Below are 115,343 nucleotides of genomic sequence, written 5' to 3'. Positions count from 1 at the left end.
CGTCGATGGCGCCCTGATGGGCAACGTCGCGGCAACCGCCGCCATGCCGACGACCGGTGACCCGATCTACCTCGGCACCAAGACTCCCGGCTCGATCGATGGCGACCACCTCAATGGCTGGCTCGACGACACCCGCCTCTACAACCGGGCGCTCGATGAAGTCGAGATCGCGGAACTCGCGGGCATCGGCATCGACGATGGCCTGCTGGCGTGGTGGCCGCTCGACGACGGCAGTGGAACGACCGCCGCGGACGCCACCGGCAACGGCCACACCGGAACCCTGACCGCGCCCCTTCCGACATGGACGCCGGGCGGCAAGTTCGGCGGAGCGCTGACCTTCGATGCCCAGGTCGGGCAGAGCGTCAGTGTGCCGGACGCTCCGGCACTCAACCCGAGGAACGGTATCACGGTTTCCGCATGGGTGAACGCCGACGCATGGGACGGAAACAACCGGATTCTCCAGAAGGGAGCCGGCGACAACCAGTACCGGATGATGGCCGAGTTCGGCAACTTCGCCTGGGACATCGCGGGCGTAGGCAGGATCGAGACCGCCCAACCGCCCGCCGGGCAGTGGGTCCACGTTCTCGGAACCTACGACGGTGAGCGAATGAAGCTCTACTACGACGGAACGCTCGTGGCAGACATCCCGGCCGCCGGGCTGATCCCGGTGACCGGCGACAGCCTCGTGTTCGCGACCAAGTCGCAGAACTCGATCGTGGTCAACCGCCTGAGCGGCGGTTTGGACGAGGTCCGGATCTACGGCAGGGCCCTGAACATTGAGGAAGTGGCCCTCCTCTCCGGCCAACTCGGAACCCTCTCGCTCGATGCGACCGATGCCTTGGCCCGGAAAGGCACCGCGGACACCGGCCTCTTCACCGTCTCGAGGACCGGCCCGACCACGCAGCCACTTCCCGTTCCCCTGTCGCTCGTTTTCGGACCGGGACAGGCGGAGGTCGGCACGGACTTCACCCTGACGCCCGGCATTTCCGGATTCACCATCCCGGCCGGGCAATCCTCCGCCGACCTCATGGTGCAGGGCCTCGACCGACAGCAGGTCACCGGAAACCTGAACGTCACGCTCTCGATGTCCGGCGTCGAAGGCTACGAGCTCGGCAGTGATTCCGCACAAGTCCAGCTGCAAGACTCGCCGCTGAACCAGTGGAAGATCGGCGCGTTCGGCGGGATCGCGGCAGCCCAGTCCGGGGACGCGGGCGACGGGTCGGACGCCGACGGTGACGGATTGGACACGCTTCTCGAAGCCGCCCTCGGCGCGAACCCGCTGATTGCGGATCCATCGGTCCTGCCCACAGGCGAACTCCAGTTCGTCGGCGGCCAGATCTACCTCGTCTCGAGCTACACCCGGCCGAAACCCGCGCTTGAGGGCATCGGCTACCACCACGAAACCAACCTCGACCTCGGCCCGCTCTGGCAGGCTGCCGAGTGGGTGGAAGGCTACCCGGTCGACAATCTCGACGGCACCGAAACGGTGCGGATCCGTAGCCTCGCGCCGATCACGGCGGAGCCCCAACAATTCCTGCGACTCCGGGTGACCCGGCCCTGAAAATCCGGAAATCCCAAGAGATTCCAAGGTTTGGCTAAACCGGAGTTCCCATCCGGGCGTAGTTTTGCGGAGTATCCCGATCCGCCTATGGAAGACAGCCTCGACGAATTCGTTCAGGAGCTGACCAACAGCCAGAGCGACCTTTTCTTTTTCATCCGCGCCCTTTGCGGGGATCCGCACGCGGCGGCGGACATCCGTCAGGCGGTCAACGTGATCCTGTGGCGCAAGCGGGCCAAGTACCGGCCGGGATCGAGTTTCAAGAGCTGGGCCTTCCGGATCGCGCAACTGGAGGTGAAGGCCTACATGCGGAAATCGAGGCGCCAGAAGTCGACGGCCTTCGACGAGGAGTTCATCGAATGCCTCGCCTCGGAAATGCCCGAGGTCATCGATGAGTTGCCGGAGCGCCGCGTCGCCCTGACCCGCTGCCTCGGAAACCTGACCGAGAAGGACGACGAACTGATCAAGCACCACTACTGGTCGTCGAGCTCGCTTGATGTACTCGCGCGCGCCACGAACCGCAGCGTCGGCACCCTGAAGGCACGGCTTTTCCAGCTGCGCGCATCGCTCAGGCGTTGTATCCAAAAGCAACTTCGGCACTCGGAAGCATGAGCGAGGAAGAAGAATACCGGACCAGTCGCCTGCTCAACCAGCTGGTGGACGGAAGCATCGCGGCCGAGGACTTCGCCGCGCTTCGCGAGGACCTGCTCGAGTCGCCCGAACTCCGGCAGCACTACTACGACCTGCTGGCAGTCGACCGCATGTTGGGTGAACGCTACGAGCTGCCGGACTACATCTCCGTCCAGGCCAACACGATGAACGACACGTGGAGCGACCGGCGGTCCCGCAAGGCGAAGATCTTCGGCTCCATCGGTGCGGCCGCCGCCGCCCTGGTCATCGCCGGCTTCGTCTTCCACTTCATCCGCCAGGCACCGCGACCGATCCCGATCGAAGCATCCGCCGACAGCTCGTACCAGATCGATGGAGCACCCGCCCGGGCAGGCGGTCCGGTTCCGGGAGAACTCCTTTCCATCGAACGCGGAGTCGTCTCCGCGAAGCTCAATCCCTACATCGAAGCCTGCTTCGAAGGCCCCGCCCAGGTCCGCATTCTCGATTCGCACGGGAACGTCGAACTGGTCGAAGGCAACGGCTACTTCGAGATCTCTCCGGGCGGAAAAGACTTCAAGGTCCATTGCCGCGGCCACGTGATCCGCGATATCGGCACCAAGTTCGGAGTGAAACACGGAGCCGACGGATTCGTCGAAGTCCACGTCAATGCGGGCAGCGTCGAAATCACCGGACCCGACGGCAGCGTCGAACCCGTCGAAAGCGGCGGCGCGGTCCGGTTCGGAACCGCGACCGACCTGAGGAAAATCCCGCTCGATTCCGCCGGCTTCGTCCGGTCGCTGCCGTGGGAGCGGATCATTTTCCACGACGACTTCGAGTCCGAGGGAGAAACGCCGGTGTCCGGCCGACAACCGAAGATCGGCGGCCGCTGGCTGGTCTTCGACGAGAGCTCCAAGACCCTCATCCGTGACGGCGTGTTGGACACCTCTTTCGGCCGGAGACACATGGGCGCCGGCTGCAACCCGGCCGACGCGAGCGATCTGTCGCCTGCCTACCTGATGACCTTCGAGACCGCCGTGCCCGCGAACCTCGAGGACAAGCCCGGCGGAGACGGCGCCGCCGAGTTTATCACCCTGACTTCGAATACCGGCGTTCCGTTCTGCAGCGTGGCGGCAAGGGTCTCGAGCGGTCACGAGTGGTGCATCGTTGATGAGCAGACCGACAGCTGGACAGCCGGTTCGGGTGCATACGCGTTCAAACGCCGCTGGCTCACGCTTCTCTACGAGTCCTGGAGCGGCAAGGTGGTGCTCTACGAAGGCCAATCTCCCGATGGCCGCGAAATCGCCGCCACGAGAATCGGCAAGGGACACAAGGTCGGCTCGATTGCGATCCAGAACGGCGGACAAGGCGACCTCGCACTCGAGGAACTCACCGTCAAGGTCGTCGCCTACACGGGCAAGAAGTAAGCCCCAAGGAGTCGGCATCCGACCGCTGCGGAATGGCGAGCGCCGCCATCCTGCCGCGGTCTGTTCGCGCGAGCCCGCGAGAGCGTGAGGTCGTGTGCTGCCTGCGGCGCACGATGCCACATCGAAACGAAATCAGAATAAACCCATCGCCGTCGGCGAACGTGTTTACATCATGAATTCACGTTGTGGCGCTCCGTCCGAACGGCCATCCCGAAACCAACCCAGCGGATTCGCTCTGGTGGTCACGATCTCACTCATGGTGCTTCTCGCCCTGTTGGCGGTTGGCTTGCTGGGACTCTCGACCATTTCCCTGAGGGCAACCAGCCATGCCGAAGCGCGAGCGGTGGCGTTGGCCAATGCCAGACTCGGACTCTCTCTCGCAATCGGACAACTCCAGGCCGACCTCGGCGACGACCGACGGACGACCGCCGATGCCGCGATCCTCGGTGAGTCCGAGAATCCGAATGCGGTCGGCGTGTGGAACGGATGGTCGCCAAAACTTGGAGACGCGGGCGGTGATGCCAGCCGCGCGCGCATCGACTATCAGGAGGAGAAGGGACAGGAAGGATTCCACCACTGGCTCGTTTCGGACCCGGACGTCACGAGCACCGGCAATCTCGACTGGCACCTCGGTTCCGACCCGGACGCGGTTCCCCTTTTCGATGTCGACAACGCGGGCTTCGAATTGAGCGCACGCCGCATTCCCATCGACGGCGAGACCCTCGACGGAGCGATGGCTTGGGCCGTGAGCCAGGAGAACACCAAGGCCAAGATCAACATGGGGACGGAGGACGGGCAACGCACCGATCTCGACGACCGGCTGCACACACCGGCCCGCCCCAACCTGACTCTCTCAACCGTGCTTGAGCACCCGGAGGGAGACTGGGAGCGCCGGTCCGCACTCGTCACCGACCTCCGTCAGGCGGCGCTCGACTCCGGATACGGCGTGACGCCCCAGACCGTCGCGCGGGCTGGCGCCGACTACACCACGCAGTCGCTGAGCGTGCTCAGCAATCCCGTCGACGGAGGCCTGAAAGTCGATCTCAGCACCGGATTCGAGCTGCCGGATGAGGAGTTCGAAATGGCGGCATGGAGCGACGCCTCGGGACAGGTCGGGAACCCGTTCAGACTGACCGACCGGGCTTCGAGGTCTTCCTACGACGGCCAGCGCCCGCTTTGGAAACCCCTCGCTTCAAGCGCGGAAGCCACGGTCTTCATGAATTTCCCGCCGGCCTCGGTCCACCACAAGTTCCAGGTCAATGGAGTCCCGACCTTTGACATGCTTCGCGCCCACTACCGGACCTATCGCCACCTCTACCATTCGGATGGCGGCGGACTGACGACCTTCGAGCGGCCCTACTCCCATGTCGCCACGCCCGGAGGGGTTCGCGGTCGGCCGTTCGGATCGGAGACCCAACCGTCACTGGCTCCGGTCCTCGACCGGATGAATGTCTTCTTCAGCATCTTCGCCAAGGCCGATGGAACACTCGGTATCCTCCTCTCGCCGGTCATCACCTTGTGGAACCCCCACAACGTGGCCATCGAGTCCGAAGGCCTGGTGGTGTATCCATGGATCGACTTCGCCGTCTGGTGGAACTGGAGCGTGACCCCGAGCCGTTCGAACAACCCGATGAAGTGGCACGCCTCCCTCTCGCGGTTCGTCGGCGAGGGATACCAAGGTCACGGCCGGTCATCGCGGCCCTACTTCTACCTTCATCTGACCGAAGACGGCGTTCCTCCCCGCCGGGGCACACCGGACAAACCGCTGCGGCTCGAACCGGGTGAAGTCAGGGTCTTCACCCTCGCCGACGGAACCCGGCGCGACCTCGAAGTCCGTGGATCTCCCGACCGGCGGACCTGGTACATGCGACCCGCCGCAAGCGCTTCGGACATCACCCGTTCCCTGAAGGGCGGGATCGTCCTCGACATGACGAAGTCGATCAACGGCCAGGATAACTTCAACTACAAGCTGAGGAACGGCGACCGCGTGAACGCCAATACCGTGACCTTTGACCGGGGATCCTACTTCTACCTCGTCAACATGGCGGACTCCTACCAGATCAAGAATCCGCGATCCGAACTGATGGCCGACTCACGCCCCGCCGGCAGCGGCCTTCCCAACTTGCGCGCCGAACCGAACCTCTATCTGCACGCGCAGATCCACTCGGGAACCTCCTATGGCAAGGCGGACGACCGCCTAACCTATCCGGCCTTCCGTTTCGAAGAGATCAAGGAAGAGCCGCACCTCATCGGCAGCCTGCTCACCTACCATCGTGTCGCGCGCAGCAGCTCGCTTCCGTTATCCGACCTGATGTTCACCACCAATCCCCGCCAGGGAACGGTGAATCCCTATCTGAGTGGAGCCAAGTTCCAGACCGGTCCCCACTATGAAACCATCTTCCGCGGTGGCACCTCATTGGCGCAGCTGGCGATGGAGACGACTTTCGACGGACAGCAGGCCTTCTACGGACCGTCGCACAGCGCTGCCAGCGGACTGCCCTTCCTGCCGTTCTTCGACGTGCCCCAGTCCCCCATCCTCTCGCTCGGCGCGCTGCAGCACTGCGACGTCAGCACCACCGCCTTCACGACGGCCAACCAGATCGGCAACTCGTGGGCCTCCGCCTACCTGCCGGCGACCACCGCATCCCGCGTGATGAGAAACGCATCGACGGGCGAGCGGATCGAGTCCGAAGGCCTCTCCGTCTACGACAGCTCCTATCTCGCCAACGAAGCGCTCTTCGACGGCTTCTATTTCTCCGGGGCCACCCCGACCGTCGGCAGCCGCAACAGCAACCAAGGCACGGCCCAGGTCTGGGAAGAAGACCAGATCGGCGAGACCGAGAAGGTCACGACGGTGCTCGAGCGTTTCTTCGACGAGCCACGCGAGCACCCGCTGCGGAATCCCCGCCTCGTTCCCTATCATCCCGGAGTCTCGGATCGCGAACTCGGCGACCGGCTCGAAGGACCGGCCAGATGCGTGCGGCTCGCATCGCACCTGATGCTGGACGGCGGCTTCAATGTGAACTCGACGAAAGTCGAAGCGTGGAAGGCGATGCTCCTCAGCCTGCGGGGTGCGCTGCCCGACTCGGCCGACACGACTCCGCAATCGCGCTTCCGCCACATCATCGACCAAGGGCCGGCCGAAATGGTCGAGAATGACGTCTGGTGCGGATTCCGTTCGTTGACCGACCCGGAGATCGAGGAACTCGCCGAGCGCCTCGTCGAAGAGGTCCGCGAGCGTGGGCCGTTCCTCTCCTTGGGTGAGTTCGTGAACCGTCAGGTGACACGCAGCCGGGGCCACGCGACCAGCGGCGCGATCCAGGCGGCGATCGATTCCACCAACCTCAACCGGGTGGCGACGCAATCGCGATTCGATACGCGCAACTTCCCGAATCCGGAGAACCTCCGGAATCCGGACACCGGCACCAACCTGCCGGGCTGGCTCAGCCAGGCGGACGTCCTGACCCCGCTGGCACCCTATCTCACGACGAGGTCCGACACCTTCATCATCCGCTCGCTCGGCGAGGCCCGCGATCCCGACGGCAAGCTTCTCGCCCAGGTCCGCCTCGAGGCGGTGGTGCAGCGCGTCCCGGAATTCGTCAATCCGACCGACACGCCCGAAACCGCGATCGCCGATCTCGATGACCAGAACAAGAACTTCGGCCGCCGCTTCCGCATCGTCTCCTACCAGGAACTCCCCTGAACCATGTCCGTCCGATTCCTCATCCTATTCCTCTGTCTCCACTCGGCACTGACGGCCGCCGCTCCGCGCGTTCTGGTGTGGGATGACAGCGTCGCCTCGCGGGAGCTCGCTTTGGCGCGCGGCCGCGAACAGGTGGAGCTTTCGAACCTCCACCCTTCCAAGAGAAGCGAGCCGATCCGGCTCAAGGGCACTGGCCCAATCTTCCTGAGAGCTCTCGACCGGAATTCGGAAGACGAAGGCCCGGTCCAGCGCGAATGCGCGATCAGCGAGTCCCTTGCCCATCCGCTATTGTTGCTAATGCCGGACGAGAAGGATGCCACCGGCATCCGCGTGGTCGTCTTCGAGGATGATCCGTCGGGATTTCAATGGGGCAGCTACCGGTTTCTCAACGCCACGCCGAAGACGCTCGCGCTCCGATTGGAAGACCGCGCCGAGAAGATACCCGGAGGGTGGAAGCCGGTCGACATCCGGCTCACCGGAGAAACTCGCGGGATCGGCGTGATGATCGCGCCGCTCGAGAACCTCAAGCGTCCCCATTACTCGGCCGTCTGGGAACACGAACCGGAAACCCGCACGCTGTGCTTTATCGTTCCCGGTACCGATCCGAGACTCGGCCCGATCGCGATCAAGGCCGTGCCGCAGAGCCGGAAGTCGTTCGAGCTGGAGTTGAAGCCGGAGGGAGCGGAGGCGAGCGCCGGAGAGTGAGTCGGTGCTGGCCCGGATGGGATCAGTTCGACCGGGCATTCGCCGCCGAAATCGAAGCCATCGCTCAACACTACCTCAACGAGATCCGGCGGGCCCGGTCATGGCCGCCCGCCGGCGCCTCGCCCTAGGGGATCAATCTTCACCTCAGTGAGGTCTGGAAATCCGTCGAGACGGCCACCGGCGAATCGGACCTCATCCGCCGCGATGGTTGGTCGAGCGCTTTGAGGCGGGGCGATTGAAGTGCCTGTGAAATTGAGAGCACCGCCCACCCTCGGAAAACCCAAAAACCGGAGGTGGACGACTTGTCTTACCGAACGGGTGTCGTCCCACCCACCGTCACAATTTCGAATCGGGCCATCTCAGGGAGCCCAACCCAAACGATCTCAACCTTCACGGGGTCGCAATGAGGCGACCGAAGAGTTTGCCTCCGGAAGCAACTGACGCATCGACGGTCGCGGTGACTCGGTGGAGAGGATCCACCGTCACCGTGTCGACCACGTAGCTCACGACTCCACCCGTATCGGTCCCGTTCTCATCCGGCACTACGTCGGTCGTCGCGGTCCATCCGGACAGCGTGTTGCTGTAAGCGACCTTGAGTTCCGCCCCGCCACGGTCGGCGACCGCCAGGCAGTCGAAGGTCATCTGCAGTCCTCCACCACCGTTCTCGCTGACGGTTGGCAGGGCGCTGTTTGCGTCGTCATCGGGATTGCCCACGCCGAGCAGGAAGGCGATGCCGTCCTGAACGCCATCTTCGTTGAGGTCGCCCTCGAAGGTGACCGCGCCCGGCAAGGTGCCGGATTCCGCCCAGAGGGTGAACGGGTCGGAGGTGCCGGCCGGGGCCCGCACCTCGAAGTTGTCGAATTCAGCCCCGTCGTTGGTCCAGTTCGAGAAGAGACCGATGTAATTCTCGTCCGTGCCGCTCCAAACGAAGTCACCCGACGCCACCGAGATCCCGTTGTTGAACACCTCGTAGTCGATTGTGGTGCCGGCGTCAAAGTCCGTCACGTTCGTGAACACAACCTCCAGCCTGTCGGGGTTCGCAAAGGCGAGGGGGGTGGTCGTTGTCACAACACCGTTCTCGAAGATCCGGAACTCTTCGGTTCCTGATCCATCGTATCCGATGCCGAAATCGGCGCCGCCAGGAGTGCCAGCAGTCCAACCCGAGAAGTCGGTTTCAGACCCGCCCACGACAATGCCCGCGTTCCGAGTGAATCCGCCGGTCTCGTCGTTCACGATGTCAACAGAGACCGTGAAAGTCTGAGCGGCAGTAATAACGGAATCGACAAAGTTGTGATCCACGTATGCCAATGCCCAATTGCCGCCGCCGCTACCGGCTTCGCCGATCTGGATTTCGTTGTTCAGGATTCGAGGATCATTCGCGCTGCTGGCGGTTTCGAGCCAGTCCAACGCCCCGAGGCTGCCGGACTTGCCGGAAGCCGAGGCGTTCAAGTCGGAGCCGTCGGGTCGGTTGAAAGTATCGGCGAAGAGAACATCCGGATCGAGTGCAGCGGTCGTGAACCGCCAGGTGACGGTGTCGCTGATCCCTGCAAAGGAGATTCCGGAGAGGTCGGTGAAGGCCCCGGCGGGGATGTTGACGTAGTAGGTCGTGCTGTTGGCGAGGTCGGCGGGCGGGTTGATCACCACGCCCCCCTCGGTGACCGACACGAGGCCGGAGTTCACGTCGATGCTGGTGATCACGCTGTCGTCACTGGCGAGGTGAATGGTGACATCGCCGGTGCCGACCTCGACATCCTCGTCGAAGTCCAAGGTCAGGTCGGAGCCGATGGTGACCTCGGTGGCGTCCGCCATGGGGCTCATGCCAGTCACCATCGGTGCGGTGTCGTCGGTGGTGAAGGTCCAGTTCGGAACGCTGGAAGTGAGGAGCCCGTCGTAGGCGTTGCCGGAGAGGTCCTCGATGGCGGAGGGGCTGATCTCGATCGAGTATTCCTCTCCCGTCGCGAGAGCCGTCGCCGGGGTGATGGTCAGCTCCGCGCCATCGACCGAGAGCGTTCCGTCGGGATCCGGGCCGGGGAGGGAAATGACCGTGTCGACAAAAGTGGTGAGATTCCTGATAGTGATCGTGCCGGCCGCGCCAAGGGCAATGGGTTCGTCGAAGGTCGCCACCAGATTCTGGGACGTCGGAACGTTGACCGCATCGTCGGCGGGGTTGGTTGACAACAGGGTCGGTTTCGTTGTGTCCAGCCCCCCGTTGCTGCGATCGAGGGAAAAGCTTTCGATATTACCGGAAATCGGGCCGTTCGAGGCGGCAAAGCCTACCGAGTCGATGGTTTCATCAAGCAGGACGGCGGTGCCGCGAATCTGGAAGAAACCCGAGCCGGTGTCGGCGAACCAGGTTGCCGTCCAGTTGCCGGCGCCGCCGGTGGTGTCCAACACGACGCGTAGGGCAAGGTTTCCACCGAATGTGGTGGCCGCGGAGGTCCAAGCGGCGCCATCGACGATTCCCGGATTCGAGCCCGCGCTGCCGTCACCGAGGAAGGAGGTGTTGTTCGCGGTGGCGCCAGCGCCCCGCTGGAACGTCCACGCCTTGCCGACGACATCACCGACGATGAACCGCGAATTCGTGCTGGTGGCAGGGCTCTGCCCCTCGGCAAAGCCGAAGGCCAGCCAATCCTGGGACGCCGGCGAGTTGGTCAGGCTTCCGAACGACGCTTCGAGGGTGTAAACGAACCCGTCGGTGGGGGTGAAGGCCAGCGTGGCACTTCCCGCTCCGGCATTCGTGACGTTGACGTCGCCGTTCGCATCGAACCCGGAAGCGGCCACCCAACTGCCCGTGCCGGTCTCGACGGCAGTACCATTCAAGTCACCCGTATCCCCGGTGAAATCATGCAAGAATAGGGTGTCGGCTCCGGCAAAGCTCGAGGCAAGAGTCAAGCAGGCGATTATTGCGAGCGTCTGTGATTTCATGCGGAAGAACCCTTCGTAAAGTCCGTTTACAGCACTAGCGGGTTTGGCTCGGGTCAAAGTATTTTGGCTCTGGATACCCCGACTGTTTTCAGGAGGTTTTCTGGCGACGCACCGGGATCAGTTGCAACCGGCAGGCCACCGGGTCGACTTGGCGGACAAGATCCTCGAGGAGTTCCGGATGGATCTGGAAAGGGTCACCCGATCAATCCCGCTGGTTACAGATCGTCGGTCGGAGCCTCGACCCGCTCCAGTTGCCAGAACCGCCTGGCTTCATTGGTCGGCCAAGAGCCGAGCTCGAGCCAGCTGCCATCGCCTGGAACACTCACCGCCGGCGGATTGCTGAAATCGAGATCGGTGCTGGTTCTCAGATCATAACGGAACCCGGTCCGAGTCCGCGCCGAAATCGTCGCCTGGCCCGGCACGCTGTCCCTGTCGATGCTCCACCGGATCGGGCTGTTGAAGTAGGCGCGGGCGTTCCACTCCAGGACCGACACGGGTGTCGAATTGTTCTGGGTGCCGTAGCTCACGCCCATGCCGGGCATCTTCTGGTAAAGCATCTGCAGCACGCCATCACGCTTCCATCGCTCCTCATCGTAGGTGGGCTCCCAGTCCCCGAGGATCTCACTCGTGAGGTTCATGCGGGTCCAGTGCAGGCGGTCGGGGTCCTGTGCCAACGGCAGCGAAAAAACCACCGTGATCCCATCGAAGCGGTTGTCGTGGTAAAGGACGATGATGCGGTCATCCGCATCGGTGAGGACGATCGGGCGGGCCATCTTGCTGGAACCCAGCTGGCCCTCCGAATACTTGGTGGCCGGATTGTCAATGTCCCGCGCGGACACGGTGCGCTGATGCCAGTCGGCACCGTCGTGGAAGAAGATGTGATATTGCCGGGTGTGGTCGCCCGTTGCGGCATCGTCAGCCCACCAGTTGGCGATGATCGGACGGCCGGCACTGTCGGTGGTCATGCCGGACTCGTTCATGATGCTGTGTCCCTCGGGGAGATCCTTGACGATTTCCGGCACATGGGCCGCACCCAGGCTCTGGAACCAGTCCGCCTCCACCACTGGCAGCTCGATGACACTGCCGTCGGAGCGCTGCCAACTCGTCCCGCCATCGGGCGAGCGGAGATAGACGTAGCGGTGGTTGGTCTGGTAACCGCCTTCCCCGGCGAGCGAGTCGCCATTGTAACGGAAGACACCCGCCATGTGGAGCATTCCGTCGGGGCCTAGCGTCAGGCGGTCGGGATAGAAGCAATTGTCCGGTGAGTCGCCCCGGCCGAGCATCAGCGGCTGCTGGGTCCCGCTGCCGTTGGCGTGAGTCGGCGCCCAGGTGCCGGTGTCGATGTCGTAGCGATTCAGGTACCAGTCACCATTGCCCGAACCACCCTCGCGGTAGAGGAACACGACATCACCATCCGGCAGCGTCTGGAACTTCGGATAGGTGATGCCGCCCTCTTGCCCGGTCATCCCGGCAGTGCCGAGGCTGGTCATGTTGATGGGAGCGGTGCCCGTCACCGGGGCGTCGCTCCTGGCGTAGAGCAGCGGGTGGACATGCACACCCCAAGCCATGTGGAGAAAACCGTCGCCATCGATCGCGCAGCTGATGACGTTGTGGGTGTCGTTGATGTTGAACGAGACGAAATCGGTGGAGAAGATCTCCCACTGGGATTGACCAAGCGTCCGGCGTCCCACCACCACCGTGTTGTTGTCGGGATGGCCCGGATCGGTCGCGTGTCGGCGGTAGTAGCTGATGAACTGCTGGTCGCCGACCGTTATGAGGTTGTTCTGGGCGAAGGCGATGGAGTTGATCGCCGAGCCGGCATAGCCGTTCTCGTCTGTGTTTTCATTGCCGTCGGTGACGGGAATGAAGGACACTAGGGGAAAGTCCATCGCATCGGTGGGGTCGGTGCCGGCATTCAGCTCGGCGAGGTTGCCGATCCCGTCGCCATCGAAGTCATCCAGCGGCCCCTGGCCGAGGTCTCCGAAAAGCGATTCCTCGAGCGCGTCGTCGAGTCCGTCAGCGTCCGTGTCCTCCGGATTGGAGAGACCGTTGGCCGGATCGGTCCCGGCAGTGAGTTCCTCGGCGGTGGTGAAACCGTCACCGTCGGGGTCGTCGGTGGGGCCGTAGGCGGTCGTGCCGAAGGTGGCGAGTTCCCAGGCGTCCTGATAGCCGTCCCGGTCCGCATCCAGCGGCGTGTGGGTGATGTCGTTCGGGTCGGTGCCGGCCGATTCCTCGGCCTCGTTGTCGAAGGTGTCTCCATCCGGGTCGTCGGTGCCGTCGAACTTGGCGAGGATCACCACCTCCGTTTCACCCGGGCTCTCCCGAAAATGGAGAACCTCCCACGGATCCGCCAAGCCATCGCCATCGGTGTCCGGCGCCAGGAACAGGAACTCTTCGGCAGCGCGGGCGATGCTGCTGATGCGCACCTCGTCGATGCGACCCTCGAGGTTGTCGGATGGGCTGCGGTACTCCTGACCGACGCCGAAGGAGGTCGCCACCCCACCGAGATCCGAGGCCATGCTGCTCGAAGCGATCTCGTTGGCCTCGGTGTGCACGGGATCGACGCGCGTCCAGAACAGCTTGATGTTGTCCGCCGTGCCGGCATTGCCGTCATACGCCACGGCAACATGGAACCACTCGCCCGAGACGAAGGCGTGGTCGCCCGTGGTCGGGATGGCCGCAGCGACCGATTGAGCTCCGGCGGCGACGTTGATGAACTGCAGCTCTCCGCTGTTGATCCGGAACTGGAAAGGTCGGTCCCCTGCGTCACTGCTGGCATTCTCCATAGTGATGATCTGCTGGAGATCCGTGACGTTCGAGATGTTGATCAGGGCCTCGAAGGTGAAGGCACCATCCGGCCCGGTGACATCCGTCACCGGAATCACCGATCCTTGGAAACCTGCGTCCGAAGCCGCACTCGCATCGCCGGCGGTGCCGAAATCCGCATGGGCCGTCGAACCGAGAACCGCACCGGAAGAAGGCATCAGACTGAAGCTGCCGACCACGCCCGCTGCGGGGGTGGCTGGACCCGGATCGACCTCGTCCAAATGCCAGAGGTGAAGGGTGCCGGCATCATGGGCGTATGGGGTAAGTGTGCCACTGGAAGCGGACCCGGTGGCGAAAGTCCAGTTCGGAACGCTGGAAGTGAGGAGTCCATCATAGGTGTTGCCAGAAAGGTCCTCGATGGCGGAGGGGCTGATTTCGATTGAGTATTCCTCTCCCGCGGCAAGAGCCGCCGCGGGGGTAATGGTCAGCTCTGCTCCGACGACCGAAAGGGTTCCGTCGGGATCGGGGCCGGGCAGGGAAATGACCGTGTCGGAGGGGGTGGTGAGATTCTTGATGGTGACCGTGCCGGTGGCGCCAAGGGCAATCGGTTCGTCGAAGGCCGCCACCAGGTTCTGGGACGTTGGAAAGTTGAGCGAATCGTCCGCCGGGTTCGTCGACAACAGGGTCGGTTTCGTTGTATCCAGTGCGCCACCCGTGCGAGTCAGCGAGAAACTGTTGATATTGCCGGAAACCAACCCACTTGAAGCGGCGATGCCCACCGAGTCGATGTTCTCATCAAGAAGCGTCTCAGTTGCGCGGATCACACTGAAGCCCGAGCCTGTATCGGCCAGCCAGGTCGCGGTCCAGGCTCCCGCACCCGCTGTCGTGTCCAAAACGATGCGAAGGTCCAGATTGCCGCCGTAGGTCCCCAGGCCCCAGCCTGCCCCATCGACAAGACCCGGATTCGATCCAGCCGTCGCGTCGCCAAGAAAAGCTTGATTATCGAAGGTTCCGGATGCGCCGCTCCCCCGATTGAAAGTCCAGGCTAGGCCGATGACATCTCCGTTGATGAATCGATTATTACTACTCGTTGCAGTTGACTGTCCCGCTGCAAAGCCCAGCCCCAACCAGGATTCATCACCGGTGCTGCCGGGATCCGGAGCCGTGGTGACATTGCCGAACGATACTTCCAGAGTGTAGACGAAGCCGTCCATAGGCGTGAAGGCCAGTGTGGCGGTTCCGCCACTGCTACTGCCACCCACCGCATCGGTGATGTTGGCATCGCCGTTGGCATCAAACAGGCTGGATGCTACCCATGTCGCACCACCGGTCGTTGTATCCGGCGTCGTACCGTTCAGATCACCCGTGCCGCCGCTGAAGGCGTGGGAGAACACCGTCGTTACCTGCGCGGACGAAATGCCCGCGCCGAAGAACGCAAAAAGAAGCGAGCACCCAAGAAGCAGCCGGCGGACGGACATGATGATTTCAAGTAGAGAGGTCAAATGACGGCGGGAAATCTGCGCGAATCGGGTGCCCCCCGCAACTGAACGCTGAACCGCACAAGGAACCCCTGTGCCCGATCGAAAATGCGATCACCCGGAACATCAATTGGGCTCGGAAGTGACCTAGCGCCGACGGCGGGCCACCACCGCCAACCCCGCCAACCCGACCAGAACCAGTGCCGAGGGCTCGGGCACGGAGGTCAGCGAGAAACTGTTGATATTGCCGGAAACCAACCCACTTGAAGCGGCGATGCCCACCGAGTCGATGTTCTCATCAAGAAGCGTCTCAGTTGCGCGGATCACACTGAAGCCCGAGCCTGTATCGGCCAGCCAGGTCGCGGTCCAGGCTCCCGCACCCGCTGTCGTGTCCAAAACGATGCGAAGGTCCAGATTGCCGCCGTAGGTCCCCAGGCCCCAGCCTGCCCCATCGACAAGACCCGGATTCGATCCAGCCGTCGCGTCGCCAAGAAAAGCTTGATTATCGAAGGTTCCGGATGCGCCGCTCCCCCGATTGAAAGTCCAGGCTAGGCCGATGACATCTCCGTTGATGAATCGATTATTACTACTCGTTGCAGTTGACTGTCCCGCTGCAAAGCCCAGCCCCAACCAGGATTCATCACCGGTGCTGCCGGGATCCGGAGCCGTGGTGACATTGCCGAACGATACTTCCAGAGTGTAGACGAAGCCGTCCATAGGCGTGAAGGCCAGTGTGGCGGTTCCGCCACTGCTACTGCCACCCACCGCATCGGTGATGTTGGCATCGCCGTTGGCATCAAACAGGCTGGATGCTACCCATGTCGCACCACCGGTCGTTGTATCCGGCGTCGTACCGTTCAGATCACCCGTGCCGCCGCTGAAGTCATCCGAGAATATGGTGGCAGCCCCAGCAAAACTCGTGGCAAGTGCCAAGCTCGCGAACATCGGGAGAATTTGTGATTTCATGCAAGATGGATCTTTTTCTTGAACTGCGGGCAATTTGGGAACGGCTCCTGACCTGCGTCAAGGGTTTCCAAGTCTGGGGACCCCGACTGTTTTCAGGAGGTTTTCTGGCTTTCTGCTGGACGTAGCAAGCGGATCAACAAAACGTCGAATTGCCATGCTCCAGGTGCTCACAGCCTCCGACCAGGTCGCGCAGCACCTGCGCGATGAAATCGCCCGAGGAACCTGGAAAGATGTCATGCCCGGAAGTGACCGCTTGGCGAGGGAGCTGGGAGTGGGTCGCAACACGATCGATGCCGCCTTGCTCATCTTGGAGCAGGAAGGCTCGCTGGAGAAACAGGGGACCGGGCGTCGACGACGGATCCTGCAGGTTCACAAGTTGGATGCACCCGGGCTGGCGATGCATGTGTTGCCCTACGATCGGGGGGACATCGGCGGCAGCTTTCTGGCTACACTCTGGAACCAGCTCCAACTGGCAGGCCACCGGGTCGACCTGGCGGACAAGACCCTCGAGGAGTTGCGGATGGATCCCAAGAGGGTGGCCAGGATGGTGGAGCGGACTGGCGCCGACAACTGGATCGTTGGTGGTGGTTCGCTCGAGGTGTTGCGCTGGTTTTCTGAGCAGGACCTGAACACCTTCGCGGTTTGCGGCCGCTATTCCACGTTGAGGATAGCGGGTGCGTCCCCTGACAAGACCAAGGCGATCGCCCGTTGCGTCGAGCGGCTGACAGAACTCGGTCATAACCGCATCATGCTTCTGTCCCGGGAGGATCGGCGCAAACCGCACCCCGGGCCGATGGAGCGGGCTTTTCTCGATGCCCTCGAAAGCAACGGCATCCAACCCAGTGATTACCACTTCCCGGATTGGGGCAATGAACAGGCGGACTTTTTCCGCTGCCTGAACTCCATCTTCCGCTACACGCCGCCAACCGCTTTGATTCTCGACGGAAGCTATCTGTATACCGCCACGGAGCGCCATCTGGCCCAGAAGGGCATCCTCGCACCGCGTGATATTTCCCTGGTCAGCACGGATTACAATGCGGATGCCTTCTACTGGTCGGAGCCGCAGATTTCCCACATCAGCCATCAGTGGACCCCGGTGGCCCGTCGCGTCGTCAATTGGGCATCAAGGTTGGCACGCGGTCAGAAGGACCTGAGAAAGACCATGACGAAGGCCAGATTCATCGAGGGGGGAACCATTGGGCCGAAGCCAGGCCGCGTCCGACCGATCTGAAAACGAGGACTCAGCCCCCCGGCCTGACCGCCCGTGGCGGGGTTCGAACCACCGCGATCTCACCGTCGGCCCCGCAGCTTCCGCCACAGCCCGATCAGCGAGAGCACGCAGACCGCGAGGTTAACGATCAGGGAAAGGATCCGCAGGTGCCACTCGATCTGCTCACAGCGATCTTGATCGGTGCCGTCGATCTGGCAGACGAGGGACTGATGGGCAGTCCGCATGGTCACCCCGACGGGGTGGGTTCAATCCCCGGAAATGCGCGGCAGAATCCCGCCCAATTTCCAACGCATTTCCAACAAAGCGACCGTACACGATGGGCGACTATGCGGGACGTCCAGGAACCCGAAGAGCACCAAGTCCCATGAGCAAGCAAACAGTGGCAAAACCTGTCACAACCAAAAGGATGGCGGAGAGAGTGGGATTCGAACCCACGGTAGGTTTAACCCTACGCACGATTTCGAGTCGTGTGCCTTAAACCGGACTCAGCCATCTCTCCTTTGAGCCGCTGGGCGGGGCGCGGTTTTTAGCAGCATCGCACCCCTTGTAAAGCCCCCGATTGCGCTCAATCGGGAAACACGATCGCGCGATGACCGTCGATGATCGTCCGGTCGTTCACATGGTAGCGGATTCCACGCGCCAAAGCCCCGCGCTCACAGTCGCGCCCGAGCCGCACGAGGTCCTGCGGCGAGTGGAAATGCTGCACCCTCTCGACCTGCTGCTCGACGATCGGACCGGCATCGAGCTCGCCGGTCACATAGTGGCAGGTCGCCCCGATCAGCTTCACCCCACGCTCATACGCCTGGCGGTAGGGATTCGCGCCGATGAAGGCCGGGAGGAAACTGTGATGGATGTTCAGGATCCGCCCGTCGAAGGCCCGGCAGAAGTCGTCAGGCAGGATCTGCATGAAGCGAGCCAGTACCACCAGCTCGACCCCCTGCGCCTCCAGAAGCTCGCGGATCTCCGTGAAGCCCTGCTTCTTCCGCTCGCCCTCCATCTCGATCCGGTGAAACGGCAGACCGGCCTGCTCGGCGATCGAACGACAGGTGTCGCGGTTGCCGATGACCGAGGTGATCTCGACCGGCATCTCGCCGAGCTCCGCCCGCCACAGGATCTCGCGCAGGCAGTGATCGGTCTTCGTCACGAGCACCGCGGTGCGCATCCGGTAGGGCAGCCGGCGGAAGTGCCAGACGGCGTGCAGCGCCCGACCCAGCGTTCCGAAACCCTCGATGAAGTCATCGACGTCCACTTCCAACCCGCCGGTCTCGATTTCCAACCGGGCGAAGAAGCGCCCGCTGAGCTTGTCGGTGAACTGCGCGAATTCGACCAGATTGCCGGAGTAACCGGAAACGTAGCCGGAAATCTTCGCGACGATGCCCGACTGGTCGGGGCAGCTCAGCTTGAGAATCAGTCCGGGACGGGCCATGCGGCACGGATTCAGCCCGACACCCGGGCCCAAATCAACCTCAAGGCATGCCAGCCTCGGGATCGGTCGCCGCCAAGGCCGCCTTGCCGTGGAGCGCCGATGCCGGACGCTCCGACTTTTCGGCATGCTCGACCGGCGAGCCCGCCGGCTCACGCGTGGCGAGCTTGAACAACACGCCGCCAATGATCATCGCAAGGAGCACGACTCCCATCGCCATCACCCACATGCGCTCGGCAGCTGGATACCGGCCGAACTCCCCTTCCCGGGTCGAACGTGGAACCGGTGCGGCCGCGCGACGGGGTTCGGCCATCGCCGGATGCGGACCACGGGGCTCGAAGGACTTGGCAGGCGCCTCGTCGTAGAACTCATCCGAGGAAAGCGAAACGAAGGGCGAGGCGTCGCCGACGTCGGCGCGACCCGCGAAACCGTGGCGCGAACCCCCGAATTTCGGATCGCAGCGGTTGACCGACAGGGGGCCGACCAGCAACTGCTTTACCGCAGCCTCGCTGACGAAATCACCGAGATCCCGGGATTTGGACGCAGCGCCCTCTTCTTTGCCGGGGGCGACCGGCAGGGGCTTGAGGTTGTCCGGGAGGATCATGAATTCACCTTTGCGTTGGAGATAACGTTTACTTTACGTGAACGTCAATGATCAATTTATCTTAAATATCCTTTCGGCCACCCGAGAAAATGCCTGACGGCCCCGGTCGCGCCGTGGTTGATAAAGGGCATGAACACTTGCGTGGTAATGACCGTGCTGGCGCCGGACCGCACCGGCATCGTCCAAACCCTTTCCCAGACGGTGGCCGACCACAGCGGCAACTGGCTCGAAAGCCGGATGGCCCGGATGGCCGGACACTTCGCCGGCATCCTGCGGGTCGAGTGCCCGGAAGCGAACGCCGCCGCCCTGATCGCCGCGCTTGAGGCCCTTGAGGGCATGTCGATCCAGACCCGTCAGGAAGACTCGGATCCGGACGAAACCCGCCACCTGCTGAAACTCGACGTCGTCGGCAACGACCGGCCCGGCATCGTCCGCGCGCTATCGGGAGCCATCGCCGCGACCGGCGCGAATCTCGAGGAGTTGCAGACCACCCTCGAAAGCGCCCCGATGGCCGGCCATCCGATCTTCCACGCCAAAGGAATCGCATCCCTGCCCGAAGGCCTCGCCCCGGGCGCGCTCACCGAGGCGATCGAGGATCTCGGCCCCGACCTCGCCGTGACGGTCGAGGAGTGACCCTGTCCGGCCTCATCCGGGTGCCCTCAGCCCAGGTTCAGCCAGTTTCACAACCCGGACACACTCGATACTCGCGACGCCCAGATGCAAACTCGAGCACGATGGATCGCCGCCGCTGCCCTGATCATCGGCTTGGGTCTCTTGCTCCGTCTCCGCCGGGAAGAGAGCGATCACCGGACGCACGAAACGAGTTCGATCGGAGCGGAAAAGAATGAAGCCGCACACGTCGTCGCCGCTACCGCTCTGGCTCCGAAGATCGCAAGCAAGGAGCCGGCGCGCATCATCGAGAGTCTTATGACGCGCTACCTCGAAGACGAGTTCGCGCGCTCGAAGCGAGTCTCGGAACTGCACCTTGAAGACAAACGCCGCCTGTCGTTCATTATCTCCGACCAAGACCAGCAGCACTCCCGATGGCTGGAAGAAGCCGCTTCAGCCGTTGCGGAACTTCGAGAGGCTGACCGACTGGAAGTCATCGATCGGTTTTCGTCACACCTCGATCGACTCGTCGGAGAAACAGGAAAGTCGAAATTCGTCTACGTCTCAATCACCCTGCCACTGGAAGGTCGAAACGAACCCGCCGAAGTGAGGTTCTCCGAAGCTCGATTCGATTCCCTCGATCAACTGAGATGGGTCAATCCTGATCACTGCTACGTCTCCGAGACCAGTGGCATCACAACTTCGATCGCAGGAGGTGACGATCATCCACAGGCTGACGGAGAGTGGAGATACCGATACATGGTCGCCAACTTTGACCGCATGCCCCCGCTCCGCGATTGAGTCGCCCAGCCATTGGTAACGCGCCGACCTACTTCCGCTTGCCGCCGACCTCGGTCATCCACGCCTTCCAGCGGGACTGCAGGGCGGCCAGCTCCTTCGGCTTCTCTTCCGCCAAGTCGTCACTCTCGTTCGTGTCGGTCGAAAGGTCGTAGAGCTCCCAGTTGCTTTTGCCCCAGAACACGGCCTTGAGGTCGCCATCGCGGACGGCACCGCCGGACGACCATTGCCAGAAAATCGGCGACTCGCGCTTCAGCGATCCACCGGTGAAGGCAGGCAAGAGACTGGTTCCCTGCATCGGCGGTATCTCCGCAGCCCAGTTCTCCGGCGGATAGGTCGCCCCGGCCAGCGAGGCGAGTGTCGGCATGACATCGATCATGTGTCCGGGCTCCGCGCAATAGCCGCCCGTCGTCTTGATCGTTGCCGGCCAGCTCACGATCAAGGGCGTGCGGATGCCTCCTTCGTGACTGAAATTCTTCCACTTCCGCAGCGGCGTGTTCTGAACCGTCGCCCAGTCTTTGCCGACCGTCTCGTAGCTCGCCACGGTTCCAAAATCCTCGAGCTTGTTCGACTTGGTCTTCGCGCCGGCCCCTTCCGCGCATGCGCCGTTGTCCGAGGCGAAGAAGATCAGCGTGTTGTCGCGCTTTCCCTGCTTCTCCAGTTTAGCGAGCACCTTGCCGAGGTTCTGATCCACCCGGTCGAGCATCGCGGCATAAATCTCCATCCGGCGGATCTCCTTCTGGCGCTCGGCGTCATCGAGCTTCTCCCAGTCACGACCATCCCACTCCAGCAGCGGACTCTTGGCGGGATCGATCAGCCCCATATCGACCATCCGTTTGAAGCGCGCCTCCCGGATCGCTTCATAGCCCGCGTCGTACTTGCCACGATACTTCGCGATGTCCTCCGGCCACGCGTGCAGCGGGTAGTGGGGCGCCGTGTAGGAGAGGTAGAGAAAGAACGGCTGGCTCTCGAGTTCCTTCTCGTCCAGCCAAGCGAGGGCGCGACCGGTGAAGGCATCGGTGGTGTAGAAATTCGGATCCTCCGGCGTGTACGGCTGGTAAGTCCGGTCGTCATCGCACCATGCCCGCTTGCGCCCCTTGTTACCGGGGGCCGGTTCACCGTCACGCTGTACGCCCGGGTTCCAGAAGTTGCAGGCACCGTCGCGCAGACCGTAGTAGTGGTCGAAGCCCCGCTCGCGCAGGTTTTCGGTGCCGTGATGCTTCCCCGAGGCGAGCGTCCGGTAGCCCGCCGGGCGAAGCACTTCGCCGATCGTCGCCGCGTTCTTGATCTTTCCCGGTCCCATCATCCCACACTGCTGGGCGTAGAGCCCGGTCAGCAGGCAGGCCCGCGTGGTGTTGCATTTCGCGGTGTTGTAGAAACGGGTGAATCGCAGGCCGTTCTCGGCCAGCGAGTCGATGTTCGGCGTCGAGATCTCACTGCCGTAGCATCCGAGGTCCGACCACCCCATGTCGTCGACGAGCACGAAGATGATGTTCGGCTTCTCCGCGGCATGAGCGGAAGCCGTGAAGGCGAGCAAGATGGAGCAAAGGGAGGCTTTGAGTTTCATGATCTTGAAGGATGTCCGGGGTCTTACCGGGCAGGTTGGGTTTTGACCGGGATGCTGACCCGAAAATTCCGGTAGCGGGCCGAGCGGGTGAACATGTGACGGAGTCCGATCCGCCCCTCGGTGATTCCCGGCAGGTTCCGATTCCCCAGCCGGCAGAAGAACACCTGGTCGGGATTCTCGATCCGCATGAAGAGGTCGCGCTCGTGTTTGATCACGGCGATGCGGTGCGGAACGTTCGGTTCGAAGAGCTCGGTGGACACATACTCCGGAGACAACTCGGTGCCCTTGAGCCCGCCCTTCGAAGGCATGTAGCGACGGCCGCGAATGTAGGACTCGGTCGCGTTTCCGGAATTGTCGAAGGCGGCGTAACTGATGTGGTAGGTATTCAGGTTGTTGAAGTAGGTCTTCATCGCCGGAACCTTCCGGATCTCGTTCCACTTGAAGAGGTCCTTGTCGAAAGGCCCCTCCCCGCTTCCGGTCGCCTGCACGTAGAGGATGTTGACGCATCGGTTCTCATCATCGAGCCGCGTGTAGTCGTACTCGATCCTGATGTCGCCCTCGAAGCTCTCCCGCGTCCACAGCACCATGTGATGGGCATCATTGCGGAACTCCGGACCTGCCGTCAGCGTCATTCCCTCCGGCCCGGTCGAGACCTTTCCGACTTCCCCGTCCAGCAGCCACCGCTCCTTCCAGTCGCCGGTGCACGGGTCCGCGAAAACCTGCTTCCACTCGCCCTTCGCCGCTTTCTCGAAGGCCGTCGCTTCCTCGGGATTCACGACCTTCTTCGACACCGCACTTCCACGCGCGGCGACTCTGTTGAAATCCAGCACCTTCTCGCGATCTCCCTTCCGGATCGTCACCACACCGCTGTCCCATTCGGACTCAAGGAAGGGGCTGTCGAAGAGTTTCGCCGGGGCGTAGTCGACCGGCTGGCCGTTGATCGTGGGAACGGACTTCTGCCCGGAGTCGAAGCCGATCTCATCGCCATACACCGAAGTGTAGCGAAGCACGGTCCCGTCCATTTCCAGAGGGCACGAAGCGACCTTCGCTTGGAAAGCCTCGAAGTCCTCCACCTCACCCTTGGCCATTACTTCGACAATCACCGGAGCAAACTCATCCTTGAGAAGCATCGTGGCGTTCTCAGGCACCGACCGGTTTCCCTCGAACATGTCTTCCGCCCACCGGAAACCTCCCTTCGCCACCCGAATTGCGGCGTAGGCCCCTTCCGCCTCCACGAACACGATGCCGTCCTTCTCGACCGGCTTGCCGAGCCCGGCTTTTGAGATCCAGACAATCATCTCCTCACCACCCTTGTGGCCCTTCAGCTTCTGGGTGATCAGCGTGCCTTTGCGCTGCACCGACCAGAAGGCGTTCATCGCGACGCGGTTGTCCTTCGGCCGGACGATCGGGACGATGCGTGGCGCGCCTTCGCCGGAAAAAACCACGCCCTGCCAGCGGTTCTGCGAACTGATTGCGGCCCAGTCCTGCAGCGGCCGGGCTTCGGTCATCGGCGTGCCCATGATGAACGCCGGATCGCAGTAGCTGTAGCGGAGGATGCCGCCACCATCCGTCCGCATCCGCGTCGGGACTTTCGTCACGGCGGTTTTCAATGGCTTGCCGGTCACGCCGAGACCTTGGGCACGCTGGCGCACTTCGAAGCGACCGCGGCCCTCGACGTCGCAGGCGATGTCGGCCACCACCGCGGGAGGACGGTAATCGCTTAGCGCGGCATTGATGTCATGGCCGTTCACCTCCGGTTGTTCGCCGATCCCGAAACACAGCCACGCAAGCGGAGCCATGCCGTGAGCCGGATCGTGCTTCAGCCCTTTCTCAAAATAGACGCGCGAACGTCCCCCACCCTGCACTCCATCGATCTGCTCCTCGGCCCAGTAGGCGAAGTAGAGGTCGAGCAGCATCGCTGCCGACTGCCTGACTACCGGATCACCGAAGTCATGGAAGTTATAGAATCCCTTGATCAGGGTGCTGTTGTAGCCGTCGCACATCATCTCGATGCAGAGCCCCTTGCGCGCCCGCTCGAGGCAGTAGGCGATGAAGTAATCGTTCCAAGCTTCGAAGTGATCCACCGCTTTGGCACCGTCGTTGTACTTGAGCTCCGCATACTCCGGCCGGCCCTTCGCGATTCTCGAGAACTGCCAGCAGACCGTGAACATCATCGCGTGGTGGTTCTCGGAAAGATAGATGTCCCAGGTTTGGCTCTTCCCGGTCTCGGCCTTCTCCAACCACGAGACCTTCCGCACGTATTCCCAGATCGGCTTCAGCGCGATGGCCTCGGTTTCGGCCGTGATCCGGCCCGGATGCGCTTTACCGTTCGGGCCATACATCTCAATCAACCGCATCACCACGTCGGCATGCCAATGGAAGCTGTCGCGATCATTGATATCGAGAGGATGATCGAGGTAATGCCGCGCGTTCTCGACCAGCGCCGCATTCGCCTCATCCAGCATCTCGTCGAGGTACAGGCACCGGGCCGCAAAGCCGACCATCGAGTAAGAGTAAGCGCGGACATAGTTGCCTCGTCCGGGGGACAGCGGCGGGTTCTTCTTTGCCCGCTTCAGCCGCTTGCCCGACTCGGCCCGGAAGTATGCCTCCACCCGCCCGTCGATTCCCGCAATCACCTGCTCCGGATCCGGCGACGCCGCCCGTGCGACGACCACCTGCACGACGGCAACGAAGAGCGCAATCACACGCTCCCGATTGCTTCGTCCTCCTTTGGTCAGCATCGATCCAGACATCCCGCCTATTACGGGCCTATGCTCCGCGGCTTACGACCTTTCCTTCACCATCGGCACACCGACACGGAATCGAACCTGCAGACACCTGAATCCTGGTATCGTTATCACCGCATCGATAGCCGGCGGATCAAAGAACGCGATACGGCAGCCCTCTGCGAAGGAAACCGTCAAGGTGTCTCGAGCCTAAAGAACGCGGCGTCTTCCGGTGAGGATAAGAGGAACTCGACCTTGCCCTCGCCATTCACACTCGTCTCCGGCGCGGTGAACGGGAACGGCGCGAAGCTTCCCGGAAGGAGCGTCGTGCTCTTGCCAATGCCGAGGGTGAGCGTGAATCGGCCAAGCCCGTCGCGCTGGACAAGCGTCGTGCCGGCATTCTGCGCCTCGATCTGCCCGGCCGTGTAGAGACCGCTCGAGTTCGGATCGTCGAGGATCTCCTGCCGCGCTTCCGCATGGGCGAGATTGTAGATGGCCACGAGTTCAGGCTGGCTGCTCTGCCAGTCAAAACCGATCGCGGCGAGGCGAAGCTCTTCGCCGTCGGTCATCCCATCCGAATCCGTGTCCTGAGCAGGCGAAACCGCCAGTCCGTCGACGTTGAATTCGTAGAGGCCGGTGACGGGATCGCTGCTGGTGATCCTGACGTCCGCCGAGCGAGGTCCCGAGACGCCGGTCTCCTGCGGGGCGAAGACGATCGTGAAGGTCGTCTGCCCGCCGGGCGGAATGCTCGTGGCCATCCCCGCCGTGTTGACGATGAAGTCCGCGGGATCGTCGCCGACCACGTCGATCCCGCTGACATCCAGCGTATGGTCGCCGGAGTTGTGGATCGTAATGGTCTTGGCGAGGCTGCTGGTGCCCGCCGTCTGGAGAGCAAAGCTGCGACCCCGCAGGACGGCCAACACGCCGTCACTCGCCGCAATGCCGATCACCTTGGACTTCGCCGCCTCCGGAATCGCCGTCGCACCCTGGTCAGGCCAACCCCACATGACGATGCTGCCATCGGACTTCAGGGCGAGACTCTGGAAACTACCTGCCTTGATCGCGACCACCCCGGACATCGCCTCCGGCGGCACCAATTTCGTCTCGGGCGCACTGTTGTTGCCCCACATGACGACGCTGCCATTCGACTTGAGCGCCAGGCTGCTATAACTGCCCGCCGCGATCGCGATCACATCGGACATCGCCTCGGCCGGCACGCTTGACTGGCCCTCGTCGTCGTTGCCCCACGCGATGACACTGCCATTCTCCTTGAGTGCGAGGCTGTGGGAGGCTCCCGCAGCAATGGCGATGACGTCCGACGCGGCCTCGGCCGGCGGCGTCGCCTGGAGTTGGGTATCGTCACCCCATCCCACCACACTTCCGTCGCTCTTCAGAGCCAGGGAGTGACTGTATCCCGCCGAGATCGCGGTGACTTCCGACTCCGCGGCCGCGGGCACCGGAAGCTGCCCGGGCGCGCCCCACGAGACCACCGCACCGTTGCTCTTCAGCGCCACACCGTGAATCCCGCCCGCCGAAACGGCGACGACTTCGGACTGGGCCGAAGCGGGAACCGCCGCCTGGCCAAAATCGTAGCCTTCCGCTGCCCAGGCGACGACTCCACCATTGCTCTTGAGCGCCACAGCGAGGAAGACACCGAACGAAACCTCCGTCACGCCGGACTGGGCGAATGCCGGCACATTCTCTAGCCCGTACGTGAAAAACTCTCCCCCCCAAGCGATGACGCCGCCCGGCCCGACGGCAGTGCCCTGATCCACCTCGATCACCGGGAATCTTCCCGCCCCGGACACATGGATCTCGAAGGGGTTCTCGTCATGGTCGCTGCTGATCAGGAGAATCGTCGCCGTCCGGTTGCCGGCCATGGTCGGGGCAAATGTCACTTCAAAAGTCGCCGTGGCCCCGGAAACCAGCGACGTCGCGGTCAGGTTGCCCGCGGAAAAGTCATCGGCGTCGGCACCGGACACGACCAGATCGAGATCCTCGAGCACCTCGGTGCCGGTATTCCGGATGGTGAAAGTCCGGACCGTGCTGGAGCCTCCGACGGTGTCCGCGAAAACCTGCACCCCCGTGTCGTCGGCCAGTTCGTCCCCGGGATCGGTGCCCGCCGCGGCGAACACCTCGATCTCGGACAGCGAAACGGCCCGTTCCACGGCACCGAGGTCCGCGGTGGCGGCTCCCGAGTTATCGCCATCGATAGGACGCGGCAGCCCCCGTTGGTCGTTCGTCTCGGTCGATCCGACCGCCGCGTCGATCGCCGGACTCCCGCCACCCGGGATCATCGTCAGGGTAGGTCCTCCATTGTCGGCGAGGGGACGGAGACGGGATGGAGCAACGATGGGATCAGGCCCGGCAATCCGGAAATCGGGGATGTCCGGATCCCTCTCCACGGTATTGTTTCCGAGAAGGTTGAGGGCGAGCGGATTGCCAAAGCCGCCCCAGGGAAAGGCAAGAACCAAGACATCCCTGTCTCCCCCGTTTCCACCCCCAATGATGCAGTTCTCGAGTGTCAGTGAGGCTTGGGTCGCTTGTGTATTGCCGTCTTCACTCCGGATTCCGCCCGTTCCCCCACCGGTGACCATGTTTGCCGCAACCGTGCAGTGCCGCAGCGTCAGGAAGCCACCATTGTTGACGATCGCCCCGTAGTCGCAGGTGTTGCCGGCGACCGTGCATTGCACGAGCGACATCGTCGAAGAAGTGCCGTTGAGAATCGCCCCTCCTTCCCCGGAGGTGACGTTTCCGGAGAAGGTGCAGCGGGTTGCGACCACCTGGCCGCCGTTGTTATAGAGCGCGCCACCGTAGGCTGCGGAATTGCCGGTCAAGGCGCAGTCCTCGAGCACGATAGACCCGGTCGACCGAATGGCACCTCCGCCCGACCCCGCCGCGTCCATGCCGGTGAGGGTGATGCCGCGCAAGGTCAGCCCGCCGGTGTTGTAGAAGCCGCGATGGCCTCCGGCACCCTGCAGGACCAGCCCGCCCGGCAACCCGGTCGCATCCACGACCACCCCGTCCGCATCATCCGTGTCCAAGGGGCCGGCGAGGGAAACCGTCTGGCCGCTGAGTCCGGCATCGAAGACGATCGTGTCCCCGCCCACGGAAGCCTGCGCCGCCTGCAGTGCGTCCCGCAGCGATCCCGCACCGGAGTCGTTGAGGTTCGTCACCACGATCGGCACCCTCCTCCGCAGGGAGAGTCCGTAGAGGTGCCAGGTGTTGGCAGTCTGCGGGGTGATCGTGATCACCCGCGTGGCCGCATCGGCGGTGAAGACGTAGTCGACTCGCAGTCCCGCGTCGTTGCCGTAGTAGTTCTGATTGATGGTGAACGTGTGCGTCCCGCTGGCGAAATCGTTCGTCCGGAAATCCACCGGATCCCATCCCACGCTCGGGATGCTGACGATGTACTCATCCCCCGGGACAAGGCCCTCCAGCGTGATCGTGCACGGCGTTCCGCCCCAGAGGAAATTCGCCGCGAGGACCGCGCTGCCGGTGCCCGCGAGCGCCGTCAGTTGATTCGTGTCTCCGGGAAACACATTGGGGATCGTGACCGAGAAGCGGCCGGCGACCGAGGAATTGGCTCCGGCGATTCCCGTGACGGGTACGCCTTGGATCATCGTACTGTCGGCGGATCCGAAGCTGTAGGCCCAATCGGTGGCACTCGTAACGCCGCTGGAAAGATCGTCCGTCCACGGCGAAACGGAAAACCCATCACCCCATGCACGAGACACGGGCACCTGCAGGAGCAGGCCGAAGAGAGCCGTGCGGACCGCCGGTTCGCGGAGGGCGAAGATCGGGGGAAAGGACCGGAAATTCATGAGTCGGAGAAAGCGGGCGGAGATCATCGGGGAAAGCGGTGAACGGTTTCGGTCATGGGGTCTCCACGCGGAGGAACGCGGCGTCATCCGGCAGGGTGAACTGGAACTCAAGCTCGCCCGACCCATTCACCGAGGTCTCGGGCGCGGTAAATGGGAACGGCAGATAACTTCGTGGCACCATGGTTGGGCTCCGATCCAAGCCGACACGGAGACTGAACTGCCCCGGACCCACGCGTTGCAGGAGAGGCGCGCGCACCCTCAGCACCTGCACCTGTCCGGTCGTATAGAGCCCGACCGCGTTCGGGTCATCGAGAATACTGTCTTCTCCCTCGTCGCGCGCGGCGTTGTAGATCCCGGCCAGCTGCGGCTGACCGATGAGGTAATCGAAACCCAAGGTAACGAGTCGGACCTCATCGCCATCGGAAACACCATCCCCATCGCTGTCTTCCGCGAACGACGCCGCCAGGCTGTCCATCGGGAAGTCGTAGATGCCCTTCGCCGGATCGTCGCTGTTGATCCGCACCGTCACCGTGCGATCCGAAGTCACGCCGGTCTCGAGCGGGGCGAAGACCAGCGCGAGGGTCGTCTCGCCGCCGACCGGGATGCTGGACGCCATGCCGGTGGTGTTCAGGATGAAATCGCCAGTGTCTCCCCCGGTCAACACGACGCTGCTGATCGTGAGCGGGGCCTCGCCCGGGTTCCGCAGCGTGATGGTCTTTTCCGCACTGGCGGTCCCTGCCGCCTGAGGTGCGAAGCGATAGGCACGAAGCGCTATCGAGTGGCTGAACCCGGCGGAGAGGGCGACAATCCGCGACTGCGCGTCCGTCGGAACCGTCGTTTGTCCGGAGTCATATACGCCAGCTCCCCACGCAAGCGTGCTGCCGCCGGTCGTGAGTGCCATGGTGTGGTAGCCGCCTGCGGCGATCGCCGCGACCCCGGACTGCGCCGCCACCGGCACCGTCGCCTGCCCGTTGCCGTTTTCACCCCAGACAACCACACTTCCGTCGGCTTTGAGCGCGACGCCGTGCCGATCGCCCGCCGCGATGGCGACAACACCCGTTTGGGTACTGCGTGGCAGCGTCGTCTCACCGTAGTTGTTCGAACCCCACGCGATCACGCTGCCGTCGTCCTTCAGCGCGAGACTGTAGGTGCCACCGGCATCGATCGCGATGACGCCCGACAGCGCCGCAGCCGGCACCGAGCTCTGACCCGCCCCATTGCCTCCCCATGCCACCACGCTGCCGTTCTCCTTGAGCGCCAAACTATGGAAAATGCCCGCCGCGATCGCGATGACACCGGACTGCGCGGAGGCCGGCACATTCGACTGGGAGTTGGTATTCCAGCCCCAGGCAATCACACTGCCATCGGCCTTCAGGGCCAGTGTGTGCGCGTCTCCTGCCGAAATGGCGATCACCGTGGATTCCGCTGCCGCCGGCACTTCCAATTGACCCACATCGGGGTTTCCCCACGCGATGACGCTGCCGTCGGATTTCAGAGCCACCGTATGGGAGCCTCCCGCGGATACAGCGATCACTTCGGATTGCGCTGCCGCCGGTGGAACCGACTGGTCATCGGTGTTGTCGCCCCAGCCAATGACTTCGCCCGGAGCGGCTGGTCCGAGCTGAACTGAGAGGGAGCCGGCCAGCGAGAATCCCCGCACGGGAATCCCGAAGGGGTTCTCATCGGGATCGTTGCTCGCCAACAGCACGGTCGCGGAACGATCGCCAGCCAGTGCCGGCGAGAAGGTGATATCGAAAGCCATGCTTGCTCCGACCGCCAGGGTCGTCGCGGGCAGGGACGAGGTTGTGAAGTCGCCGGGATGATCCCCGGCAACGCTCAGCGCGAGGTTCGCAAGCGGCACGGAGCCGACGTTGCGGAGGGTGAAGGTGCGCACCGTGCCGTTCCCCACCACCGTATCCCCGAACACCTGAGGAGTGCCATCGTCCGCCAGCTCCGTGTAGGGTCCATCGAAGATCTGGATGTCCGCCCACGAAACACCGTGCTCCACCGCGCCGAGATCCGCCACGGCGCCGCCGGCGCCGTCGCCGTCAAACGGACGCGGAGCACCGCGCTGGTCGACGGTTTCCCGCGAACCCACCGCCGCATCGATGGCCGGGCTACCCGCCAGCAGATCGATGGTCGGGGCCGGACCGCCGTTGTCGGTCAGGAACCCGAGAAGGGGAGGCGCGATGATGATCGCCGGCCCGGACGACGTGCCGACATTCACCGGGGCCCATTCCGCCAGGTTCGCCCCCACGCGGATCAACGTGCCGATGTTTTCCAGATCCAGGGAGCCGCTGTTGCCGCCGCCGATGATGCTGTTCTCGAGCTGCAAGGTCGCGCCACTGCGATTGAAGATCGCGCCGGATCCAGCCGTCCCCACATTCGCGGCCACGGTGCAGTGGCGCATCCGGATGATGCCAGCATTGTCGATCGACCGGGTGCCAGTGACATTGCCCGCGATCGTGCACTGCGCGAGCGTCAGACTTCCCGAGGGCGAGTTGAAAATCGCCCCCGCCGAGAGCGCCTCGTTTCCTGCGATCGTGCAGCGCCTCAAGGTCGCCACACCCGCATTGACGAGCCCGCCGCCGAAGTTCGCGCCGCCGCTGCTGCCGGTGGTCCCGCCGTTGTTGCCGGTCAGGTAGCAATCCTCCATGAGCAGTTTGCCCGTCGTCGACGAAAGCACCGCACCGGCATAGCTCCCGCTCGGCGCGACCATGCCGGTGATGGTCAGCCCGCGCAGGATCAGCGTCCCGGTGTTGAAAAACCCACGATGATCGCCGGCGCCCTGGAGCACGATCCCGCCTAGGAGGTCGCTGGCATCCACCGTGACCCCATCGGCATCCGCCGTGGCAAGCTCGCTCGCCAGCAGGATCGTCTGACCGTCGAGGCTGGCATCGAAGACGATGCGGTCCGGCCCCGCGGACACTTGGGCGGCCTGCAAAGCCTCGCGCAGCGAACCCGCGCCGGAGTTCACCACGGTGGTGACCACGATCGGGGCCTTCACCTGCCGCAAGGCCAGGCCGTAAAGATGCCAGGTGTCGGAAGTCTGCGGGTCGATCACGATCTGCCGGGTGGGACCATCGGCGGTAAAGGCATAGTCGACACGGATCCCCTTGTTCTCCCCGTAGACATTCTGGCTGATGCTCACGGGAAGATCCACGCCACTGGAAAACTCGCAGGTCCGGGTGATCGTCGATTCCCAACCCACGCTCAGCATGCTGACGACATAGTCACTGCCGGAAACCAGTCCCTCCAAGGTGATCGTGCCCGGATTTCCGCCATAGACGAAACTCGTCGCCACGACAGAGCTGCCGCTCCCGGCCTGCGCCGTCAGGTCATTCGTATCGCCGGACAAGGCGGTGGGAAGGGAAACCGAGAACCGGCCCGCGACTGCCGGAGATCCACCCGCAACTCCCGTCACCGGAAATCCGTCGATGGTCGTGCTGTCCGCCGAACCGAAGCTGTAGGCCCACGAGCTGTCGAGAGAGATGCCGGAAGATGCGTCACCTGTCCAAGAAGCATAGGAGAAGCCATCGCCACACACGCGGGACAAAGGCATCAGGAACAGTGCCGCCAAGACGAACAGCCGAAGGCGGTCAATGCCCGCGGGCACAGGACTCGGATTCATGGGGAGGAAGTGAGGAAGTTGGACCAACCGATAGCCCTCACCCCGGCGTCGACCCGACGTCCTGTCGCAGACGTTCGAGAAGTCCTGTCTTCCGGGGCAGCAGGATGCCGAAAATAGATTCGGCGCCCTGTGGATTGTCGAGACACAACTCGCCACCAAACCGCACTGATAGAATGCCCGTGCGATCCCCGGAGACGGATCCCGACAGGAGCAACCACGGGATTACCGGTATCTCCCGATTCTCGATTCCCCCCTCGCTTTGCGCATCTGAGGAGACGCGATAGGGCGTTCTCGGAAAAGCCACTCCCACTCTACAGCCTTCAGCTTGGAGTGAGCTGACTCCGCTTCAGCGTGAGTTCATACAGCGTCTCACCGCCGGCTTCTACGAGCCGGTAGGTCACGGTCGGGTCGTCTTGGGAGACATCGAAGGTGAACTCACCGAACGCGAACTTGTTGCTGAAGCCGTAGAGCTGGGTCTTCCACTTGGCGTTTGTCGGCGGCGGACCGGTTCTGCCGCCGAGACTGGCGGGCTCGAATTCGTAGAACTCGAACCCGGACGGCCGCGGAATGCGAAACCCACGCGCTCCGTGCCGGTCACCGGAAATCAGCAACACGCCCGGGATCCGGTTGTCCTCAATCAGCTTGAAAACCTCCTCCCGACCTTCGGGATCGAACACGCCCCACGAGTCCTTCCCGCCTGAGACGTAGTCGCTCCACATCGTGCCACAGGACATGATGATGAACGGCCCTTTGCAGGACAGCAGCGTCTTCTTGAGCCATGCCATCTGCTCCGGACCGAGAAAGCAGTGCTTGCCGTTGCGGGTGCGGAAGTAGCGGTTGTCGGTCATGATGACATCGCACGGACCGATTCGCGTGTGGTGGAAGATGCCGCCACCCTCGTCACCGAGCCCGTAGTAGGGGTTGTTCCATGCCTGGGTCCACACCTTGCGGACCCCGCGCCGGTCTTCATCGGTGAAGTTCCTCGGGACGCCCCAGCGGTCGTTGTCGAAGTAGTCGTGGTCGTCCCACGAGGTGTAGACCGGAGTCGAACAGACGAGATCGCGCCAGGTTGTCTGGAGATCGCGCAGCGCGTAGTCGGCCCGATGCATGCCGAGGTCGGCGTTGCGGTCCTGCACCGCCACGTCGCCATACATCAGCATCGCGACCGGCTTCTGCTTGAGGATCTCGTCAGTGTTCTCGCGATGGGCGATCCCCCACCGATGCTGGCAGGTCCCGAAAGTGATGCGTGTCTTCTGCGCCGCATCGTCGCTTGGCGTGGAAATGGCGGCATGCTTCGGAATCGCGATCTCCTCTCCATCCACGAAGACGCGATACGGCGTGACCGTGCCGGGCTTGAGTCCGGTGACGGGAACGATCGCGGTCAGGTCCGAATCCAGCGTGCTGTGTACCGGACCGTAAGTTCTCTCCTCATCATCGACGACCGCCTTCACCTCCACCTTCGCCGGACGGGCCGTCCTCAGCCAGACCTTCGCACCGTCCGCCTCGAGGCATCCGAGCATCGGACCTCCGAGATGCCTTACGCCCTGCTCCTCGCAAAGCTTCCGCACCGTATCGTCCGCCGCCACCGTGGAGAAGCTCGCCTTGGGATCGACCGCCAACGCGTTGTAGATCGCCGAGTAGAGCCTGACGACCGGCTCCGGCTTCTGGTCCCAGAGATTCAGGATCTCCAGACACGACTGCAGATCCCCGCCCTTCGGCCCTTCGAACCCGAGAGCCGATTGCGGCCGCAGTCCGCAGGCGAGAGCCGCACCGGTCAAACTGCAGCCCTTGAGATACTCACGTCGGTTCATGGCCATGTCCGGAACTACGGACGGCTCTCTGCCGTTCTATTGCCCCTTTCCTGAAGCGGCTAAGTTCCCGGTGCCTGGATTGCCACCCGGATGACGGCAAACACTTCCCAAGTTGTCGGCAACCACTCAGTCGCTCCGGGAAGTCGATTCCAGCAATGGCCAGTTGTTGCGTCCGTGATACGGCCAGCTGTCCCAGAGGGTCTCGCCTTCCGTCTCCCTGGGGTCACCGGACGACTTCAAATGCGCGGTAAGTCGCTTAGAGAGCTCTTGCAGCGTCTTCTGATAATCCGGTTCGAACGCGAGATTGTTCAGTTGATCCGGGTCCTTTCCACAGTCGTAGAGCTCTTCGCCGCGCCTCTTGCCAAAGGACAGCTCAAACAGCCGGGGGTAATCACTCTTGTGTTCCAACAGAAACCGCTTCGAAGGGGAGTTGTCGACATCGCCGAAATGTCCCTCGTTGGTGACGATGCGATAGTCGCCCGCCGGCCAACGATCCGGCTGGTAGTTACGGATGTAGAGAAAGTCGTGGGTACGGATCATCCGGGCCGGATAGCCGGTGCCGCCGACCCTGCACCACGCATGCCGCTCGCGACCGGTGATCACCGCGTCGCGTCCGGGCTCCACGTTGCCTGACTCGTCGGACGTGAGAATCCCCATGAGGCTTCGTCCGGTCATTACTCCAGGAACGCGGACTCCGGCTGCCTCGAGGAAAGTCGGCGCGAGGTCCGTGAGATTGACGAAGTCGTCGATAGTCCGTCCGCCCTTCACTCTCTTCGGCCAGCAGATCGCCATCGGCATGCGGGTGCCGGAGTCGTAGAGGTTCGCCTTGGCCCGGGGAAACGGCATGCCGTTGTCGCTGGTGATCACGACAAGCGTGTTGTCGAGCTGCCCGGCCGCTTCGATCTGCTCAAGCATTCGGCCAACCTGCTGGTCGAAGCGCTGGATTTCGAAGAAATAGTCGCAGAGGTCACCCCGGACTTCCGGGGTATCCGGTAGATATGCGGGCACACTGACGTCCGACGGATCCATTCCGGACTCCACGCCGCTACCCTTCTTGTATCCCCTGTGAGGATCCCGGCTACCGAACCAGAAACACCATGGCCTGCCCTTCGGAGAGCTGGCGATGAACTCGCCGAAGTTCTTGTAGTTCGGTCCGGCGCCATTGGACGTGCGCCCGCCCGCTTCCAGACTCCCGGGTGCCCATCCCTTGTCCGAGTAACCCACGTGATATCCGTTTTCAGCCAACAGGTCGGTGTAAACCGGGTGGGCGGCCGGAAGCGTCCCGAACAGCTGCCCCCCTTCGCCAACGCGCCAGATGTCCTGCCCGGTGAGAATCGCGCTGCGCGATGGGGTGCAAGAGGGGGCGGCACAGTAGGCATGATTGAAAAGGACACCTTCCCGCGCAACGCGGTCGAAAACCGGGGTCTTGATCACCGGTGCTCCATAGGCGCTTGCATGGGGCCATGACTGGTCGTCTGACAGGCAAAGCAGGATATTCGGGCGGGATTCGGCACCCGCCAACAGGCTGGCCGAGGTCAGCGCGATAAGAATGGTTCCGAGCGCATGCATTCGCGGAAGGTTACCGGCGGCCAAGTCGACGTCGTTCAGGGAACGACGTCGACTTTGAGACGGGCGAACTTTGTGGCATCCGGAGTCATGGGCACCGGGAGGGTCACCGTGTCGAACCCCGGCGAGCTGTCCTTGATCACCATAACCGGGGGCCCGGCGGTGGCGCCGTCAGGTACCGGATGGACCTCCGGCCATGTGACCAGGTCGGTGCCGATCTCGATCTGCAAAGCGACTCCGGGTCCAATGGACTGTTGCGCTCGTGCGAAAGCAAAGTCCGCCGAACTGCCGTCCGTTGAAAGCGTCGGCAGCTTGCCGATATCATTCCCGGAAGAGGTGCCCCCGAGAACGAACTCGAGAGGATTCGAGACCCCGTCCCGGTCCTCATCCCCATCGGGGTTATTGGCCGTGAGAGGAGCCTCGAAAATGGCCCATGTCTCATATGCGGAAAGCGGAGGTTCCGGGTCCGGGGCGGCCTCGAAGGCGGCCACCGACGAGCTGATGCTGGTATTCGAGAAGACAGGCGCGGTCAGTCCGTCGCCACCTGCGGTGATGTATCCAACGAACCCCTTGAGATTACCTGCGGAAATCTCGAGTGAGGTGTAGGGCGGTGCGTTCGAGACCGACTGGGACTGGTTGTTCCTCTTGCCGACACCGATCACGAAGTCTCCGGAGTAAACGTCGAGTTCGGGCGGATTGCCGTTGTTGTTCTCCCCTCTGGCGAAGTAACCCGGCCTGACCTTGTTGAGAGCGAAAAGAGCCACACCCACTTCATCGACTCCTCCCGAAGTGCCGAACCCGATCACCAGATCTCCGGCTGCCGGAGGGCTGTCCAAGTAAAAGATGTATTGTTCCGAGGCCACCTCCCCGGTGGACCCGAATCCGGTGATGACATTCGGAAGGACATCCACTCCGTTGAAGGTCAGTGAGGTCAGGGTTGCCACCGTCGCGGCGCTGTTGTGCATCGAGAGCACGCCCACGAGTTTCGCTGTTCCACCAACTTCGAAACCGCTTGTGGATATCGTGATGGGGCCCGTGACCCCTTGGGAGTCGCCCACCGAATCACCGGGTCTGAAATCCTCGCGGTGGGTAAACACGTCGGCCACCTGAACCTGCGGGTCATCGGTTGAAAGGGTCTTCGCGGCGACCGGTACGGAAACGGCGCTCTCGTTCAGGTTGAGCGAATTGTCACGCGATTGGACCGTGTAGGCGAAAATCTTGCCGGTGGGCAGGTCCTTGTCGACCCAAGTGGTATCGACCGTCCAGCCGCTGTCCCGCCCCAAGGTCACGTTCCGGAAGCGGTAGACAACACCAGCTCCCTCCGGATCGGTCACGGCGTTTACCGAGACTGTGATCTCGTCGTTCCTCTTCGGTCCCAGAGGAGTGATGAAGGACGGGACAGGCGGAGCGTTGTAATCCGGTGCCGACGCGGTGAAATTCCAGCTTGTGTCACCGCTGATGCCTGCGAATGCGTTTCCACTGTCATCGACGACCGCTCCGGGATCGACGAGGATCGAGTAATCATCACCGGTCTCGAGGTCGGCCGCAGGATTGATGGTCAGGGCGAATCCAGCCGCCGAGACCTGATCGGCATCGGTCACGGAGATGACGGTCTGGGTATTGTCGGTCAGGTTCTTGATGGTGATATCCCCGCTGCCGACACTGACCGTTTCCTTGAAAGTAATTTTGAGACTCATGTTTCCCGGCACGTCGGACGCATTGTCGGGAGGGTTCAGATAAGCGATTTGGGGTTCTGCGGTATCGGCCGCCGCGCCCAGTTCTTGAAGGTCGATCATGGCGCGGCCAAGCGCGTCGCCTGCCAGCAAGTAGGTCTCCGCGTTCAGGTGGTAGTGGTGACCTTGTCCGGTTCTGGGAGAGATGCTGCCGTTCCGATAAAAACCGCGTGTCTCCGCGGTCTTCACGTTGTTGGCGAACTCCGGATAATCGCCTGAAGCTCCATCAACCGCCAGTTGGGCCCGCGTTGTCTCCAACTGCACACCACTCTGGCTCCATCCGTTGAAGCCAAGCGTGCCGAGCACAAACGGCGCGTCGGTGCTGATATTGCCCGGATACCTCGCTTCATAGTAGTCTCTAAGCTCATTGATGAAGCGGACCATATTCTGCTCGTAGCGCGACGAGTAAGGCACGCTGCTCAGTGCGTCGCTGTATCCCTGCCACCACACGAATCCGGCGATCTCGAAACCTTGGCTCGCCCACTGGGGATACTGGGCGGCGAAATTGTCGAGGACATCGATCCCGTTCGTGTACGGAGTTCCCGGAGGCACGTGCCAGTCGGCATCATCAAGGAAACTCTGATCCCACTGATGGCCCGCGTAGGTGCTTCCCGGTGTCGGGGTTGTTCCGGTGGTCCATGACTTGGTAGAATCTCCGTAGCCCGCGTATGTCTCCGAACCGGACGCATACTCCGTGCTGCCCGGCGGCAGGAAATCATAGCCGAGTGTGCGGTTTCCCTGCGAGACCTTGATGATCAGGACCGGTTCGTCGTGATAGAAACCCATCTGCTGACCGAATCCGAGCTCCGGGCCGAATCTCCCGCCGGATGCCCCGGAGCTGCCCGGAACGAGCGGCCCGTTGGCGCTGGTCGCAACCAGTCCACGGCAATAAACGTCGCTACGGGAAGCCCAGGAGGAACCGTTCCAGAGGTTGGGGTATTTCTTCCCGTTGAACACGATGTCGGTCAGCGTGCCGAGCGAATTGGTTTCGCTGACCATGCCGTGCCCATCCATGTTGGATTGACCGGCGAGGATGTAGACTTTCACCGGTTCTGTCGCCAGCGTCGGTGAGGAGTCCGGCGCAGGCAGCGGATAGGGAGTGTTGGGATGCAGGTCCGGATCGTTGGGTGAGTTCGGCTGCGGTTCTCCGGTCGGCACTCCGGCGTTCGCGACTTCATACCAGTCGCCCACGCCGTCGCCATCGGTGTCCGGATCGTTCGGCGCGGTACCGGTGTCGAGTGGAGAAACGTAGATACCGGTGTTCGTTTCGACCGAGTCGTCCAGTCCGTCGCCGTCCGTATCAACCGCCAGGAGGATCGATGGAACGGTTGAAACCGTCGCAAGAAGCATTCTGAGGAGTTTCATACCGACCTCAGGTCATGGTGGGCTTGGAAACAGAAATTGATTTCCATGAAGTCACTATCCGGGGACGCTTGAGCTTCCGTATACTCATTGATTCCTTGCGGCTTGATTCAGAAGTCCCAGCCCCGATGAGGAAGGGGCCGGGACATGGGAAAGGCGCCCGTTCGATCGGATCGCCAGCAGAAGACTGGCACTCCTTCAGGGTGCGATCGTCACCCTCAAGCGGGCGAACTTCTTCGCCGAATCCTGCGCCACCGTGAGCGTCACAGTGTCGGTTCCGTCGAGGTTGTCGACCACAGCGACGGGAGGACCGGCGGTCGGAGTGTCAGGCACGGCATAGGGGGACGGCGGTGTGTCCCAAGTCGCCAGGTCAGCGCTCACCTCGATGGTGACCAGTGTGGAGGCATCGATCGATGCCTGGTCGCGCACGAAGCTGAAGGTCATGTTCGAACCGTCGGCTGAAACCGTCGGCAACTTGTCCAGGTCATTTGTGGAAATGCTTCCCCCGACGACGAATTCAATGCCGTTGTTCACGCCGTCATCGTCCTCGTCGGCCGTCGGGTCGCCTCCGGTGACGGGAGCATTGGTGGCTGCCCAGTCATCGTACGCGGTGCCCAGATGGTTGCCGACGGCGGCAAAGGCGGCGAGAGATCTGGATTGGACATCGCCATTGAAAATGGGTGACGTCAAACCGGCGGTCGTTACCACTTGATAGCCTGTCCGGGTCGTCATCTCACCGACGGTGTTGTTGATTTCATAGTACGGTGGAACGTTCGTCACCGTCATCGTGGAGGGCTGGTTGTTTCTTTGAGCCGCGCCCACCACGAAGTCGCCAACCTCGGCGTCGATATCGGTGAATGCTCCCGACTGGGCATCAAATGCGGTTCCGGACTGAAGTCCATTCAGGGCGAAAAGCTGCACCGCCACCTCATCGATGTTGTATGTCGAATTATCGAGGTTGATGACAAAATCACCATCGATACTGACATCGTCGAGGTAGTAGATGGTGGCCTTTGTGTAACCCACACCCTCGTTTCCAGCGACGAGAGTGAGACTTTCCCCGGCGTAGGTGACACCCGTCACCGGAGCTGTCTGCACCGCACTGTTGTGCACGCTGATCACGGCAACCAACTTGCCAGCGCCTGCCGCGGTGAACTCATACGGAGTAATGGTGATGGGTGAGGTTGCTCCCTGGTTATCCGTAACCGAGTTATCCCCCGGCCCGAAGTCATACTTGTAGGAGAAGATGCTGGCAATGGTGGCCGGCGCTGGATTCGCGCCCAAGGAAATCACCAGATCTACAGGGGAGTTGGTATCGACTGACATACCGGCAGCTGGAACTTGGGTGATCACATTGCCGGCAGCAATCGTCGGGCTGTACCCATTCGAGACATTGCCCACGGTCAAAGAAGCTCCGGCAATGGTCGATTTCGCAGTCGCTTCATCGACGTCCACCACATCCGGCACCAATGGTTGCGGGCCATAGGAGACCACAAGGTCCACGCTCGAGTTGATATCGACCGACGAGCCGGCCGTCGGGTTCTGGCTGATCACATCCCCCGCCGGCACCACCGCGTCGTTTTGGAAAGTCACCGCGCCGACGGCCAGGGAGACTCCGGTGATGTCCGATTCCGCTGATGCCTGGGAGAGACCCACCACGTCCGGGACGCTCACCTGCGGTGGCGGGCCGAGCGAAACCAGCAGATCCACCGGCTCACCCGATGCGATGGTCTCGCCACCTTCCGGGTTCTGGCTGATGACGTCGCCCGCGGGAACCGTGTCGCTGTAATCGGTCGTCACCGTGCCGACAATGAGGGAGGCGCCCGTGATGGCGGACTCTGCCGAAGCCTGCGACAGGCCCACCACATCGGGAACCGTCGTCGAGGAGCTGCTCGCCGTGGCGAATACCGCGAAGGACTTGGCTTGCGGCGTGACCGTGGCGAAGACGGGAGCCTCCGGATCCGGGGCTGTCGCGATCAGATGCGCGCCCTCGGCATTGAGATTGCCCACTTGCAAATTGACGCCGGTGTAGGGCGCGTTGACCGTCATGGAACTCTGGTTGTTTCGCTGACCCATTCCCACGATGAGATCACCGACGATCGCGTTGGTCGCATTGAAGGCGTTGTTGTTGGCCAGATACTGTGAGGTCACGGCGGTCCCGTCCAAGGTCCCGTTCACGGCCAACAGCAACACCCCCACTTCGTCGATGTCCCAGCTCGCGTTGAGCGTATCGTCGAATCCAATGACCAGGTCTCCGTCAGTGGCGACGTCGTCGAGATAGAGGATGTAGTTCTTGGAACCGAGGCCGGTCGTCGCGAGACCGGGGCCGGCCGCGAGATTGCTGTAGAAGCTGGCTCCCCCGTAGGTGAGACTCGTGATCGGGGCGGTGGTTCCGGCGCTGTTGTGAAATGAAAGGAGGATGACCAGCTTGTCGCTACCTGCGGCGGTGAAACCGGTGGTGTCGACGGTGATCGGAGGAGTCGCTCCATTGGTACTCGAGAAACTGTCGCCGGGCCCGAAGTCGTTGGTGTAGGTGAACGAGTCCGCGATGGTAACGTCCGCGGAAGCAGAGGCTACGAAATGGAACATGGCCAGCAACAGGCCGAGGAGGGGTCTCTTCATGGTTCGTCTTGCTTTCGGATTCAGGGAGGAAGTCCACGACCATCCCGGGGGATCAAAACGACGTGAACCGACATGCCGACGCATGCCTGATCGACGAGGACTAGCTGAACAGTCCTCGGTCTCAACGATTGTTTGGCAGACTAGCCAGTCCTAATTTCTGACGGTTTTCTTCAACCCGCCCTCTGCCACCTTGACAAGCCAACATCTGGCGTGGAGGGATTCCCCGGTGAGCGAACTCCGGGTCCTTTCGGCCTCCGAACAGGTCGCGGAGCATCTCCGCGAGCAGATCAACCGCGGGGTGTGGTCCGGATCGATGCCAGGCGGGCGGGCGCTGTCCCAGCAGTTCGGTGTCGGTCGCATGACCATGGAGACCGCCCTGTCCCAACTCGAAAAGGAAGGCATCCTCGTGCCCAAGGGAGCGGGAAGAAAGCGCCGCATCGTTCTTCCGGAGCGGCTGACGGTCCCCGGCCTCCGTGTCGGCATCCTGCTTTACGCACCGGACGACTCGAAGATCTACTACAACGTCGATCTCCAGCACCGCCTTCTGAATGCCGGACACTCCGCGGGCTTCGCACCGAAGACCCTGACGGAACTGGGCATGAACCCCAGGAGGATCGCGCGACTCGTGGAGAACTCCCCGGCAGATGCATGGGTAGTATCGTCCGGCTCCCGTGAGGTGCTCGAGTGGTTTGCCGAGCACCGGTTGCCCACCTTCGCCTTCGCGGGGCGCAGGCGGGGCGTCCCGATCGCCAGCACCGGCCCGGATAAGGAGTCTTCGATGCGCACGCTGGTAGGCAGGCTTGTCGAACTTGGCCACCGCCGGATCGTGATGATTGACCGGGAGGTACTACGCAAACCCGAGCCCGGCCGGATTGAAAAAGTCTTCCTTGAGGAACTGGACAGGCACGGCATCAAGCACGGCAGCTACAATCTGCCGGACTGGAGAGAAGATGCGGAAGGCCTTCAGGAGTTGCTCGACCGGCTCTTCCGACACACTCCTCCCACTGCCCTGATCGTCGGGGAGTCTTCGACATTCATCGCGGTTCAGCAACACCTGGCCCAGCGCGGCATCCTGGCGCCTCGCGACGTTTCGTTGGTCTGCGACGATCCGGATCCCGTGTTTGCTTGGTGCCGGCCTACGGTTGCCCACATTCACTGGGATGGAAGCCCCCTCGCGCGGCGAGCCGTGCGGTGGGCGGCCAATGTCGCCCGCGGCAAAGAGGATCGCCGCCGCAGCTTCACAAAAGCCAAGTTTGTCGAAGGCGGGACCATCGGTCCCCCGCCGAAGAACCAATGACGACGTCAGAGAGTCAGCTGAGACACAGCATCCCGGTCGGCGGGCTTCACGACTCGAAGCCAATCAAGCGGTGTGGGATACCCGCTAGGCTTCCCGGCTGATCACCTTCCCTCCGCGGTCCGCGACCAACTTCATCAGCGGCACATTGGGGTCCTCGAATGCCGGGTCGTATCCCTTGGCGTAGTTGAAGAGGTGCTTGTGGAGGTATTCGAAGTACTGCTCCCGCTCCTCCTTCTTGAGGCGGTACCAGACCGCGATGTTCAGCGTTCGCGTAACCTTCTGCATCATGGCGAGGGTGAGCATCCGCCCCTTCCGCGCGCGCTGGACCTGCTTGTGGGTGAGCTGTTCCGGGGAGGCATCGACCATGTCGTGGTTGCTCAGGCCCCACTGCTGCATCAGGGCGTCAACCGGCTGGGTTCCCAAATCTCGCGCTTCGTTCATGGGCGGAGTCTGACCGGCACCCGGCAGGCTGGCAACCGGCAAGCCGACCCCTGCGCGGGTCCGGCTCGGACGGCGGTTTTGCGGTGGCATCGGCTCGCGACGCGGCTAGCTTCGTCTCAAACCCATGAGAAAAACCCTGCTCCTCAGCGCGCTCGGGCCGCTGGCCTGCGTTGCCGCCGCCTCCCCCATCGAAGTCGTCAACCCGTCCGGCGAGATCAACGGCGGGATCGACCGGCAGTCGGTGAACAACGCGGCCGTCCCCGGCTGGAGCAGCACCGGCGGCAATGCCCAAGTCATCAACGACGGGACCGACTACGGAAACGGCGGCTGGCGGCTCAGCTTCGAGGACAGTGTCGAAATGTTCCAGCCGACCACCCATGTCATCGAGACCGGCGCGGCATATTCCCTGCGCTTCGATGCCGCGATCTTCGCCGGCGGCCCTGCCAACGGCAGTTTCACCCCGGTCGAGACCCTCGTCGGAGGAGCGTTGAGAAACGGCGACTTCAACGCAGACACCTCTACCGACGACTCCCGCACATTCGCCGAGACCCCCGAGTGGTTCAATGCCGCCGGCCCCGACCAGAGCGGTGAGGCCACCCGAAACGGCCCTGCCAACACCTTGCCACCCGACGGCACCCGAAACGCGGTGATCGCGGTCGGCAGCAACCGGTTCTTCGGTATCGACACCGGCCACACGCTCGCGACCGGCGAGGCCTTCCGCGCCACCTACCTGTGGCGCGACGCCTTCAACTGGGATGACCTGTCGGCCCGGGTCCAGGTTTCGATCTTCACGACCTCCGACGACACTTCCACCGGCACGCCCGACATCATCGAAACGGTCGAGTCGACACTGTCCGCCGTCGACTCGACCTACCAGACCGATCAATCGGTGTTCGCTCCGGTTCCCGCATCGGCGGCCGGCAAACGCCTGTTCGTATCCTTCAGCGGCCCTCTCTCCGGCACCGGCTTCGCCCGTCTCGATGACTTCGTCTTCGAGCGCGGCACCACCACCGCCAGCCGCACACTCACCGCCGACCTTTATGTCGACGACGGCGGCAGCCGACAGGTCGTCGCCACGCGCACCTACGATTTCAAGTCGCCCTCCACGGGAGCATGGGACCACTACCACCTCGCGGTCCCGGCCGGCGAGCTCGATGCCCATGCGGGGGAAACGCTCGGCATCCAGTTCCGCAGCAACCCCACCGCAGCTTCCAATTTCCAGTCGGTGGACAACGTCCGGCTCGACTACTGGGGCGCGTCACCGCCCGACGGCTCCTTCTCCGACAACTGGGACAGCACTCCCGACCAGACGTGGGCGGGTCCCGGCTACTGGGCGAACCGACTGCAGGACTGGGAGGTCAGCAGCGGGCGCGTGCAGTGCATCGAAGGCGGACGCGACCGGCTGACCCTGCACCGCCCGGGCACTTCCATCCGTGGGAATGGCGGTGACTTCTCGCTGTCGGTCCGCACCGGCCTGAATGCGGGATCCCACACGACAACCTCGCGCAGCGGATTCCTGATCGGCGGCGCGCCCAACGTCGACTGGCGCGGCGCGCTGCTGGTCCACGACGGACTCGGCCGCGACTTCGGCCTGTTCATCGGCCTCGACGGCGACGGCACGTTGCTCATCGAGGACTACTCGACCGGAGCGACGAGCGCGCTGGCCGCAACCGCCAACGGCGCGGGATTCGGCTCCAACACGCGGCTCGAACTCGATGCGAACTACGACGAACCCAGTGGAACGTATCTGCTCACGCTCGAGGCTTTCGATGCGGCCGACACCTCGCTCGGCACGGTTTCCACCAGCGTCCCCTGCGATCGCGTTCTCGGAGCGTTCGGCCTGCTCAACCACCGGGGCGGCAGCAACGCGAGATACTGGTTCGATGACTTTTCCGGCACCGGCGACGCCCTCCACCCGGAGACCGACCGGCATCTCGCGATCATCGGCGCGATGCACACGCTGTCGAAGGGCACGCTCAATCTGACCGCCCAGCTATCGCCGCTCGATCTCGCCAGCACCCCGCCGGTCGCCCTCGATCTATGGAACGGCGCGACCTGGGTCGAGACCGCGACGACCGCCATCGACAACACCGACAACTACTCCTCCTACACCGCGACCTTCAGCATCCCGGGATGGGACGACACCACGGATACCGACTACCGGATCCGGGTGAACGTCGGCGGCACCGACTACAGCTGGACCGGCACCGTGCGGCGGGACCCGGTCGACAAGAACGAGATCGTGATCGCATCGACCACCTGCCAGCGGATCACCGACAGCGCCCTTCAGAACAATGGCTTCGACTGGACGCCCATCGATCTCTGGCAGCCCCACCGGCAGACCTACCTGCACCTCGCCAAGCACGAACCCGACGTCCTCCTCGCGCACGGCGACCAGATCTACGAAGGCCAACCGACACCGGTCGACAGCTCGAACTACCAGATGGACTACCTCTACAAGTGGAACCTCTGGGTGCTGCAGGTCCGCGATCTCACACGCGAGATTCCGACCATCGCGATCCCAGACGACCACGACATTTATCAGGGAAACCTGTGGGGTGAAGGTGGGGCCTCGTCGACCAACCAGAATGACGGCGGCTACACCCGTCCGGCCGTGTGGGTGAAGATGGTCGAGCGCACGCAGACATCGAACCTCCCCGATGCCGACCCCTACAATCCGACCCAACCCGCGCCGCCGGTGACGCAGGGGATCGAAGTCTACTTCACCGGCGTGACCTACGGCCGGCTCGGCCTCGCGGTGCTTGAGGACCGGAAATTCAAGACCGGCCCGAACAACGCTCCGCCCGCCTTGGAAGACCAGTTCCTTCTCGGCGACCGGCAGAAGGACTTCCTCCGCGCGTGGAATGCCGACTGGGCCGGACAGGACCTCAAGCTGGTCGTTTCCCAGACTCCCTTCGGCAATCTCCGCACCCACGGCAGCAGCGGCTACAACTTCAACCTGAACGACCGCGACACCAACGGCTGGCCGGTCCACCGTCGGAACGAGACGTGGGAACTCCTGCGAGTGAGCCGCATGTTCCAGCTCGCGGGCGACCAGCACCTCGCCACCATCGCCCACCATGGCATCGACGGCCCGCGCGACGCCGGCATCTCCTTCACCGCGCCGGCCATCGCCAACTTCTTTCCCCGCTGCTGGGATCCGATCCACAACAGCGGTGGCACCATCACCACCATCAACCCCTACCTCGGCGACTACTTCTTCGATGGCAACGGCACGTTGCCCGACGGCACCACGCCGAACCGGACGTCCGACTTCCCGCAACACCTCGGCGTGCTCGGGGCGGCCAACCCGCTCCAGTATTACCAGCAGAGCAACGGCATCACCCCGATCAATCTGCACAACCGGGGCGCCGGCTACGGCATCACCCGGGTCAACAAGACGACCCGCGAGTTCACCTTCGAGTGCTGGCCGCTCCACGTCGATCCCGACGAGCCGTCGACCGGGTCCCAGTTCGCCGACTGGCCGCAGACCTTCGCCCAGACCGACAACGACGGACGCACACCCACCGGCTACCTGCCTGCCGTCGATACCCAGTGGCGCAAGAACGCGGTGGTCCGCGTCTACGATGAATCCAGTGGACTGCTGGTGAATGCGATGCGGGTCCGCGGCAACCTCTACCGCCCTCCCGTTTACGACAATGGCACGACCTACCGCGTGGAGATCGCCTACGACGATGAGCCGTTGTCCGAAACACGCCTTGCCCAGACCGCCACGCCTCCCGGAGCCCCGGTGATCCGGTCCTTCGTCGCCCTCCAGCCGTCGATCGCGGCCGGCGGCACCGCCACCCTGCGCTGGGACGTCGAGTCACCGAGCACGCTTACCATCGATCAGGGAATCGGCGATGTGATCCCACAAACGGTGGACGGCATCGGCTACATCGAAGTCTCTCCTGCGGGCGACACCACCTACACGCTGACGCTGGACGGCGGTCCGACGGCGACCACGGTCGTCCGGGTCTTCGACGACAAGGCGACGTGGCTGGCGATCCACTTCTCGCCGGCCGAACTGGCGGACCCGTTGGTGTCGGGAGACGATGCCGACGCGGACGGCGACGGCGTCAGCAACGGCGACGAGTATCGCTTCCAGACCGATCCGCGGGACGCGTCCTCCGTGCCCCGCCTCGAATCACGGATCGTTGAGGACGGCGGCATGAACTACGTCGAATTCAGTAGTCCGTTCCCGCTCGATGCGGAGAGCTGCACGTTGCTGGTCGAGGCCGGCGACGACCTGACGACATGGCTGCCGTTGCCGTCGAACCGCTACACCGAAACCTCGCGTGCCGATTTTCCGGCTGAAGGAACCACCCGGATCACCTTGCGACTGACGACCCCCGTCCCCGAGTCGGAGCTGCGAAAGTTCTACCGCGGGCGGTGGTTGACGCCTTGACCGGGTGGGGTTGGACGCCTCGGCCGACCGATGAACCACGGTTCACGCCCGCTACCCAACTCCGACCACGGACGAGCGAGGGCGCTCGTCCCTACCTTTTCCAGAGGTAGGGCCGGATTCCTGGACAGATGAAGGACCGCGCGAGCCCACGCCTAACGGTCACTTCGCATCCGCCGCCGGTATTCGGCGGGGCCTAGGCCTCCGGTCTGGCGTCGGACGAAATTGAAGAAGTTCGAGGGTGAGGGAAACCCGCACTCCCTCCCCACCCGTGCGATCGGCATGTCGGTATCGGCGAGCAGCGACAACGCGTGCTCCTTTCTCCGTTCGCGGACCTCGACGGCGATATCGATGCCGTAGGCCTTGGCGAATCGCGACTTCAGGGTCTTTTCCGTGCACCCGGCCACGCCAGCCAATTCATGCACGGTCACGCCATCGAGCGCGTGGCGTTCGAGGTGTCGCCGCGCCCGCTCGATCCCCGGATCGAGCGAAAGCCCGCCGGTGCTTTCGCGGGTGAGGATTCGCTTGCACGGCACAGTCCGGCGCCACGGATCCGGAGGCCGGCCGGCGAACCACGCATCGAGGAGTTCCGCAAGCTTCCAGCCGACCTCGCGACCGGGAAGTTGGACGGAGGAAATCCGGAGACCGCCCGAGTTTGAAACCAGCCGGTCCCCTTGGCCGAGGACGGCCAACTCCTCCGGCACCCGCACGCCCAATCGCTGCGCCCGCTCGACGAGCGAAAGTGCGAAGTAGTCGTCCTGCGCCAGCAGACCCAAGGGCTTGGGAACCTTGGCAAGGAATGCGTCGAGTTCCTCCATCCCGTCGCTCTTCCAAATCGTCTCCGGGCGAGCCACGGGGTCCACGGGACCGAAGTCGAACTCGACCCATTCCATCCCCGCCATCAACGCGTCCGCCCGCATCCCGGCCACCCGCGGGGCCAGTTGTCCGTCTCGCCGAAGCCGCGCACCCGCGTATCCGACGACCTCGAGCCCGAGCTCATGGAAATGCCGCAATGCCAGCCGGTGGATGTCGGCCCGCTCGAAGGTCACGCCAGCGGGCAGCTCCCCTCGCCCGTCGACAACATGGCCCAGTCCCGCATCGAGAAGGGGGATGCGGGTCCGCGGAAGGATGGAGGTCAGCGCACCCGACTCGAAACTCCAGCAGATCACCCCGTCCACCTGGCCGTCGAACTCCGCATCCGGCGACAGCTCCCGGAGCTCCAGTTCGATCAAGCGCCACCCGGGATGGAGGTCGCACCACTCGACCACCCCCTCCCGCAAGGCCCGGGCGTACTCGTAAAACCACGGCAACACCAAGGCCACCCTCTTGGATTCCCTCGATTCCATTAAATCTGTTCATAGATTTACGTATCTCCCGGAAAAGTGAACAAAATTCCCACTCTCGGAAATTGTTCTGAAGCCGCTCGTGGCCCGATGTTCCGCGCTGCATTTGGGTAATAACACTCAAACGCTTCAAACTGCCCTGAAAATGACTATTCGAACAAGACTCCTTGTTTCGGCACTGACCGCAGTCGTGCCGAATCTGGCCACCGCCGACCTCGTCACGTCCGTTGTGAGTGGCAACTACGCCGACGGCACGACTTGGGACAACACCTTGGCCCCCGTGACCGGAAACGACTACGTGATCGTGACCAACGTCGAACAGAACGGCGACGCAACCACAAGCCTGGAAGGCGATAGCATCACGGTCGACTCCGGTTGGCTCCGGCTGACTGCCGTCGATGCCTCTCCTGACACTTTCGTCGTCCCGAGCCTGACGCTCAACGGCGGTCGACTCGATATCCGCTCTCACAACCAATACGCTCGGGAGGTTGATCTGCCGAACGCCGTCGCCGTTGGCGCGGACAGCCAGTTCCGGATCGGTGACGGAGGTGAGCAGTTCAACATGGACGTCACGCTCACCGCCGGCCTCACCGGCAGCGGCAATCTGAGTTTCGTTTCCAACTCGGGGAACGGCACCGACGACATCGCGACCCTTCACCTTCCCGCCGCCACCAGCACCTTCACCGGCAACTGGAGCGTCAACTCGATCGATTCCGGCTACGGCCGTCTGTCAGCCGAAGCGGCAAACGCGCTCGGCACCGGCACCGTGAGCCTCGGCACCCGCTCGATCCTCGTCGCCGCGGCGGCCGACGCCCTGAACAGCACTCCGGCCATCACGCTCGATACCGACACCTCGGAGCTGATCCTGACCAATGCTTGGGTCAATGCCTCCGGCGTCCTGACGATGACCGACGGCACACTCGATCTCGCCGACTCCGTTTCGTCGATCGACCGAATGTATATCGGCGCCAACGCAGTACCGACCGGCACCTATACCGCAACCGATCTCACCAATCTCGGATTCGGCGGCACCTTCCTCGGCGCAACCGGAACCATCCAGGTCGCCGGCTTGCCGAACCCGAGCCTGATCGCCGAGACCAGCTACAGCTTCACCAGCTTCGGCTACACCAGCGGCTATTCCGTAAGCATCAGCAACGGCGCGGGTGACGGCACCACCCCGCTCAACATCAGCGGCATCACGGTCACGGGCAGCGATGCCGGTGATGTCTCCAACGTCATCAATCCGGGCTCGGTCGCGGCCGGTACCTCGGAGGACATCACCTTCGACTTCACACCGTCTTCCGGCGGAGGATTCTACGACTTCGCTCTCGAGGTCGCGTCCGACGATGGTCTCGGCACCTCGCCAATGGTGATCAACGTTCAGGTCGAAGTCTTCGACCCGCTCATCGCCATCGGTTCGGGCACCCAGGATTTCGGCTACCTTGCCAACTCTCCGGGACCCCAGACCGCGACCGTCACCATCTACAACGACGGCGGTTCGGTGGACCTTGAAGTGGACGACGTCTTTTCCGAAATCGTCGGCGATCCCGACTTCTTCATCAGTTCATTCCCGGGTCCAATCGCTCCCGGTGGCTCGGGCGAACTTGAGATCACCTTCGATCCGGGCGCCCTCTCGGGCTTCTTCAGCGGCACGCTCTACATCGAGTCGAACGACTACGAGGGGACGATCCCGACGGTGAACCTCTCCGCCGTGGTCCTTCCGGCCGGTGATGCCGCATCGATCGACTTCGGTACCGCGGCGTCCCCCGTCGAGTCCGGCTTCACGCAGTTCATTGCAGCCGAAGGCGCGACACGGACCATCGCCGGCGTGACCGTTCAGCTTGCCTCCAGCGCGAACGACATCATCGCTGCGAGCGGCGCCAGCGCGACCGACCTGATGACCGACGGCGCCGCGACCACCTTCAACGGAACCGGCGGCAACTACATCAGCGTGATCATGAGCGGCTTCAACACCGGCACGCTCGACCTGCTGGGGGCCTTCAACTACCCCTCCGGATATGGGCTTCCGATCAACATCGAATTCGGAGAAGTCGGAGGAACCCTCAGTTCCGTGCAGGGAGGAGTCAACCGACCCGCCTACGTCAACTACAGTACATCGGTCGAGGCCGGAAAGACCTACGAACTCCGCGTGATCGAATCGGGCAACGCCAACCTCGCCTACATCTCCGGACTGGTTCTGTCGGGCGATTCGGTACCCGGCGGCACACCCTACGGTGACTTCGTTTCCCCGCTAGATCCGCTGACCGATGGCGCCCCCGAGCTCGACCCGGATGGCGACGGCGTGCCGATCGGCATCGAATGGGTGGTCGGCGGCAGCGCCGATGACTCCGCCAGCCCCGACACCGACAAGCTACCGACCGGCGGACTCGTGAATGCCGATCCCGATGGCGACCTCACTTCCTCGGACTACCTGCTCTTCACCTACCGCCGCACCACGGCTGCCGGAACGGACGCGAACACGACCATCGAGGTCAATTATGGCACCGACCTCAGCGGCTGGACCACAGCTGCCGACGGAGTCGACGGCATCGTCATCTTCGACACCCAGAACGGCTTCGGCGCCGGCGTCGACCAGGTGGATGTCTACATTCCGGTGTCCCTGGCAGTCGACGGCAGGCTCTTCGCCTACCTCGACGTCCAGGTCGCTCCCTGATTCGGCATCTGCCCGTCGCCGGCCCAACGCTTTGCGGACCGGAGGATCGGGCAGGTCGTCCGGACCGCTTCAACGAAGCCAGCCGCCTCGTGCGGCTGGCTTCCTTTTTTTGGGGCCGTCAGGCGGACCGCGCGGCTCCGACCGCGCCCCGGAACCCGAGCGAACGAACCACCCTTCCCCGTCGTTCCAGCCTTGGTGACGAGTGATCCGTGGCCAGTGGTCAGTTCCTCAACCAGAGCACTCCGCAGGCGGACCGCGCGAGCCCACTCGCACCCCGGAGCCTTCGAAGGCAGGGACGAGCGCCCTCGCTCGTCCGGGGTTCGATCAGGCTGTCCCGTCGCCTCAGGCCACGGACGAGCGGGGGCGCTCGTCCCTACCTTCTACGCGATCAGATCGTGCACCACCCGGCCGTGCACGTCAGTCAGCCGGAAATCCCGGCCGGAGTAGCGATAGGTCAGCTGCTCGTGATCGAATCCGAGCAGGTGGAGAACCGTCGCGTGCAGGTCATGAACATGCACCGGCTTCTCGACCGCCTTGAATCCGAATTCATCGGTCGCGCCGTGGACATGTCCGCCTTTCACGCCACCTCCGGCCATCCACATGGTGAAGCCGTAGTGGTTGTGGTCGCGACCCTTCATGATGCCCTTGTTCGACCCAGCCTTCGGCAACTCGACGACCGGAGTGCGGCCGAACTCGCCACCCCAGATGACCAACGTCTCGTCGAGCAGGCCGCGCATCTTCAGGTCGCTGAGGAAAGCTCCGATCGCACGGTCGCACTCGCCGGCAAGGCGGCGGTGATCCTCGATGTCGTCGTGGCTGTCCCACGGCTGACCGTTGCCATGCCAGAGCTGGATGAAACGCACGCCGCGCTCAAGAAGCCGCCGCGCCATGAGGCACTGGCGCGCGAAGTGACCGCCACCATACATTTCCCGGACGGGCTCCGGCTCGCGGGAAACATCGAAGGCGTCGGTCGCTTCCGACTGCATCCGGTAGGCGAGCTCGAAACTCCGGATGCGCGCCTCAAGCAGCGGATCGTGGCCGCTTGAGACCAGATGCCGCCGGTTGATCTGCCGCAGCAGGTCGAGTTGCTTCTGGCGCCGTTCCGGTCGCGCCACCGGATGGTCGAGGTTCTCGATCATCTCGCGCACGTCCTCGATCGAGGTATCGAGATAGGTACCTTGGAAGTTCCCGGGCAGGAACGACGACCGCCAGTTCTCGGTTCGCTTGATCGGCATGCCGCCCGGGCACATCGACACGTAGGCCGGCAGATTCTCGTTCTCGCTGCCGAGTCCGTAGCTGACCCACGAACCCATCGAGGGTCGCGGCAGGCGGCCGTCGCCGCAATTCATCAGCATCAGCGACGGCTCGTGGTTCGGCACGTCGGCCTGCATCGAGCGGATCACACACAGGTCGTCGGCGTGCTTGGCGGTCTCGCTGAACAACTCGCTCACCTCGAGCCCGCTCTTGCCGTAACGGTCGAACTTGAAAGGCGAACGCAGCGCGGCACCGGTCGGGCGCTCGGTCGCGATCGAGTCGAGCGGCAGCGTCTTGCCGTGCCATTCGTCGAGCGCCGTCTTGCGGTCGAAGGTGTCGACCTGCGACGGCCCGCCATTCATGAACAGATGCACCACACGCTTCGCCTTCGGCGCGAAGTGGGTCTCCTCGGCGCCGACCCGTTGCGCCAGCATCGGCGCGAGCGCGAGTCCGCCCATGCCCATCCCGCAGCGGCGGAGGAAATCGCGACGGTCGAGCACCCAGTCATTCGATGTGAGTTCGTGCGGCATGTTCAGTCGAGATGGTTGAATTCGTTCGATGCCCAAAGCACCTGGATCACATCGCACCACGGATCGCCGGTCCGGACCGGTGCCGGCAGCTTCCTGCCGGGGCGCGGGAAGTCGCGACCGAATCCGGACAACTCGGTCACTCCTGACGCGTCGCGGCCTTCGACGCGGAAGTTCCATCCGAGGGAACCGAATGCGTCGGTCTCGGGCGCGGCAATGACGAGGTTTACCGTATCTCCCTCGGCGACCTCGACCCACGGACCTTTCACCCTCGAGGCACCGCCGACCGGAACCGGCTGGCTGGCGAGCACGGAGCCGGACGGCCCGCAGATATCCCAGCGCAGATCGGCACCGCCTTCGACGTGGCGTTTGATGTTTCCGATGATCCGAATCTCGCCCGAGCCGCTCGACCGCCACCGCAGCACCAGCAGATGGCCGAAGGCCGGATGTCCCCGATCCGGTCCGGCGTGAAGATAGCGGATCGGCGCCTTGTCGAGTTCGTGGCCCGTCTTCCACACCCCGTCGCCGAAAAGCGGGAACGGTTTCAGGGAACCGGACGGATTGCCATCGACCGGCACGTGTCCGACTTCCCAAGCGCCACCGAGCTTCGGCTCGTAGTCGCCCGACTCGGCACTGCTCACCCAGTCGGTCACCATCGACACCTCCTCGGGAGCGGCATCGCGGCCGAGAACCCGACGGTAAAGCCAGCGGGTTCGTTCTTGCGGATCGTTGATCGCACGGAATTCCGCATCGTTCGCCAAGCGTCGCGCCTCGGTCACCGGCAGGCGGCCGTTGAGGAAGAACAGGGCCTGCTGCGGCACCGTCGTCGGCACCCGGCGCGGCGCGTGGTGATCCGGATGCGGCAGGTCAAAATTCACCAGCAGTCCGGGCAGCTCGAAGCGGTCGATGAAGCCGTAAACGCTACGCCGCTCCCGTGCGGCGGGCTTGTCGAGCTCGACCGGTCGGCCACCGATCCGGTCAGTCTTCAGCGACCCCGAGCTCAGCAGGATGCGGTCGCGCATCGGCTCGAAGTCCAAGCGCCGCAGCTTCCATTTCCAGAAGGTCCGGTTCGCTTCGTCGATCTCGCGATTGGAAGCAGGGCCATCGGCCTTCAAACGGAACGCCTCCGAAGTCAGTAGCAGGCGGTGGAGCTTCTTCAGCGAGCCGCCATTTTCCCGGAACCACACCGCCAGCCAATCGAGCAGCTCGAGTTGCAACGGCTCCCCTTGCTGCGGACCGAAGTCGTCGAGATCCGCCAGCGGTTCGCCGAAATGCCATGCCCACGCGCGGTTCACGATCACCCGGTCGGTGAGCGGATTATCGGGGGACACCAGCTTCTCGGCCATCACCAGCCGGGCGTTTCGGCCTTCGGGATAGTTGCCGCCGCCGATCGGTGTGAGCCAGTGACGGTCGAAGGGCTCGCCCCGGTCGGCCGGATTGCCTCGGTTATAAACCCGCGCCGGAGCCCAGTTCGCACGGTCGCGGACGACCATCGCCCGCGGCGGGGCACCCGGGTGATCTCCGGCCAGCTTCGCCAACCGGCTGTCGCGGTCGCGTTGGCCTTGCGAGTCCTGCGTATCGAACAACTCGTGAGCCCGGCCTGTCGGCAAACTGATCAGGCAATCGCCGCGTTCCCGGGCCCGGCCCAGCGGGCTCTCGGCCGGCGCATTCAGCCACTCCCCAGCCAAACCGCGGCACAGCTGCTTGCGGTCGGCCTCCTGCTTCGCCATCGCCTCATTCCAAGCCACCAGTCGCGGCACGGCTCCCTTGCCCTCGGTCACCCGCTTGAGAAAATCGCGCCAGCGAAGGATCGCCTTGCCGCGGTATCGGCCCTGCTTGAAGCCCATCGAGTCCGCCTTGCCGAGCTTCCAGTTCTCCTGCTTCGCCAACCACGCGAGTTCGAGATAAACGCCGAGTTTTTCGGGATTGCGGAAGTCCGCCAACAGCTCGTTGCGCGCCTTCAGATTCTCCGCCTCGATCACCGCTCGCTTCTTTTCGTAATCGGCCGCCGCCTTCGGGTCATCGACCTTACCGATCACCGGACCACTGGTATCGGGCTCAAGGTTTTCGAGGATCGAGAAGAACGAGTAGTAGTCGGTCATCGAGATCGGGTCCGTCTTGTGGTCGTGGCAGCGGGCGCACGAAACGGTCGTGCCCATGAAGCCGCGTGTCACCACATCCACCCGGTCATCGACGACTTCCTCATGCCGCCCGCGCGGACCGATGGTCAGGAAACCCAGCGCGGCGAGGTCGGGGTGATCCGGCCGGTCGACCAACAGGTCGGCCGCGACCTGGAGCTTCACGAACTCCGACCATGCGAGGTCCCGATTGAATGCGCCAATCAGCCAGTCGCGATACGTCCACGAGTACGGCAGCCGGTTGTCCTTCTGGAAATTGTAGCCGAAGGTGTCGGCGTAGCGCGCCACATCCATCCAGTGACGCGCCCAATGCTCGCCGTAGGCCGGAGAAGCCATCAGCTCGTCGAGGATCGCTTCATAGCTCGACGGATCCGCCGCGATCCGCGCCTTCTGGGCATCGCTGGGCGGCAGGCCGGTCAGTGTGAAAGCCGCGCGCTCGACCCAGCGGCCGGGATCGGCAAGTCCGGCCCGCTCGACACCGGCCTCGGCGCGCTTCTTCGCCAGCAGCACGTCCACCGGGTGCCCGTCGGACACCTCGGCGGCCGCCGGTGGCTCGTAGGCCCAATGCGCCTCCTCCGCCGCCAAGTGCAGGGCGGAGGCGGCATAAAGTGCTGAAATCAGGACTCTCACCAGCCAACCACACGTCCCCCGGCCCCCCGATCTATCGGGCGCAGGCCGGGTGATTCCGCCGAAAATGCCGGCCTCCGCATGCACTCTAGCAGATTTCACGCCCCTAATTTCCTTCAGAAACCGTTTATTTCCAATGATTTGAATGATATCCGAAGTTCTGGATTTCCATCGCCAATACGGCCCGGGGGCTGCTAAATGGGCTCGCGATCGTGAGCGATTTCACACCGGCACCCCCCCTGACCCGGCTTTTTCCGCTCCTCCTTGCCACCACCCTCTCGGTGGCCGGAGCCGCTGAGCCGAACCATCGCGTTCTTCAAATCGAAGAGTCGCCGGTGCTGGACGGAACCCTCGACGAAGCGGTCTGGGCCAAGGCTCAGGTGGCCGACGGCCTGATCCAGATCCAGCCCCGCACCGACGCCGCCATGAGCGAGCGCACCGAGGTGCGGGTGCTTTACAACCGCGAGGCGATCTACATCGGCGTCCGCTGCTTCGACCGCCGACCGGCCGGGATCAAGGCCCGCGGCCGGGAGCGCGACGGCTCGGTGCTGTCGGGCGACCACGTCGCGTTCTTCTTCGACACCTTCCACGACCGCCGCAATGGCTACGTGTTCGCCGTGAGTCCCGACGAAGGACGCTGGGACGCGCTGGTCAGCAACCACTTCACCGCCAATACCGACTGGGACGGCCTGTGGGACGTCCGCTGCAAGGTCGATGCGGCAGGCTGGACCGCCGAGATCGAGATTCCCTTCAAAACGATCAGCTACGATCCGGATGGGGGCATCTGGGGCTTCAACTTCTCGCGCAGCATCGCGCGCAAGGGGGAGATCGGCTTGTGGGCGTCGCCGCGTCCCGAGATCAAGGTCCACTTCGCCGGCAATGCGGGCACCCTCAGCGGGCTCAAGGACCTGCCGGACCAGCTCGGCATCGAGCTCACTCCGTACGCCCTCGCCCGCTACCGCGAGCAACGCGGATTCGGCAGCAGCACTACCGGCGATCTCGGCTTCGACCTCCGCTGGCGGATCACGCCCGGCCTCACCGCGACACTCAGCGTGAACACCGACTTCGCCGACACCGAAGTCGACCAGCGACAGCTCAATTTCTCACGCTTCCCGCTGTTCTTCCCGGAGAAGCGCGACTTCTTCCTCGAGGACTCGAACATCTACCGCTTCGCCGACCTCAACGAGGAACTGATGATCCCGTACTTCACCCGCCGGGTCGGTCTCTCTGCGAACGGCGGGCGGGTGCCGATCCTCGCCGCCGGAAAGGTGGCCGGACGGGTCGGCGACTACGAAATCGGCGTCACCACCGCCCACCTCGACGGTGCCTACGGAATCGAAGAAAAAACCGTCTTCGCCACCCGCCTCAGCCGACAGCTCAACGATTGCTCGACCGCCGGCTTCATCGCCACCCACGGCGACCCGAATTCGAACGGTGACAACTCGGTGGTCGGCTTCGACTACCGTTACCAGACGTCCAGATTCCTCGGTGACCAGACGCTCGTCACCAACCTGTTCTACCTCGTTTCCCAGACCGATCCGGTGATCGGCCCCGACTTCAGCGGCCACGCCTACGGGATGGGACTGACGTGGCCGGGCGACGAGTTCAACATCTCGATGCAGGCCGCCGAGATCAGCGCCAACTTCGATCCGGCGCTGGGCTTCATCCGTCGCAGCGACATCCGCTACTACAGCAGCAACTGGCGCTATCTGATCCGGCCCGACGCCGAGCAATGGTACCAGTGGTTCGCGTTCATCTACGCCAACCAGTTCTACACCGATCTCGACAACAACCTGCAGACGCGCAGCCACAGCATCTACCCGCTGCTGGTCCGCTTCGCCAACAACGACGAACTGAGCTTCGGCATCACCGAGACACTCGACCGCACCGCCTTCCCCTTCTCGATTCCCGGCGGAGTCGTGATTCCGGCGGGCAGCTACGACATGCGGACGTACGAGCTGAAATACAAGCTGGCCGAGTCGCGCGCGCTCAGCGGCGAGGCCGGATTCCGCTGGGGAGACTTCTATGGCGGCGACTGGCATTCGTTTTTCGCCAACCTCTGGTGGATCCCCGGAAGCCTCACGGCCTTTGGTACCAGCTACGATTTCAACCATTTCGACCTCCCCGGCGGCCAGGTCGACAGCCATTTGGTAAGCGTTTGGCTCGTTCTCCGCTTCACCCCGCGCGTGCGCTGGTCGAATCTCATCCAGTACGATACAATCTCGAAAACCGTCGGATTCAACTCCCGGTTCACCTGGGAATACGACCCGGGCAAAACGCTCAGCGTCGTACTCAGCCAGCTCTATTGGGACAGCCCGACGGGCACGCAGCGCCTCGACACCGAAATGGTCGCCAAGGTCGCGGCCCAGTTCCGATTCTGATCACCCCCACCCCCACGAGCCATGAGCACCCCTGAAACTCTCCTCGCGCACGACGCGCCGGAGACCCGCATCGAGCCGGTTTCGAAACGGCCGCCTGCCGGCTCCTCACGACCCGAGGTCGACGGCAAGTTCCTGAGCGTCGACGGCAAGCGCTTCTGGATCAAAGGCGTGACCTACGGTTCCTTCGGCCTGAACAGCGCCGGCGAGCCCTATCCCGAATTCGGCAAGCTCAAGGACGACTTCGCGCGCATGGCGGATGCGGGCATCAATACCGTCCGGCTCTACAACGCACCGAGCCAGCGGATCGCCGACGCCGCCTTCGACGTCGGTCTGAAACTGATTCCCGAAGTCGGCTGGGGACCGCGCTTCTGCGAACTGGGGACGCATCGTGAGGACTACCTTTACCAATGGGTCGAGGAACGGACCAAGGAGCTGTGCGGCCATCCCGCGGTGCTGATGTACTCGATCGGCAACGAGGTGCCGCCACTCATCGTGCGTTGGTACGGCGTCGAACGTATCAGCGCGTTCCTGCGGAAGATGTGCGACATCGTGAAGCAGAACTCGGACGGCAGTCTGGTGACCTACGTCAACCACCCGCCGACCGAGTATCTCAACCTGCCGAATTTCGACGTCGTCTCCTACAACATCTATCTGGAGAACGAGGCGAGCTTCCGCAGCTACCTCGCCCGTCTCCACAGCCTCGCCGGCGAACGCCCTCTGTTCCTCGCCGAACTCGGTCTCGACAGCGCCAAGAACGGCCGCGATGCCCAGGCCGCTTTCCTTCGCCAGTACCTGCGCGCGACCTTTGAGAAGGGCCTGTGCGGCGCGGCGGTCTACGCCTGGACCGACGAGTGGAGCATCTTCGACGAATCGATCGAAGGCTGGGCCTTCGGCGTGACCGATTCGGAGCGTCGTCCGAAGCCGGCACTCGAGGCGGTGAAGGAGGTCTATGGACTGAATCACTACGAGATGCCCGACCGCAAGTGGCCGAAGGTTACCGTTGTGGTCGCCACCTACAATGGCGCGCGCACGCTCGACGCCTGCCTCGAGTCCCTCGGCAAACTCCACTACCCGGACTACGAGGTTCTTGTGGTCGACGACGGATCGTCCGATCCGATCGAGCAGATCGCCTCGAAGTATCCCGTCCGCTATCACCGCGTCGAACCGAACGGCGGCCTCAGCAATGCCCGCAACACAGGCATGAAACTCGCGGAGGGCTCGGTAGTGGCCTACATCGACGACGACGCCTTCGCCGATCCCGACTGGCTGTTCTTCATGGTCCAGTCGCTGATCGAGCAGGGCGCCTCGGCGGTCGGCGGTCCGAACCTCTCACCGAAGGACGAGAAGTTCACCGCCCAGTGCGTTCACCACTCGCCCGGCAATCCGACGCACGTGCTGCTGGGCGACGAAATCGCCGAGCACGTGCCGGGCTGCAACATGGCCTACGTGAAGAACGACCTCGAAGGCATCGGCGGATTCGACGTCACCCACCGCGCCGCCGGGGATGATGTCGACGTCTGCTGGAAGCTTCTCGTGCGCGACAAGAAGATCGCCTTCAGTCCTTCGGCCATCGTCTGGCACCGCCGTCGGCCATCGGTGATCGCGTATCTCAAACAGCAACGCGGCTACGGCTACGCCGAGGCCCACCTGCACGAGGCCTATCCATCGCGCTTCAACGTTCTCGGCCACAGCGTGTGGAAGGGCAGCATCTACGACAGCCTGACGAGTGCCGCATTCCGGCCGATGCCTGCCCTTTTCCGTCCGCGGATCTACCAGGGCTACTTCGGCAGCGCGATGTTCCAGACGATGTACCAGCCGCCGGTTTCCGGATGGCTCACGCTGTTCAAGTCGATCGAGTGGCAGATCTTCTTCCTCTCGGTGTTCTTCTCCGGTGTCGCCGGGGTGATCGCGGGCAGCTGGGTGGCCTGGTTCATGCCGGTCGGCATGATCGCTCTATCGGCGACCGTTCTGTCGGCGATGTACAGCGGTCACGAGGCCGCGCGGCTGCGCGAGCACCAGTGGAACGACATCCAGCAGATCCAGGGAACGTTCCTGATCGCCTGGCTGCACCTGACCCAGCCGTGGGCCCGCCTGATCGGACGCATCAAGGGAACGCTCCAGCTGTGGCGTGGCCGGCGCCGCTACCCGGAAGTCCAACGGCTTTGGGGCAACATGAACCAGCGCGATGCCTGGCTGCGCCTGATGCAGAAGCACATCAACGGCTGCGGTTGGATCTGTGAACCGAGCGACGAATGGGACAACGACGACCTCGTCGTCCGCGGCCCGGGCTTCTACGAGGTCCGCCTGACATCGGTCTACGAGGAGGTCTTGCACAAGGGATTCCACTGGGTCCGATACCGCCTCGATGCCCACAAGAAGCCGCTCTACCATCTCGGGATCCTTCTGCTCGTTCTCGGAGCGGTGCTGGTCGCCCTGGTCCCGCCGCTGGTGCCCATGCTGATTCCCCTCGCCGGCTTCGCGTTGCAGATCGGCCGCTCGCGCCGGCACGTGCTCAACGCGATCTCGCAGGCGGCCCTCGAGTGCGGCTCCGCGCTTGAAATGCCGGAGGTGGATCCGCAATACGAGGTCTGACGCCCATGGTGAAACGCTGCTTCGGCTACCTCAGCGGCGCCCGCCTGCATGTCGCGGGCGGGCTCGTTCTGTTGCTGTTCGCGGCGCTCCTCGAGATCGCCCTGCCGTGGCCGATCGCCTATCTGGTTGACTCGGTTTTCGGCGACGAAGCGCCTCCGGATTGGCTGGCCAAGGCACCGGGTTTCCGTCCGGGTGACCCCGAAACGCAGGCCGCGGTGACGCTGGCGGTCATGATCGTCCTACTCGGCGTGATGCACAAAACGCTGACGATGCTCAGCCAGCTTTGGATGATCCACGCCGGCAACAAGATGGTCCGCGGACTCCGCGTGCAGGCCCTCGAAACCCTTTACCGGCTGCCGCTTGCTTTCCACGACCGCTCCAAGGTCGGCGACCTGCTGCACCGCACGGCCTATGACAGCTACGCGCTGCAGTCGTTGCTCTCCGGCGTGCTCGTGCCGATGCTGTCGGGGCTTTGCATTTCGATCGGCGTCTTCGTCGTGATGTTCCGGCTCGATATCACGCTGGCGCTGATCACCACCGCCACCGCTCCGCTGCTCTGGTTCAACATCAAAACCTACGAAGGCCGGATCGCCAAACGCTCCAAAAAGTTCCACGACAACGAAGGCACTCTGGCGGCCAACCTCCAGGAATCGCTCTCGTCGATCCGGGTGATCCAGGCATTCACCCTTGAGCAGGGAAACAACCGTAGCTTCGCCGAGCGGGCCGACACCAGTGTTAGGGAGAATCTGCGAAAGTCCGGTGCCGAGCTGTCGTTCGGCTGGGTGATCGGCGTGATCATGGCGATCGGCACTGCTGCGGTGGTGTGGGTCGGCACGCTCGCGGTTCTGAGCGGCCGCCTTTCGGCCGGTGAGGTCCTCGTTTTCCTCGCCTATCTGGGAACTCTCTACCAACCGCTCAACGCCTTCAGCCAAGGCGCCGGCGTCTACCACTCCGCCACCGCCCAGCTCTCGCGGGTGTTCGAGATCATCGACGAACCGGTAACCGTCGACGAACCGGCCGATCCTATAATCCCGGAGAAAGTCATGGGCCGGCTGGAGTTCGACCATGTCACTTTCAGCTACAACGGCGACCGACCGGCATTGCACGACGTCTCGTTCGATCTCGAGCCCGGCAAGGTGCTGGCTCTGGTCGGCCGGACCGGCTCGGGCAAGTCGACGACCGCCAGCCTGCTGCTGCGGTTCTACGATCCGGAGAAGGGATCCGTACGCCTCGACGGACACGACCTCCGCTCGCTCGGCCTCGGCTGGCTCCGTTCGAATGTGAGCATCGTTTTCCAAGAGCCGTTCCTCTTTTCCGCCAGCATCCGCGAGAACATTGCGATGGGAAATCCCGACGCCAGCAACGAGGACATCGAACTGGCTGCCAAGCGAGCTCAGGCCGACGAGTTCATCAGCCAGTTCCCCGAAGGCTACGACACCCAGCTCGGCGAGCGCGGCGTGAACCTGTCGGGCGGCCAGCGGCAGCGGCTCTCGATCGCCCGCGCCTTCCTCAAGGACGCTCCGGTCATCATCCTCGACGAGCCCACCTCCGCGCTCGACCCCGCAACCGAACGCGATCTCCTCGGCGCCATGGAGGCCCTGATGAAGGGCCGCACCACCATCATCATCGCCCACCGCCTTTCGACCATCCGCCGCGCCGACTGCATCGGTGTCTTCGAGCGGGGCAAACTCGTCGAGTTCGGCACCCATCACGACTTGATGGCCAAACGCGGCGTGTTTCACGATCTCGCTAGCACTCAGGACGACCCAGAGCCGGTCTCCGTCTGAGCGGAGAAAGTTCCAAACTCCAAACTCCAAACTCCAAACTCCAAGCTCCAAGCTCCAAGCTCCAAGCTCCAAGCTCCAACCGACCGAACACCATGAAAACCACCCTGCTCCTCCTCGCCGCCCTCTGCCTCCCGGCAGCCGCCGTCGAATACTTCACGCTGACGCCGAACACAACCAGCCGCGCCGTCGATCCCACCGATGTCGTCGAGATCGTCGGAACCACGAAGAACGCCGACGGCTACATCCAGGACCTCACTCTCACCTACAACGACGGATCCACGATCGTAATGGCGATGAAGGGCAAGGAAGGCGGAGCCCAGTTCGACGACATGAAAGGCAACGTGTTCACCGGGCTGACCCAGGTCGCCCTGAGCCAGAACAACACCCCGATTTCCGTCACCTTCAAGATCACGCCGGCCAACGAGGTCGGCAGCACGCCGGGCACCACCCTGGTGATTCCGGAGAACGCGACAGGCGACTACGATGTGGTCATCGAATCCAGCGACGACCTCGTCAACTGGAGCACGGTGGTGACCCACGTCGTCGACGGCGCCACCTCGCCGAATTTCTTCCGCGCCCGGATCATCAAGACGGTCGCGCCCTGAGGCCTCGCGGCCCGTGTCATCCGGCACCGATTCAAACGGGATTCCGTGTGGGAAACGCGGAATCCCGTGCGTATGTTGGGCACATGCCCAGCAAGAAAGAGATCCTCGACCTCCATTTCATGGACGCGCGGTGCAAGCTGATCGACATCGCCGCGTTCCTCGACCGCGTGGAGCGGCATCCGGGTGAGGCCGATTTCCGCTTCGACGCCCTGAAAAAGGCCCTGCCGATCCTGCTTTCCGACGAACCCGGACGAGCCAAGGGAGTGCTCGACGCCCTCTCCGACGAATCCATCGAGCCCGCCGAAAAGGCCACCATCCAAGGTGCCTTCGGCGCTCCCCAACCCTGACCCTAGGCCGAACCCATGCGCTACATCGAGCCCCACGCCCACATGGTCAGCCGGACGACGGATGACTACGAGAAGCTCGCCCTGGCCGGCTGCGAGGCGATCTGCGAGCCGGCCTTCTGGGCCGGCTTCGACCGGTCTTCGCCACAAGGCTTCTACGACTACTACCGGCAGCTGACCGACTACGAGCCGAAGCGAGCCGCCAAATTCGGAATCCCGCACTTCTGCTGGCTGTGCATCAACCCGAAGGAAGCGGAAGATGCCGGATTCGCCCGCGAGGTGATGGCCCTGATTCCCGAGTTCATCGACAAGCCGACCGTCCTCGGCATCGGCGAGATCGGACTCAACAAGAACACCCGCAGCGAGCTTGCGATCTTCGAGGAGCACGTCCAGATCGCCCTCGACCGCGACCTCCCGATCCTCATCCACACGCCGCACCTCGAAGACAAGCGAAAGGGCACCAAGCTGATGCTCGACTCGTTGGCCAACTTCGGTTCGCTCGACCGCAACCGCGTGATCATCGACCACGTCGAGGAACATACGGTGGATCTCGTACTCGACCAGGGATACTGGGCCGGCATGACGCTCTATCCCGAAAGCAAATGCACGCCGAACCGGGCGATCGACATCCTCGAAACTCACGAAGGCGCCCGCCTGTGGCTGAACTCGGCCTGCGACTGGGGAATTTCCGATCCGCTCGCGGTGGTGAAGTGCGGCTTCGAAATGAAGAAGCGCAAGCACAGCGCGGAGCAGATCGACAAGATCCTGTTCGAGAACCCGAAGCGGTTCCTCAGCCAGTGCCCGAACTTCGAACTCCCGTCGGCCTGACCCGATCCGGAAAACCCTGACCCTTCATTGATGAAACCGATCCTGACTCTCGCCGCGGCCACCGCCGTGATCACTCAACCGCTCGCCGCCGAACCCGAAATCCTGAAGGAAATCCGGGAAGAGAACGGCAAGAAGGTGGAATACACCTTCATCGACGGCGTGAAGGTCCACGAGACCGACCCCGCCAAGCAGCCGCCGCCGAAGGTTGTGACTCCGAAACCTTACGACGCGGAAAAGGCTAAGGCTCCCGAAGGAGCGATCGTCCTCTTCGACGGCACCGAGGAGAGCCTTCACAAGAACTGGACGAGCATGAAGGGCGGCGAGACGAAGTGGAAACTCGTCGATGGCGCGATGGAATCGGTCCGCGGCGCGGGCTACATCCGCACCAAGGACGAATTCGGTTCGTGCCGGTTGCACGTCGAGTTCGCGACACCGAAGAACGTCAAGGGCGACGGCCAGGGACGCGGCAACAGCGGCGTCTTCCTGATGGGCATCTACGAGGTTCAGGTTCTCGATTCCTACGAGAACGCGACCTATCCCGACGGTCAGTGCGGCGCCCTCTACGGACGCGCCGTGCCGAAGGTGAATGCCTGCCGCCCTCCCGGTGAATGGCAGACCTACGACATCACCTTCCAACGCCCGATCTTCGACGAGAGCGGCAAGGTCCTCCGCAAGGCCCGCTTCACCGTCGTTCACAACGGCGAAGTCATTCACGACAACGTCGAACTGAGTGGCGGCACGGGCTGGCGCGGACCTCACTCGATCAGCGAGTACGAGAAGCACGGCGATACCGGCCCGATCTCGTTCCAGGACCACGGCAACCCGGTCCGCTTCCGGAACGTCTGGATTCAGAAGCTCGAGGAGCAAACGAGGTAGGCCCGACCGCCCCGGTCATCCGCAGGCTGAAAAGGTAGGGACGACCGCCCCGGTCGTCCGCAGGTCGTGGGGCTATCCGGGCAAACGGGAAAGGTAAGGACGACCGCCTCGGTCGTCCGCAGGTCGTGGGGCAATTCGGGCAAACGGACGACCGGGGCGGTCGTCCCTACCTTGCCTCACATCCAGCTCCGCAAGGTCTTGAGGTCATTGCCGTGGGCCTCCATCACCGGCCCGAGTGCTTCCGGCGCCAGCGGCTTGTGGCCGAAATACTCGACATGCAAGGCCATCGCCGGGACGTCGATCCCCTTGGTGGCCTCTTTAAAGACCTCCTTCGTCACCCGACCGGTGCCGAGCGCGACATTCACCGGCCGGTTCTTCTCCCACTTGAAATCCTTCGCATAGATCATCGCGATCCGCGGACGGACGAGCGCCATCCCCGTCTTCCACGCCTCACCGGACTCGACCAGCGTGTGTCGGAGATCGAGGCCGACCCCGATCTCCTCCTTCGGAATCTCCCCAAGCACGGCATCGAGATCCCACAAAACCGCTCCTACCATGTTGGCCCCGGCGTGGTTCTGATAGACCGCCTGAATCCCGATCTCGCGGTTCAGCGCCGCGAGGTCTCGCGCCTGAGCCTTGAATTCCTCGACCTGCGCCCGCGGTGACTTCTTCAGGTCATAGCGGTAGTAGTTCATCCGGTAGCGAGTGATCCCGAGCCGCTTTGCCAGCTTCAGCAAGTCGGCCGCTCCCGGCTGGTCGGCCCGGTTGATCCCGCTCGCCATGACCACGATCCGGCGACCGTGCTTCCTCAGTGCTTCGACCGCCGCCGGGAGTTCGTCGGCCGCACGTTCCGGCTCGATGTGACCGCCCGGACGAATCGTCGCCTCGATCCCGTCCAACCCGAGCTCCGCCATCCGCCGGCCGATCTCGTCGTAGCTCAGCCTTTGGAAAATCTTCTCGAAGGCGCCGATCTCGACTCCCCGCGCGGTCGGATCCGCTCCCCAGCCGATTCGGGTCGCGGCTCCGGTCATCAGCGCGGTTCCCAGAAATGCTCGTCGGTCCATGAAGTCAGCATCTCCCCGTCGGACCGACGCGACAATCCGGAAGCGTGTGCTCAAGCGTCCGCCGTTTCCTCGATCTTCCGATGGATCGCGGCCCCGGCGAGCACGCCTGCCACGACCCCGCAGACCAGCCCGAAGATGTGGGCGGTCACATCGGTCTGGACGGACGCGTCGGTTTCTCCGCCTCCCATGCCGAAGAAGCTGAACAGTCCGAACCCGACACCCAGCGGCACCAGCAGCGGCTTCAGCGCGCCGTAGTTCCGCGTTCGCCAGACGTCCGCCAGTCCACGACCCACCACCAGCCCCAGCGCGCCGAAGGTCGCGGTCGAGGCGCCGAGCGAGAGGAACGGACCGGGAAGATGGATCCACCCGTTGATGAGATTCCCCAAAGTCCCGCAGAGCAGGATCAGCAACCATCCGCGCCACGGCCCGAACGCGCTGCACGCGAGGATGCAGAAAAACCCGCCGATGAAGATGTTCCCGAGCAAGTGCCCGCCGTCGGCGTGGAGGAACAATGCCGTGAACGGCCGCCACCATTCTCCGTCCTGGAAGACTCCCACGCTCGAATTCAGGAATCGCCCCTCCAGCGACGGGTCGATGTCCTGACGGAGAAACACGGCTGTCAGCACGACCGCCCACACGAAGGCCAGCTCAAGGCCCAGCGAGAATGCCGGCAGCTCCGGGCGCGGGCCGGCCACCGCCTGCTGTTCCTCGGCATAGAGCGCCAGCTCCAGCCCCACCGGCTCGGCATCGGCGGGATCCACCTCGAGCACGAATTCCTCGCCTTCCCGGCGCACCTGGCAGTCGCGGTTCATCGCCAGCACCACGATCGAGTGCTCGTAAGCCTCCGCCACCGACGGCCAGCGGCCGACGGGCATCAGTTCCTCAAGCGCTTCCGCCATCGGGTGGACTATGCCTGCCATCCGCGGCATTGCAACGGGACATCCGTTGGCCTTGTCGCACACGCCCGATCGGCCATGCTCGGGCCATGAAATTCCCCTGCGGGCACCTCGCCTACTGCACCAACATCCACCCGGCGGAGAGCTGGGAGGAAACGCTCGGCGCCCTGACCCTGCACACGCTGCGGGTCCGCGACCTGGTGGCAGCCGACGGTAACCCGTTCGCCATCGGCCTCAGGCTCTCCGCCCGCGCTGCCGCGGAATTGCTGCAGGGCGACCGCCTCGCCCGCTTCAAGGACTGGCTGGCGGAGGAGAATGCCTACGTTTTCACCATCAACGGCTTTCCCTACGGCGACTTCCACGGCACCCGGGTGAAGGAGAAGGTCTACCAGCCCGACTGGACCTCACCCGCGCGGGTCGAATACACCAAGGAGCTCTTCACGATCATCTCCGAGCTCGCGCCGAAGTCGGCCGGCGGATCGGTTTCGACCCTGCCAGGGTCATTCAAGGCATTCGGCGCGGATGAGAGCGTGATCCGCGAGAACCTGATTGAGCTGGCGGACTTCATCGACGCCCTCAGCGAGGTCTCAGGGACCGATCTCCACCTCGGTCTCGAACCCGAACCGCTCGGTCACTTCGAGAACACCGAGGAGACGCTGCGGTTCTTTGATAGACTCCTCGACGACGCCCAGGACCACGAGAAGGTGAAGCGGCGCATCGGCATCAACTACGACTGCTGCCACTTCGCGCTCGAGTACGAGGACACCCGTAGCTCGCTCGAGGTTCTGCGTCGCGAAGGACTCCGGATTTCGAAAATCCACCTGTCCGCCGCCCTCGCCCTCGATCCGCGGGGCTACGCGGCGATCGACACCGCGGCCCGTTTCGACGAACCGACCTACCTCCACCAGGTGATCGAACGTCATCCGGACGGACGCATCCTCCGCTACACCGACCTGCCCGACGCGATTGCCGCGTACGGGCCGGACAATGACGCCGAGCAATGGCGGGTCCACTTCCACATCCCGCTCGACCACGATCCGGAAGAACCGCTGAAATCGACGCGCGTGCAGGCCTCGGACACCCTGAAGCTCTGCCTCGACGACCCGGAAATGTGCACCCACTTCGAGATCGAGACCTACACCTGGGGCGTCCTTCCGCCCGAGATGCAGCGCCCGGTCGAAGAGCAGATCGCCGGCGAATACCGCTGGGTTCGGGAACGCACCGGAGACTGACTTCCTGCCGTGAGCCGAACCGCCGCCCTCCTCGCCAGCCTGCGCGTCGCCAACGCGCCGAGCGTCGTGTGCAACGTGACGATCGGCTACCTGCTCGGGCGCTACTACTGGGGCGACATGCAGGCGGTGGGACCGGTCGTGGTGCCACTGGTGCTGGCGGGCCTCGCCCTCTACTTCGCGGGCAACCTCGCCAACGACTGGTTTGACCGGGACTGGGACAAGACGCATCGGCCTGAGCGGGCGCTGCCGTCAGGGCTGATCTCGGCGGACACCTACCTGACCAGCGCGGTCGTCCTCGGTATGGCAGGGATCGGCCTCGGCTTTTCGCAAGGACCGCGGTCGGGCTTCACCGCCATCGCGGTGCTCGTCTGCATCGCCATCTACACGCGCATCCACAAGGCCACCGTGTGGGGCGTGCTGCCGATGGGCCTCTGCCGCGCCGGACTGTATGTGATGGGATTCGTCGCCGCGTGGCCGTCCGAGGCCGTCGACACGATCGATCTCCATGCCTACGGAGTGACTCAGGCGGATGTCGTCGCCGACACGGTCCGCAGCATCGCCTTCGTCGCGACCCACGCGCTCGGGCTTTTGATCTACATCTCCGGACTCTCCCTGTCGGCGCGCTGTGAAAGCCTCGAGCACCCGCCGGTCGGCACGCTCATCCTTTCGCGTTCGATGCTGTTCCTGCCACTGGCCGCCATGTCAGCGTGGTGGATCCCATGGTATCCGCTACTTGGAGTCGCCGGCATGGTCTCATTCGCGATCTGGCTCGGTCTTTCGCTGACTGTCTTCCGCAAGCCGATCCCACGCTTCGTCTCGGCCCTGCTCGCCGGGATACCGCTGACCGACTTCATCGCTGCGGTTCCACTCGGAGCCACGTTCTCTGTCCCGGGGGAGTCACTCTCACTCGCGGGCGGACTGGCGTTCATCCTGCCACCGCTGGCTTTCCTGTCGGCGCTTCTGCTGCAGCGCTTCACACCGGCGACATAGCCCCACTTGTGGTGCGCGGACTTCAGTCCGCTTGGATTCGCGGGCACCGGATCAGTCAAAGCGGACTGAAGTCCGCGCACCATTCATGATTCCCGCCACATCTCGCATGAGTGGGCGGCGAATCCGGCACCGAAGGCGGTGAGCCACCAGCGCGAGTCGCCGTTCGCTCCGGCAAGCGCACGTTCGAGCGCGAACATGACCGACGGACTGCTCATGTTGCCGCATGTCTCGAGCACATCGCGGGTGTCATCAAGCCGGTGCGGCAGGACTTCCTCGATCGCCTCGATCACGTCACGCCCTCCGGCGTGCGCGAGCACGCGGTCCGGCTCACCACTACGTTTGCCGTAGAGTTCCGATACCGCCTCCGCTGCGAGTCCGGGCACCGCACGGTCAAGTTGGTTGCGCAACTTCCCGTCCGCATTCACAAACCGGATCTTCTCTCGGTTCTGCGGGTGGTGGACCGTCGAGAAATTCCCTGCCCGCCATCTTCCGTCGCCCGGCTTGTCCGACCAGATCGCCGCCGCCGCACCATCGCCGAACAGGCACAGCGAGATCAGCACACCCGGATCGTCGTCGGCATAGAAGGCCGCCGAGCAGACTTCCACCGCAATGGTCGCGACCTTTGACCCAGGCTTGGCCGCAAGCAGCCCCTCGGCACTCCGCATCATCGGGATCGCGGCGCCGCAACCGAGACCGACCAGGTCCTGCAGGTAGGCATCGGGCCGGATCCCGAGTTTCTCCGCGACATGGCTGCTCACCCCCGGGCAAAGGTAGCCGGTGCAGGTGCAGATCAGGACCGCATCGAGATCCGTGGCCGCGAGACCCGCTTCATCGAGCGCCTTCGACAGGGCCTCTCCCGCCAGCACCGGCGCCTCGCGCTCGAAGAACTCGTTCAGCTCCTGGGCGCCGCGTTCGACGACCGGCGCAATTTCCGGCAGGCAGAAATGGCGGGTGCCGATTCCCGAGGCGCCGTTCGACAGCACTTTGTTCAGGATCGATCCGGAGCGTGGCTTGAGGGAATCAAGAAGGCCCGATTGGCGAAGTGCGTCGAGGCACTCCGGCTGGGTGAAGGCATGCCGCGGCAAGGCGGTGGCGATGGATTCGAGGAACATGATCAACGGACGAGCGAAAGCAGCGGGCGGAATGGCAAAAGACCCGAGCGGGCGATTCCCTCAAGCAGTGATTGCCCGCGGGCATGAAGCAAAAGCCGGTGCATCGCGAGCGCGTGCCGGAGACGGCGACGAAAGCGTGAGCGCGCTGCGGAGTGGATCGAGGTCACCGCATCGGGCCACGCAAGCTGCCCGGCGCTCCACTCCTCCAGCGGCTGAAGCGCCATCTCGGCGCCTTCCAAAGCCATGCTCATGCCATTACCGGTGAAGGGAGGAATCATCCCGATCGCGTCGCCAACGGCGCACAGCTCCGGATTCCCCGACTGCCAGCCGAGCTCGAATCCGGCGACACCGAGGAAGGATCTCTCATCCCGCCCGGCCGCAGCGATGCGTTCCGACAACTCGCCGTTTCCGCCCCGGCGGAGATATTCCAACAGCAGGTCGCTGCCGTCGGCCCGGATGCCACGATCGAGACGGAACAAGCCGCAGGCATTGACGCGTCCATCTTCGACAGGCGTCAGACCGAGGTAGCCGTTGTCGCCGAGATGCATCTCCAGGCCGTCGCTCATTGAAAAATCAAGCAGGTGGCACTTCAGTCCGATCCACGAGCCGCGGGTGGGCAATCGTCCGGCCGCCCACACCAATCCATCACGCGGCTCACAGGCAACCCGCGACTTCTGGTGCACCACCCCACCGGCCGATTCCAGACGTTGCCGTAAGCGATCATCCAGCCGATGCCGGGAAATCGCGACCGCCGGCTCGGGCAGTTCGGTCGACATCAGCTCGCGACCTTTGCGGTGCCACGACACGGATCGGTGGCGGTGGGCATCGGCCAGGTCCTCAACCAAGCCAAGCGCCGAAAGAGTGTCCCCGCTGACTCCCGAAATGAACTCCCCGCACACCCGGTGGCGAGGATAGGCGGCCGCCTCATGAACCGTGACCGGCACTCCGCGCCGACGCAATCCGAGCGCCAGCGCCAATCCCGCCAGGCCACCGCCCGCTACCGTCAGTCCCTCATTCAACGCCGCAAGCTAGCATCCTCCCCCGTCGGCGCCACTCCGATCGTCAGCTCACTTTTTCTTCATGGCCCGCCAACGGAGACTGCCCCGAAAAGACGCCTTCTCACCAATGCGCCAGCCACCGGCATCGAGCCCGAGAAGCCCCGCAAGTTCACGCCTCGCGAAGCCTGCACGGATGCTCGCCAGCATGTCGTGCCTCGTGACCCGTGTGACCAAAGGCTGCATGCTGAACCCCAAGGCCAGCGAACCGGGCGAGCGCCACGGCTCCACCGCGATCACCACATCGAAGCCTGACATCCGACGACCCAATTCCCGGAGAGCATTGGCCTCGAAGTGGTGCAGGAACAGGTTGGCGACGAGGATTCCTCCACGCATTCCGGCAGCCTTCATCACGTCCCCCGATTGCCAATCGATCGCATCCGGCAGCCCGTCGGGACGCGGGACCAGATCAACGCCGGTCGCGGGTCCGAAGCGTGACATTCTCTCCAACAGGCATCCCTCGCCGGCGCCCCACTCGACGATTCCCTTTGCCGCCGCCTGCGGATGCTTGGCCACTTCGCGCAGGATCCAACGCTCGTTCCCCATCACGAAGTTGATGCGCCGCAGATCAACGCGACTGGCGATCGCCCTCGGATCATCCGAGGGCAAGGTGTCGAGGATCTCCGGCTCCACCAGACGTTTCATCGCGGGAACCATCGCCGTTTGTCCGGACTGCACAAGCACGGCCGGTCCTTGCCAAGCCGGGTCACCACGCTACTGATGCGGCGTCCGCATGAAACGTCTGCTGCTCCTCGCCCTCTCGCTGCTACTGAGTTCGTGCTTCGATATCCGCGAGGAAATCTGGATCCAGGCGGATGGCGGCGGCCGCGCGATGCTCGACTACACCGTGCCGTCAGCGGCGATGGCCCTCGTCGGAGGCGAAGCCGGCATGCGCGAGGAGATCGACAAGCTGCTCGCGGAAGCACCCGACCTCCGGCTCGATGCGTTCACGGTGACGCCATCGGACGACGGATTCCGCGTTCACATGGAAGCCTCGACCGACTCGATGCTGTCGCTGATGGACCTGCAGGAAACGGAGGCGTTCGAGGATCTCCCGGAAGCGGGCAAGGACCTGTCGGGCAGTTTCGATGTCGTCGTCGCGGGCCTCGACGTGAAGGTCAGCCGCAGGATTGAAATGGGCGATGCGCTTGGCCCGGCCGCTCTGTTCATCGGCTCGGACGACCGGGACTCGCGGATCATGGAATACGTGATCCACCTGCCGACGGCCGCCAAGGAGCACAACGCCGACGAGGTGACCGACCGCGGCAAGACCCTGATCTGGAAAAGAACATTGGGGCAGGCGCTGAGGGACCCGATCGTCACGCGTTTCCGTGCCAAGATTCCCCTGCCGTGGTGGGTGATCCCGGCAGCCATCCCGATCATCGCGCTGCCGGCAATCGCGCTGGTCCGCTGGATCCGCCGTCGGAAGCGGGCCTGATGGTTTAAGTCACGCAACGCGCCCTTTCCCGGATAGTGCCCGACCGTCAGTAGGCCATCGGTTCACCACGGGGCGAGGGCGTTCCGCTTCCCGCCTCCAACCACTGCCGGGCGGTCTCTCGGCCCGCTTCGATGCGCATTCGGGCATCGGCGGCACGATGGAAAATCTTCTGTGCGGGAAGGTTCGTATCAAGAAACACGACCTTCTTTCCCGATGCCTCGGCCAGCTCCCGCCGCTGCTCCCACAGCTCCGCATTCGGGATCGCATGGCAGACCCCCATCACCGCGGCGGGACTGAAACGCTCCGGGGGAGCGATGGGATAGCGAACGCGATGCACCAGGACGGTCTCGACCTCCGGATCCCCGAGCCACTGGATGAAGGGTTGCTCATTCGCCACGCCACCATCGACATACCAGTCGCCATCGATCTGTCGGGCGCGGTAAAGCAGCGGCAGCGACAGGCTGGCGAGGACAAACTCAACCAGCGGCCCTTCGGTGCGGAGCTCGCTGCGTCGCCGGGTCAGGTTGGCGACCGCGATCTGGAGGTCCGGGCCCTTGAGATCCTCGATCCTCCGATCGCCGAGCAGCCGGGCCAGCCGCTTCTTCATCCGGTTGCCGCCGAGGATCCCGTTGGCGTATGACCACGTGATCACCCCCGGCAGCCTCAGCGGCGCGAACAGGTCGAAAAAGCTCCGGCGAAAGTTGAGCGTGCAGATTTCATCGAGCAGGGCCTCACCCCGCAGACCGCCACACCAGAGTGCGCCGGCCAAGGCACCGGCCGACGACCCAGCGACCTTCACCGGCGTCACTCCGGCTTGGTCGAAGGCATCCAGAAACCCGCAGTGCGCGTAGTGGCCGAGCAGCGACGAGCCGAGGCAGATGGCAATTCGCTCACCCATCTTCCGCAACGGCCAATTCTTCGATCTCCTCGACCTTCGCACGGTCCCGCGGCCTCAGGAAAAGCAGGCCTCCGAGCAGCGCCCAAACCAACGAACAGAAAAAGCCGATCAACCCGGCCGCGACCGCCACGTCCGGCGCCATTCCGGTGAGATCTTCCATCAGGATCTTCAGCGAGATCTCCCGCACCCCGAGGCCCGAAATCGAAAGCGGCAGCGCGCTCAGCATGTCGACCACCGGCATCGCGACCAGCACCGGCCCGGCATCGACCATCGAACCCGCGGCGCGGGCACCGCACCAGAAGGTGGCGTAGTAAACCGGCAGCATGATGGCCGCCGCCACCAATGCGAGCAGGGCGTGCCGCCACTTCTGGCGGTAGACATCGAAGCCGTCGGGCAGCTTCCGGATCGCCGAGAATTTCCAGTTCTTGCTGCGGGCGTGGACACGGTTGTTGATCGGCGGGTAGGCCATCACGAACATCAGGGCCATCAGCGCGACACCGCCGCTGAAGAACGCCCAAGCGAAGCGCAGGATGCCCTTGGTTTCCGCGCTCTGGCTCGCCAGCGCGTCGAAGCGACCGGCCGTGAGTGCGAAGAAAACCAGCGCCATCGCAACCAGTCCGACCAAGTGGTCGAACATCACCGTCAGGGTGACCGCCAGCTTGCGCTCCGGGTGGTCGCGGATGAGCAGAAAGATCCGGGCGGCGTCACCGCCGATTCCGCCGACCGCCACGAGGTTGAAGAGATTACCGATCAGGGTCAGCTCGATCGCCCGCAGCAGGGAAATCCGGATGCTCTGCGCGGCGAGCAGCAGCCACAGCCTGATACCGGTCAGCACCACGGTCAGCCCCGCGAGGATCACGCCCGGCACCAGCCAGCCCCACAGGATTTCCGACGGGCGGGAAAGGATCGAGCCCTCCCAGTCGACGCCACGCAGCGCCCACCACAGGCAGCCGCCGGTCAGCACCAGCTTGATCGCGAAGAGGAGCCACTTTTTCATCGCCTGCTCCCCACGGGGCGCTTGGGGTCAGCCCTCGATGGCCTTGGCGATCGTCTCGACGCTTTGGAGGACCGACTTGGCCTTCTCGGCATCGCCGATCTTGAGGCCGAAATGCTTTTCGATGGCGACGACAAGCTGGAGCGCGTCTACCGAGTCGAGGCCGAGGCCGTCTGCACCGAAAATCGGGGTTTCGTTTTCGATCTCCGACACTTCGAAATCGAGCATCAGCTCTTCGATCATCATCTCCTTGATCTTCTGTCGGAGTTCCGCGCCTTCTGCCATCGTTGTCGTGAATTGATTCTCAGTAGATCCCGCCGTCGATCTTCAGGGCGGAACCTGTGACGTAGCCCGCATCCTGACAAGCGAGAAAGAAGACCGCGGCAGCCACCTCTTCGGGCTTGCCGAAACGGCGCATCGGAATGCCCGCCTTGGCCCGTTTCGCAGCCTCCGGATCCATGTCGGAAAGGGCCTCGGTCTCGATGTACCCGGGCATCAGCGCGTTCACCGTGATTCCGGAACGGCCGACCTCCTTGGCGAGGGTTCGGGTCAGGGCGACCACCCCGGCCTTGGCCGCCGCGTAGTTCGTCTGGCCGAGCGGCGGCAGCACCGCGCTGAGCGAGGCGATGTTGATGATCCGGCCGAATCGCTTCGACATCATCGGGCGGATCACCGCCCGGCAGCCGAGGAAAACGGAGTCGAGGTTCGAGGAGACCACCGAGCTCCATGCCTCATCGTCCATCGTCGCCAGCAGACCGTCGCGGTGCATCCCGGCGTTGTTGACAAGCACATCGATCCCACCGTCCTCCTCGACGATCCGTCCGACGGCCGCCTCCCAAGCTTCGGACGAGGTCACCTCGAGGTCGACCAGCTTGCAGCGGTCGCCGAACTCACCAGCCAGCGCCTCCGCCTTGTCGCGCCGGGAGCGAACGCCTAGCCAGACCCGCGCGTCCGGGTCCTTTTCCAGAAAGTAGCGCCCGATCCCGAGTCCGAGTCCGCCATTGCCGCCGGTGATGAGAATGCTTCGCACGCTCCCAGTCTTTCCGGGGGCCGAGGTTTGGCAAGCGGCGGCCGCGCATGTCGGCAACCCCGGCGTTGCGTCCCGCTGCGCCACCGTGCAGGGTTTTCGGCGCATGGAACGCCTCAGCGCCCAGATCGCCGGAAAACTCGAACAGGAGATCCTTGCCGGCCAGCTTCCTCCGGGCGAGCGATTGCCGTCGGAGGAAAAACTCTGCGCCCGCTTCGAAGCCAGCCGCACCGTCATTCGGGAAGCGATCCAGCAGCTCCGTGGCCGCGGGTTGCTCCGGACCCTGAAGGGCTCGGGCACCTTCATCGCCGACTCGAATCTCGAGACGCTGGGCTCGGCGATCCAAACCTACTCCGTGCTCGCCGAGGAGGCCGATTTCCTCGAACTCATCGATTTCCGGATCCTTGTCGAAGGCGAGTGCGCTCGACTCGCCGCCAAACACGCCGGTAGCCGGGCGATTTCGAAGATCCGCAAGGCCCTCGACCAGATGGAAGCGGTGCGGGGCGACCGCGATCGCTTCAGTGAGGCCGACATCGCCTTCCACCTCGCGATCACCGAGGCGTCGGGCAATCGGATCTATGCCGCGCTGCTCGGGGCCCTGGAGAAACGCTGCATCGATTACGCCCAGGCGAACCGGGGCGATCACGACTGGTATGGCGGAGTGATCGACCACCACCGGCGGATTTTCGAGGCCATCGAGGCCGGCCAGCAGGACGAGGCATCCACCGCGATGCGCCGCCATTTGCTGGAATCCCGACGCCAATTCGTCGATCTAGCAGGCTGAGCGGCGAATTTTCCGGGTTAACGCGGCCCGGATTTCGGTCATATTCCCCCGAGATGTCCGCCCAACCGCAAAACGTGACGGTTCTGCCCACCGGCCCTGCCCGGGAGCACGAATTCGTGCGTTTGCTGACCGAACATCAGGACTCGATCCGGGCCTTCATCCACTCGCTGATGCCCGGCAACCCGGCGGTCCGAGACGTCACGCAAGAAACCCTGATGCTGCTGTGGCAAAAGCGCGATTCGTTCACCCTCGGAACGAGCTTCATCAACTGGGCCTTTGCGGTCGCGCGCTTTCGGGTGCTGGAGTTCCACCGCCGCTCGAAGCGCGACCAGCGGCTGGTTTTCAGCGACGAGCTCTTGGACTCCCTCGCCGGTGAGCCGGAGGAAATGGCTCCGCAGCGGCTTGAGGGCACCCGCACCGCACTTCGCGAGTGCCTGGCGTCGCTTTCCGACAAGAATCGCGAACTGGTCCGGCTACGCTACGAAGGCGAGCAGTCGATTGAGGATTTCGCCGAGGACTCCGGTCGCTCGGCCGGGGCGCTCCGGGTCTCGCTTTTCCGAATCCGGAACTCGCTCAAAAAGTGCATCCGGAGCAAACTCGCCGTGGGGAGGATCCACCCATGAACCGGGACGAAGCCGAACAACTCACGCAAGCGCTCTTCGACGGCTCGATTTCCGAGGCCGACTTCGAGCGGCTCGAGACGGCGCTGACCCTCGATCCGTCCCTGCACGACATCTACCGCGACCAAGCGCGGCTCGACTTCCACCTTTCCCAGGAATTCGAATCGCGCCACTCGATGATCCCGGTGCAGGAACGGGCACCCGTCGATGAGATCCTCCGCGAGCGGCAAAAACGCCAGCTGTTCATCTCGCTCGGGACCGCCGCCGCGATCTTCGTTCTTCTCGGAGCCGCGCTCTACATGACGCTCGTCTCCACCGAGAAGCAGCCCATCGTCGTCACATCGACACCGGACTCCCACATATCGATCCACGGCGCGGACGGAAACAGGTCACTCGACGAACTTCGCCCTGGCTCCACCATCGAGGTCCGTCAGGGCGTCAGCGAACTGAAATTCCCGTCCGGAGTCCGGGCCGTCCTCTCCGGTCCCGCGAATCTCACCGTACGCAATGACGGGTTCGTCGAACTTCACGAAGGAACGGGCTTCTTCGAAGTGCCCCAAGCCGCGGTCGGATTCACGGTTCAGGCGTCCTCGCTTCTGGTGAAGGACCTCGGCACCGAGTTCGTCGTCGTCCACGTTCCCGATGTCACCCAGCAGATCCACGTCCTGAAGGGACGGGTGGAAGCGCGTTCCCTGCGGGGCATGAAACATGAGGCGGTGCTGGTCGCCGGCGAGTCGCGATCGATCGGAATCAAGGGCGACCTCGTCGAAGCCCCGCCGGTCGAAGGCTACTACTCGCGCCAGCTGCCCGGCCGGCTGCCCTACTTCCACTTCAGTTTCGATTCGGTTGAGAACGGCAAGCTCAAGGTCGATGGCGAGCACCCGCAGCTCTCGACACTCGTCGCCCGCGCCAAGCAATCCGACGGGCGCTATGCATCGACGCGGATCGTTCCGGGCCGCTTCGGCAAGGCGATCTCGTTCAACGGCAAGGGTGACATGGTCCGGACCAACTGGCCCGGAGTCTTCGGCTCCCAAGCGTTGACCTTCTGCGCATGGGTGCGGATGGACGGAAAACCCAACTACGGCAGTCTCGCCAGCTGGGGGTTCCCGCAGTACTCGGTAAACGACAGCCACCAGTGGAAGTTCCTGATCGCGCCGAATGGCAAGAACGGCACGTTTCTCCGGAGTTCTTGGGGGCATCGGAAGCAGTCCTCGGTTGACGTCGATTTCCAGGATGGCGTCTGGCACCACGTCGCGGTTGTTTTCACCGGCGAGGTTGGCGACGACGATGCCGGCGGGCTCCGTTTCTACATCAATGGTGTGCCACACGAGCCGACCCAGCAACTCGGCGACCCCAGCCCGCCGAGACGGCCGGCCGACCTGTCCTATTCCAAGCCGCTCACCTTCGGCCCTCCGCTGGTCTATTCGAACGAGCCGAAGAAGACCTACTTCCGCGGCACCCTCGACGAGGTGTTCATCATCGAAGGCGCCCTGAGCGACGCCCAGGTCCGCCGGATCTACCGCGAGAACCGCTACGAACCGGGACCCTGAGGGGGCTTTGGAGTTCCGACGCCGCTAGCTTCCCTCCTCCGCCGTCTTGAAGAAGAGGTATTTGAGATAGGCGGGTAGCTCCCGGAGGGTCGAGTAGACATCACGTGGTTCGAAGAACGACGCGTGGGCTGTATAGACCGGCTCGATCCCGAATTTCGAAAGCGCGAGCCGGGACCGCGGGACGTGGTAGAACTGGGAGATGACGAACACGCTTTCCAATTCGCGCTCCTTGATGAGTCGGGCGGTATGCGTGGCGCTGGCCCAGATGTCGACACCGTCGTCATCGACCACCACCGCGGCTTCGGGAATCCCCGAGGCGACGAGATAGCGCTTCATCGCCGTCCCTTCCGGATAGCCTTCCTTGCCGGTCCCTCCGCTCACGAGGATGAGGGGAAACCAGCCTTCGCGGTACAGCTCCACCGCCTTGTCGAGGCGTGCCTTCAGCCGGGGCGAGGGTTCGCCATCAGGGCTGACCTTGTTGCCGAGTACCAGTGCGACATCCGCATGCCCAATCTTGTCGTTGAGGCCACTGCTGACGAGCAGTGCCAAGGCGATGAAAACGAACAGAAAGAGAACAGCCCCCGCGCGGACCGAGCATCTCTTCCAATGGATCTTCGCCGCCATGAACTAAGGGCGCCTAGGGCGCCACCCTTGTAGCGTCACGGTCGGGGCGGCCATTCCCTAAATTTCAAAAGAGGACCCCGTCAGCGCCTCTCCCCAACTCGCGGGAATGTGCAAATCTGTCTGGAATCTTCGGCGGGATTCCGCACACTGGCGGTTAAAACCCCATGAAATCCCTCCCAACCTCCATTGGCAGCCCAGCCAGCGGTCGGTCCGGACGAGACTCCTCGCATCGCGGATTCGCCCTGATCGTCACCATCTCGCTGATGGTGCTCATTTCACTCATGGCCGTCGCGCTGCTCGGCCTGTCGTCACTCACGCTGCGCTCGAGCGATCGCGAGAGTGACCTGGCGGAAGCCAGGGCGAATGCCCGGATGGCTCTGATCCTGGCGATTGGCGAACTGCAGAGACAGGTCGGCCCCGACCAGCGTATCACCGCGCCGGCCAGCGTCCTCGACGACAGCCCGTCGACCCCTGAGATCGACGGCGTGACCCATCCCCACTGGACCGGCGTTTGGGACTCGTGGGCAGCGGGCCGGATAAAAAACGGCGGTGACGAGTCCAGCGACCATCGCACCATCCAAGGATCCTCCAACCCGCGGCAGAACACGAACCGGGGCATGAACCCGAGCTACGAAGAGGGACGCGAGGACCACTTCCGCGAATGGCTGGTCTCGCTCGATCCGACCGAAACGCAGTCGATGGAACTGATCCGCTCCCTCGAGCTTCCGAATTCCCCGTTTCCGGATCTCGATGCGGAAGGCGTGCAGCTCGTGGGCGAGGGTTCGCTCGGCAACTCCGAAGAATCCGAATTCGTCGCCGCGCCGCTGCTGACGATTTCGGATTCGGAGAATGGCAGCAACAAGCCGAGGGGTCGCTACGCATGGTGGGTGGCGGATGAGTCGACCAAGGCTCGGATCATGTCGGACGGTTGGGAAACCGAATCCGAACCCGCCATGTCGGAGCTGGTTTCACGGACCCAGAGCAGCGGAGCCACCGGCCATGAAATCATCGATGCGCTCGCAGAGATGACCGACGAGGAACTCCTCGAACGTGTCTCCAGCCGGAACTCGCTCGAACTCGCGGCAGCGAATGGTGCGGATCCACTTGAGATCCGCCGACACTTCCACGATGTCACTCCGTGGTCCGTCGGACTCATGACCGACGTTCGCGAAGGCGGATTGAAGCAGGACCTCAACGCCCTGCTCGAGCGCCCGATCAGCCTCAACGACCCGATGCACCGCACGCGTCAGGACGACCTGCTCTACTCGTTCGACCGCGAAGGCCAGGAGCGCGTCCCGATCCAGGACCTCGCCGCTTACTACCAATGCTACCGCGACGTCGTCAGGTTCAGCAACCGGTCATCCGGCAACCCGCTGGCTCCTTCGGCCCTGCAGGTGAACAACCTCGACTTCGGCAGCAAGAGCTCCAACCCCGACCTCGGGACCCGGTTCGATTTCACTCGGGAATACACGAATCTCTACCGGATGCCGATTCCGGTGAAGGTCCAGTTCATGCTGAGCTACATCGCCGAGCCGCGCACCGCTGCCGAGAAACGCCAGCAACCGCAGAACCGCGACACCCACAAGCTGCACATCGGCATCAGCCCGTCGCTCACCTTCTGGAATCCCTACAACGTTCCGCTGGTCATGAACGCCGGAACCGACCGGTCGACCCAGCTCCGGTTCTTCAACGTGCCGTTCGGCATGACTTGGAAAAAGGGACGCTGGAGTTCGCCGAAAGCCAACGACCTGGTCTGGATCACCAACCGAAACCAGGAGAATGGCGACCGCGACAACGGATTCACGCTCTACGTCGGCGGACAGCGGCCGATCATCTTCATGCCCGGCGAGGTCCGGATCTTCTCGCTGCGTGACGGCCAGCTCGCCTCTTTCGACGAATTGCGCAACAGCAACGTCTGGAAGAGCAACCTCGAAGCCCACCCGGGCTGGGATCCCCGCGCCTACCTCGAACTGCCTCGCTCCGAACGAAGCAACGACAAACGCTACGTCCAGATCGAAAACCCGGGCGCGACCGGACGCCGGGCCAATGGCGGCGCCCTCACATTCCGGGCCGGTGATTCGATTTCGCTGGAACTGGACAGTGCCGGCAGCAGGCAGATGGCGAACGGCGCCGCGCTGCACTTCTTCATCCGCCAGTCGAACACCATGACCGGCCGCCACCTCGACCAAGGCATCGACAAGGCCCACATGCGCCGCCAGTACCAGATGACCTCGCGCCTTCACAAGGAAGGCCAGACCGTCGATAGCGCCAACGAGTTCAACAAGGAACTCATGCGCGGGATGTTCCCCGGCGGCAGGGAGAAGCTGGTTCTCGACGTGCCGGTGAACTCGATCATCAGAGGTGAGCCGCAGGCCTTCATGGTCGTCAACCTCTCGGCCGCCTGCGAGATCTCGGAAGGCAACGCCGGACAATTCCGGGGACGCCGGAACATCGCCCGCCCGTTCCTCCATTCGACGCCGGTGCAAAGTACCTGCTTCATCGACCGCGCGGATGGCGACGCCGCCTACCAGCACGGCTGGAACCTCTGGCTCGAACCCGTCAATAGCGAGGACGAGGTCGGCGCGGTGTCGCAGAACGGACGCGGATCGTTCTACGGCGGTGGCTACACCGCCGACTTCGGAACGTCGTTCTGCATCCAGCAGGAGGTGCCGCTGACCGCGCCGCAGTCGATCGCCGCGCTCAGCCACGCGACTCTCAGCGGCTACAGCCTGGCCGACCGGGTGCTCGGCAAGTCGGCGAGCGTCCGGGCGGGCTCCAATCTCGGCCCCTATAACGACATCCCCTTCGCCAACACCACCGCCACCGGCGGCAACGGGCTCTTCCCCCGCACCGCGCAGGCCGTCGGCAACTCCTACGCCCATCCCCACATCCCGTCGGACAAGGCGTTCACCAGCTGGGTCCGGCACTTCACCGTCACCGACGGCGCCCGCCGCGTGACTTTCGCCGACCACTCGTATCTCGCCAACAAGGCGTTGTGGGACGAATACTTCTTCTCCTCCATCACCTCCCGCGATCCGCGGCACGTCTCCAACCTCATCAGCAAACGTCGCGATCGGGTGAACTCGAGGGTCTGGGATGACCTTCCCTCCGACTCGAAAACCACCGCGAGGGAGCTGGCCGAGAAGTTCCTCTTCGACAACGAGCGGTTGCCCAATCCCCGCTTCACTCCCTATCGCGGAGATCTGCAGGAGGATGATCTCGATGACTACTTCAGCCGTGGAATCGCCAATCTCGACGGCGCGGAACAGCTGGCATCGCACATGATGATCGAAGGCCCCTTCAACGTGAATTCGACGTCGGTCGAGGCATGGAAGGCCTTGTTCGCCAGCATGCGCGAAACCGAAGTGCTCGTTCAACCGGGGGTCGCGCGCAGTGCCAACACCCGGCTCCGGAACTGGCCGTCTTCGCACGATGCCGTCGAGTCGGAGGGCACCCCCGTCAGCGGCTTCGCCATCACCACCGGCGAACCATGGGACGGCAGCACGAACGATCCGGGAGAACCGGAGCAGTGGCACTCGTGGCGCAGCCTGACCGACGAGCAGATCGACGAACTCGCCAACGCCATGGTCGAGCAGGTCAAGAAGCGCGGTCCTTTCCTGTCGCTCTCGGAGTTCGTCAACCGACGCCTGGATTCAAGCGACAAGGAGTTGTGTTTGAAGGGAGCGCTGCAGGCGGCGCTCGACGATGATGACGTTTCGATCAACGAGGGCTTCCGGAGCCCGGACCGTTCGATCAGTGCCTCGGATGCGAGCGATCTGCGCCAGGTGCGTTTCAGGGAGGCTCTCGAAGGACCGGTCGCCTACGGCAGCATGGCCTACGTCGACCAGGCCGACATCCTCCGCAACCTCGGCGGGCAACTGACGCCGCGCGGCGATTCCTTCGTGATCCGAACCTACGGCGACTCGGTGGATTCGAGCGGCAAGATCCTGGCGAGGGCCTGGTGCGAGGCCGTCGTGCAGCGGGTGCCGGAGTATCTCGACGAGAGCGAACGCGACGAACCGCACACCGGATTCGACAGCCTGCGTTCCGACACCAACCGCCAGTTCGGACGCCCGCTCCGCCTCGTCTCGTTCCGCTGGCTCAGCGGTGAGGAAATCTGATTCCGCTGCCCCCTATGCGACCCCGTATTGCGAGCCTGCTCTCGATCCCCGTCCTGACCTTCCTGACCCTCTCGTCATCGAGCGCCGCCGGTGCCGATCAAGTCGACGTCAAGGTCCTCTGCTTCCCGAAGACCGCCGATGTCCCGACGATCGAATTGCTCGTGGGTCCGGAGAAGGTCGAGGAGATCAAACTGCAGGCGCACGAGTTCACGCTTCCGACAAAGGTCCCCCGACTCCCCGTCTGGAAGTTCGGCAAGAGCGGCACCGACGGGGAAGGCAACTTCACCTTCACCACTTACGCGGAATTCCAACCGGCCGACCTGAAGCGGCAACTTCTCGTGTTCATCCGCGAGGGTCCGAAAAACGAGGACGGCTTCAGGATCCGGGCGCTCGATCCGAAGACCCTTCGCGGCAAACAGTATCACCTTACCAATCTGACGACCGGCCCGATCGCCGGCACCATCGGCGGCAAGAATTTCAAGCTCACGCCCGGCAGCCACACCACCGTGAAACCGGAGGCGGACCGCGGAAAAAACCTGTGCTTCGCCTCCCTTTCCTACCTGAGAAACGGCAAGGCGCGGACCTTCTTCTCTTCCAACTGGAAGCTCCGTGAACGCAGCCGCGTGCTGATCTTCATCTACAACACCTCCGGCCAGCAAAGCCCGCGCATCCACTCGGTGGTCGATCCCGTCCGCCCGCCCGCCGAAGCGAATCCATAAACCGGGTTCTGCAGACTGAGCTGATCTCTCCGGAAGGCGGTTGATGAACCACGGAATACACGGATCACACGGAAATGGGGATCTTGGTTCATCCGTGCCTTCCGTGTGATCCGTGGTTTTCCAAGTCACAATAGGTGGTCGCCTGTGACACAGATCGTCAGGGCACTCCCAAGGGCTGCTGAGAGAGGCCAAAAAAGAGCCCCGGTCGGCATGAGGCCAACCGGGGCACTTGGATGAGTTGGAGGAGGAATCAGGCCTTCTTCACGTCGACCCACTGGCCGGACTTCGCGGAATCGAGCACGGCGTCGCAGACATACTGGGTGCCGAGCGCGTCGCGGAAGTCGGGGTAGCGCTTCTTCGGCTGCGGATCATCGAGGTCCTTGAAGAACTCGTAGAGCGCATGGGTAAAGCTGTGCTCGTAGCCGAGGCACAGACCGGGCACCCACCAGTTGCCGCAGTACGGCTGGTCGCCGTCGCTGACGTGGATATTGCTCCAGCCGCGGCGGTCGCCGGGAACGCCGTGGTCGAAGTACTGGAGCCGGTTGAGATCGTGCAGGTCCCAGAAGATCGACTTGTGCTCGCCGTTGATCTCGAAGGTGTAGAGTGCCTTGTGACCGCGGGCGTAGCGGGTCGACTCGAAGATCGCCAGCGAGCCGTTCTCGAAGCGCGCGAGGAAGGCGCAGGCATCATCGATCGTGACCGCCTGCTTCTCACCGGTCGCGGTGTGAACGCGCTCCTTGATGAAGGTCTCGGTCATGGCCGAAACGGAGACGATGTCGCCGTTGATCCAGCGGGCGGTGTCGATGCAGTGGGCGAGCAGGTCGCCGGTCACACCGGAACCCGCGGCGGCGGCATCGAGACGCCACAACGCCTCGCCGCCCTGCGGCAGGTCTTCCGAGATCGTCCAGTCCTGCAGGAAATTCGCACGGTAGTGGAACACGCGGCCGAGCTCGCCGGCATCGACGATGTTCTTGGCGTGGCTCACCGCCGGAAGGAAACGGTAGTTGTACCAGACGAGGTTCGGCAGGCCGCTGTCCTCGACCGCCTTCACCATCGATTCCCCCTCCTCGCCGTTCAGCGCGAGCGGCTTTTCGCAGAGGATCATCTTGCCGTGCTTGATGCACTCGAGAGCGATCTCGGCGTGCGAGTTGTTCGGCGTGCAGATGTCGATCGCGTCGATGTCGTCGCGCTTCACCAGCTCGCGCCAGTCGGTTTCGTAGGACTCGAAGCCCCATTTCTCGGCGAAGGCCTTGACCTTGTCCTCGCTGCGGCCGCAAACGGCCTGACGGACCGGGTAGTGGTCGGTGTCGAAGAAGTGGGCGAGTTGCGAGTAGGCGTTCGAGTGGGTCCGGCCCATGAAGCCGTAGCCGATGAGTCCGATTCGGATTGGTTTGCTTGCCATGACGTTTGTTGGATGGGAGCGCCGGCTTCAGCCGGCATTGGATTTCGGGATGGATGGATACCGGCTGAAGCCGGCGTTCTGTAGGGGTTGGGGCGCCGCCCTATCGGGGATCGACTCCAGCCAAAACACCGGCACTGAGGCAACCCAAAAGCTGCCCTCGCGCCGGAGAACCGGCCTAGCTCGGAGCGTCAACGCCGGGTGTTTTCGAATGCGCGTGTTGCGGGAAATCGAAGGTCAGGACGAGTGGTTCAGTCCCGGTGTTCTCAATTTCCACGCCACCGCGATCCAGTGCCGACTGGGTGATGAATCCGATCTCGGGATAGATTTCGCCAAGTTTCATGTCCTGGTGGTATCGCACCTCAAGCTTCCCAAGTCGGCCGCGACCGCCGTTCGTGTGGAAAAGCGTGGGGCTTTCCGGACAGAAATTCGTCTTGGCGCCGGGAGCAAGGGTGAGACGCAGAATGGAGCACTTCTGGTCGCCGAGGACTTCACCGTAAACAATCCATTGCGCATCCACTCCGTCGGCGGCGAATTCCTCGGCCGTGATTGCCGGTCGCGAGTTCTTCAGCACGAAGTCCGGGTCCTGATTGGCTTCGAAGTCGAAGGTGTCGACCAGGTATTCCCAGTCCTCGTGCCGGTCCTTCGGATAGTCCTCTTCCCGGCAGGCGTAGAACGCATCCGCCGCGCCGATCCGGCCATCAAGGGTCAGATCCTCGGCCAGGAAATGCTCGTCCATCGTGACGTGCAATTCGTGCGTGCAAAGGTCGGTCGGTGAGTGCAGCACGCCGTTCGGCATCACGAAGCCGTTATCAAGGTTCATCATCGTGTGCGGCGACAGGTGCCGCACGCCGTTGTACTCGCCCTGCCCCCACCGCTTCATGCAGGCAAGGAAGTCATCCTTCGTCACGAACGGGTAAAGACCCATTGCCGTGGTGTGATAATGCGACGGACTCACTCCGGGGTTATCGAAGGAATTGATGTCGTAGACTTCCCACTTCGCCCAGTGGAGGTGGTGGGGAATGGGGTTCAGGTTGTCGAACTTCTTCGACACGATCGGCCACGTGGCTTTCCCGAACAGGGACTTCGCAAAAGCCGTGACCTTCACTCCCATGACGGCCTCCGGATTGGTCTCGATCAGGTCCTGGAGCGAGATGACCTTCCCGTCCGGTGTGAGGACATGTGCCTCTCCTTCACGAAAAGGCGCCTTTCCCGTGCGGCTATCGATGACTCCGGTCACGATGGGCACGGTGCAGCACATCCAAACTTCATCGAGGCCCGTCCCATCCATGTAGTCCGGATAGTACGATTCCGCATCCAGGCGAAGGCGCTTCCCCGGAGTGCAGAAGGTTCGTCCGGCGTAGCGGTGAACGAGCTGCAGCACCCCGTCGTTCTGATTGAGGATGTCATCGAGCATCGCATCCGATGCTCCATCGATGACATCGTGATGGGGATACTCGTGCAGTTTCTCCGCGAGAATTGAAGTCGAAGCAGCCATGGCAGGTTGATCCCGAAGATTAGGTGGCATCTTGGCGACGGCTTCAGATCGCCTCGTCGACGGCGATCATCGCCTTGAGGATGGCGTTCCACGTGGCCGGATCCTCGAGCACGGAATTGTCGAACATGCAACCGTCCCAGCAGAGGTGCTCGATGCCGCGGTCGGCGGCGCCTTCGAGCCAGTAGGTCGAGCACTTGGCGATATCGAGCTTGCCGTTCGGATCGTCGGCCGGGCAGTGGCGGCCGGTTTTGTCGTGGCTGCCGGTGCCGTGGACGGAACCGTCGTTCTGCGCGACGTGGAAATCGATTGTCCATGGGCGCAACGCGTCGGTCATGATCTTATACGCCGGCCAGAACTCCTCGTCGGTGTAGCCTTCCTTGAGCAACGCGGCTTCCGGGGCATTGTAGCCGAGGAGGTAGAGGTAGGTGTGCGCGAGGTCGGCCTGGAACCCGACGACTCCGGGCATGGCGGTCGCCTCGAGGGTATCCACGGCCGCCTTCCACGAGTGGAAGCCGCCCCAGCAGATCTCGCCTTCCGCAGCGATGCGCTCGCCGAATTGCTCGGCCACCTTGCCCGCCTCGCGGAAGGTCTCGGCGACCTTGGCGGTGTTGCCGGCGGGGTCCTTGGCGAAGTCCTCGGTGCCGCCTGCGGTATCAACGCGGATCACGCCGTGCTTCCGGACGCCCTGCTCCTTGAGGATCTTGCCGATCCGGCAGGCCTTCTCGACGGCGAGCACGAAGTTCTTGCGGTCCTCGTCCGATCCGAAGGCGGGACCGCCGACGGTGCCAGGCCAGACCGGCGCGACGAGTGAGCCGACTTCGAGGCCGTTGGAGGCGATCAGGTCACCCATCTTGCGGATCTCGTCCTCGGACGCGTCCGGATCGGTGTGCGGGTGGAAAAGGAAGATGTCGACGCCGTCGTACTTGCGGCCGTCCACTTCGGCGGCGGTGGTGAGTTCGAGCATGTGCTCGAGCGAGATCGGCGGGTGATCGGTATCGGGCTCCTTGCCGACAAGGCCGGGCCACATTGCGTTGTGGAGTTTCATTGGTCTCTAGGTGGATTGGGTTGATTCGGGTATCTGGGAAAACTGGAAGTTAGAGAACGAAGGACCAGTCGACCTGCGTCTCGACGCTCAGGCCGTTGTCGTCGGAGATCCTGACCTTGCCGTCTCCGGCCGGCACGATCTCCTCGACCTTGCCGAAGCCCCCGGGGACTTCGGCGACGGCTTGGACGATGCGGAGCGAAACCGTTTCCTCGGGTCGGAAAGCCCGGACGGTCGGAATGTCGAAGTCGGCGAGCAGGTTCTGACGCGACACGTCGACACCGTCGCAGAAATGGGAGCACACTTCCTCGATGCCGACCCGGCCCTTGTGGCGGCCGTTCCACGGTTCGCCGTCGCGGCCGCCATTCGACAACCAGAACAAGGTCGCCGGAAAATCGGCGGGATTCTTCAGCGAGAACCAGACGTAGCCGTCGAAGACCGCGGCGGACCATGCGAAGGGGCGGTCGGGTGATGGCTCCTCGGAAACCATCATCACCAGATCGTCGCTCGGCTGCCGGGTCGGGTAGCGGGTCAGGTCGGCGGAACCCTCGTGGTCGAGGGAAACCGCGCACAACTCGTCAAAGCGTGAACCGCCGCGGAGCATCTGCCGCTCGCCCCGCTCCGGATCGGAGAAAACGCCGGGATACACCGATGCCCAACGGAATGGGGAGACGCTCAGCCGAACCTGGCCCTCGGCCGCTTCCGATGCATCGAGAATCGGGTGGTTGCCGTAGCTCCACTCGCCGTCGAGGCCGGAGATACGGGTATCGTAGTAAATGGCTGACTCGCCGTTCCGCAGCGAAATCTCGCGCTCGATGGCCGCACCGGAATCCGAAGCCTCGATGCGGATGGTCAGCGATCCGGCATCCGCCGTGACCTCGGTCCAGCCGAGGTTGGCGGGCTCACCATGAGGCAAGCCCTCCTCCTGCGGACCGAAGGGCAGGCAGAAAAAGTCACCTCGCAGAACACGGAGCAACGCCGGCAGCCCGGCATCGACCTCGTCGGGCTTCCATGGCGAGAGCGAGTAGGGCGAAACGGTGCGGTCGCCGAGACGGAACTCGACCGGCGCGATCATGCCCCCTTCCCGGGTGACGGCAAGGGACACCGAGCCATTGTCGAGCCGCCAGGACTCCGCACCGTGAACCGTGTCCATCGATCAGGCCTTCGGCATGTAGCCGCGCGTGACGTAGTTGTTGAGGATGTGGGCGAGGTTCTCAAGACCGTCGGCAACCACCTGCGTGTAGTCGCGGCCGTCGGTGGTATCGATCCCGTGACCGGGATCGAGATCGCGGAGCGGACCAAGGGCATCGTCCTCGTGGTGGAACATCTCGACGAATACCTGGGCAAGTTTGCCCGACTTGGCCGCCGGTTCGAAAAGCGCCGCCACCCAGCCGTCGTCGGTCGAGAGGCAACCGCGGGTCGTCTTGGCCGAGGCGTGCATGACGCCGAGACCGCCACCGGCGGCGATTTCCTCGATCAGTTTCTGGTTCTCGGCAATCCCGAGGCCCGAGTCACCGCAGTGGGCGGCATCGATCAGGCAGCGGAAGAACGGCTTGCCCAGCCGCTCGTTCAGTTTGCTGACAAAGGTCCAAAGCCGGCCGACATCGGTGAAGGTCTGGAACTCGCCGGGACGCAGGAATTCGATATCCCATGCCTCGACGCAGGAACCTTCGAGTCCCCCCTCTTGGTAGGCCCGGAGGTGGACCTTGATGTTCTGCTCGACCGCCGCCTCGAAGTCGGCGCCGTCCTTGCGCTTGGCCCCGGGCTGCATCCACTGCTCCACGGAAGTCGCGGAAATGTGGGTCACACCGTTGCGCTTGGCCGCTTCGAGTGTCGGTTTCATCTGCTCGACGGTCGCCTCCTCGTCGGCAGGATCCATCGGATCGACCCCCGCGAGCATCATCACGAAATGGACTTTCTGACCGATCGCCTTAAAGTCAGAAATCATCATGTCGTATTCTTCCGGCAGGGTTCCTGGGAAGACCGGAATCTGGACCGAGCCGGTTTTGACACGGCAGCGTTCGACCACGTCGCGGGTCGCCGCGACCATGACCAATTCCCCGGATTCGTTGCGGGGAAGCTTGCCATCTTCGCCGGGAACGAGACCGCCGACGAACTTCGCATGGGTCGGCACGAAGCCGAGCTCCACCGGAGCCTTGAGAGTAATTTCTGGGTTCATGGGTTGAAGAAGAATGACAAAATCAAAACTCTTTACCCACAGGAACCATCCAGCCTGTCATCCGCCAAGCACCAAAAGCGCGGAATCTCCGCAGGGAATCTCTGGCTGAAAGACCCTTCCTGCCCTAACCGTCCCGAAGCTCATGAAACTCGCACCCCTCCTTGCCGCTCTCATCCTTCCCGCGTCGGCGACCAACGTCGTCTTCATCATGGCCGACGACCTCGGCTACATGGACGTAGGATTCAACAATCCGGAGTCGTTTTACGAGACTCCGAACCTCAACGGCATGGCCGCCGAATCAGTCCGTTTCACCGCCGGCTACGCCGCCTGTCCGGTGTGCTCGCCAACCCGTTCGTCGATCCTGACCGGCCAGTACCCGGCCCGCACGCGCAACACCGATTACTTCGGCGCTCCGAACGGCTTCGCCGAGATCCCCGCAAACTATAATCCTCTGGAGGACGGCAAATTCGCCCGCCATTCGAATCGACCGGTCCGTCCGGCCCCGTATTTGAACCGCCTGGCCGACGCCCACACGACACTCGCCGAGGCGCTGAAGGCCAAGGGCTATGCGACGATGCATGCCGGCAAGTGGCACCTCGGCCCGAAGGGTTCCTGGCCGACCGACCACGGCTTCGACGTCAACGCCGGTGGCACCGAGGGCGGTGGACCCTACGGCGGAGGCAAGTATTTCTCCCCCTACAAGAACCCGAACCTTCCGGATGGTCCCAAGGGGGAGCATCTTCCCGACCGTCTGGCGACCGAGGTCGACAAGTTCATCACCGCCAACAAGGACAAGCCGTTCTTTGTTTACCTGCCTTTCTACTCCGTCCACACGCCGCTGATGGGCCGCGAGGACCTGGTCGAGAAATACAAGCGCAAGAAGGAGAAGCTCGAACTGAAGGCGGAGTTCGCGTCCGAGCCTCCGCGTGAGAACCGGACGGTCCAGGAGCACGCGGTCTACGCCGCCATGGTCGAAGCCATGGACGAAGCCGTCGGCAAGGTGCTGAAGTCGCTTGAAACCAACGGGGTCGCTGAAGACACGCTGGTGTTCTTCTTTTCCGACAACGGCGGGCTCTCGACTTCCGAGGGGTCACCGACCAGCAACCTGCCCTACCGCGCCGGCAAGGGCTGGATGTACGAGGGCGGCATTCTGGAACCCTTGATTGTCCGCTGGCCGAAGGGTTTCCGCGGGGGAGTCGTTTGCAACGCCCCGGTCATTTCGACCGACTTCTACCCAACCATCCTTGATGCCTGCGGCATCGATCCGCTGCCGGAGCAGCACAAGGACGGCGTTAGCTTCCTTCATTTGCTCAAGAATCCCGAGTCGGATCACGACCCCCGTCCGCTGTTCTGGCACTACCCGCACTGGGGAAATCAGGGCGGCATCCCGTCAGCCGCCGTGCGCGACGGCGACTGGAAGCTGATCGACTTCTACTGGGGCAAGGGCATGGAGCTCTACAACCTCGCGGCCGATCCCGGCGAGAAACGCAACCTCGCCGAGGAACAACCGGACCGTGTGCGCGAGCTGAAGGCCAAACTCGATGCCTTGCGCAAGGACACCGATGCCCTGCTGCCGTCGAAGAACCCGGAGGCCAAGCCGGATTTCAAGAAGTGGTAGGTCACCCGGCCCGCTCGCCGAGACCGAATGGACCAAGATGGACGGGATGCTTTGAAAATTTGGGCAATCGATGCTGAAGGAAGCGCACTGCCGCAGCGGACTCATCCGGGTCCATGATCCAATCCATCTTATCCATCCTGGTCCGGAGTCTCTCCAAGTTTGCACAGACAAACGCGACGGTGTCGCGGCGCTTACCGGAGTGACACCATGAAACACCAATCCATCCAAACCCTCATCGGCGCCGCCGCCGCGGCTTGCGCCATTCTGCCCGCCGCCGCCCAGGACCGCGAGCGCCCTCAGGTCCGGGAAATCGAAATCATCGAAGGCCGGGACGTGAACCCGGAAGAGATGATGAAGCGCATCCGCGAACGGATGGCGGAGTCCGGCGTCGCCATGGGCGACCTGACACCGGAACAACGCGAGCGCATCCAGAACGCGCTGCGACGTGCCGGCGGCGAGAACCCGTGGCGAAACGCTCCGCGCGCGGAAGGCCCGAAGACCGACAACCCGTGGCGCATCGGTGTGATGGCGGAACCGGTAGGCGAACTCCTCCGCACCCATCTCGACCTGCCGAAGGAAGCCGGCTTGATCGTCACCCGAGTGATCGACGGCAGTCCGGCCGCCAAGGCCGGCCTTGAATCGAATGACATCCTGATCGCTGCCGGCGATCGCAAGATTGCGAACCTCGACGTGCTCCGCGAAGCGGTCGCCGCATCCGGGAAATCGGGTCGCCCGCTGAAGCTCTCCGTGATCAAGAAGGGCAAACGCCAACAGGTCAGCATCGAGCCCGACGGACCCAAGCCGGAGCCGAAAAAGGCGGATCAGCCGAAGCGTGACATGCCGATGGCGCGCCCCGGAGCCGAGATGTTCGAACGCCAGAACCGGCGTTTCGAGGAGATTGGCGAACAACTCCGGCGCATGGCCGAGCAGATCGAGAAGCAGCAGCGCCAGATCAACGAGCTGAACGAGCGCCTCGCCCAGAAGAAGCGGGAAGAAGCCCCGCGCCAAGAGCGTGAGCGCGAACGCCGCTGATCATTCTGTAGACTCACCCAAGGCGGACAGGGCACCCTGTCCGCCTTTTCCATTTCAGCGACCACTGGCTACCCCGGCCACCCGCTGATAGGTTTCGGTCATGAGCGACGAGTCGCCCGAAGTCAGCGATCCGAAAACCTGGGCGGCAGGCATGCCGGCGGTGGCGTCATCACTCAAGCATGTTATCGGCCGCGACGGTGTCGCACGCGGTACCAAGGCACTGCTCGATCTCAACCAGATCGGCGGCTTCGATTGTCCCAGCTGCGCGTGGCCGGATCCCGATGACGAGCGATCCGTCGCCGAGTTCTGCGAAAACGGAGCCAAGGCGGTCGCCTCCGAAGCGATGCGGGCCACCATCGGACAGGAGTTTTTCGCCCAACACTCGGTCGATGACCTGATGTCGCGCGACGACGCCTGGCACGACCGCCAAGGCCGGCTCGCGGAACCCATGCTACTGCGCGAGGGTGCGAACCACTACGAGCCCGTTTCGTGGGATGAAGCGTTCGCCATCCTTGCCGAGGAACTGAACGGGCTCGCCTCGCCGGATGAGGCGGTTTTCTACACCTCCGGCCGCGCCAGCAACGAGGCGGCCTTCCTTTACCAACTCCTCGCCCGCGCTTTCGGCACCAACAACCTGCCGGACTGCTCGAACATGTGCCACGAGTCGAGCGGGGCCGCCCTCAACGCCGCGATCGGTGTCGGCAAAGGCACGGTGAGCCTCGATGACTTCGCGCAAGCCGACGTCATCCTCTGCGCCGGCCAGAATCCCGGGACCAACCACCCGCGGATGCTCACGACGCTGGAAGAGGCCGTGCAGCGCGGGGCCAAACTGATCGCCATCAACCCTCTCAAGGAGGCCGGGCTCACCGGCTTTGCCCACCCGCAGAAGCTTTCCGGACTGCTCGGAAAAGCCACGCCACTGGCATCGACCTACCTGCAGGTCCGGATCAATGGCGACATGGCGCTGTTCCGGGGCATCGCCAAGTACCTTGAAGCCGACGAGACGTTCGTCGCCGAACACACGGCCGGCTACGATGATTACCGTAAAACGGTCGAGTCGACGCCGTGGGAGCGGATCGAGGAACTCTCCGGCATTTCGCGCGACGCGATCCGCGAACTGGCCGAGCTGATGGCATCCGGCGAGAGGAAGGTCATCACCTGCTGGGCGATGGGTCTGACCCAGCACCGCAACGCGGTCGCGACGATTCGCGAAATCGTCAACGTCCACCTCATGCTCGGCGCGATCGGCCGCCCCGGAGCCGGACTCTGCCCGGTGCGCGGTCACAGCAATGTGCAGGGCGACCGGACCGTCGGCATCTGGGAGAAGATGCCCGAGAAGTTCCTCGCCGCCCTCGACCTGCAAGCGGGAATCACCTCACCAAGGAAACACGGGGTCGACACCGTCGGCTCGATCCTCGCGATGCACGGTGGCGAAGCCAAGGTGTTCGTCGGACTCGGCGGCAACTTCGCCCAGGCCACACCGGACACCTCCTTCACCGCCGAGGCCCTGCGGCGCTGCCGCTTGACCTGCCACATCTCGACCAAGCTCAACCGCAGCCACCTGATTCACGGCCAACGCGCTTTGATCCTCCCCTGCCTCGGCCGCAGCGAGGACGACGGCGGCCGGTTCGTCACCTGCGAGAACTCGATGGGCGTGGTGCAGGCATCACAGGGACGGCTGACACCGGCATCGCCGGACTTGCTCTCGGAGCCGGAAATTGTCGCCCGGATCGCCGAGGCCACGGTCGGCGATACCGGCAACGTCCGCTGGCGCTGGCTGGCTGAGGATTATGACCGGATCCGGGAGTGGATCGAGGCGGTCGTACCGGGATTCGAGCGATACAACGAGCGGGTCCGCGAGCCCGGCGGTTTCTACCTGCCGAATGCGGCCAAGGAGCGGGTCTGGAACACGGAGTCCGGAAAGGCGGAGTTCTCTTCCGCGGAGCTGGATGCGTTTTCGGCACGGAACGGCCGGATGATCCTCCAGACGCTGCGCAGCCACGACCAGTTCAACACGACCGTCTATGGCAACCACGACCGCTACCGCGGCATCGCCAACGGTCGGCGGATTGTTTTCGCCAACCCGGACGATCTGAAGGAGCGCAGTATCCGTCCGCTCGATGAAGTCATAATCACGAGCTACTGGAATGACCGTAGCCGGAGCGTGCACGGTTTCCGCGCGGTGCCCTACGAAATGCCCCGGGGCATGGCCGCGGCCTACTTCCCCGAGGCGAACGAACTGATCCCGGTCGGAAGCGTGGCGGAGGGAAGCAACACGCCGACCAGCAAGAGCGTCGAGGTGACGATCGAGGGATCCTGATGGACGATAAGGTAGGGCGGACCGCCCCGGTCCGCCGCCGCCCGACCTGTTGAATCCGAACTACCACGGCTGAGCGAGGGCGCTCAGCCCTACCTTTCCCACATCACCTCCCCCGCATACACATTGAACTTCGGAGGCCTCAGAAAAGCGACGAGCGTCTGGCCGGACCTGCCCGCGAACTCGATCGCCAGCGATGACGGCGCCGAGATCGCCGCCACCAGCGGAATCCTTGCCCCAAGCGCCTTTTGCAGGATCTCGAACGAAACCCGCCCGGACACCATCAGGAAGCCGTCCTCCATCGGAAGTTCACCGGCGAGCGCATGACCGATCACCTTGTCGACCGCGTTGTGTCGCCCGACATCCTCACGCAGGGCCAGCATCTGTCCCGCCCGGTCGAAGAGAGCGGCTGCATGCAGCCCTCCGGTCACGTCAAAGGTCGGCTGCGCCGCCCGGAGTTTTTCCGGAGCGCCGAGCAAGGATGAGTTTGAAAACGGAGCAATCTCCCGAAGCGGCTCAAAGTGACTGAACACTCCTTCGATGCTGGCCTTTCCACAGATCCCGCAAGACGACGCGCTGAAGAGATTTCGCCGCAGGCTCGCAGGATCGAAATCGGCCTCGTCGTCGAGAAAGACCAACGCGTGGTTGTCCCGATGTTCGATCTTCCGGACCACAGCGGGCGAAGCAACGATGCCCTCGGTCACAAGGAAACCCCGCACCAGATCGGCATCGTGACCCGGCGTCCGCATCACCACCGCAACCGGATGCCCGTCGAGCGTGATCTGCAGCGGTTCCTCGACCGCGACCCGCTCCTCCTTGATCTTCCCTTCGGCCGAGCGCGCGGAGAAACCGCGGTCCATCGGAGACTCGCCGGAGCCGCTCACTTGATCTTCTCCAAGGCCCGGAGGTCGAGCTTGCGGGCGAGGGAAACGATGTCCTTCTCTTCCGCCTCGCCGCTGCCCGCGAGTTCCACGTAGATGCGCCCATCGAGCACCATCTGAAGCTTCTTCGGACCATCCATCACCGCGGTCTCGCCGGAAATGCGGTGCGTCTTGCGGCCGGAAAGTTCGATCAACTGCTCGTTCGCCAGCAAAGGAATGAGGGTCTTCATCAACGGTGAGTTCTTCACCACCTTGACGGTCACCTTCTTCTTGTCGTCCTCGTAGAGCCTTGAAATCGAAAGCCCTCCACCGACAGCACCCAGGTCGTCGCGTTGGAGTGTCTCGCCTTCCCATCCGTCGAGTTCCTTCGGCAGCAACTCCTCGATCTTCTCGGCGTCCTTCTCCTCAAGCATCTTCATCACCTCGGCGAGCTTCTCGCGGGTGACGTCGTAATTGCCGGTTTTGTACTCGGCCCATGCCTCGCGCAGCGTATCCTCGACAGGATCGCGTTTCTCATCGGCGGCGGAAAACGGAGCGAGGACCGCGAGGGTCAGCAGGATCAGGCGTTTCATGATTGGAGGGGTGGAATTCCGGAAGCGGTACGCACGCCGCTTCCCGAAGGTTACATCGACCGGCCAAGCCAAGGCGAGGCCACACTCGATTTCCCGCTGGCATTTCCCGGCGCCCGGACCATGGCTGATGGCGGTGCCCGTCCGATCCGTTCCTTCCCTCCCGCTCAGTGACCCGCTCGCCAAGTGGTTCGGCGACGCACGAGGCGAGCCCATGGAATTCCAGACCGAGTGCTGGAACGCCTACCGCTCGGGCAAGTCCGGCCTGCTCCACGCGCCGACAGGCTTCGGCAAGACTCTCGCCGCATGGCTCGGCCCGCTCGACGAAGCGCTCTCGGCGCACCCTTCGGAAAAACCGGCCCCCTGCTCCGTGCTGTGGATCACGCCGTTGCGCGCGCTGGCGTCCGACACGCTCAAGTCCCTCCGCGAACCTATCGAGGCGATCGACCTTCCGTGGGACGTCGAGGCCCGGACCGGCGACACTTCGTCCTACCGCCGGGCCAAGCTCCGCGAGCGGCTGCCGTTCTGCCTGGTCACCACTCCCGAGAGCCTCTCGCTGATGCTCACCCACTCCGATTTCCGCGACAAATTGCGGCATCTCCGGGCGGTGGTGGTCGACGAGTGGCACGAACTGCTCGGCACCAAACGCGGCATCCAGACCGAACTCTGCCTCGCCCGCCTGCGCCGGTGGTTTCCGCAACTCCGGATCTGGGGACTGTCCGCGACGCTGGGCAATCTCGACGAAGCCCGCGACTCGCTGCTCGGGCCGTCCCACCGCAAAGCCGTGACCCTCTCGGCGAAGCTTGAGAAGCCGCTCGAGATCGAAACGCTGATCCCGGACGAGATCGAAAGCTTTCCGTGGTCGGGACACCTCGGTACCAAGATGGTCGATGCGGTCGCCAAGCGCATCAGGAATGCGGGATCGACCCTGCTCTTCACCAACACGCGCTCGCAGACGGAGATCTGGTTTCAGGAAATCGGCGAAGCGATGCCCGACCTGCGTGAGCGGATCGCAATGCATCACGGATCTCTTGCCCGCAAGGAGCGCGCCGCGGTCGAGGCCGGTCTCAAGGGCGGCACGCTGCGCTGTGTCGTGTGCACTTCGTCGCTCGACCTCGGTGTCGACTTCGCGCCGGTCGACCAGGTGATCCAGGTCGGCAGCCCGAAGGGCATCGCGCGACTCGCCCAACGCGCCGGCCGGTCGGGTCACCGTCCGGGAGAAACCAGCAGGATCGTCGGTGTCCCGAGCCACGCCTTCGAGTTGTTGGAATTCGCCGCGGCGCGGGATGCGTGGCACGCGCGACAGATCGAGTCACGCCCGCTGCTCCGCAAGCCACTCGACGTCCTCGTCCAACACACACTGACCTGCGTGCTCGGCGAACCGGACCGGCCCGAAGCCTTGCTGGAGGAATTCCGCGATACCCTCGCCTACCGGGATCTCGACGCAAGCGAGTGGGAGTGGCTCATCGGCTTCATCACCGAGGGCGGCAGCGCGCTGAAGGCTTATCCGCAGTACCGCAAGGCACGACTTGTGAAGGGTGTCCTGCGCTTCGACGACAAGCGGGCCGCCCAACTCCACCGGCTGAACATCGGCACCATCACCAGCGACTCGGCGATCACGGTGAAGTTCGCCAGCGGCAGAACCCTCGGAACGATCGAGGAAAGCTTCATCACCAAACTGAGGCCGGGGCAGGCGTTCATCTTCGGCGGGCGACAGCTCGAGCTCATCCGCTTTCACAAACTCACGGCAACCGTCCGGGTCTCGACCACGAAACACCGCGGCCAGGTCCCGATCTGGAACGGTGGCAAGATGCCGTTGTCCACCGAACTCGCGTCCGCCGTCGCAAGGCGTCTCCACGAACCCTGCGCTCCAGCCGCCGAGCACGACGCGGTCACGCCGATCCTGAACATCCAGCAGCGTTGGTCCTCGCTCCCGGGAACGCGCGAATTGGTCGTCGAGTTCACCCGCACCAAGGAAGGCGAACATCTGTTCATCTATCCCTTCGCGGGCCGCTTGGTTCATGAGGGCCTCGCCGCACTCGCCGCGTTCCGGATCTCACGCGAGATCGGCGAATCGATCGATGTCACCCAGAACGACTACGGCTTTTCGCTGATCGCACGACACGGGCTCTCGCTCGATGAGTCGATGCTGCGAGCCGCCCTCGATCCGGCGGAGCTGACCGACGACCTGCTCAAGAGCATGAACACCGCCGAGATGGCGCGACGACAATTCCGCGAGGTGGCGCGCGTCGCCGGACTGCTGATCCCCGACCTGCCCGGCAAGCGACGTCCGACCCGCGACCTGCAGGTTTCCTCGTCGCTTCTGTTCGAAGTCTTTTCCAATTACGATCCGGACAACCTCCTGCTCGAGCAATCGCGCCGCGAGATCCTCCACCGGCAGCTTGAGTGGACCCGGCTGAAGAGGACGCTCGACGATATTGCCGAACGTCCGCTGAAGCTAGTCGAGACCGAACGCCTCACCCCGATGGCCTTCCCCCTGTGGGCCGACCGCCTGTCAGCCCACATGCCGGCCGGCGATGTCGCCACCCGGCTCGAGGCGATGCTCGCGCGCCTCACCGACGAGGCGCGCGGGTCGGGCTAGTCCTCGATACGGAAGAAGTACTTCGGCCCCTTTCCGGAGACATCGATCACCACGCTGTACTCCCCGGCGGCGCCTTCCGTGACACCGGTCACGATGTCACCCGGATCGACCGCGGTGAAGGCGGTGACGAGATCGGCAGACTCGGTGACGGTGAAGAGCCCCGGATTGCCCGGCGTGCCGGTAAACGAGATCGTCACGTTGCCACCCGAACTGGTGATGCCGGTGATCGCCGTCCCACCCGGAAGCGCGGCGGTTCCGAACAGGGTCAGGCGCACGCTGTTGTTGATCGCGAAGATCCCGTCGCCTTGGTTCGAATAGCGGAAGCCGGTAGCGATGTTCTCCTGCGCCTTGAGCCGCAGCTTCTCGGTGCTGAGAATCCTCACCGCGATTCCGGTCCCCGCGCTGGTGAAGTTGACCGGAGTGTCAAAGGCCCAGTAGGAGACGCCGGTCGTGCCGGACGTCGTGAGGGTGCCGGTGGCCGAACCAAGGAAAGTCTCGGCATCGACTCCGTCGAAATCGGGGTCACCGTCGGCTGCCTCCGGATCGTAGAACTCGACGCGGATATCGCCGTCGCTGTTCGTCGTGCCGCCCGTTACCACCCAGGCGAAGCCGGTGATGGAAACGTTGGTGCCTGCGGCCGGAAGGGCACTATCATACACCACGGTGAAATCCGTGACGCCGCCCGCGTAGTCCAGATCGTCCCCGCCCTGGGCCGCTTCGTTGACCACCGCGGAGTTGAGTGACGCAGGATCCCCTCCCATCGGCGGCAGCGGAAGATTGGCGGTCACTCCCACCGTGCCGAAGTTCGTGATCGGCGTCAGACCACCCACCGCAGGTGCGATGCCGTCGCCGGGGAAGCTGTTGATGTCCTTCGGATCGGAGCCATACATCATCACCTCGTCGAAGTCGGTGACGAGGTCGGCATCGAAGTCATCGTCGGTGAACGGATCGAGACCGTTGTCGACCTCGAACTTGTCGCCCAGGCCGTCGCCGTCGGTGTCGCGGCTGAGCAAAGAAAGGAAGCCACCCAGTCCGGTGGAGTCCCACTCGAAGCGGTCGTCCAAACCGTCGTTGTCGGTGTCGGGATCCTGCGGGTCGGAACTGGCGGTGCCGCCGTTGTATTCGTCCGAGTTGGCCAGAAGATCGTTGTCGGGATCACCCGCCGCCCCGTTGTCGGGATCGACGGTGCCGTTATCATTCGGATCCAGCCCGTTCGCCACTTCCCAGCCGTCGGGCAGCGTGTCGTTGTCGGTGTCTCCATCAAGGTCGGCGGGATCGGTTCCGTAGACGAGGACTTCGTCTCCATCGGAAAGTGTGTCCCCATCGGTGTCGGCATCATTCGGATCGGTTCCGTGGGTGTTGATCTCCTCGCCGTCCGTCAGGTTGTCGTCGTCGCTGTCGGGATCACTCGGATCGGTCGGCTCGTTGGAATAGAGCACGTTGGCCGAACCAGAATTCTCGACGTCGTCATTGATCAGGTCGCTGTCGGTGTCGGCCAGGTTCGGATCCGAGAAGAAACCGGTGACGGGCAGCCCGTAGAGCTCGTCTCCGTCGATCAGGTTGTCGCCATCGGAATCGTCATCATTCGGATCCGTGCCGGTCTGGGTGGGTCCGACATACACACCCCCGTTGTCCTCGAACGCATCGGGAATCCCGTCCGAGTCGGTGTCGGTCGCCGCGGCACTCGTGCCAGCGATGTCGATCTTCACGTTGTTGGGGCTCGCTCCGGACGTCGTCTTGAACCGCATGTTGTAGGTCTCGCCCCCGTTGTCGGCCCGGAAGGAAGTCAGCTTCACCTCGAAGGCGCTACCCGAGCCGTCGATGGTGCCGGTCACCGGCGCATCGAATGCCCATTCGTAGCGCCCGGCTCCCGTGGTGAAGTTCATGGTCGCCTGGGTGGTCCCGAACACCACGTCATCTCCGCCGCCGAGGACACCATCGGCTCCCAGATACGTGATCTCGGCGGTAATCACGTTTCCGTCGGTGTTTGCCCCGCCCGGCACCCCGAAGGCGAGGCCGGTCACCGAAACCTCGGCCGGGCCGCCGATCAGCGTCCAGCTGCGGATGAACGAAATCGACTCTGGATCGCCATCGCTGTTCGAATCGTTGCCGCCAGTGCTGGCATTGCCGTCGAAAAGGTAGGTCGTTCCAATATTGTCACCTTCGGCAGCAACCTCTTCGAAACTCGCCGCTGCCGCAGGCAGCAGACCGAGGGAAAAGAGGAGCGCGAGGGACGAAGATACGGAGGGACTCGAGGGTCTTTCGGTTTTCATGGGATGGGTTTGGAGACGCGCGAAGAATTCCTTCGGCACCATCCACAGCCATGTGCGCCCGCTTTGTTAACGCGACACTCCGAGATTCCACCGGAAAAACTCGCGATCCGCTCCGGGAGTCGCGACGCAGCTCGCCCGGAAGAGTCCGCCCCCGAGGGATTCGACCAGCGCCTCCGGGTCCTCGGCGAAGCCGCCAAGCGTTCCGCTCCGTTCGACCAGCGGCGTGAACGGCGGCAGCGAACCGAACAGCACCGCCAGATCGACGAGGCCGCCATTGGGAATTGGAAGCACATTACGGGCATCGGCGCCCAAGCCGGTGCCATCTACCGGAGTCAGGGTGGTAATCTCGCCCTCCATGCCCGCGGCCCCGACCGCGACGTGGCTGAGCGGCCCGTATCCGCCATCGAGGGCGAGAACCACATTCGATCCTCCGAAGCAGAACGTGAGCTGGTTGGAGCTTGAATCGAATTCCAGCCCTCCCTCGACGAACTCGGTAGGCACCCCGGCCAATGCCGCGCTCGCACTGCCCCCGGAACGACCGTTTTCGAGGCGGATTTCTCCCTGCCCGAAGTCAACGATCGCACGGATGAACTGGTTGCGGTTCGCGGAATCGGCGAGCCCGTACGCAAGTTCGGCATCGGCGCCGACCGACGGCTCCGACGAGCGGGCGAGGAAGCGGAAATGAAAGTCGCCACCCAGCGGAACAGAGGTGCGGAAGGGCGAGGACAGCCATGCCAGGCCGGACCCGCCATTCTTCAACCGGTACCCGCCGGTGATGCCATGACGCTCAAGGCCCGCATCCAGATCGATCCCGGATGTGCCGTAAAACGGAGGTAGGGTCGCGGCTTCCCAAGCGTCGAACCGCGCTCTCAACTCGGTCGCGATTCCCGGCTCCGAGCCGATCTGGTTCGAGCTCTCGTCCGGATCGCTCGGTAGATGGTAGAGACTCTCCGTCTGCGAGCCGTCGGAGATCAGAAGTTTCCAGTCGCCCATGCGGATCGCCGAGCCTCCGCCCGCATTGCCGCCGGCCCGCCACGTCAGCACCCGGTCCTCCGGCAGAGGCGTGCCGTCCTTCAGCAGAGGCAACAGATCAAGACCGTCCAGACCATTGCGTGCCGCGACGGGTGCGCCGCCGGCATTGACGTAGGTCGCGAGGAAATCGAGGGAGATCACGGGATCGGAAACCACCTGCCCGGCCGGGATCGTGCCGGGCCACTTCATCGCGCACGGCACCCGGATCGACCCGTCCGTCATGCCGCTCCCCTTGTATCCGCGAAGGGGCTGGTTGTACGAATAGTTGCCGCCGTTGCCCGAGCTCCACCCGGCACCGCCGTTGTCGGTCATGTAGACGAAGATCGTGTTATCGGTCAGGCCGAGGCTGTCGACCTTGTCGACCACCTTGCCGATGTTCTCATCGAGGGCGAGGGTCATCGCCGCGAGCTCGTAACGGTTGGCATCGACCGCATTCTGGTTCGAGCCGCTGAAGATGATCGGGGCATTGTCGTAGTCCGATGCATTCAGCCCAAACTCACTTTGCAAACGGGCGAACCTCGGGTCCATCGCCTGGATGTCCATCGGCCCGTGAACTGCCGTGAACGACATGTAGATGTAGAACGGCTGTCCGGGGTGGTTGAGCACGTGCTCGTCGATGAAGTCAACCGTCGCGTCACCGATCCGGTCGGTCAGGTAGTCGCCGGTCTCGCCCGCGAAATCCGGAGTCATCTGGTTCTGGAAGACCCGCGGCTCGGTGGTGTTCGCATAGTAGCTCCGTGAACCGGACCACATCCCGTACCAGCGGTCGAAACCGCGGACGTTCGGGTGGTGGACGACCGTGTCGCCAAGGTGCCACTTGCCGACGCCGTAGGTCCGGTATCCGAGACCCTGCAGTCGACGCGGCACCGTCCGCTGCGAAACGGCGAGTCCGTTGTAACTCGGACCGCTCAGGTTGTTGTCGGTGCCGAAGCGCTGCTGGTAGCGACCGCTCAGAATGCCGCACCGCGACGGATGGCAGACTCCGCCGGTGACATAGGCGTCCGTGAAGCGGGCGCCGGCCGCCGCGATCGCGTCGAGTTCTGGCATCGGATACTTCGCTGCCCACTCCGGATGACCGTTCAGCGAAAGGTCCGAGTAGCCCTGGTCATCGGAGAAGATGAAGACGATGTTCGGAGGCGTCGAGGCGGTCGACCAGTTCGCCAGCGCGGTCAGGGTGATGCCGAGCTTCCCTCCACTGGAAACATCGTAGTCGATGCGATAGCGGTTCGGCCCGCAGTTGAACTCGTCACCACGCCGGAAGTTGCCGAACTGTCCGTCGCGGGAGACATACTCGACCAAGGTGATCACCTGACCGGGGGTGTGCGTGTAGCCGGCATCGAAGGTCAGATCCAGCGAACAGCGGCCGAACGTGAGCGACCCGCCGACATCCACCGGAGCCGAGCTTCCGGGATTGTGGAAACGCAGCATCGAGCCGCCGGTTTCGAAGCCTCCCATTTCAAGGTCACCACCGACCTCGACCGTTCCGCCGGCCACCGTGAGCGATCCGTCGCAGGCCTCGGTGTCGCGTCCGAAAGCAGCGTTGCCCGCGATCGACAGGGTGCCACCGCTCACCTCGATGAACGAGTCGTTCGCGGAGTCCGCACGGCCCACCGTGGCATCACCGGTGACATTCAACGTGCCGCTGTCCACGACAAGCGTGCCCTGCCCCGTTTCCGACACGCTGTTTCCCAGAATCAGGGTCTCCACCGTCTCACCGGAGGGCACTCCGCGAAACGTGATCTTGCGGTAATTGCCGACCAGCGCGGTATCCGCATCCTGAAGATCGCCCGTGACCGAACCGCTGCCGGTGTCCCACGCTACTGTGTCCCAGAATCCGGATGCTTCCGCGGCATTGACCACCGGCGGCGGGTCGCCTCCCACGGAACTCCCGGCAAGGCTCAGCTTCACCGCCGACTGCAGGCTGCCGCCGGTCGTTTTGCGACGGATGTTTCCGTCCGAGTCGATCCGGATTCTCAGTGAGGCCGAAGCGGCCACGAACACGACGTCGGCGTCGAAGTCCCACGCATACTCTCCCGCTCCGGTGTAGTTGAGGGAGTCCGTCACGCTGCCGACCTCGACATCGTCGGCCGTATCAAAAGCATCGTCCGGCCCGGGATCGGTAAAAGTAACCGTCGCCGTGGTGGCGGTGGTGCCTGACGCGGACGATGCCCAACCGATCCCCTTCAGCGTGACGGTCGCGCCGTTGGTCCAGTAGCCGGAAATCTCGCGGACGAACTGGGTCGTGTTGTTGTCGTTTCCGCCGGTAGCGGCGTCATCGAAGAAGAAATCAGGGCCAAGCGTCGTCGTCACGTTGACGGGCGAGATGACGGCGGCACGGGATGAGGCGACGCCAAGAAGGATCGCGATCAGGGAGTGTTTGAGCATGGGTTTACGGGAGGCGGGTCACCCTCCGCCCGGCCACAGCCGGTACGGGACGTGATGTTAGCAAGCGCGTCTCGGGAAATCCCGGAATCATCGGCCGAGATCCAGCCCGCTTTCGTCCAGACGGTTCTCGAACAGGGCCTTCACCTGCTTCGGAGTCACCACCCCCTCGGCGATGATCAGCTCGTCGATCGACCCCTGCAACTCGGGCAGGAAAGTTCGCTCGTCGTCACCGAACCGACCCAGCGTCACGGGCACCGACCACGGGTGATCGATGACGGTCGAGAAGGTATCGAGCGAAGCCTTTTCATGCCGCCACGGTTCCCCGGGGATCAACCGGTCTTCCGCCGAGTCGATGTAGAGCTTGGCCTCCGGCCACGATCCTCGCTGGTAGCTTCCGAAGATGACCGCCACGTGGTGCCACCCCCCGTCGGCGATCGAGATCCCTCCCTCAAGCCAACGTCGTCCGGACACGATCCGGATTCTCCCCTGTCCGCCGAGACGAATCCCGAAGTCCGACATCGCCCCAGGGTCCCGACCCTGCCCCCACGAAACCAGCGGGAAGGGCTCCGTCCCGACTTCGGAAGGAATCTTCACCCAGAAAGAAACCGTCCGCGGCTGCGTTCCGGAAATCCCCTTCCAACTGGAGCGGATGTAATGCTCGCCGGAAAACTCCAGAGCCTTGCCGAAGCGGCCGTCACCGACGCCGGGTGCGTGCGGCCCGCCAAGCTGGAAGCGGGCTCCACTCCGCCGCGCGATGGTTCCCTCGCCGTGGAAGCTGTCGCCCTCCCGGTCATCGAAGGGGAAACGGATCGCCGGGATACCGCCCGGCAGTTCGTTGAGGAAAGGCGCGGCGTCGAACGGGATCGCCTCAAGCTCGCCAACCAATGCCACGGCCACCGCCTTGCCCGCGGACACACGGGTCGTGGCCTCGCGTCCGGAGCGGGTGGTCACTTCCACCAGACCGGTCATCACATGTACCTCGCCACGATCCTTGCCGCGGGCATCGACCCCGAACTCGGTGCCGAGATCGACCACCTTCAGATCCGGAGTCATGACCGTGAATCCACGGGCCTGCTTCTCGACATGGAATCGGGCCCTCCCATCCTTGAGCAGAACCCTGCCCTCGGACTCGAGCGTCAGACTGGAAGGCGCCTGAACGACGCAACGCACGCCGTCGCGCAACTGCACTTCGGCACAGCCCTGGGAAACCCTCAGGGTCGAGCCCTCGCTGAGGTGGGTTTCCTCATCCGCCCCGCCGGTCACCGAAATCACGCTGCCCGGTGAGGACTGCCACGTCGCGAATGGCTCGGGATCCGGCGTCGCGATCAGCGACATGATCCCGGCGACCAGCATCACCAAGGCGGCCGCCGCAGCGACCGAAACCCATGCAGGATGGCGCCACCACAGTGGCTGGCGTGCCGGCTCGCGAGACTCCAGATCACCCTCCGCTCCGAGATGGAGCAGCTCGGCCTCGATCAGGAGCCGGTCGGTCATTACGTCGAGGTCCGCCGAGGAATCCCCCAGCCTCGCCACCAGCCAGGCCGACTCCTCATCGGTCGCTTCGTTGTCGAGATACTTGCTGATCAGCTGATCGAGTCTTTCGCGGTCCTGACTCATGACGATCTCTCCATGCGTTTCACGATGCACCGGCGCAGCGTGGTTTTGAGGCGGTGAAGGGTGACACGCATGCCGCCTTCCGAACGTTCGAACCGCTCGGCACACTCGCCGAAGCTCAGACCTTCCTGATAGCGCGCGACAATCAGCGCCCGGTGTTCGGGGCTGAGTCCGGCGAGGCACTTGCGCAGCGCCACCGCGCGTTCGCCGAGACCGGGAACCGGCACCGATGCCAGGCGGTCGGCCAGCAGCGAGGCCACCTCGTCATCATAGACGAGCCATGACTTGCGACCCTTCTCCCGGACAAATGCCCGCGTCTCCCAACGGGCCACGGTGAATGCCCATGACCGGAAGCTGGTCCCGAGTTCGAAGTCCTCGCGCTTCTTCCACAGGATCATGTTCGTCCGCTGCAGGATCTCCTCGGCATCCGCCCGCACCGGCATCAGCCCGAGGATGAAGGCCAGCAGGGTCCGCTGGTGCTGCACCATCAGCGACACGAACTCAGCCGACGGATCGGATTCTCCGTCGGAGGGCAGGGCGTGGAGCGGGAAAGCCATGATTCGGTCGGAACAATCGATTCTCTGCCAACCACGGCGTCAGACGACCCAAAAGTTAACACGATTCGTACAGCGACCTCCGTCCCTACCCCCTCGCCTCAACCGGCACGGTCGAGCGGCGTCACGCTGCTGCCGTAAAATTCAAGGAACCTGCGCAGCGAGAGCCGGCTTTCGAGCGGGTGGGTCAGGCGGAAATCGAGGTCCACCGCATAGGTGTTGTTCCGGCCCAAGCGGGTCACCTCGAGCGCGTGGGACTGACGCAGAGAGGTCAGAATCATGCGGGCCGAGCGCTCGGTGACATTCAGTTCAGCCGCGAGTTGGGTGACGCGGATCTCGGGATTTCCGGCGACGCTCACCAGCGCCTGTCCGTGCCGGCTCAGTAGGGTCCAAGGCTTGCTCATGCGTTTTGCATGCTAGCGACTGGGTAAAAACACGGAAGAAAAATACCGGAAATCTTTTTGCGTCTTTGAATGGATCGGGGCTCGTTACCGATCAATATTGCAGAACCCGTAATCATACACCCGATCCTCTATCCTGGCATGAAGAAACCCGACTTGCCGGGCGTTGTGGGACCGCTTTCGCACCCCGCATGGCCCGACTATCTGCTGGCATTCGAACACCTCACCGGACGCTCCCCCCGAATGATTTCTCCGGAGGGACCGATCCAACCGGATTGTGAAACACCGACGTCCGCTCCGGGGACAGGCTGGGCCGTGGCCATGCCCACCGGTCCGATGCGATGGCGCCAATCGGCCGCGCAGCGAATGCTGTCGTCCGCCGAGGCCTGGTGCCAGCAAACCGCCGTCCCCCTGCCTTGGCCGACCGAAGTGCGCGTCGCTTGGAAGCTTCTTTGTGATCACCCGACCCGCGAACTCGATCTCGGTTCCATCGCCCGCCACCTCGGCGTGCGCCCGGCCGCACTTGGCGAAAGATTCCGGGAAATCACCGGTGGCACCTTCCGTCAGTTCCTCGGCGAGGAGCGGACCGCGCTGGCGATCCGCCTGATGCTTGAGCAACCCCGCCTGCAGATGGCGGAGATCGCCCAGCATGTCTCCGGACAATCCATGTCCCAGTTCAACCGGAACTTCCGTCAAGCCACCGGAAGCTCGCCGCGCGCTTTCCGCGACCAGTGGCGCGACACCGGCCAACCTCCCACCTAACAGGCTCTCTGAAAAAATGCGCAGAGAATCACTTTCTCAACCAAGGACAGGCTTCCCATCATTGCGGGTCGCTCCCCCGATGCGCCTCTTCAACACAAGCCGAATCCACGACACGATCGAACATCCCGCCAAACGAGTCGAACACCCGCGTCGCCGCCGCCGCGGCCTCGTCGCGTTCACGCTCGCTAGGGATTTCAGGCTCCAGCCAATCGAGGAATTCCTTCCACATCGGACCGGTGTTTCCACGGTAACCCTCGTAGAAGCGGCTCGCTCCGCCCGGCAGACCGCCGCCGGCGCGAACCAGATGAGCTCCTCCGAGCGTGGATCCCTCGATCACATACAGCTGGCCCGCCAAGGCCGCGCCGTCGAGCGGAGCCGGAGCTTCGTCAATGAGCGGCTCCGACGGATGACCGAGCGTGGCGAGATCCTCCGCAAGCCACTCCGAACGCCGGAAGCGTTCCGGACCGAGCATCTCCACCACCTCCGCGCGCGTCTCGCGCATCGCCGTTTCCCAATGACGGAACCAGCCGAAATATCCACGCAGCAGGCGCGAGTATTCCGTCCGGCCCATCCGCCCGCTGACCAGCGACTCGACGACAACATGCCGGTCGAGGCGCGCGTGAGCGCCGGACGTCGCTTCCCTCAGATGATCGCGGGCACTCCCCATACCGAACATCCATCCACCTTGACCCCCGCCGAACGCAAGCCCGCATGACGCGCCTTTTTCCATCATGAAGACCTCGAAAGAACCGTCGACCCCACTGACCGATCTCGACTGCGAGAATCAGGCGATCCATCTGATCGGCCGCCTCCAGCACGGCAAAGCGCTGGTCGCGATCAACCTCCCGGCCGGCCGATTCAGCCACGCCAGCGAGGGCACCGAGTCGATTACCGGATACAATCTGGAGCTCCATCCGGACGAGTGGCTGGGCAACACCCAGATCGTCAACCTGCTTCGCCGGACCACCGCATGGAAGGGGCGTGGCCCGATGCCTGTGGTGATCGAGCCGCTTGCAGGAGCCCCGATCCAGGGTTGGGCCTACCTGTCGGAGACGCGGCTCGTGCTCGAGTGGGATCCCACCGACGAGGTGCCCGGCATGGGCGACGACTGGGACCTGGAAATCCGCGAGTGCCTCGAGCGCATCGAAAGCACCGAGGAACTCGACGCCAAGATTGAAACCGTCACCTCGGAGCTCCGCAGACTCTGCGGCTTCGACCGGGTGATGATCTACCGTTTCCTCCACGACTTCTCAGGCGAGGTCATCGCCGAGTCGCGGCGGGACGACTGGGAACCTTACCTCGGTCTTCGATACCCGGCCGGCGACATCCCGAAGCCCGCACGCGATCTCTTCCTGAGGAACGACCTACGGCTGATCGGCGACGTGTCCGCAGCGTCGGTTCCGATCCACGGCGAAGGCGACCTCGACATGTCGCTCTCGCGCTACCGCCAGCCGGCCGACGTCCACATCGAATACCTCAAGAACATGGGAGTCGCGGCCAGCCTCGTGACGTCCGTCCGTGTCGGTTCCGAGTTGTGGGGCCTGATCTCCTGCCACCACGGCAGCCCGAGGACGCTGTCGGCGAAGGACCAGTCGCGGATCGCCACCCTGACGGGCCACTTGGCCGTCGATCTCTCCGGTGCCGCCCGCGAGAAGAAACTGAGAAGCGACCTCGCGTGTGCCCGTCTCGCCAACAAGCTCGTCCAATGCGTCACGCTCACCACCGACTGGCCGCCGGTGATGATGTCGATCGCCTCCGAGGTGATCGAAACCCTCCGGGCCGACGGCCTTGCCCTCCGCTTCGGCGGAACGACCCGGACCCATGGAGAAGGCATCGATGCGGCGTGGGTCGACCGCCTCGTCGAGGCCTACGGCAAAGACCGTAGAAACTCCGTCGGCGCGTCCGACCGGGCGCCGGCCGACTTCCCGGACGCCGGGCTGCCTCCATCCATCGGCGGCGTACTCTGGATCCCGCTCTCCAATTTCCGCAACGACGCGCTCCTCATTTTCCGCAAGGCCCAGGACATCTCGATCTCATGGGCCGGCGACCCGGCCCGGCACACGGAGATGAACGATGAGGGGAAGCTCGGCCCGCGCCGTTCGTTCGCGATCTGGAAGGAGAATGTCCGCGGCTGTGGCGAGCCGTGGTCGGAGGCCGAACTCGATATGGCCAGCACCGTCCGCTCGACCCTGATCGACATCGTGATCACCACCCAGACCTTCCGGGAAATCATCGAGACCCCGGCAGCCCGCCGTTTCCGGATCGCCCATCACGATTCCGAGAACGCGCTGATCTTCGCCGACCCCGAGGGCAAGGTGGTCTACGCCAATCCGAAAGCACTCGACGGGGAGCTCGCGTCGATCACCCACTTCGACCAGATCGCACTGTGGCAGACCGACGATGGCACCCCGCCGCTGGCGGATCTCACGATCGACGACGGTCCGCGGCAGTTCCGCCGCAATGGCACCGAGTTCGAATTCGGCACGCTGCGGGACGAAGGGGAACTGGTCGGCTACAGCCTGCGCATCCGGAGCCCCAACGGATGAGCCGGGCTTGGCTGCGACCGCTTTCTTCATCGTGCACCCGCTTAAGCTTCGATGAAGAGATTCAACCGCGAAAATCGCGAAATCCCGCTAAATCGGTAGAATCCGGAATGACTTTCTGTCTTTGAGTTTCGCGGCCTTTCGCGTCTTTCGCGGTTCACTTGAAGCTCCTGATCTGAATTCCGTTGTGGTCATTCGCTGTCACGCGGCTACGAAAATGCGCAAGTTGCTGTAGGTTGCGCCCGCCCGTGCTGATCGCTCTTTCCGCTCTCAAGATCGAACTCCTTCCCGCCGCCGCGGCATTTCTGCCCGACCACGGCGCCTTGGTGGTGTCCGATCTCCACCTCGGGAAGTCCGCGACTTTCCGCGCGCGCGGCGTCCCGGTTCCCGAGGGCGAAACCGCCGCCGATCTCGCGCGCCTGTCCGACCTTCTGGAAAGCACCGGAGCCCGCGATCTCCTCATTACCGGCGACCTTGTGCACGCCGCTGATGGACTCAATCCGGAGATCGTCTCGCAGCTCCGGGCGTGGCTCGAGTCGTGCCCGGCAAAGCCCAAACTGATCGAGGGCAATCACGACCGCCGCGCCCACCTGGCTCGGCACTCCCTCCGATTGGAGATTACGCGAAATTTGGAAATCGACGGCGTGACGCTGATCCACGATCCGGCCGACCTCGACGTCCCCGGCCCGGCCATCTGCGGCCATCTCCATCCTTCGGTCCGGCTTCCGGACAGCCCCCGTCGCAGCCTGCGCATCCCCTGCTTCCATCTCTCCGAAGAGATCCTCGCCCTCCCTGGATTCGGTTCCTTCACCGGCACCCATCCGATCGAAATCCAGCCCGGCGACCGGGTCTTCGTGCCCCTCAAGGACCGAATCCAAGAGCTGCCGGTCGATCGCTTCCCCTGAAAATGTGGCCCCCGAATCCCTTATTTCACAGGGGTTGGATAATTATTTTCAAAAAATACCCGAATCTTTTGAACGTTCACTAAGGTGAAGGGTCTATCCTACTGAACACCGCGTTACAGCGGAGTTCGAGTAAGGGTAACAGCACAGTCGTTCTTCCCATGGGTGTGGGAATTTCTGACAAATCAGAGGCCGCCGGACGTGGGACTCCGGCGGCCTCGCTGTTTTTTAAAGAAAACGGTCACTTCCCTTCCGGCGCACCCCATCAAAGAATCGCGCGAATTTTCCGGTGCTGCGGCTCATTCCCCGCAGACGGCCACACGCTCGAATCGGAACGATGACCCAACCCACGCCAGACGACTCCTCGCAGGAATTCCTCGAGCTGATGCTCAAGAGCCAGCGCCCCCTGCGGAACTACCTCTTCAGCCTGCATCCGCGGGCACAGGATCTCGACGACCTGATGCAGGAGACCGCGCGGACGCTGTGGAAGGAGTTCCATCGCTATGACCGCGAGCGCGAGTTCCTCCCGTGGGCGATGCGGATCGGCTACTTCGAGGTGCTGAGGCTCCGCAAGAAGCACAGCCGAGATCGTTTGGTCTTCTCCGATGAGCTCTTCGAACTGCTCGCCGACGAGCCGGTGACCGAAACCGATGCCGATCGCGCCCGCGGCGCCCTCGAGCATTGCCTCGCTGATCTCACTCCCCGCGCCAAGGAGGTCCTGATGGCCCGCTACACCGGCGGCGAAAGCGTCTCCGATCTCGCCACCCGGCAGAAGTCCAGCGTCCACAGCCTCTACCGGTTGCTGGAGAAGAGCCGCACGACGCTTGTCACCTGCGTGCGCCGCCACCTCTATCTCGACACCCCACCTGCCTGAGCCGCGATGTCCTCCGACGAACGAAAATACCAGGACCTCTCACGCCGGCTTTCGCGGCTGGTAGACGGACTGCTGGACGAAACCGAAGCCGCGGAGCTGGATCAACTGCTGCGCGACGACCCGGATGCCCGCACCTACTACCGCGAGTTCGTCACTACCCACCTGGAACTTGAAGAGCACTTCGAAATGACGGCCGGCGCGCCGGTGCCATTCCAGCCGCGGCGTCGCCCGATCATTCCGCTCGCCATCGCCGCCCTGCTGGCCGGCGTTCTCGGCCTCGGAATCTGGTTTGCCAACCGCGACTTCAGCGTTCCGACCGAAGCACCCGTCGCCACCGTGACGGGACCCGTGCTCGGCGTGACCGCCCGCAGCGAAGGGGTCCAATGGAATTTGTCCGCGGCTCCCTCCCCGGGCCTCCAGCTCCGGACCGGACCGGTGGAACTCAAGTCCGGCACCCTGCTGATCGAGCTCGCCGCCGGACAACTGCTCACGGTGCGGGCTCCGGCGGCTTTTGAACTTCTGACCGACACCGAAATGCTGCTCACGAAAGGCGAGGCGGCACTTGAGATGGCCGACGGCGAAGACGCCTACATCATCCGCGTTCCCAGCGGGGCCGTAGTCGATCTCGGCACGGCCTTCGCCGTGAAAGTCAGCGACAGCGGCGTGGCCGATGTCCACGTCTTCGAAGGCCTTGTCAATGCGACCACCACCGACAGCGGAGGTCGCACCCGGGCCGACCGACTGCTCCACGAGGGCGACTCGGTGAGGATCACGGACACCTTGGTCGACAGTCCCGAGGCCAGCGAGACCTTCCTCCGTCCGCTCGCGCAGGAGGCGATTCCCCCATCACCGGCGGGGAACGACTACGCGGAAAAGGTGCGCGGTTCCGAACCCGCCGCGTGGTGGCGGTTCGAGTCCACGAGCGATGACACCATTCCGTCGGAAACCGCCTCCGCCCCGCTCAAGATCAACGGAACGCCACTCGTGGCCGGCTCAGGTGGTCGGGGATTCCTCCTCACCGACAAAGGCCAGCACTCCGGTTTCGTAGCTCCCGACGCAGGCATCCCGGAACTCGACACCGAGTCCGGCTTCACGGTCGAGATGTTGGTCCATCCGACCGCGAAGGACTACGGATCGATCGTGATCTTCGAGAACTTCGACAGGGAGTCGCCGAAGACCGGACCGTTCTCCCATGTGAAGCATCGCCCGCAGCAGATCGCCTTGGAACGCATGGGCCGGCGGGGCAACCACATCGGGCATATCCATCCGGACTTCGCGATCCGCGCCCTGACCCGCACTCCCGCCGGCTACGATGGCGGCGTCAATGTCTACTCGAACGAAGCCTACCTGCTCCACCGCTGGATCCACATCGCCTTCACCCGTAGCGGCTCAGAACTTCGGCTGTACATCGACGGCAGGCTCTCGGATGAAATGACAACCGAGCTTCCTTTCCTGAACGCCACCCTGCGTCCGATCATCGGTCGCCTGCAGCCACTCGAAAAGGGTGAGAAGCGCCAATGGCAGGGCGGCATCGACGAGGTCGCCCTCTATTCCCGCGTGCTCGGTGCCGATGAGGTTCGCGACCACTTTGGAGCCTTGTCCGAGTAAGCTCCGACTGGCGAGCTACCTTCTGAACTTGATTTCTGGCGGCGGGCGAGTGCAGCCGGGGACCCGGTCGGCCTTTCGCCGACTCTGGAGCATCCTTTGGGTCGGCTGTGTCCATCCACTGGGAAAAAACTTCGATTTTCCCGCGAATCCATTTCGGGTTCGGCTCATTCCCCGAGACAGCCCCTCGGGACTGAGTCTTCCCATGGGGGCATCCCACTCAGGACAACCATGAACGCCGCAAAAAAATCACTCTGCCTTATCGGACTGTTTCTCGGCGCGGGAACTGCCCACGCCCAACTAAGTTACACCACCGGTCTCGACGTCTGGCTCGACGCCTCGGATATCGACGGATCGGGCAACTCCACGCTGACAGA

77 protein-coding genes and 1 tRNA gene (2 of these 78 only partly in view) are annotated in these 115,343 nt (G+C 63.6%); 36 read left to right on the top strand and 42 right to left on the bottom strand.

The window, feature by feature from the left end; all coding sequences use genetic code 11:
- The 5 genes from HAHE_RS13840 to HAHE_RS13820 all read left to right on the top strand — a co-directional run.
- A protein-coding gene (locus HAHE_RS13840; RefSeq protein WP_338685227.1) for a LamG-like jellyroll fold domain-containing protein crosses the window boundary here: on the top strand, positions 1 to 1,561 show its final stretch. The gene continues 4,013 nt to the left of window position 1, outside the view; only the last 1,561 of its 5,574 coding nucleotides appear in the window; its start codon lies beyond the left edge, outside the window; its stop codon occupies positions 1,559 to 1,561.
- An 87-nt stretch (positions 1,562 to 1,648) separates the two neighbouring features.
- The gene (locus HAHE_RS13835; protein WP_338685226.1) at positions 1,649 to 2,170 is read left to right on the top strand and encodes a sigma-70 family RNA polymerase sigma factor; all 522 of its coding nucleotides are present in this window, start codon (positions 1,649 to 1,651) and stop codon (positions 2,168 to 2,170) included.
- Positions 2,167 to 3,591 carry a FecR domain-containing protein gene (locus HAHE_RS13830; protein WP_338685225.1) on the top strand — a complete coding sequence of 475 codons (1,425 nt, stop codon included), beginning with the start codon at positions 2,167 to 2,169 and terminating at the stop codon, positions 3,589 to 3,591. Before HAHE_RS13835 ends, HAHE_RS13830 begins: the two co-directional genes overlap by 4 nt.
- 172 nt (positions 3,592 to 3,763) lie before the next feature.
- Complete coding sequence (locus HAHE_RS13825; RefSeq protein WP_338685224.1) at positions 3,764 to 7,294, top strand: hypothetical protein; 3,531 nt, start codon at positions 3,764 to 3,766, stop codon at positions 7,292 to 7,294.
- Positions 7,295 to 7,297: 3 nt separating this feature from the next.
- The gene (locus HAHE_RS13820; protein ID WP_338685223.1) at positions 7,298 to 7,999 is read left to right on the top strand and encodes a hypothetical protein; all 702 of its coding nucleotides are present in this window, start codon (positions 7,298 to 7,300) and stop codon (positions 7,997 to 7,999) included.
- 390 nt (positions 8,000 to 8,389) lie between these two features.
- On the opposite strand, the gene HAHE_RS13815 is transcribed toward HAHE_RS13820, so the two are convergent.
- From HAHE_RS13815 to HAHE_RS13805, 3 genes are all read right to left on the bottom strand, one after another.
- Positions 8,390 to 10,849 carry an Ig-like domain-containing protein gene (locus HAHE_RS13815; RefSeq protein WP_338685222.1) on the bottom strand — a complete coding sequence of 820 codons (2,460 nt, stop codon included), beginning with the start codon at positions 10,847 to 10,849 and terminating at the stop codon, positions 8,390 to 8,392.
- 290 nt (positions 10,850 to 11,139) lie between these two features.
- A complete protein-coding gene (locus HAHE_RS13810; RefSeq protein WP_338685221.1) occupies positions 11,140 to 15,168 on the bottom strand; it encodes a BNR-4 repeat-containing protein in 4,029 nt (1,342 codons plus the stop codon).
- Positions 15,169 to 15,315: 147 nt separating this feature from the next.
- Complete coding sequence (locus tag HAHE_RS13805; protein WP_338685219.1) at positions 15,316 to 16,134, bottom strand: PEP-CTERM sorting domain-containing protein; 819 nt, start codon at positions 16,132 to 16,134, stop codon at positions 15,316 to 15,318.
- Positions 16,135 to 16,168: 34 nt separating this feature from the next.
- On the opposite strand from HAHE_RS13805, the gene HAHE_RS13800 reads away from it, so the two are divergent.
- Complete coding sequence (locus HAHE_RS13800; RefSeq protein ID WP_338685217.1) at positions 16,169 to 17,365, top strand: substrate-binding domain-containing protein; 1,197 nt, start codon at positions 16,169 to 16,171, stop codon at positions 17,363 to 17,365.
- Positions 17,366 to 17,424: 59 nt separating this feature from the next.
- Here HAHE_RS13800 and HAHE_RS13795 read toward each other — a convergent pair whose 3' ends face one another.
- The 4 genes from HAHE_RS13795 to HAHE_RS13780 form a co-directional block, all read right to left on the bottom strand.
- The gene (locus HAHE_RS13795) at positions 17,425 to 17,589 is read right to left on the bottom strand and encodes a hypothetical protein (protein WP_338685216.1); all 165 of its coding nucleotides are present in this window, start codon (positions 17,587 to 17,589) and stop codon (positions 17,425 to 17,427) included.
- A gap of 183 nt (positions 17,590 to 17,772) precedes the next feature.
- Positions 17,773 to 17,864, bottom strand: a tRNA-Ser gene (locus tag HAHE_RS13790).
- A gap of 66 nt (positions 17,865 to 17,930) precedes the next feature.
- Complete coding sequence (purU, locus tag HAHE_RS13785; protein ID WP_338685215.1) at positions 17,931 to 18,791, bottom strand: formyltetrahydrofolate deformylase; 861 nt, start codon at positions 18,789 to 18,791, stop codon at positions 17,931 to 17,933.
- A 40-nt stretch (positions 18,792 to 18,831) separates the two neighbouring features.
- A complete protein-coding gene (locus HAHE_RS13780; RefSeq protein ID WP_338685214.1) occupies positions 18,832 to 19,392 on the bottom strand; it encodes a hypothetical protein in 561 nt (186 codons plus the stop codon).
- Positions 19,393 to 19,521: 129 nt separating this feature from the next.
- On the opposite strand from HAHE_RS13780, the gene HAHE_RS13775 reads away from it, so the two are divergent.
- Both HAHE_RS13775 and HAHE_RS13770 read left to right on the top strand, forming a co-directional pair.
- The gene (locus HAHE_RS13775) at positions 19,522 to 20,025 is read left to right on the top strand and encodes a glycine cleavage system protein R (protein ID WP_338685213.1); all 504 of its coding nucleotides are present in this window, start codon (positions 19,522 to 19,524) and stop codon (positions 20,023 to 20,025) included.
- An 84-nt stretch (positions 20,026 to 20,109) separates the two neighbouring features.
- Complete coding sequence (locus HAHE_RS13770; protein ID WP_338685212.1) at positions 20,110 to 20,802, top strand: hypothetical protein; 693 nt, start codon at positions 20,110 to 20,112, stop codon at positions 20,800 to 20,802.
- Between the two features lie 28 nt (positions 20,803 to 20,830).
- On the opposite strand, the gene HAHE_RS13765 is transcribed toward HAHE_RS13770, so the two are convergent.
- The 8 genes from HAHE_RS13765 to HAHE_RS13730 form a co-directional block, all read right to left on the bottom strand.
- On the bottom strand, positions 20,831 to 22,366 hold the full coding sequence (locus HAHE_RS13765) for an arylsulfatase (protein ID WP_338685211.1): 1,536 nt from the start codon (positions 22,364 to 22,366) through the stop codon (positions 20,831 to 20,833).
- A gap of 23 nt (positions 22,367 to 22,389) precedes the next feature.
- Complete coding sequence (locus tag HAHE_RS13760; protein WP_338685210.1) at positions 22,390 to 25,107, bottom strand: DUF1961 family protein; 2,718 nt, start codon at positions 25,105 to 25,107, stop codon at positions 22,390 to 22,392.
- 179 nt (positions 25,108 to 25,286) lie between these two features.
- Positions 25,287 to 28,916 carry a choice-of-anchor D domain-containing protein gene (locus HAHE_RS13755; protein ID WP_338685209.1) on the bottom strand — a complete coding sequence of 1,210 codons (3,630 nt, stop codon included), beginning with the start codon at positions 28,914 to 28,916 and terminating at the stop codon, positions 25,287 to 25,289.
- Between the two features lie 52 nt (positions 28,917 to 28,968).
- Positions 28,969 to 32,547, bottom strand: a complete 3,579-nt coding sequence (locus tag HAHE_RS13750; RefSeq protein ID WP_338685208.1) for a choice-of-anchor D domain-containing protein — start codon at positions 32,545 to 32,547, stop codon at positions 28,969 to 28,971.
- 320 nt (positions 32,548 to 32,867) lie between these two features.
- Positions 32,868 to 34,364, bottom strand: a complete 1,497-nt coding sequence (locus HAHE_RS13745; protein WP_338685206.1) for an alkaline phosphatase D family protein — start codon at positions 34,362 to 34,364, stop codon at positions 32,868 to 32,870.
- A gap of 120 nt (positions 34,365 to 34,484) precedes the next feature.
- Positions 34,485 to 35,927: a sulfatase gene (locus tag HAHE_RS13740; RefSeq protein WP_338685205.1), complete on the bottom strand. Its 1,443-nt coding sequence runs from the start codon at positions 35,925 to 35,927 to the stop codon at positions 34,485 to 34,487.
- Between the two features lie 35 nt (positions 35,928 to 35,962).
- A complete protein-coding gene (locus tag HAHE_RS13735; RefSeq protein WP_338685204.1) occupies positions 35,963 to 39,022 on the bottom strand; it encodes an Ig-like domain-containing protein in 3,060 nt (1,019 codons plus the stop codon).
- Between the two features lie 195 nt (positions 39,023 to 39,217).
- On the bottom strand, positions 39,218 to 41,641 hold the full coding sequence (locus tag HAHE_RS13730) for a PASTA domain-containing protein (protein WP_338685203.1): 2,424 nt from the start codon (positions 41,639 to 41,641) through the stop codon (positions 39,218 to 39,220).
- A gap of 226 nt (positions 41,642 to 41,867) precedes the next feature.
- Here HAHE_RS13730 and HAHE_RS13725 point away from each other — a divergent pair, with 226 nt between their 5' ends.
- Entirely contained in the window at positions 41,868 to 42,938 is a 1,071-nt protein-coding gene (locus tag HAHE_RS13725; protein ID WP_338685200.1) for a substrate-binding domain-containing protein, read from the top strand.
- 84 nt (positions 42,939 to 43,022) lie between these two features.
- Here HAHE_RS13725 and HAHE_RS13720 read toward each other — a convergent pair whose 3' ends face one another.
- Positions 43,023 to 43,379, bottom strand: a complete 357-nt coding sequence (locus HAHE_RS13720) for a hypothetical protein (RefSeq protein WP_338685198.1) — start codon at positions 43,377 to 43,379, stop codon at positions 43,023 to 43,025.
- Positions 43,380 to 43,503: 124 nt separating this feature from the next.
- Here HAHE_RS13720 and HAHE_RS13715 point away from each other — a divergent pair, with 124 nt between their 5' ends.
- Entirely contained in the window at positions 43,504 to 47,787 is a 4,284-nt protein-coding gene (locus HAHE_RS13715; protein ID WP_338685196.1) for an alkaline phosphatase D family protein, read from the top strand.
- Positions 47,788 to 47,939: 152 nt separating this feature from the next.
- On the opposite strand, the gene HAHE_RS13710 is transcribed toward HAHE_RS13715, so the two are convergent.
- Positions 47,940 to 49,130: a substrate-binding domain-containing protein gene (locus HAHE_RS13710; RefSeq protein WP_338685194.1), complete on the bottom strand. Its 1,191-nt coding sequence runs from the start codon at positions 49,128 to 49,130 to the stop codon at positions 47,940 to 47,942.
- A gap of 142 nt (positions 49,131 to 49,272) precedes the next feature.
- On the opposite strand from HAHE_RS13710, the gene HAHE_RS13705 reads away from it, so the two are divergent.
- Entirely contained in the window at positions 49,273 to 51,801 is a 2,529-nt protein-coding gene (locus tag HAHE_RS13705) for a choice-of-anchor D domain-containing protein (RefSeq protein ID WP_338685193.1), read from the top strand.
- A 380-nt stretch (positions 51,802 to 52,181) separates the two neighbouring features.
- Here the strand turns inward: HAHE_RS13705 and HAHE_RS13700 are convergent, their stop codons facing one another.
- Entirely contained in the window at positions 52,182 to 53,585 is a 1,404-nt protein-coding gene (locus HAHE_RS13700; protein WP_338685192.1) for a DUF1501 domain-containing protein, read from the bottom strand.
- A 2-nt stretch (positions 53,586 to 53,587) separates the two neighbouring features.
- Positions 53,588 to 56,350, bottom strand: coding sequence for a DUF1549 and DUF1553 domain-containing protein (locus tag HAHE_RS13695; protein WP_338685191.1), 2,763 nt, complete (start codon positions 56,348 to 56,350; stop codon positions 53,588 to 53,590).
- 209 nt (positions 56,351 to 56,559) lie between these two features.
- Here HAHE_RS13695 and HAHE_RS13690 point away from each other — a divergent pair, with 209 nt between their 5' ends.
- The 7 genes from HAHE_RS13690 to HAHE_RS13660 all read left to right on the top strand — a co-directional run bounded on the left by HAHE_RS13690 (position 56,560) and on the right by HAHE_RS13660 (position 65,760).
- On the top strand, positions 56,560 to 58,728 hold the full coding sequence (locus tag HAHE_RS13690) for a carbohydrate binding family 9 domain-containing protein (protein ID WP_338685189.1): 2,169 nt from the start codon (positions 56,560 to 56,562) through the stop codon (positions 58,726 to 58,728).
- 21 nt (positions 58,729 to 58,749) lie between these two features.
- Positions 58,750 to 61,320, top strand: coding sequence for a glycosyltransferase (locus HAHE_RS13685; RefSeq protein WP_338685188.1), 2,571 nt, complete (start codon positions 58,750 to 58,752; stop codon positions 61,318 to 61,320).
- Positions 61,321 to 61,325: 5 nt separating this feature from the next.
- Positions 61,326 to 63,107, top strand: coding sequence for an ABC transporter ATP-binding protein (locus tag HAHE_RS13680; protein ID WP_338685187.1), 1,782 nt, complete (start codon positions 61,326 to 61,328; stop codon positions 63,105 to 63,107).
- Positions 63,108 to 63,199: 92 nt separating this feature from the next.
- Positions 63,200 to 63,712: a hypothetical protein gene (locus HAHE_RS13675; RefSeq protein ID WP_338685185.1), complete on the top strand. Its 513-nt coding sequence runs from the start codon at positions 63,200 to 63,202 to the stop codon at positions 63,710 to 63,712.
- Positions 63,713 to 63,795: 83 nt separating this feature from the next.
- A complete protein-coding gene (locus HAHE_RS13670) occupies positions 63,796 to 64,059 on the top strand; it encodes a hypothetical protein (protein WP_338685183.1) in 264 nt (87 codons plus the stop codon).
- A gap of 15 nt (positions 64,060 to 64,074) precedes the next feature.
- Positions 64,075 to 64,884, top strand: coding sequence for a TatD family hydrolase (locus tag HAHE_RS13665; protein WP_338685182.1), 810 nt, complete (start codon positions 64,075 to 64,077; stop codon positions 64,882 to 64,884).
- Positions 64,885 to 64,914: 30 nt separating this feature from the next.
- Positions 64,915 to 65,760: a DUF1080 domain-containing protein gene (locus HAHE_RS13660; RefSeq protein ID WP_338685181.1), complete on the top strand. Its 846-nt coding sequence runs from the start codon at positions 64,915 to 64,917 to the stop codon at positions 65,758 to 65,760.
- A gap of 176 nt (positions 65,761 to 65,936) precedes the next feature.
- Here the strand turns inward: HAHE_RS13660 and HAHE_RS13655 are convergent, their stop codons facing one another.
- A complete protein-coding gene (locus HAHE_RS13655; RefSeq protein ID WP_338685180.1) occupies positions 65,937 to 66,824 on the bottom strand; it encodes a sugar phosphate isomerase/epimerase family protein in 888 nt (295 codons plus the stop codon).
- Positions 66,825 to 66,874: 50 nt separating this feature from the next.
- Positions 66,875 to 67,744 carry a rhomboid family intramembrane serine protease gene (locus HAHE_RS13650; RefSeq protein WP_338685179.1) on the bottom strand — a complete coding sequence of 290 codons (870 nt, stop codon included), beginning with the start codon at positions 67,742 to 67,744 and terminating at the stop codon, positions 66,875 to 66,877.
- A gap of 65 nt (positions 67,745 to 67,809) precedes the next feature.
- On the opposite strand from HAHE_RS13650, the gene eboE reads away from it, so the two are divergent.
- Together eboE and HAHE_RS13640 are read left to right on the top strand one after the other, a co-directional pair.
- Positions 67,810 to 68,952 carry a metabolite traffic protein EboE gene (gene eboE, locus HAHE_RS13645; RefSeq protein WP_338685178.1) on the top strand — a complete coding sequence of 381 codons (1,143 nt, stop codon included), beginning with the start codon at positions 67,810 to 67,812 and terminating at the stop codon, positions 68,950 to 68,952.
- A 9-nt stretch (positions 68,953 to 68,961) separates the two neighbouring features.
- Positions 68,962 to 69,942, top strand: a complete 981-nt coding sequence (locus HAHE_RS13640) for a UbiA family prenyltransferase (RefSeq protein WP_338685177.1) — start codon at positions 68,962 to 68,964, stop codon at positions 69,940 to 69,942.
- Between the two features lie 83 nt (positions 69,943 to 70,025).
- Here HAHE_RS13640 and HAHE_RS13635 read toward each other — a convergent pair whose 3' ends face one another.
- From HAHE_RS13635 to HAHE_RS13625, 3 genes are read right to left on the bottom strand one after another with little or no spacing between them, the layout of a single operon-like run.
- Complete coding sequence (locus HAHE_RS13635; RefSeq protein WP_338685175.1) at positions 70,026 to 71,054, bottom strand: stilbene synthase; 1,029 nt, start codon at positions 71,052 to 71,054, stop codon at positions 70,026 to 70,028.
- A gap of 2 nt (positions 71,055 to 71,056) precedes the next feature.
- Positions 71,057 to 72,073, bottom strand: coding sequence for an NAD(P)/FAD-dependent oxidoreductase (locus HAHE_RS13630; protein ID WP_338685174.1), 1,017 nt, complete (start codon positions 72,071 to 72,073; stop codon positions 71,057 to 71,059).
- Positions 72,074 to 72,121: 48 nt separating this feature from the next.
- The gene (locus HAHE_RS13625; RefSeq protein ID WP_338685172.1) at positions 72,122 to 72,754 is read right to left on the bottom strand and encodes a hypothetical protein; all 633 of its coding nucleotides are present in this window, start codon (positions 72,752 to 72,754) and stop codon (positions 72,122 to 72,124) included.
- A gap of 88 nt (positions 72,755 to 72,842) precedes the next feature.
- Between HAHE_RS13625 and HAHE_RS13620 the strand changes: the two genes are divergently transcribed.
- A complete protein-coding gene (locus tag HAHE_RS13620; RefSeq protein ID WP_338685170.1) occupies positions 72,843 to 73,547 on the top strand; it encodes a hypothetical protein in 705 nt (234 codons plus the stop codon).
- 46 nt (positions 73,548 to 73,593) lie between these two features.
- Here HAHE_RS13620 and HAHE_RS13615 read toward each other — a convergent pair whose 3' ends face one another.
- From HAHE_RS13615 to HAHE_RS13600, 4 genes are read right to left on the bottom strand one after another with little or no spacing between them, the layout of a single operon-like run.
- Positions 73,594 to 74,445 (bottom strand): patatin-like phospholipase family protein, encoded by an 852-nt coding sequence (locus HAHE_RS13615; protein WP_338685168.1) that lies wholly within the window; start codon positions 74,443 to 74,445, stop codon positions 73,594 to 73,596.
- On the bottom strand, positions 74,438 to 75,442 hold the full coding sequence (locus HAHE_RS13610; protein WP_338685166.1) for a lysylphosphatidylglycerol synthase transmembrane domain-containing protein: 1,005 nt from the start codon (positions 75,440 to 75,442) through the stop codon (positions 74,438 to 74,440). Before HAHE_RS13610 ends, HAHE_RS13615 begins: the two co-directional genes overlap by 8 nt.
- 27 nt (positions 75,443 to 75,469) lie before the next feature.
- The gene (locus tag HAHE_RS13605) at positions 75,470 to 75,724 is read right to left on the bottom strand and encodes an acyl carrier protein (protein ID WP_338685164.1); all 255 of its coding nucleotides are present in this window, start codon (positions 75,722 to 75,724) and stop codon (positions 75,470 to 75,472) included.
- A 19-nt stretch (positions 75,725 to 75,743) separates the two neighbouring features.
- Positions 75,744 to 76,469, bottom strand: a complete 726-nt coding sequence (locus tag HAHE_RS13600; protein ID WP_338685163.1) for an SDR family NAD(P)-dependent oxidoreductase — start codon at positions 76,467 to 76,469, stop codon at positions 75,744 to 75,746.
- A gap of 103 nt (positions 76,470 to 76,572) precedes the next feature.
- Here HAHE_RS13600 and HAHE_RS13595 point away from each other — a divergent pair, with 103 nt between their 5' ends.
- From HAHE_RS13595 to HAHE_RS13585, 3 genes are read left to right on the top strand one after another with little or no spacing between them, the layout of a single operon-like run.
- Complete coding sequence (locus tag HAHE_RS13595) at positions 76,573 to 77,250, top strand: FadR/GntR family transcriptional regulator (protein ID WP_338685161.1); 678 nt, start codon at positions 76,573 to 76,575, stop codon at positions 77,248 to 77,250.
- A 53-nt stretch (positions 77,251 to 77,303) separates the two neighbouring features.
- Positions 77,304 to 77,873: a sigma-70 family RNA polymerase sigma factor gene (locus tag HAHE_RS13590; RefSeq protein ID WP_338685160.1), complete on the top strand. Its 570-nt coding sequence runs from the start codon at positions 77,304 to 77,306 to the stop codon at positions 77,871 to 77,873.
- Complete coding sequence (locus HAHE_RS13585; RefSeq protein WP_338685158.1) at positions 77,870 to 79,420, top strand: LamG-like jellyroll fold domain-containing protein; 1,551 nt, start codon at positions 77,870 to 77,872, stop codon at positions 79,418 to 79,420. The genes HAHE_RS13590 and HAHE_RS13585 overlap by 4 nt, the downstream gene beginning before the upstream one ends.
- 24 nt (positions 79,421 to 79,444) lie before the next feature.
- On the opposite strand, the gene HAHE_RS13580 is transcribed toward HAHE_RS13585, so the two are convergent.
- Positions 79,445 to 80,044, bottom strand: coding sequence for a YdcF family protein (locus tag HAHE_RS13580; RefSeq protein ID WP_338685157.1), 600 nt, complete (start codon positions 80,042 to 80,044; stop codon positions 79,445 to 79,447).
- Positions 80,045 to 80,208: 164 nt separating this feature from the next.
- Between HAHE_RS13580 and HAHE_RS13575 the strand changes: the two genes are divergently transcribed.
- Entirely contained in the window at positions 80,209 to 84,165 is a 3,957-nt protein-coding gene (locus HAHE_RS13575; RefSeq protein ID WP_338685156.1) for a hypothetical protein, read from the top strand.
- A gap of 14 nt (positions 84,166 to 84,179) precedes the next feature.
- Positions 84,180 to 84,884, top strand: coding sequence for a hypothetical protein (locus tag HAHE_RS13570; RefSeq protein ID WP_338685155.1), 705 nt, complete (start codon positions 84,180 to 84,182; stop codon positions 84,882 to 84,884).
- A 250-nt stretch (positions 84,885 to 85,134) separates the two neighbouring features.
- On the opposite strand, the gene HAHE_RS13565 is transcribed toward HAHE_RS13570, so the two are convergent.
- The 5 genes from HAHE_RS13565 to HAHE_RS13545 all read right to left on the bottom strand — a co-directional run bounded on the left by HAHE_RS13565 (position 85,135) and on the right by HAHE_RS13545 (position 91,002).
- Positions 85,135 to 86,286 (bottom strand): Gfo/Idh/MocA family oxidoreductase, encoded by a 1,152-nt coding sequence (locus HAHE_RS13565; protein ID WP_338685154.1) that lies wholly within the window; start codon positions 86,284 to 86,286, stop codon positions 85,135 to 85,137.
- 175 nt (positions 86,287 to 86,461) lie between these two features.
- Positions 86,462 to 87,781, bottom strand: coding sequence for a hypothetical protein (locus HAHE_RS13560; protein WP_338685153.1), 1,320 nt, complete (start codon positions 87,779 to 87,781; stop codon positions 86,462 to 86,464).
- Positions 87,782 to 87,824: 43 nt separating this feature from the next.
- Positions 87,825 to 88,826 carry a sugar phosphate isomerase/epimerase family protein gene (locus HAHE_RS13555; RefSeq protein WP_338685152.1) on the bottom strand — a complete coding sequence of 334 codons (1,002 nt, stop codon included), beginning with the start codon at positions 88,824 to 88,826 and terminating at the stop codon, positions 87,825 to 87,827.
- Positions 88,827 to 88,875: 49 nt separating this feature from the next.
- Positions 88,876 to 89,976, bottom strand: a complete 1,101-nt coding sequence (locus tag HAHE_RS13550; RefSeq protein WP_338685151.1) for a hypothetical protein — start codon at positions 89,974 to 89,976, stop codon at positions 88,876 to 88,878.
- Positions 89,977 to 89,979: 3 nt separating this feature from the next.
- The gene (locus tag HAHE_RS13545; protein ID WP_338685150.1) at positions 89,980 to 91,002 is read right to left on the bottom strand and encodes a hypothetical protein; all 1,023 of its coding nucleotides are present in this window, start codon (positions 91,000 to 91,002) and stop codon (positions 89,980 to 89,982) included.
- A 142-nt stretch (positions 91,003 to 91,144) separates the two neighbouring features.
- On the opposite strand from HAHE_RS13545, the gene HAHE_RS13540 reads away from it, so the two are divergent.
- From HAHE_RS13540 to HAHE_RS13530, 3 genes are all read left to right on the top strand, one after another.
- Positions 91,145 to 92,620, top strand: coding sequence for a sulfatase (locus tag HAHE_RS13540; protein ID WP_338685149.1), 1,476 nt, complete (start codon positions 91,145 to 91,147; stop codon positions 92,618 to 92,620).
- Positions 92,621 to 92,827: 207 nt separating this feature from the next.
- Positions 92,828 to 93,652, top strand: coding sequence for a PDZ domain-containing protein (locus HAHE_RS13535; RefSeq protein ID WP_338685148.1), 825 nt, complete (start codon positions 92,828 to 92,830; stop codon positions 93,650 to 93,652).
- Between the two features lie 100 nt (positions 93,653 to 93,752).
- On the top strand, positions 93,753 to 95,972 hold the full coding sequence (locus tag HAHE_RS13530) for an FdhF/YdeP family oxidoreductase (RefSeq protein ID WP_338685147.1): 2,220 nt from the start codon (positions 93,753 to 93,755) through the stop codon (positions 95,970 to 95,972).
- An 89-nt stretch (positions 95,973 to 96,061) separates the two neighbouring features.
- Here HAHE_RS13530 and fdhD read toward each other — a convergent pair whose 3' ends face one another.
- Together fdhD and HAHE_RS13520 are read right to left on the bottom strand one after the other, a co-directional pair.
- The gene (gene fdhD, locus HAHE_RS13525; RefSeq protein ID WP_338685146.1) at positions 96,062 to 96,829 is read right to left on the bottom strand and encodes a formate dehydrogenase accessory sulfurtransferase FdhD; all 768 of its coding nucleotides are present in this window, start codon (positions 96,827 to 96,829) and stop codon (positions 96,062 to 96,064) included.
- A gap of 20 nt (positions 96,830 to 96,849) precedes the next feature.
- Entirely contained in the window at positions 96,850 to 97,422 is a 573-nt protein-coding gene (locus HAHE_RS13520) for a hypothetical protein (protein ID WP_338685145.1), read from the bottom strand.
- 133 nt (positions 97,423 to 97,555) lie between these two features.
- Between HAHE_RS13520 and HAHE_RS13515 the strand changes: the two genes are divergently transcribed.
- Positions 97,556 to 100,021, top strand: a complete 2,466-nt coding sequence (locus tag HAHE_RS13515) for a ligase-associated DNA damage response DEXH box helicase (RefSeq protein WP_338685144.1) — start codon at positions 97,556 to 97,558, stop codon at positions 100,019 to 100,021.
- On the opposite strand, the gene HAHE_RS13510 is transcribed toward HAHE_RS13515, so the two are convergent.
- From HAHE_RS13510 to HAHE_RS13490, 5 genes are all read right to left on the bottom strand, one after another.
- The gene (locus HAHE_RS13510; RefSeq protein ID WP_338685143.1) at positions 100,018 to 102,294 is read right to left on the bottom strand and encodes a hypothetical protein; all 2,277 of its coding nucleotides are present in this window, start codon (positions 102,292 to 102,294) and stop codon (positions 100,018 to 100,020) included. The two genes, HAHE_RS13515 and HAHE_RS13510, sit on opposite strands and share 4 nt — an antisense overlap.
- Positions 102,295 to 102,360: 66 nt before the next feature.
- The gene (locus HAHE_RS13505; protein WP_338685142.1) at positions 102,361 to 105,711 is read right to left on the bottom strand and encodes a sulfatase-like hydrolase/transferase; all 3,351 of its coding nucleotides are present in this window, start codon (positions 105,709 to 105,711) and stop codon (positions 102,361 to 102,363) included.
- Positions 105,712 to 105,798: 87 nt separating this feature from the next.
- Positions 105,799 to 107,358 (bottom strand): LamG-like jellyroll fold domain-containing protein, encoded by a 1,560-nt coding sequence (locus HAHE_RS13500; protein ID WP_338685141.1) that lies wholly within the window; start codon positions 107,356 to 107,358, stop codon positions 105,799 to 105,801.
- Positions 107,325 to 107,882, bottom strand: coding sequence for a sigma-70 family RNA polymerase sigma factor (locus tag HAHE_RS13495; protein WP_338685140.1), 558 nt, complete (start codon positions 107,880 to 107,882; stop codon positions 107,325 to 107,327). Before HAHE_RS13495 ends, HAHE_RS13500 begins: the two co-directional genes overlap by 34 nt.
- Positions 107,883 to 107,980: 98 nt before the next feature.
- Positions 107,981 to 108,283: a hypothetical protein gene (locus HAHE_RS13490; RefSeq protein WP_338685139.1), complete on the bottom strand. Its 303-nt coding sequence runs from the start codon at positions 108,281 to 108,283 to the stop codon at positions 107,981 to 107,983.
- Positions 108,284 to 108,421: 138 nt separating this feature from the next.
- Here HAHE_RS13490 and HAHE_RS13485 point away from each other — a divergent pair, with 138 nt between their 5' ends.
- Positions 108,422 to 109,042, top strand: a complete 621-nt coding sequence (locus HAHE_RS13485) for a helix-turn-helix transcriptional regulator (RefSeq protein WP_338685138.1) — start codon at positions 108,422 to 108,424, stop codon at positions 109,040 to 109,042.
- Positions 109,043 to 109,100: 58 nt separating this feature from the next.
- Here HAHE_RS13485 and HAHE_RS13480 read toward each other — a convergent pair whose 3' ends face one another.
- Complete coding sequence (locus HAHE_RS13480) at positions 109,101 to 109,775, bottom strand: biliverdin-producing heme oxygenase (protein WP_338685137.1); 675 nt, start codon at positions 109,773 to 109,775, stop codon at positions 109,101 to 109,103.
- On the opposite strand from HAHE_RS13480, the gene HAHE_RS13475 reads away from it, so the two are divergent.
- From HAHE_RS13475 to HAHE_RS13455, 5 genes are all read left to right on the top strand, one after another.
- A complete protein-coding gene (locus HAHE_RS13475; protein ID WP_338685136.1) occupies positions 109,774 to 111,588 on the top strand; it encodes a GAF domain-containing protein in 1,815 nt (604 codons plus the stop codon). The two genes, HAHE_RS13480 and HAHE_RS13475, sit on opposite strands and share 2 nt — an antisense overlap.
- Positions 111,589 to 111,833: 245 nt before the next feature.
- Positions 111,834 to 112,490, top strand: a complete 657-nt coding sequence (gene pdeM / locus HAHE_RS13470) for a ligase-associated DNA damage response endonuclease PdeM (protein WP_338685135.1) — start codon at positions 111,834 to 111,836, stop codon at positions 112,488 to 112,490.
- A gap of 334 nt (positions 112,491 to 112,824) precedes the next feature.
- Positions 112,825 to 113,361 (top strand): sigma-70 family RNA polymerase sigma factor, encoded by a 537-nt coding sequence (locus HAHE_RS13465; RefSeq protein WP_338685134.1) that lies wholly within the window; start codon positions 112,825 to 112,827, stop codon positions 113,359 to 113,361.
- Positions 113,362 to 113,367: 6 nt separating this feature from the next.
- On the top strand, positions 113,368 to 114,969 hold the full coding sequence (locus tag HAHE_RS13460) for a LamG-like jellyroll fold domain-containing protein (RefSeq protein WP_338685133.1): 1,602 nt from the start codon (positions 113,368 to 113,370) through the stop codon (positions 114,967 to 114,969).
- 228 nt (positions 114,970 to 115,197) lie between these two features.
- On the top strand, positions 115,198 to 115,343 hold the 5' end (the start) of the coding sequence (locus HAHE_RS13455) for a hypothetical protein (RefSeq protein ID WP_338685132.1). The gene runs 2,365 nt beyond the window's last position; 146 of the gene's 2,511 nt are visible here — the first part of the coding sequence; its start codon is at positions 115,198 to 115,200; the stop codon falls past the right edge of the window.

The organism is Haloferula helveola, from assembly GCF_037076345.1.
Taxonomy (GTDB): domain Bacteria; phylum Verrucomicrobiota; class Verrucomicrobiia; order Verrucomicrobiales; family Akkermansiaceae; genus Haloferula; species Haloferula helveola.
Note: the sequence above shows the minus strand (reverse complement) of the source record. Positions and strands in the feature narration are given on the sequence as shown.

Bases quoted from the DNA above. Each gene is read 5' to 3' on its own strand.
- eboE (WP_338685178.1), top strand. From the start codon at position 67,810: ATGAAATTCCCCTGCGGGCACCTCGCCTACTGCACCAACATCCACCCG.
- HAHE_RS13795 (WP_338685216.1), bottom strand. From the start codon at position 17,589: ATGCGGACTGCCCATCAGTCCCTCGTCTGCCAGATCGACGGCACCGAT.
- HAHE_RS13650 (WP_338685179.1), bottom strand. From the start codon at position 67,744: ATGGCAGGCATAGTCCACCCGATGGCGGAAGCGCTTGAGGAACTGATG.
- HAHE_RS13610 (WP_338685166.1), bottom strand. From the start codon at position 75,442: ATGAAAAAGTGGCTCCTCTTCGCGATCAAGCTGGTGCTGACCGGCGGC.
- HAHE_RS13745 (WP_338685206.1), bottom strand. From the start codon at position 34,364: ATGGCCATGAACCGACGTGAGTATCTCAAGGGCTGCAGTTTGACCGGT.
- HAHE_RS13535 (WP_338685148.1), top strand. From the start codon at position 92,828: ATGAAACACCAATCCATCCAAACCCTCATCGGCGCCGCCGCCGCGGCT.
- HAHE_RS13670 (WP_338685183.1), top strand. From the start codon at position 63,796: ATGCCCAGCAAGAAAGAGATCCTCGACCTCCATTTCATGGACGCGCGG.
- HAHE_RS13580 (WP_338685157.1), bottom strand. From the start codon at position 80,044: ATGGCGGCGAAGATCCATTGGAAGAGATGCTCGGTCCGCGCGGGGGCT.
- HAHE_RS13685 (WP_338685188.1), top strand. From the start codon at position 58,750: ATGAGCACCCCTGAAACTCTCCTCGCGCACGACGCGCCGGAGACCCGC.
- HAHE_RS13660 (WP_338685181.1), top strand. From the start codon at position 64,915: ATGAAACCGATCCTGACTCTCGCCGCGGCCACCGCCGTGATCACTCAA.
- HAHE_RS13755 (WP_338685209.1), bottom strand. From the start codon at position 28,916: ATGAATTTCCGGTCCTTTCCCCCGATCTTCGCCCTCCGCGAACCGGCG.
- HAHE_RS13700 (WP_338685192.1), bottom strand. From the start codon at position 53,585: ATGCCGCACGAACTCACATCGAATGACTGGGTGCTCGACCGTCGCGAT.
- HAHE_RS13655 (WP_338685180.1), bottom strand. From the start codon at position 66,824: ATGGACCGACGAGCATTTCTGGGAACCGCGCTGATGACCGGAGCCGCG.
- HAHE_RS13765 (WP_338685211.1), bottom strand. From the start codon at position 22,366: ATGAAACTCAAAGCCTCCCTTTGCTCCATCTTGCTCGCCTTCACGGCT.
- HAHE_RS13550 (WP_338685151.1), bottom strand. From the start codon at position 89,976: ATGGACACGGTTCACGGTGCGGAGTCCTGGCGGCTCGACAATGGCTCG.
- HAHE_RS13565 (WP_338685154.1), bottom strand. From the start codon at position 86,286: ATGGCAAGCAAACCAATCCGAATCGGACTCATCGGCTACGGCTTCATG.
- HAHE_RS13495 (WP_338685140.1), bottom strand. From the start codon at position 107,882: ATGGCTTTCCCGCTCCACGCCCTGCCCTCCGACGGAGAATCCGATCCG.
- HAHE_RS13740 (WP_338685205.1), bottom strand. From the start codon at position 35,927: ATGCATGCGCTCGGAACCATTCTTATCGCGCTGACCTCGGCCAGCCTG.
- HAHE_RS13760 (WP_338685210.1), bottom strand. From the start codon at position 25,107: ATGCTGACCAAAGGAGGACGAAGCAATCGGGAGCGTGTGATTGCGCTC.
- HAHE_RS13710 (WP_338685194.1), bottom strand. From the start codon at position 49,130: ATGGAATCGAGGGAATCCAAGAGGGTGGCCTTGGTGTTGCCGTGGTTT.
- HAHE_RS13805 (WP_338685219.1), bottom strand. From the start codon at position 16,134: ATGAAATCACAAATTCTCCCGATGTTCGCGAGCTTGGCACTTGCCACG.
- HAHE_RS13770 (WP_338685212.1), top strand. From the start codon at position 20,110: ATGCAAACTCGAGCACGATGGATCGCCGCCGCTGCCCTGATCATCGGC.
- HAHE_RS13735 (WP_338685204.1), bottom strand. From the start codon at position 39,022: ATGAAACTCCTCAGAATGCTTCTTGCGACGGTTTCAACCGTTCCATCG.
- HAHE_RS13485 (WP_338685138.1), top strand. From the start codon at position 108,422: ATGAAGAAACCCGACTTGCCGGGCGTTGTGGGACCGCTTTCGCACCCC.
- HAHE_RS13665 (WP_338685182.1), top strand. From the start codon at position 64,075: ATGCGCTACATCGAGCCCCACGCCCACATGGTCAGCCGGACGACGGAT.
- HAHE_RS13545 (WP_338685150.1), bottom strand. From the start codon at position 91,002: ATGAACCCAGAAATTACTCTCAAGGCTCCGGTGGAGCTCGGCTTCGTG.
- HAHE_RS13730 (WP_338685203.1), bottom strand. From the start codon at position 41,641: ATGAAGAGACCCCTCCTCGGCCTGTTGCTGGCCATGTTCCATTTCGTA.
- HAHE_RS13825 (WP_338685224.1), top strand. From the start codon at position 3,764: ATGAATTCACGTTGTGGCGCTCCGTCCGAACGGCCATCCCGAAACCAA.
- HAHE_RS13540 (WP_338685149.1), top strand. From the start codon at position 91,145: ATGAAACTCGCACCCCTCCTTGCCGCTCTCATCCTTCCCGCGTCGGCG.
- HAHE_RS13705 (WP_338685193.1), top strand. From the start codon at position 49,273: ATGACTATTCGAACAAGACTCCTTGTTTCGGCACTGACCGCAGTCGTG.
- purU (WP_338685215.1), bottom strand. From the start codon at position 18,791: ATGGCCCGTCCCGGACTGATTCTCAAGCTGAGCTGCCCCGACCAGTCG.
- HAHE_RS13465 (WP_338685134.1), top strand. From the start codon at position 112,825: ATGACCCAACCCACGCCAGACGACTCCTCGCAGGAATTCCTCGAGCTG.
- HAHE_RS13520 (WP_338685145.1), bottom strand. From the start codon at position 97,422: ATGAAACGCCTGATCCTGCTGACCCTCGCGGTCCTCGCTCCGTTTTCC.
- HAHE_RS13810 (WP_338685221.1), bottom strand. From the start codon at position 15,168: ATGTCCGTCCGCCGGCTGCTTCTTGGGTGCTCGCTTCTTTTTGCGTTC.
- HAHE_RS13555 (WP_338685152.1), bottom strand. From the start codon at position 88,826: ATGAAACTCCACAACGCAATGTGGCCCGGCCTTGTCGGCAAGGAGCCC.
- HAHE_RS13575 (WP_338685156.1), top strand. From the start codon at position 80,209: ATGAAATCCCTCCCAACCTCCATTGGCAGCCCAGCCAGCGGTCGGTCC.
- HAHE_RS13820 (WP_338685223.1), top strand. From the start codon at position 7,298: ATGTCCGTCCGATTCCTCATCCTATTCCTCTGTCTCCACTCGGCACTG.
- HAHE_RS13475 (WP_338685136.1), top strand. From the start codon at position 109,774: ATGAAGACCTCGAAAGAACCGTCGACCCCACTGACCGATCTCGACTGC.
- HAHE_RS13635 (WP_338685175.1), bottom strand. From the start codon at position 71,054: ATGTTCCTCGAATCCATCGCCACCGCCTTGCCGCGGCATGCCTTCACC.
- HAHE_RS13460 (WP_338685133.1), top strand. From the start codon at position 113,368: ATGTCCTCCGACGAACGAAAATACCAGGACCTCTCACGCCGGCTTTCG.
- HAHE_RS13505 (WP_338685142.1), bottom strand. From the start codon at position 105,711: ATGCTCAAACACTCCCTGATCGCGATCCTTCTTGGCGTCGCCTCATCC.
- fdhD (WP_338685146.1), bottom strand. From the start codon at position 96,829: ATGGACCGCGGTTTCTCCGCGCGCTCGGCCGAAGGGAAGATCAAGGAG.
- HAHE_RS13715 (WP_338685196.1), top strand. From the start codon at position 43,504: ATGAGAAAAACCCTGCTCCTCAGCGCGCTCGGGCCGCTGGCCTGCGTT.
- HAHE_RS13775 (WP_338685213.1), top strand. From the start codon at position 19,522: ATGAACACTTGCGTGGTAATGACCGTGCTGGCGCCGGACCGCACCGGC.
- HAHE_RS13480 (WP_338685137.1), bottom strand. From the start codon at position 109,775: ATGATGGAAAAAGGCGCGTCATGCGGGCTTGCGTTCGGCGGGGGTCAA.
- HAHE_RS13625 (WP_338685172.1), bottom strand. From the start codon at position 72,754: ATGAAACGTCTGGTGGAGCCGGAGATCCTCGACACCTTGCCCTCGGAT.
- HAHE_RS13780 (WP_338685214.1), bottom strand. From the start codon at position 19,392: ATGATCCTCCCGGACAACCTCAAGCCCCTGCCGGTCGCCCCCGGCAAA.
- HAHE_RS13595 (WP_338685161.1), top strand. From the start codon at position 76,573: ATGGAACGCCTCAGCGCCCAGATCGCCGGAAAACTCGAACAGGAGATC.
- HAHE_RS13835 (WP_338685226.1), top strand. From the start codon at position 1,649: ATGGAAGACAGCCTCGACGAATTCGTTCAGGAGCTGACCAACAGCCAG.
- HAHE_RS13605 (WP_338685164.1), bottom strand. From the start codon at position 75,724: ATGGCAGAAGGCGCGGAACTCCGACAGAAGATCAAGGAGATGATGATC.
- HAHE_RS13570 (WP_338685155.1), top strand. From the start codon at position 84,180: ATGCGACCCCGTATTGCGAGCCTGCTCTCGATCCCCGTCCTGACCTTC.
- HAHE_RS13560 (WP_338685153.1), bottom strand. From the start codon at position 87,781: ATGGCTGCTTCGACTTCAATTCTCGCGGAGAAACTGCACGAGTATCCC.
- HAHE_RS13490 (WP_338685139.1), bottom strand. From the start codon at position 108,283: ATGAGCAAGCCTTGGACCCTACTGAGCCGGCACGGACAGGCGCTGGTG.
- HAHE_RS13620 (WP_338685170.1), top strand. From the start codon at position 72,843: ATGAAACGTCTGCTGCTCCTCGCCCTCTCGCTGCTACTGAGTTCGTGC.
- HAHE_RS13585 (WP_338685158.1), top strand. From the start codon at position 77,870: ATGAACCGGGACGAAGCCGAACAACTCACGCAAGCGCTCTTCGACGGC.
- HAHE_RS13720 (WP_338685198.1), bottom strand. From the start codon at position 43,379: ATGAACGAAGCGCGAGATTTGGGAACCCAGCCGGTTGACGCCCTGATG.
- HAHE_RS13590 (WP_338685160.1), top strand. From the start codon at position 77,304: ATGTCCGCCCAACCGCAAAACGTGACGGTTCTGCCCACCGGCCCTGCC.
- HAHE_RS13530 (WP_338685147.1), top strand. From the start codon at position 93,753: ATGAGCGACGAGTCGCCCGAAGTCAGCGATCCGAAAACCTGGGCGGCA.
- HAHE_RS13750 (WP_338685208.1), bottom strand. From the start codon at position 32,547: ATGAATCCGAGTCCTGTGCCCGCGGGCATTGACCGCCTTCGGCTGTTC.
- HAHE_RS13510 (WP_338685143.1), bottom strand. From the start codon at position 102,294: ATGAAAACCGAAAGACCCTCGAGTCCCTCCGTATCTTCGTCCCTCGCG.
- HAHE_RS13675 (WP_338685185.1), top strand. From the start codon at position 63,200: ATGAAAACCACCCTGCTCCTCCTCGCCGCCCTCTGCCTCCCGGCAGCC.
- HAHE_RS13680 (WP_338685187.1), top strand. From the start codon at position 61,326: ATGGTGAAACGCTGCTTCGGCTACCTCAGCGGCGCCCGCCTGCATGTC.
- HAHE_RS13615 (WP_338685168.1), bottom strand. From the start codon at position 74,445: ATGGGTGAGCGAATTGCCATCTGCCTCGGCTCGTCGCTGCTCGGCCAC.
- HAHE_RS13830 (WP_338685225.1), top strand. From the start codon at position 2,167: ATGAGCGAGGAAGAAGAATACCGGACCAGTCGCCTGCTCAACCAGCTG.